The organism is Micrococcaceae bacterium Sec5.7 (genome assembly GCA_039636785.1).
In the GTDB taxonomy this organism is placed as follows: domain Bacteria; phylum Actinomycetota; class Actinomycetes; order Actinomycetales; family Micrococcaceae; genus Arthrobacter.
Genome location: CP144169.1, coordinates 3,217,430 through 3,332,772, shown reverse-complemented (window position 1 = coordinate 3,332,772; position 115,343 = coordinate 3,217,430). Strand labels below are relative to the sequence as shown.

Annotated in this window: 96 protein-coding genes, 1 tRNA gene and 3 pseudogenes (2 of these 100 running past the window's edge); 59 read left to right on the top strand and 41 right to left on the bottom strand. The window is 64.1% G+C overall.

Features of this window, described 5'->3' with window-relative positions; genetic code table 11:
* From V3C33_15870 to V3C33_15860, 3 genes and pseudogenes are all read left to right on the top strand, one after another.
* Positions 1 to 634, top strand: a pseudogene (locus tag V3C33_15870) (aldo/keto reductase) (it extends 58 nt beyond the left edge of the window).
* 64 nt (positions 635 to 698) lie between these two features.
* A pseudogene (locus V3C33_15865) lies at positions 699 to 1,475 on the top strand (ROK family protein).
* Between the two features lie 324 nt (positions 1,476 to 1,799).
* Positions 1,800 to 2,180 (top strand): hypothetical protein, encoded by a 381-nt coding sequence (locus tag V3C33_15860; GenBank protein XAS66933.1) that lies wholly within the window; start codon positions 1,800 to 1,802, stop codon positions 2,178 to 2,180.
* Positions 2,181 to 2,196: 16 nt separating this feature from the next.
* Here the strand turns inward: V3C33_15860 and V3C33_15855 are convergent, their stop codons facing one another.
* On the bottom strand, positions 2,197 to 2,646 hold the full coding sequence (locus V3C33_15855; protein ID XAS66932.1) for a hypothetical protein: 450 nt from the start codon (positions 2,644 to 2,646) through the stop codon (positions 2,197 to 2,199).
* A gap of 339 nt (positions 2,647 to 2,985) precedes the next feature.
* Here V3C33_15855 and V3C33_15850 point away from each other — a divergent pair, with 339 nt between their 5' ends.
* From V3C33_15850 to V3C33_15840, 3 genes are all read left to right on the top strand, one after another.
* Entirely contained in the window at positions 2,986 to 4,032 is a 1,047-nt protein-coding gene (locus tag V3C33_15850) for an LLM class flavin-dependent oxidoreductase (GenBank protein XAS66931.1), read from the top strand.
* A gap of 289 nt (positions 4,033 to 4,321) precedes the next feature.
* Positions 4,322 to 5,407 carry a ferredoxin reductase gene (locus V3C33_15845; protein XAS66930.1) on the top strand — a complete coding sequence of 362 codons (1,086 nt, stop codon included), beginning with the start codon at positions 4,322 to 4,324 and terminating at the stop codon, positions 5,405 to 5,407.
* A gap of 13 nt (positions 5,408 to 5,420) precedes the next feature.
* A complete protein-coding gene (locus V3C33_15840; GenBank protein XAS66929.1) occupies positions 5,421 to 6,614 on the top strand; it encodes an acyl-CoA desaturase in 1,194 nt (397 codons plus the stop codon).
* An 83-nt stretch (positions 6,615 to 6,697) separates the two neighbouring features.
* On the opposite strand, the gene V3C33_15835 is transcribed toward V3C33_15840, so the two are convergent.
* Positions 6,698 to 7,534, bottom strand: a complete 837-nt coding sequence (locus tag V3C33_15835; GenBank protein ID XAS66928.1) for an alpha/beta hydrolase — start codon at positions 7,532 to 7,534, stop codon at positions 6,698 to 6,700.
* A gap of 342 nt (positions 7,535 to 7,876) precedes the next feature.
* Between V3C33_15835 and V3C33_15830 the strand changes: the two genes are divergently transcribed.
* The 3 genes from V3C33_15830 (at position 7,877) to V3C33_15820 (ending at position 14,650) form a co-directional block, all read left to right on the top strand.
* Positions 7,877 to 11,056, top strand: a complete 3,180-nt coding sequence (locus V3C33_15830; protein ID XAS66927.1) for an efflux RND transporter permease subunit — start codon at positions 7,877 to 7,879, stop codon at positions 11,054 to 11,056.
* 92 nt (positions 11,057 to 11,148) lie between these two features.
* Complete coding sequence (locus V3C33_15825) at positions 11,149 to 11,511, top strand: hypothetical protein (protein XAS66926.1); 363 nt, start codon at positions 11,149 to 11,151, stop codon at positions 11,509 to 11,511.
* 1 nt (position 11,512) lies between these two features.
* Entirely contained in the window at positions 11,513 to 14,650 is a 3,138-nt protein-coding gene (locus V3C33_15820) for an efflux RND transporter permease subunit (protein XAS66925.1), read from the top strand.
* A gap of 35 nt (positions 14,651 to 14,685) precedes the next feature.
* On the opposite strand, the gene V3C33_15815 is transcribed toward V3C33_15820, so the two are convergent.
* Complete coding sequence (locus V3C33_15815) at positions 14,686 to 14,892, bottom strand: hypothetical protein (GenBank protein ID XAS66924.1); 207 nt, start codon at positions 14,890 to 14,892, stop codon at positions 14,686 to 14,688.
* Between the two features lie 325 nt (positions 14,893 to 15,217).
* On the opposite strand from V3C33_15815, the gene V3C33_15810 reads away from it, so the two are divergent.
* From V3C33_15810 to V3C33_15795, 4 genes are all read left to right on the top strand, one after another.
* Entirely contained in the window at positions 15,218 to 15,628 is a 411-nt protein-coding gene (locus V3C33_15810) for a substrate-binding domain-containing protein (protein XAS66923.1), read from the top strand.
* Between the two features lie 14 nt (positions 15,629 to 15,642).
* Positions 15,643 to 15,936: a substrate-binding domain-containing protein gene (locus V3C33_15805; GenBank protein ID XAS69760.1), complete on the top strand. Its 294-nt coding sequence runs from the start codon at positions 15,643 to 15,645 to the stop codon at positions 15,934 to 15,936.
* Positions 15,937 to 16,032: 96 nt separating this feature from the next.
* Positions 16,033 to 16,905, top strand: coding sequence for an NAD(P)-dependent oxidoreductase (locus V3C33_15800; GenBank protein XAS66922.1), 873 nt, complete (start codon positions 16,033 to 16,035; stop codon positions 16,903 to 16,905).
* Positions 16,906 to 16,921: 16 nt separating this feature from the next.
* On the top strand, positions 16,922 to 17,953 hold the full coding sequence (locus V3C33_15795) for an aldo/keto reductase (protein XAS66921.1): 1,032 nt from the start codon (positions 16,922 to 16,924) through the stop codon (positions 17,951 to 17,953).
* A 125-nt stretch (positions 17,954 to 18,078) separates the two neighbouring features.
* Here V3C33_15795 and V3C33_15790 read toward each other — a convergent pair whose 3' ends face one another.
* On the bottom strand, positions 18,079 to 18,846 hold the full coding sequence (locus V3C33_15790; GenBank protein ID XAS66920.1) for an FCD domain-containing protein: 768 nt from the start codon (positions 18,844 to 18,846) through the stop codon (positions 18,079 to 18,081).
* A gap of 138 nt (positions 18,847 to 18,984) precedes the next feature.
* On the opposite strand from V3C33_15790, the gene V3C33_15785 reads away from it, so the two are divergent.
* From V3C33_15785 to manD, 7 genes are all read left to right on the top strand, one after another.
* Positions 18,985 to 20,280 (top strand): sugar ABC transporter substrate-binding protein, encoded by a 1,296-nt coding sequence (locus tag V3C33_15785; protein XAS66919.1) that lies wholly within the window; start codon positions 18,985 to 18,987, stop codon positions 20,278 to 20,280.
* A gap of 83 nt (positions 20,281 to 20,363) precedes the next feature.
* Positions 20,364 to 21,317 carry a sugar ABC transporter permease gene (locus tag V3C33_15780; GenBank protein ID XAS66918.1) on the top strand — a complete coding sequence of 318 codons (954 nt, stop codon included), beginning with the start codon at positions 20,364 to 20,366 and terminating at the stop codon, positions 21,315 to 21,317.
* Positions 21,314 to 22,216 (top strand): carbohydrate ABC transporter permease, encoded by a 903-nt coding sequence (locus tag V3C33_15775; GenBank protein XAS66917.1) that lies wholly within the window; start codon positions 21,314 to 21,316, stop codon positions 22,214 to 22,216. The genes V3C33_15780 and V3C33_15775 overlap by 4 nt, the downstream gene beginning before the upstream one ends.
* Before the next feature lie 6 nt (positions 22,217 to 22,222).
* On the top strand, positions 22,223 to 23,371 hold the full coding sequence (dgoD, locus tag V3C33_15770; GenBank protein ID XAS66916.1) for a galactonate dehydratase: 1,149 nt from the start codon (positions 22,223 to 22,225) through the stop codon (positions 23,369 to 23,371).
* A gap of 5 nt (positions 23,372 to 23,376) precedes the next feature.
* Complete coding sequence (locus V3C33_15765) at positions 23,377 to 24,039, top strand: bifunctional 4-hydroxy-2-oxoglutarate aldolase/2-dehydro-3-deoxy-phosphogluconate aldolase (protein ID XAS66915.1); 663 nt, start codon at positions 23,377 to 23,379, stop codon at positions 24,037 to 24,039.
* Positions 24,036 to 25,019 (top strand): sugar kinase, encoded by a 984-nt coding sequence (locus V3C33_15760; GenBank protein ID XAS66914.1) that lies wholly within the window; start codon positions 24,036 to 24,038, stop codon positions 25,017 to 25,019. The genes V3C33_15765 and V3C33_15760 overlap by 4 nt, the downstream gene beginning before the upstream one ends.
* Positions 25,020 to 25,086: 67 nt before the next feature.
* Positions 25,087 to 26,316, top strand: coding sequence for a D-mannonate dehydratase ManD (gene manD, locus V3C33_15755; protein ID XAS66913.1), 1,230 nt, complete (start codon positions 25,087 to 25,089; stop codon positions 26,314 to 26,316).
* A gap of 21 nt (positions 26,317 to 26,337) precedes the next feature.
* On the opposite strand, the gene V3C33_15750 is transcribed toward manD, so the two are convergent.
* Positions 26,338 to 26,832: a hypothetical protein gene (locus V3C33_15750; GenBank protein XAS66912.1), complete on the bottom strand. Its 495-nt coding sequence runs from the start codon at positions 26,830 to 26,832 to the stop codon at positions 26,338 to 26,340.
* Between the two features lie 318 nt (positions 26,833 to 27,150).
* On the opposite strand from V3C33_15750, the gene ectA reads away from it, so the two are divergent.
* The 6 genes from ectA (at position 27,151) to V3C33_15720 (ending at position 31,246) form a co-directional block, all read left to right on the top strand.
* The gene (gene ectA, locus V3C33_15745) at positions 27,151 to 27,660 is read left to right on the top strand and encodes a diaminobutyrate acetyltransferase (protein ID XAS66911.1); all 510 of its coding nucleotides are present in this window, start codon (positions 27,151 to 27,153) and stop codon (positions 27,658 to 27,660) included.
* Between the two features lie 32 nt (positions 27,661 to 27,692).
* Positions 27,693 to 28,964 (top strand): diaminobutyrate--2-oxoglutarate transaminase, encoded by a 1,272-nt coding sequence (gene ectB, locus V3C33_15740; protein ID XAS66910.1) that lies wholly within the window; start codon positions 27,693 to 27,695, stop codon positions 28,962 to 28,964.
* A 47-nt stretch (positions 28,965 to 29,011) separates the two neighbouring features.
* On the top strand, positions 29,012 to 29,419 hold the full coding sequence (locus V3C33_15735) for an ectoine synthase (GenBank protein XAS66909.1): 408 nt from the start codon (positions 29,012 to 29,014) through the stop codon (positions 29,417 to 29,419).
* Between the two features lie 120 nt (positions 29,420 to 29,539).
* The gene (locus tag V3C33_15730) at positions 29,540 to 30,088 is read left to right on the top strand and encodes a hypothetical protein (protein XAS66908.1); all 549 of its coding nucleotides are present in this window, start codon (positions 29,540 to 29,542) and stop codon (positions 30,086 to 30,088) included.
* Between the two features lie 137 nt (positions 30,089 to 30,225).
* Positions 30,226 to 30,930 (top strand): phosphatase PAP2 family protein, encoded by a 705-nt coding sequence (locus V3C33_15725; protein XAS69759.1) that lies wholly within the window; start codon positions 30,226 to 30,228, stop codon positions 30,928 to 30,930.
* Between the two features lie 4 nt (positions 30,931 to 30,934).
* Positions 30,935 to 31,246 (top strand): MmcQ/YjbR family DNA-binding protein, encoded by a 312-nt coding sequence (locus tag V3C33_15720; protein ID XAS66907.1) that lies wholly within the window; start codon positions 30,935 to 30,937, stop codon positions 31,244 to 31,246.
* A 34-nt stretch (positions 31,247 to 31,280) separates the two neighbouring features.
* On the opposite strand, the gene V3C33_15715 is transcribed toward V3C33_15720, so the two are convergent.
* Positions 31,281 to 31,715, bottom strand: coding sequence for a hypothetical protein (locus V3C33_15715; protein ID XAS66906.1), 435 nt, complete (start codon positions 31,713 to 31,715; stop codon positions 31,281 to 31,283).
* Between the two features lie 137 nt (positions 31,716 to 31,852).
* On the opposite strand from V3C33_15715, the gene V3C33_15710 reads away from it, so the two are divergent.
* Positions 31,853 to 32,095, top strand: a complete 243-nt coding sequence (locus V3C33_15710; protein XAS66905.1) for a hypothetical protein — start codon at positions 31,853 to 31,855, stop codon at positions 32,093 to 32,095.
* A gap of 3 nt (positions 32,096 to 32,098) precedes the next feature.
* On the top strand, positions 32,099 to 33,670 hold the full coding sequence (locus tag V3C33_15705; GenBank protein XAS66904.1) for a family 1 glycosylhydrolase: 1,572 nt from the start codon (positions 32,099 to 32,101) through the stop codon (positions 33,668 to 33,670).
* Positions 33,671 to 33,713: 43 nt separating this feature from the next.
* Here the strand turns inward: V3C33_15705 and V3C33_15700 are convergent, their stop codons facing one another.
* Positions 33,714 to 34,772 (bottom strand): phosphatase domain-containing protein, encoded by a 1,059-nt coding sequence (locus V3C33_15700; protein ID XAS66903.1) that lies wholly within the window; start codon positions 34,770 to 34,772, stop codon positions 33,714 to 33,716.
* A 125-nt stretch (positions 34,773 to 34,897) separates the two neighbouring features.
* On the opposite strand from V3C33_15700, the gene V3C33_15695 reads away from it, so the two are divergent.
* From V3C33_15695 to V3C33_15685, 3 genes are all read left to right on the top strand, one after another.
* On the top strand, positions 34,898 to 36,724 hold the full coding sequence (locus V3C33_15695) for a glycoside hydrolase family 15 protein (protein XAS66902.1): 1,827 nt from the start codon (positions 34,898 to 34,900) through the stop codon (positions 36,722 to 36,724).
* A gap of 121 nt (positions 36,725 to 36,845) precedes the next feature.
* Entirely contained in the window at positions 36,846 to 37,142 is a 297-nt protein-coding gene (locus tag V3C33_15690) for a hypothetical protein (GenBank protein ID XAS66901.1), read from the top strand.
* 51 nt (positions 37,143 to 37,193) lie between these two features.
* Positions 37,194 to 37,916 carry an HAD family hydrolase gene (locus V3C33_15685; GenBank protein ID XAS66900.1) on the top strand — a complete coding sequence of 241 codons (723 nt, stop codon included), beginning with the start codon at positions 37,194 to 37,196 and terminating at the stop codon, positions 37,914 to 37,916.
* 126 nt (positions 37,917 to 38,042) lie between these two features.
* On the opposite strand, the gene V3C33_15680 is transcribed toward V3C33_15685, so the two are convergent.
* The 5 genes from V3C33_15680 to V3C33_15660 all read right to left on the bottom strand — a co-directional run bounded on the left by V3C33_15680 (position 38,043) and on the right by V3C33_15660 (position 44,153).
* Complete coding sequence (locus V3C33_15680; GenBank protein XAS66899.1) at positions 38,043 to 38,840, bottom strand: SDR family oxidoreductase; 798 nt, start codon at positions 38,838 to 38,840, stop codon at positions 38,043 to 38,045.
* Between the two features lie 114 nt (positions 38,841 to 38,954).
* Complete coding sequence (locus V3C33_15675) at positions 38,955 to 39,767, bottom strand: bifunctional allantoicase/(S)-ureidoglycine aminohydrolase (protein ID XAS66898.1); 813 nt, start codon at positions 39,765 to 39,767, stop codon at positions 38,955 to 38,957.
* Positions 39,764 to 41,113, bottom strand: a complete 1,350-nt coding sequence (locus V3C33_15670; GenBank protein ID XAS66897.1) for an aldolase — start codon at positions 41,111 to 41,113, stop codon at positions 39,764 to 39,766. The genes V3C33_15675 and V3C33_15670 overlap by 4 nt, the downstream gene beginning before the upstream one ends.
* Before the next feature lie 3 nt (positions 41,114 to 41,116).
* On the bottom strand, positions 41,117 to 42,715 hold the full coding sequence (gene aceB, locus V3C33_15665; protein ID XAS66896.1) for a malate synthase A: 1,599 nt from the start codon (positions 42,713 to 42,715) through the stop codon (positions 41,117 to 41,119).
* Positions 42,716 to 42,740: 25 nt separating this feature from the next.
* Positions 42,741 to 44,153, bottom strand: coding sequence for an NAD-dependent malic enzyme (locus V3C33_15660; protein ID XAS66895.1), 1,413 nt, complete (start codon positions 44,151 to 44,153; stop codon positions 42,741 to 42,743).
* 211 nt (positions 44,154 to 44,364) lie between these two features.
* Here V3C33_15660 and V3C33_15655 point away from each other — a divergent pair, with 211 nt between their 5' ends.
* Positions 44,365 to 45,120, top strand: coding sequence for an IclR family transcriptional regulator (locus V3C33_15655; protein ID XAS66894.1), 756 nt, complete (start codon positions 44,365 to 44,367; stop codon positions 45,118 to 45,120).
* 227 nt (positions 45,121 to 45,347) lie between these two features.
* Here the strand turns inward: V3C33_15655 and V3C33_15650 are convergent, their stop codons facing one another.
* Positions 45,348 to 46,856, bottom strand: coding sequence for a nucleobase:cation symporter-2 family protein (locus V3C33_15650; protein XAS66893.1), 1,509 nt, complete (start codon positions 46,854 to 46,856; stop codon positions 45,348 to 45,350).
* A 162-nt stretch (positions 46,857 to 47,018) separates the two neighbouring features.
* Positions 47,019 to 47,927: a urate oxidase gene (gene pucL, locus V3C33_15645; protein XAS66892.1), complete on the bottom strand. Its 909-nt coding sequence runs from the start codon at positions 47,925 to 47,927 to the stop codon at positions 47,019 to 47,021.
* 382 nt (positions 47,928 to 48,309) lie between these two features.
* Between pucL and V3C33_15640 the strand changes: the two genes are divergently transcribed.
* The gene (locus tag V3C33_15640) at positions 48,310 to 48,498 is read left to right on the top strand and encodes a hypothetical protein (GenBank protein XAS66891.1); all 189 of its coding nucleotides are present in this window, start codon (positions 48,310 to 48,312) and stop codon (positions 48,496 to 48,498) included.
* 164 nt (positions 48,499 to 48,662) lie between these two features.
* Positions 48,663 to 49,937 carry an Nramp family divalent metal transporter gene (locus tag V3C33_15635; GenBank protein ID XAS66890.1) on the top strand — a complete coding sequence of 425 codons (1,275 nt, stop codon included), beginning with the start codon at positions 48,663 to 48,665 and terminating at the stop codon, positions 49,935 to 49,937.
* A 21-nt stretch (positions 49,938 to 49,958) separates the two neighbouring features.
* Here V3C33_15635 and V3C33_15630 read toward each other — a convergent pair whose 3' ends face one another.
* Entirely contained in the window at positions 49,959 to 51,332 is a 1,374-nt protein-coding gene (locus V3C33_15630; protein XAS66889.1) for an 8-oxoguanine deaminase, read from the bottom strand.
* A 389-nt stretch (positions 51,333 to 51,721) separates the two neighbouring features.
* On the opposite strand from V3C33_15630, the gene V3C33_15625 reads away from it, so the two are divergent.
* The 5 genes from V3C33_15625 to V3C33_15605 all read left to right on the top strand — a co-directional run bounded on the left by V3C33_15625 (position 51,722) and on the right by V3C33_15605 (position 59,228).
* Complete coding sequence (locus V3C33_15625; protein XAS66888.1) at positions 51,722 to 52,216, top strand: nucleoside deaminase; 495 nt, start codon at positions 51,722 to 51,724, stop codon at positions 52,214 to 52,216.
* A gap of 14 nt (positions 52,217 to 52,230) precedes the next feature.
* Positions 52,231 to 53,757, top strand: a complete 1,527-nt coding sequence (locus V3C33_15620; GenBank protein ID XAS66887.1) for an NCS2 family permease — start codon at positions 52,231 to 52,233, stop codon at positions 53,755 to 53,757.
* Positions 53,758 to 54,097: 340 nt separating this feature from the next.
* Complete coding sequence (locus V3C33_15615) at positions 54,098 to 55,426, top strand: XdhC family protein (GenBank protein ID XAS66886.1); 1,329 nt, start codon at positions 54,098 to 54,100, stop codon at positions 55,424 to 55,426.
* Positions 55,417 to 56,361 carry an FAD binding domain-containing protein gene (locus V3C33_15610; GenBank protein XAS66885.1) on the top strand — a complete coding sequence of 315 codons (945 nt, stop codon included), beginning with the start codon at positions 55,417 to 55,419 and terminating at the stop codon, positions 56,359 to 56,361. Before V3C33_15615 ends, V3C33_15610 begins: the two co-directional genes overlap by 10 nt.
* A 2-nt stretch (positions 56,362 to 56,363) precedes the next feature.
* Positions 56,364 to 59,228, top strand: coding sequence for a molybdopterin cofactor-binding domain-containing protein (locus tag V3C33_15605; protein ID XAS66884.1), 2,865 nt, complete (start codon positions 56,364 to 56,366; stop codon positions 59,226 to 59,228).
* Positions 59,229 to 59,824: 596 nt separating this feature from the next.
* On the opposite strand, the gene V3C33_15600 is transcribed toward V3C33_15605, so the two are convergent.
* Positions 59,825 to 60,451 (bottom strand): nucleotidyltransferase family protein, encoded by a 627-nt coding sequence (locus V3C33_15600; protein XAS66883.1) that lies wholly within the window; start codon positions 60,449 to 60,451, stop codon positions 59,825 to 59,827.
* Between the two features lie 169 nt (positions 60,452 to 60,620).
* Here V3C33_15600 and V3C33_15595 point away from each other — a divergent pair, with 169 nt between their 5' ends.
* The gene (locus V3C33_15595) at positions 60,621 to 60,821 is read left to right on the top strand and encodes a YegP family protein (protein XAS66882.1); all 201 of its coding nucleotides are present in this window, start codon (positions 60,621 to 60,623) and stop codon (positions 60,819 to 60,821) included.
* Between the two features lie 90 nt (positions 60,822 to 60,911).
* Here the strand turns inward: V3C33_15595 and aceE are convergent, their stop codons facing one another.
* A complete protein-coding gene (gene aceE, locus V3C33_15590) occupies positions 60,912 to 63,653 on the bottom strand; it encodes a pyruvate dehydrogenase (acetyl-transferring), homodimeric type (GenBank protein ID XAS66881.1) in 2,742 nt (913 codons plus the stop codon).
* A 282-nt stretch (positions 63,654 to 63,935) separates the two neighbouring features.
* Here aceE and V3C33_15585 point away from each other — a divergent pair, with 282 nt between their 5' ends.
* From V3C33_15585 to V3C33_15575, 3 genes are read left to right on the top strand one after another with little or no spacing between them, the layout of a single operon-like run.
* The gene (locus tag V3C33_15585; GenBank protein ID XAS66880.1) at positions 63,936 to 65,504 is read left to right on the top strand and encodes an NCS1 family nucleobase:cation symporter-1; all 1,569 of its coding nucleotides are present in this window, start codon (positions 63,936 to 63,938) and stop codon (positions 65,502 to 65,504) included.
* Between the two features lie 30 nt (positions 65,505 to 65,534).
* Positions 65,535 to 66,278, top strand: a complete 744-nt coding sequence (locus V3C33_15580) for an aspartate/glutamate racemase family protein (protein XAS66879.1) — start codon at positions 65,535 to 65,537, stop codon at positions 66,276 to 66,278.
* A 31-nt stretch (positions 66,279 to 66,309) separates the two neighbouring features.
* The gene (locus V3C33_15575; protein XAS66878.1) at positions 66,310 to 67,071 is read left to right on the top strand and encodes an SDR family oxidoreductase; all 762 of its coding nucleotides are present in this window, start codon (positions 66,310 to 66,312) and stop codon (positions 67,069 to 67,071) included.
* On the opposite strand, the gene V3C33_15570 is transcribed toward V3C33_15575, so the two are convergent.
* The 3 genes from V3C33_15570 to V3C33_15560 form a co-directional block, all read right to left on the bottom strand.
* Positions 67,068 to 67,979, bottom strand: coding sequence for a glutaminase (locus V3C33_15570; GenBank protein XAS66877.1), 912 nt, complete (start codon positions 67,977 to 67,979; stop codon positions 67,068 to 67,070). The genes V3C33_15575 and V3C33_15570 overlap by 4 nt on opposite strands.
* 123 nt (positions 67,980 to 68,102) lie before the next feature.
* Positions 68,103 to 69,044 carry a helix-turn-helix domain-containing protein gene (locus V3C33_15565; GenBank protein ID XAS66876.1) on the bottom strand — a complete coding sequence of 314 codons (942 nt, stop codon included), beginning with the start codon at positions 69,042 to 69,044 and terminating at the stop codon, positions 68,103 to 68,105.
* A gap of 74 nt (positions 69,045 to 69,118) precedes the next feature.
* Positions 69,119 to 69,703, bottom strand: coding sequence for a hypothetical protein (locus tag V3C33_15560; protein ID XAS66875.1), 585 nt, complete (start codon positions 69,701 to 69,703; stop codon positions 69,119 to 69,121).
* 711 nt (positions 69,704 to 70,414) lie between these two features.
* On the opposite strand from V3C33_15560, the gene V3C33_15555 reads away from it, so the two are divergent.
* The 5 genes and pseudogenes from V3C33_15555 to V3C33_15535 all read left to right on the top strand — a co-directional run bounded on the left by V3C33_15555 (position 70,415) and on the right by V3C33_15535 (position 77,543).
* Positions 70,415 to 71,983, top strand: a complete 1,569-nt coding sequence (locus V3C33_15555; GenBank protein XAS66874.1) for an amino acid permease — start codon at positions 70,415 to 70,417, stop codon at positions 71,981 to 71,983.
* Between the two features lie 165 nt (positions 71,984 to 72,148).
* Positions 72,149 to 74,890 (top strand): ornithine decarboxylase, encoded by a 2,742-nt coding sequence (locus V3C33_15550; protein ID XAS66873.1) that lies wholly within the window; start codon positions 72,149 to 72,151, stop codon positions 74,888 to 74,890.
* Positions 74,887 to 75,117 (top strand): ArsR family transcriptional regulator, encoded by a 231-nt coding sequence (locus tag V3C33_15545; protein XAS66872.1) that lies wholly within the window; start codon positions 74,887 to 74,889, stop codon positions 75,115 to 75,117. The genes V3C33_15550 and V3C33_15545 overlap by 4 nt, the downstream gene beginning before the upstream one ends.
* A 176-nt stretch (positions 75,118 to 75,293) precedes the next feature.
* Positions 75,294 to 76,757, top strand: a pseudogene (locus V3C33_15540) (cation:dicarboxylase symporter family transporter).
* 138 nt (positions 76,758 to 76,895) lie between these two features.
* Complete coding sequence (locus V3C33_15535; protein XAS66871.1) at positions 76,896 to 77,543, top strand: Pr6Pr family membrane protein; 648 nt, start codon at positions 76,896 to 76,898, stop codon at positions 77,541 to 77,543.
* A 17-nt stretch (positions 77,544 to 77,560) separates the two neighbouring features.
* On the opposite strand, the gene V3C33_15530 is transcribed toward V3C33_15535, so the two are convergent.
* The 3 genes from V3C33_15530 to V3C33_15520 form a co-directional block, all read right to left on the bottom strand.
* Entirely contained in the window at positions 77,561 to 77,941 is a 381-nt protein-coding gene (locus V3C33_15530; GenBank protein ID XAS66870.1) for a sterol carrier family protein, read from the bottom strand.
* 86 nt (positions 77,942 to 78,027) lie between these two features.
* Positions 78,028 to 79,044, bottom strand: coding sequence for an asparaginase (locus V3C33_15525; GenBank protein ID XAS66869.1), 1,017 nt, complete (start codon positions 79,042 to 79,044; stop codon positions 78,028 to 78,030).
* Positions 79,045 to 79,144: 100 nt separating this feature from the next.
* Positions 79,145 to 80,722 (bottom strand): molybdopterin-dependent oxidoreductase, encoded by a 1,578-nt coding sequence (locus tag V3C33_15520; protein ID XAS66868.1) that lies wholly within the window; start codon positions 80,720 to 80,722, stop codon positions 79,145 to 79,147.
* 162 nt (positions 80,723 to 80,884) lie between these two features.
* On the opposite strand from V3C33_15520, the gene purD reads away from it, so the two are divergent.
* Positions 80,885 to 82,216, top strand: a complete 1,332-nt coding sequence (gene purD / locus V3C33_15515) for a phosphoribosylamine--glycine ligase (GenBank protein XAS69758.1) — start codon at positions 80,885 to 80,887, stop codon at positions 82,214 to 82,216.
* A 2-nt stretch (positions 82,217 to 82,218) separates the two neighbouring features.
* On the top strand, positions 82,219 to 83,169 hold the full coding sequence (locus V3C33_15510) for a phosphoribosylaminoimidazolesuccinocarboxamide synthase (GenBank protein ID XAS66867.1): 951 nt from the start codon (positions 82,219 to 82,221) through the stop codon (positions 83,167 to 83,169).
* Positions 83,170 to 83,239: 70 nt separating this feature from the next.
* On the opposite strand, the gene V3C33_15505 is transcribed toward V3C33_15510, so the two are convergent.
* On the bottom strand, positions 83,240 to 84,502 hold the full coding sequence (locus V3C33_15505; protein ID XAS66866.1) for a helix-turn-helix transcriptional regulator: 1,263 nt from the start codon (positions 84,500 to 84,502) through the stop codon (positions 83,240 to 83,242).
* Between the two features lie 132 nt (positions 84,503 to 84,634).
* On the opposite strand from V3C33_15505, the gene V3C33_15500 reads away from it, so the two are divergent.
* Complete coding sequence (locus V3C33_15500) at positions 84,635 to 84,880, top strand: hypothetical protein (GenBank protein ID XAS66865.1); 246 nt, start codon at positions 84,635 to 84,637, stop codon at positions 84,878 to 84,880.
* Between the two features lie 210 nt (positions 84,881 to 85,090).
* On the opposite strand, the gene V3C33_15495 is transcribed toward V3C33_15500, so the two are convergent.
* The 5 genes from V3C33_15495 to V3C33_15475 form a co-directional block, all read right to left on the bottom strand.
* Positions 85,091 to 85,167, bottom strand: a tRNA-Pro gene (locus V3C33_15495).
* 98 nt (positions 85,168 to 85,265) lie between these two features.
* Positions 85,266 to 87,128: an ABC transporter ATP-binding protein gene (locus tag V3C33_15490; protein ID XAS66864.1), complete on the bottom strand. Its 1,863-nt coding sequence runs from the start codon at positions 87,126 to 87,128 to the stop codon at positions 85,266 to 85,268.
* Positions 87,125 to 88,933: an ABC transporter ATP-binding protein gene (locus V3C33_15485; protein ID XAS66863.1), complete on the bottom strand. Its 1,809-nt coding sequence runs from the start codon at positions 88,931 to 88,933 to the stop codon at positions 87,125 to 87,127. The genes V3C33_15490 and V3C33_15485 overlap by 4 nt, the downstream gene beginning before the upstream one ends.
* Positions 88,934 to 89,106: 173 nt before the next feature.
* Positions 89,107 to 90,054, bottom strand: a complete 948-nt coding sequence (locus V3C33_15480; GenBank protein XAS66862.1) for a metallophosphoesterase — start codon at positions 90,052 to 90,054, stop codon at positions 89,107 to 89,109.
* A 3-nt stretch (positions 90,055 to 90,057) separates the two neighbouring features.
* On the bottom strand, positions 90,058 to 92,337 hold the full coding sequence (locus V3C33_15475; GenBank protein ID XAS66861.1) for a transglycosylase domain-containing protein: 2,280 nt from the start codon (positions 92,335 to 92,337) through the stop codon (positions 90,058 to 90,060).
* Positions 92,338 to 92,374: 37 nt separating this feature from the next.
* Here V3C33_15475 and V3C33_15470 point away from each other — a divergent pair, with 37 nt between their 5' ends.
* From V3C33_15470 to V3C33_15460, 3 genes are read left to right on the top strand one after another with little or no spacing between them, the layout of a single operon-like run.
* The gene (locus V3C33_15470; GenBank protein XAS66860.1) at positions 92,375 to 92,530 is read left to right on the top strand and encodes a DUF4177 domain-containing protein; all 156 of its coding nucleotides are present in this window, start codon (positions 92,375 to 92,377) and stop codon (positions 92,528 to 92,530) included.
* A 2-nt stretch (positions 92,531 to 92,532) separates the two neighbouring features.
* The gene (locus tag V3C33_15465) at positions 92,533 to 93,066 is read left to right on the top strand and encodes a RidA family protein (GenBank protein ID XAS66859.1); all 534 of its coding nucleotides are present in this window, start codon (positions 92,533 to 92,535) and stop codon (positions 93,064 to 93,066) included.
* A gap of 16 nt (positions 93,067 to 93,082) precedes the next feature.
* Positions 93,083 to 93,994: an NUDIX hydrolase gene (locus V3C33_15460; GenBank protein ID XAS66858.1), complete on the top strand. Its 912-nt coding sequence runs from the start codon at positions 93,083 to 93,085 to the stop codon at positions 93,992 to 93,994.
* Between the two features lie 110 nt (positions 93,995 to 94,104).
* Here the strand turns inward: V3C33_15460 and V3C33_15455 are convergent, their stop codons facing one another.
* The gene (locus V3C33_15455; protein ID XAS66857.1) at positions 94,105 to 94,782 is read right to left on the bottom strand and encodes a Crp/Fnr family transcriptional regulator; all 678 of its coding nucleotides are present in this window, start codon (positions 94,780 to 94,782) and stop codon (positions 94,105 to 94,107) included.
* A 239-nt stretch (positions 94,783 to 95,021) separates the two neighbouring features.
* Between V3C33_15455 and V3C33_15450 the strand changes: the two genes are divergently transcribed.
* Positions 95,022 to 96,206 carry a MarP family serine protease gene (locus tag V3C33_15450; protein ID XAS66856.1) on the top strand — a complete coding sequence of 395 codons (1,185 nt, stop codon included), beginning with the start codon at positions 95,022 to 95,024 and terminating at the stop codon, positions 96,204 to 96,206.
* Between the two features lie 86 nt (positions 96,207 to 96,292).
* Here the strand turns inward: V3C33_15450 and V3C33_15445 are convergent, their stop codons facing one another.
* From V3C33_15445 to V3C33_15415, 7 genes are all read right to left on the bottom strand, one after another.
* Positions 96,293 to 97,333 (bottom strand): DUF2332 domain-containing protein, encoded by a 1,041-nt coding sequence (locus tag V3C33_15445; protein ID XAS66855.1) that lies wholly within the window; start codon positions 97,331 to 97,333, stop codon positions 96,293 to 96,295.
* A 4-nt stretch (positions 97,334 to 97,337) separates the two neighbouring features.
* The gene (aroQ, locus tag V3C33_15440) at positions 97,338 to 97,832 is read right to left on the bottom strand and encodes a type II 3-dehydroquinate dehydratase (GenBank protein ID XAS66854.1); all 495 of its coding nucleotides are present in this window, start codon (positions 97,830 to 97,832) and stop codon (positions 97,338 to 97,340) included.
* An 82-nt stretch (positions 97,833 to 97,914) separates the two neighbouring features.
* Positions 97,915 to 99,237: a glycoside hydrolase family 125 protein gene (locus V3C33_15435; GenBank protein ID XAS66853.1), complete on the bottom strand. Its 1,323-nt coding sequence runs from the start codon at positions 99,235 to 99,237 to the stop codon at positions 97,915 to 97,917.
* A 616-nt stretch (positions 99,238 to 99,853) separates the two neighbouring features.
* Positions 99,854 to 100,789, bottom strand: coding sequence for a glycosyl hydrolase family 18 protein (locus V3C33_15430; GenBank protein ID XAS66852.1), 936 nt, complete (start codon positions 100,787 to 100,789; stop codon positions 99,854 to 99,856).
* Between the two features lie 48 nt (positions 100,790 to 100,837).
* On the bottom strand, positions 100,838 to 101,758 hold the full coding sequence (locus V3C33_15425) for a carbohydrate ABC transporter permease (protein ID XAS66851.1): 921 nt from the start codon (positions 101,756 to 101,758) through the stop codon (positions 100,838 to 100,840).
* The gene (locus V3C33_15420) at positions 101,755 to 102,633 is read right to left on the bottom strand and encodes a sugar ABC transporter permease (protein XAS66850.1); all 879 of its coding nucleotides are present in this window, start codon (positions 102,631 to 102,633) and stop codon (positions 101,755 to 101,757) included. The genes V3C33_15425 and V3C33_15420 overlap by 4 nt, the downstream gene beginning before the upstream one ends.
* Before the next feature lie 49 nt (positions 102,634 to 102,682).
* Positions 102,683 to 103,951 (bottom strand): sugar ABC transporter substrate-binding protein, encoded by a 1,269-nt coding sequence (locus V3C33_15415; protein XAS66849.1) that lies wholly within the window; start codon positions 103,949 to 103,951, stop codon positions 102,683 to 102,685.
* Positions 103,952 to 104,167: 216 nt separating this feature from the next.
* Between V3C33_15415 and V3C33_15410 the strand changes: the two genes are divergently transcribed.
* The 4 genes from V3C33_15410 to V3C33_15395 all read left to right on the top strand — a co-directional run bounded on the left by V3C33_15410 (position 104,168) and on the right by V3C33_15395 (position 110,069).
* Positions 104,168 to 105,217, top strand: a complete 1,050-nt coding sequence (locus V3C33_15410; protein ID XAS66848.1) for a LacI family DNA-binding transcriptional regulator — start codon at positions 104,168 to 104,170, stop codon at positions 105,215 to 105,217.
* Between the two features lie 222 nt (positions 105,218 to 105,439).
* Positions 105,440 to 106,723 carry a glycosyl hydrolase gene (locus V3C33_15405; GenBank protein XAS66847.1) on the top strand — a complete coding sequence of 428 codons (1,284 nt, stop codon included), beginning with the start codon at positions 105,440 to 105,442 and terminating at the stop codon, positions 106,721 to 106,723.
* A gap of 75 nt (positions 106,724 to 106,798) precedes the next feature.
* Positions 106,799 to 109,837, top strand: a complete 3,039-nt coding sequence (locus V3C33_15400; GenBank protein XAS66846.1) for a glycoside hydrolase family 38 C-terminal domain-containing protein — start codon at positions 106,799 to 106,801, stop codon at positions 109,835 to 109,837.
* Positions 109,838 to 109,889: 52 nt separating this feature from the next.
* Complete coding sequence (locus V3C33_15395; protein ID XAS66845.1) at positions 109,890 to 110,069, top strand: hypothetical protein; 180 nt, start codon at positions 109,890 to 109,892, stop codon at positions 110,067 to 110,069.
* A gap of 115 nt (positions 110,070 to 110,184) precedes the next feature.
* Here V3C33_15395 and V3C33_15390 read toward each other — a convergent pair whose 3' ends face one another.
* From V3C33_15390 to V3C33_15375, 4 genes are all read right to left on the bottom strand, one after another.
* Complete coding sequence (locus V3C33_15390; protein XAS66844.1) at positions 110,185 to 112,392, bottom strand: alpha-galactosidase; 2,208 nt, start codon at positions 112,390 to 112,392, stop codon at positions 110,185 to 110,187.
* 146 nt (positions 112,393 to 112,538) lie between these two features.
* Positions 112,539 to 113,876 carry a sugar ABC transporter substrate-binding protein gene (locus V3C33_15385; GenBank protein ID XAS66843.1) on the bottom strand — a complete coding sequence of 446 codons (1,338 nt, stop codon included), beginning with the start codon at positions 113,874 to 113,876 and terminating at the stop codon, positions 112,539 to 112,541.
* Positions 113,877 to 113,926: 50 nt separating this feature from the next.
* On the bottom strand, positions 113,927 to 114,955 hold the full coding sequence (locus V3C33_15380) for a carbohydrate ABC transporter permease (GenBank protein XAS66842.1): 1,029 nt from the start codon (positions 114,953 to 114,955) through the stop codon (positions 113,927 to 113,929).
* A gap of 10 nt (positions 114,956 to 114,965) precedes the next feature.
* On the bottom strand, positions 114,966 to 115,343 hold the 3' portion of the coding sequence (locus V3C33_15375; protein XAS66841.1) for a sugar ABC transporter permease. The gene runs 567 nt beyond the window's last position; 378 of the gene's 945 nt are visible here — the last part of the coding sequence; the start codon falls outside the window, past its right edge; its stop codon occupies positions 114,966 to 114,968.

Here is a 115,343-nt window from a genome sequence, read left to right as displayed (position 1 = left end):
ACTGGCTAACGCACGGGTCACAGATTGATGACGACTTGGCAAGACAATGCGTGCATGCTGCCCTGGACGCCGACATCAGTACTTTCGACACCGCCGACGCATACGCGGAGACCCGGGCTGAGGCCGCCCTCGGCTCGGCGCTTGCCGGAATCCGGCGCGAAAGCGTGGAGATCTTCACCAAGGTGTATTTCCCCACAGGCTCGGGAAAGAACGATCGCGGAAGAGCTTGGGATAAGCCAGATCGAGTGGTCCCCCCGCCCAAGGAGTCCTCACGGGCAAATATTCACCAGGAAAGGGCGCCCCTGCCGGTTCCCGCGCCGCCGATGAAAACGGCGGCAAAGACACAATGGCTAAGTGGCTGTGCGAGGACGTTCTCACCAGGGTCCAGCGGCTTCAGCCCCTGGCAGAAAGCGCAGGAATTCCGCTAGGCACCCTCGCCCTGGCATGGGTGCTTCAAAACCCGAACGTATCCACCGCCATCATCGGAGCATCCAAACCGGAGCAGATCAGGGAAAACGCGAAGGCAGCCGGGCTGACGCTAGAGGATGTACTCCTGAAGGAGATCGACGAAATCCTCGAGCCCATCATCGAACGTGACCCCGGGAAGGTCGACATATGTCCCAGTCGGCCTTAGGCACTCTCAGAACAGCAGCGATAACTTGCGGGCGGCCGGTGCATAATCAAAGAATCGGAACCACATGCCTATAAACATGACAAGTGCCGGCCATCTCATCGGCGGTGGCATCGGTGGCACCGGCGTCAAGGGCGGGATCGTCAACCTCGAAAAGGGCGAGATCCTGGGGGCTGCGTTCGTCGAGCTACGCCCCAACCGGCTGATCCAGAATCCGTCGGCGATGTTGTTCGGCAACTCGTGGACGAACTCACCGCAGGAAGCGAAGCAGGATGTGATTCAACCGTTGGCGTAACCTTTCCGGGCATCGTCCAGCACTGCACGTCCCGATCAGCGGCAAACATGGACAGGACCTTCATCGATTTCGACATCGCACCCGTTTCTCCGATCGCATTCGGCGTCCAGTCGCCGTCCTGAACGACGCCGACGCCGCAGGACTCGCGGAAGCCCGCTACGGCGCCGGCAAGGGAACGCGCGGCTCGGTTTTGGTCATTACCCTGGGCACCGGGATCGGATCAGCCCTGATTTTCGACGGAAACGTAGTGCCCAATGTCGAGCTCGGTCACATTTCCATCGATGGTCACGACGCTGAAACCAGAGCAGCCGCCGTCGCCCGTGAACGTGACGGATTGGGCTGGCAAGAATACAGCGTCCGCTTGCAACGCTACCTTTCTGAACTTGAGTTCATGTTCTCGCCCGAACTCATCATTGTGGGCGGAGGCATCTCCCAAAGAGCCGACGAATACCTGCCTCACCTTAACCTGAGGACCCCGTCGTTCCCGCGAAGCTCAGGAACGAGGCCGGCCTCGTAGGCGCCGCCATCCAGGCTGCGTCAGCCACATAGGACCGGACTGCCCATTACGGGCTATCGACGCCAGGAGCTGCGCCGCCGACTTTGGACCTCTGAGGTCTCGGAATCAGTGCAGCCTGCGCTAAGAATGAGAACTGTATAGGAGACTCCGAGCTGGTGGGCCAGTGCCGAGACCGACGTGTCATAACGGGAGAGCGCATCCGTGGCCCAGAGGACGGCCCGGGTGGTCAGTTTCGCCTTCGCTGGCGCCAACGCATGCGTCTCAGTGAAGGTACCGGCCGGGCAACCGGGATCGGCGCACCGCCACACCCGTTTGGCCCAATCCAGCCGGACAGGGCGGCCATGGGAGGGCGTGTCATGGAGGCGAACAACGCGGCGTCCGTGGCCAATCGCAACCACACCACAGAGCGGACAGCCGGCAAGGATCTGGTCGGTTTCAACTGTGATGATTTGCTCACGGACAGTGTTCTCAACGACGGTGACGTGAATGCCCGCGACATCGAGAAGGGCATCGGCACGAGCGCACCAGCCCGGGCAACAACTAGCATTATTCATGTCAGGGTTTCTTGTGAATGTTTGCTTTGGTCGCTAACTATTCAAAGAGACCCTGACGTCTCTTCCGCACAGCCACGCCTGTCATTGAAACGACGCGGCGGATTGCTCGCGGGTTCCGGAACTTCTCCAACTACCGGTTGCGCAATCTGCTCAGTGCAGGCGGTCACCGACCGTACCGGGTGAAACCCGCCAACCATGCCTAATTACGAAGGGCCTGATTAGCCTTTCCTGAGTTGCCGCCGGGCCCGCCCCGGCCCTGATCCTGCGTTTCCGTCACGGTGAAGCCCGCATCCAGCAGGACGGTGGCGTGTGTGCCTTCCGCCTTGGTGATGTGAGCTTCATAGGTGGCGCCGTCCGCGTCGGTCTCCATCCGTTCGATGGTCGCATCCGGCTGGGCAGCCTTGACAGCCGCCTCCACCTTGGTGGCAGTGTCCCCGGTGAGAATCCCTTCGGTTCTGCCGTTGGCCTGGTGCTGCTGGTGGACACCGCCGTTGGACGTGCCGTAGCCGTCGGTCGCAGCAGCCGGGCTCGACGACGTCGTGCCGCTTCCGTCGGCGGCCATTGCCGGAATTGCGGAGACGCCCAGTGCGCCGCCGCCGATGACTGCGGCCAACATGATGCCGGCCGTGGTCTTGTTGATCTTTGCCATATGGAACCCCTTTTCTGGAGACCCGGAGGTTGTGCCGGGCCGGCCGCGGTTACGGCCTGTTAGAAGAGTGGGTCCGGAGCGTGGCTGCACTTGCCGTGCCTGTGATGCCGCTGTGGATTCCGGGGTCCCGGTCCGGAGGCTTCCTCAAGGGCATGGGTGCGGATATTCTGAAGCAAGTCAAATGCTGAATGAACAGCACCCCGGTTCCTGGCACGGAAAGGCCTGCGATGTCAGACAAACTGCACCTCACCCCGGAAACGGAGTTCCGGCACAACGATCTTGACGAAGAGTTCGAAGGCCGCAACAAGCGCGAATCATCGTCCGCCTGATGCTTCGGTGATGCCGGTTAAGAAGCGCATCGGATTTCTATCCTTTGGCCACTGGGGCCAGGCCCAGGGATCCCGGACCCGGACCGCGCGGGATTCGCTGCTTCAGGGCATCGACCTGGCCATCGCCGCCGAGGAACTCGGCGTTGACGGCGCGTACTTCCGCGTGCACCACTTTGCCCGCCAGCAGGGCTCCCCGTTCCCGCTGTTGGCTGCCGTCGCCGCCAGGACCAGCAGGATCGAAATGGGCACCGCCGTGATCGACATGCGGTACGAAAATCCCCTCTACATGGCCGAGGAGGCCGCCGCCACAGATCTGATCAGCGGCGGGCGGCTGCAGCTCGGCATCAGCCGTGGTTCACCCGAACCTGCCCGGGACGGCGCGGCCGTCTTCGGCCATGTCCCGGCCGAGGGCGAAACAGCCGCGGACATGGCACGCAGGCACACCGAGGTGTTCAGGCGCGCCATCACCGGCGCCGGAATGGCCCCGGCGGACCCCCGCTATGCAGGCGGGGCGGCGGGCCTGTTGCCGGTCCAGCCGCATTCGCCGGGACTGGACGAGCGGATCTGGTGGGGCGCCGGAACGCGCAGGACGGCTGTCTGGGCGGGCGAACTGGGCATGAACCTGATGAGCTCCACCCTGCTCACCGAGGACACCGGTGTGCCGTTTGACGAACTCCAGGCCGAGCAGATTGCCCTGTTCCGGCAGGCCTGGGCAGCCGCCGGACACACGCACCAGCCGAGGGTCTCGGTGAGCCGGAGCGTCCTGCCGATTGCCGATGAGGAGGACCAGGGTTACTTCGGCGGCAGTGCCCTGCGGGAGGGCCGCGACCAGGTGGGAAGAATTGACGGCCTCACCGCGCGCTTTGGCAAGAGTTATGTGGGTGCGCCGGATGCCCTTGCCGGGCAGCTAGCCGCGGACGCTGCAGTCCAGGCGGCTGACACCCTTCTGCTCACCGTCCCCAACCAGCTGGGCGTGGACTTCAATGCCAAACTGCTGGGAAACATTGCCCGGCACATTGCGCCGGCCATCGGCTGGATGCCCGTTTGCCAGGTCTAGGCGCTCATGGCCCGGCCAGTACACGATCCCACCGCCTGCAGCAGGGCATCCCCGTTTTTGCCGGCTTGGCAATTGTCCTGGGGCCAGGCCGTTCCACCGGTCGGCTCGGCGATTTGCCACGAACTGCTTAGACTAGGTAAACCTGTTCAAGGGGAACCAACCTTTGGTTGAAGACGTTGGAACTTCTAGCGGCTTGGGGGCCTTGCGTCCACCAACATTGCGTGTCCGTATCAACGGTCATGTGACGAGGAGAAGAAAATATGGCTCGTGCCGCCTTAAGGTTAATGACATGATCCGTCTACGTCGGCTGGCCTCAGTCCTGACCACTCCATTGGCTCCCGAAGACATTCTGGCGCTGTTCAACCCCGTCTTCTCGGCGCGCCAGCTGCGGGGCGTGGTGACACGTGTGGTCCAGGAGACGGCCCAGTCAGCCACTATTTACTTCCGTCCCGGCCGCGGATGGCAGGCCCACCTGGCAGGCCAGTGGGCCCGCATCGGCGTCGAACTGGACGGGGTCCGCCACTGGCGCTCGTACTCGCTGAGCGCTCCCGCCGGAACGGATCCGGCAATCACCGTGACCGACGTCGGTGCCGTATCCGGCGCGCTGGTGCGCACCACGCGCCCCGGCGACGTTCTCTTTCTGGCGCCGCCGCAGGGCGATTTCGTCCTGCCCGAGCACCCCCGTTCGCTGCTGATGCTCACCGCCGGCAGCGGCATCACTCCGGTGATGTCCATGATCCGCACGCTGGTGCCGCGCCGCCCGGATGCCGACGTCGTCCTTATCCACTCCGCCCGCACCCCACAGGACAGCATCTTCCGCGAAGAACTGGCAGAGCTCGCTGACCAGTTCCCCAACTTCCGCGTCACGCACTGGTTTACGGGCGAACAGGGCCGGCTGGATTTCAGCTCCTCCGCCGAGCTGGAACGGATCTGCCCCGACTGGATGAAGCGTGCCGCGTACGCATGCGGGCCCGAGGGCTTCCTGGACGAGGCCGAGGCGCTGTGGGAGGCAGCCATCAAGGCGGAAGACGCCGGGTCGGCCGTTGCGCTGTGGTCCGATCAGGGCAGCCTCATGATTGAGCGGTTCAATACCACCCTCGCCGGCGGGGCCGGGCACGACGGCGGACTGGTCACCTTTGAGTCCTCCGACCGCGAAGTCGAAGCCGACGGCGATACCCCGCTGCTCGACGTCGGCGAAGATGCCGGTGTACTCATGCCGAGCGGCTGCCGCATGGGCATCTGCCACAGCTGCCTCACGCCGCTGCGTGCCGGGCATGTCCGTGACCTCCGCACCGGCGAGGTCCACGGCGAACCCGGCCAACTCATCCAAACGTGTGTCTCGGCAGCAGCCGGACCCGTCAACCTCGAACTCTGAGGAGCAACTCCGCATGTCAGCAATCACCAACACCGAAGCAACCGACACCGACACCAGGCCGCCACGCGACAAGGAGCAGGTGGTCGCGAAGACGCGGCCCGGCGCCCTGGCCGCTACGGGCAGCCCGCTGGTCCGTCCGCCTGCCGCCGCGCACCTCTCGGACGAGCAGGTGGCCGAGCTGGCCCTGGAACTTGATGCCATCCGTGACGATATCCTCGCCAAGCGGGGTGCCTCCGACGCCGCCTATATCCGGCGCATGATCAAGATCCAGCGTGGCCTTGAGATCTCCGGCCGCGCAGCCCTCATGGTGAGTAAGAACAAGGCCGCGTGGGTCACCGGCACCACGCTGCTGAGCTTCGCGAAGATCCTGGAAAACATGGAGCTCGGGCACAACATCCTGCACGGCCAGTGGGACTGGATGCGCGACCCGGACATCCACTCCACCACCTGGGAGTGGGACTTCGTCACCCCGGCACGCTCCTGGCAGCACACCCACAACGATCTCCACCACCGCTGGACCAACGTGGTGGGCAGGGACAACGACGTCGGATACAACCTGCTGCGCATGGACGCGGAGCAGCCGTGGAAGCCCTTCAACCTGGGCAACCCCCTCTACAACGCGATCCTGGCGCCCATCTTCGAATGGGGAATCGCCATCTACGATCTGGAGCTCGCCGACTACCAGGAGGGCAAAAAAACCAAGGCTGCGCTGGTCAAGGACCTCAAGGCACTGGGACGCAAGGCCCTCAAGCAGTTCACCAAGGACTACGCAGCCACTCCGGCAGTTGCCATGCTCACCGGCTCCGGTAAGCAGGCCCTCTACGGGACCCTGACGGCCAATGCCGTGCGCAACGTCTGGGCGCACGCAGTGATCTTCTGCGGCCACTTCCCCGACGGTGCCGAAACCTTTACCGAGGACATGGTGGAAGGGGAGACCCGCGGGGACTGGTACGTCCGGCAGATGATCGGCTCGGCCAACATCTCCGGATCCAAGTTCATGCACCTGATGACCGGAAACCTGTCCCACCAGATCGAGCACCACCTCTTCCCGGACCTTCCGTCCAACCGTTATGCCGAGGTGGCACCCAAGGTTCGGGAGATCTGCCAGCGCTACGGCCTCGCCTACACCACCGGCCCCTTGCTCAAGCAGGTTGGCTCCTCCTGGGCGCTGGTCTTCAGGCACGCTTTGCCGGGCAAGACCAAATAGTCCGGTTTCTTCCGGAGCCGAGGCGGACGGTCTGATCCACGGGATCGGCGTCTCGCACCGAACGGGCGTCGCCGGCCGGAATGTTACCTGCCGAGGAAGCCGAGCAGGGCGTCGTTGACCTCGGCGGCGTGCGTCCAGAGCATGCCGTGCGGGGCGCCGTCGATCTCCACATATTCGGCGCTGGGCAGCGCCTTGGCGAAAAGCCGCCCGGTGGAGTCAATCGGAAGGATGTTGTCAGCGGTTCCGTGCAAAATGAGCGACGGGACGTCGATCTTGGGGATGTCCGCGCGGAAATCCGTCAGCCAGGTTTGCTGAGCTGCCACTGAGGCTGTGGCACCCGCTCCGGCGGCCAGATGCCAGCTGGCGTTGACGGCCTCCTGGCTCAGGCGCGGTGTGCCCAGGAAGGTTTCGCTGTTGTAGAAGTTCTTGAAGAACTCGGTGAAGAACGCGTAGCGGTCAGCGGTGACGGCTTCGGTGAGGCCGTCGAATACGGACTGTGGAACGCCGCCTGGGTTGTCCTCGGCCTGCAGCAGGTAGGGCTCCAGCGAGCCTATGAACACAGCCTTAGCAACGCGGGCTGAGCCGTAGGTGCCAAGGTACCGCCCCACCTCGCCGGTGCCCATGGAGAATCCCACCAGCACGGCGTCGTTCAGATCGAGGGTGTTCAGGAGAGTGTTGAGGTCTCCGGCGAAGGTGTCGTAGTCGTAGCCTTCGGTGGTCTTGCTGGATTGCCCGAAGCCGCGGCGGTCATAGGTGATGACCCGGTAGCCGGCGGCAAGCAGTGCCGTGGTCTGCTTCTCCCAGGAGGATCCGTCCAGCGGGTAGCCGTGGATCAGGACGACGGCCTGGCCCGATCCATGGTCTTCGTAGTAGAGCTCGATGTCTGTGGTGTTCTTGGTTCCAACGGTGATGTAAGCCATGTCAGCAGTCCATTTCGAAGAGGTGGGCGCGGGCGTTCTGTGGTTCCGATATCAACTATAGGTAGACGTGCAAGTGGGTAGTCCGATATCTGGGGAACCTTTAGGGGCAGGGATGCCTCGGACCGCCAAGGTTTTTCCAAGGTCCGGCTGTAAGCATGAGTCAGCGACTCCTGGCTTGGACACCGATCCGCCTCGGTCGCCATTTTGAGCGGCGTCCGCCGCGGAATCGGCGGACGCGCAGGGGTGAGGGAGGCGACCCGGCATTCGTTCGCAGCGACGCCGATGCGGACGTTCCTGAATAAGGCGCAGCTGTAATCGGCAAGGGCATCGCCGCCGGAGCCGATGGCGACAGGGGCTGAGGATATGACCGGTTGGCTTGTCCGCTGGAGTCTTAAATTCCGTTTAATCGTTTTGGCCGCTGCGGCCGGCATTTTGGGGATCGGGCTAACGAGCCTGCCGTCGATGCCAGTGGATAATCTTCCCGAATTTGCTCCGCCACATGTGGAAATTCAAACAGAAGCACTGGGGCTGTCCGCCGTGGAAGTCGAACAACTCATCACCTCGCCCATGGAGGCTAACCTGCTCAACGGGGTTGCATGGCTGGATGAGATACGTTCCACGTCGGTTCCGGGCCTGTCATCGATTGAGATGGTGTTTGAACCCGGCACGGATATCTTCCGGGCACGGCAGCTTGTGGCGGAGCGTCTGACGCAGGCATCCGCCCTGCCGAATGTCTCGGCTCCTCCGGTGCTGATGCAGCCGCTGTCCTCGACGAGCCGCGTCATGATGGTCCAGCTCACTTCGGACAAGGTCTCGCCAATGGACATGTCCGTGTTGGCCCGCTGGAACATCAAACCGGCGCTCATGGGGGTTCCAGGGGTAGCCAACGTCTCCATCTTCGGTCAGCGCGAACAGCAGCTGCAGGTCCAAGTGGATCCGGCAAATCTCCGTGCAAAGAACGTGACGCTCAACCAGGTGATTGAGACGGCCGGCAATGCAGTGTGGGTATCGCCGCTCAGCTTCCTGAAAGCCTCTACGCCGGGCACCGGTGGATTCCTGGAGTCGGCGAATCAGCGGATCGGTATCCAGCACGTCCTTCCGATCCGGACTCCCGCAGACCTCGGCAAAGTCAGCATCGAGGGCGCGGCAGATACGTCGCTTGTTCTGGCCGATGTCGCGACTCTGATCGAGGACCACCAGCCCCTGATCGGCGATGCCGTCACGGGGAAGACGCCCGGCCTGTTGCTGGTGATCGAAAAGTTCCCGGACACGAGCGTTATGGAAGTCACCCGGCACATTGAAGAGACCATTCAGGATCTTCAGCCGGGTCTTACGGGTATCACCGTGGACACAACAGTTTTCCGCCCGTCGTCCTTCGTTGACGCCGCGGTCAGCCATCTCGGCGTGGCGCTGCTGGTGAGCCTGCTGGTGGTGACCGCCGCGATCGGACTGGCCTTCAGGTCCTGGCGCTATGCCCTTCTGGGGTTTGTTGCTACCTCCGTGGCCTCCATGGCTGCAGCACTGGTGCTGCAGGTCCAGGGTGCGGTGCTCAATACAATGGCTTTTGCCGGCCTGATCCTGGCCCTGTTGGTTGTCATCGGGGATGTTATTACGGATCTCCACAGCTTCCGAATGGAAGCTGCGAATGACAAGGCGGCGCGGGAAGGCGTGCTCGCTCACGGGCTGCAGCGTTCGCGTGTTCCCGTCCTCTTCGCCGCCCTGGCCGCGTTGCTGGCGCTGGCGCCGGCACTGTTCGTTCCCGGGGTCGAGGGGGCGTTCCTGAAGCCCCTGGTTCTGGCCTATCTGCTGGCCACGGCGGTTGCGATGCTCGTCGCCCTGACGGTCACGCCCGCCTTGGCTAGCCTGCTGTTGCGCGGCCACCAGAGGCAGAAGCGAAGCCTGCCGTTTGTCCGCAAGGTGAAGCTCGGATATCGCCGGTCCACGCGGTCCTTCACCGACGGCCTTGCTCCCGTCGTCGCGATAACGGCGGCGGTGATGGCCATCGCCGTCATTGCGATCGTTCCCGGGATCACAAGGGAGCTGCCGATTGTCGCTTCCGTCCCTGGCCGCACCATCCTCGTTCAGTGGGAAGCGGCCGCAGGCACAGGCGCCGATGTCATGAACAGGGTGATGTCCAACGCCAGTGAAGAGCTGAGGTCAGTTCGAGGCGTCTCCGCAGTGGGTGGCCATGTAGGAAGGGCCATCACGTCGGACAATTCATCGAATGTTAGTTCAGGTGAGCTCTGGGTGACCATGGATGAAGGTGCGAATTTCACCAGGGTCCGGTCCGACGTCAGAGGGATTGTGGACGGCTATCCAGGCCTGTCCGCCGAGGTCACCACGTACCCGGAGCAGCAGGTTTCCGCAGCCAGCCAGGCCGACGAACGCCAGTTCAAGGTGCGCGTTTACGGGGATGACTTGGAGATTCTCCGCCAGAAGGCCGACGAAATCCGCCAGATCCTGGCAGGCACGGACGGCATCGTGGACCCGCGCGTGGATGTCACGGTTGATCAGCCCGTTGCCGAGATCGAGGTGGACCTGGCGGCCGCTAAAAAGGAAGGCATCAAGCCCGGCGACGTCAGACGGGCGGCGGCCACCGTCCTCCAAGGCATTGAAGTCGGCTACCTGTTCGAGAACCAGAAAGTGTTCCAGGTCATCGTTAAGGGTACGCAGCCCACGCGCAACAGCCTGACCAGCGTCACTGACATGGTGGTCAACAAGCCTGCAGGCGGGCATGTTCGGCTGGGCGACGTTGCAAAGGTCACCCTCCGCCCGAACCAGACGGTTATCCACCACGACGACACGTCAAGGCGGGTGGACGTAGTAGCCGATATTCAAGGCCGGAACCTTGGCGACGTTACCGAGGAGGTCCAGGCCGCCATCAGAGGACTGCAATTCCCGGTGGAATACCACGCCGAGATTCCGCCGCAATACGGTGAACAGCAGGCCGCCGGCGCACTCACCTGGTGGCTGGCGGCGGCAGCGGCGGTCGGCATCCTGATTTTGCTGCTGACGGTCCTTGGCAGCTGGCGGCTCGCAGCGCTGGTCTTCGTGCTGCTGCCGGTCGCCTTGTCCGGCGGTGTCATCGCGGCTGACCTGGCGGGTGGCTTCGGCTCGGTGTATATGCTGGTGGCGCTGGCCGCCGTTCTTGCCTTTGCAATCCGGGATGTGGTCATGCTGATGGGCACCTACCAGTCCTTGCAAACCCAGGCGCCGTCGGCGCCGCCGGCGCTTCACATGAAGCGGGCGGCGTTCGAACGACTCCAGCCGACAATATTGACGGCAGTCATTACTGGCCTGGCGCTTTTGCCGCTGGTACTGCTGGGCGGGCCCGTTGGTGCGGGAATCCTGCTTCCGCTGGCACTGATCGTTTGGGGTGGCCTCATCACCTCGGCCCTCCTCAGCCTCTATATCCTGCCGATCCTGTTCCTTCGCTTTGGTCCGGCCGCCAACACGGACTGGGGGAGCTCATTGGTGATAAACAACGGACCGGTTCTGCAAGAGAGGTCGGAATTGTCATGAAAAGCAATGGTGGCGTTAGGGGCTTGGTCTGGGGTCTATATCTCGTCCTGGCCTGGCCAATGGTGTCGGTGGGACTTGCAGGATGCGCCGAAGTGAAGTCTGGGGCCTCAACGAAGGGGGTGGCCGCGGCCACCAAGGTGCAGGCAGGCCCGGACCGGAGCCGGCTGACGCTGACGGACAAGGCCGTGGAGCGGCTCGGCATGGTGACGGCGAAGGTTACGAAGGGCTCGGGCAGCGACCTTCAGATCCCCTACGGGGCATTGATCTATGATGCCTCCGGCGGGACCTGGGTCTACACCAATCCCGAACCTCGCGTGTACATCCGGGCAGCCGTCACGGTGGACCGGATTACGGGCGACGTGGCCCGGCTCCGGTCCGGCCCGGCAGCCGGAACTGACGTTGTCACCGTAGGCGCCGCGGAACTGTTCGGCGCCGAATTCAACACGGCGCACTGACATGCGCCGCATTGTCGGGTTCAGCCTGAAATTCCGGGCCCTGGTGGTGGCCATCGCCGTAGGAATGATGGCGTTCGGGGGCGTCCAGCTCAGCACAGCCTCCGTGGACGTCTTTCCCGAATTTGCGCCGCCCAAGGTCGAAATCCAGACGATCTGCATTGGCCTGACCGCTTCGGAAGTGGAGCAGTTGGTGACCGTTCCGCTCGAAGATGCCCTGAACGGCGTCGAACGCTTGGAGGACCTGCGGTCCAAGTCAGTGCCCCAGCTGTCATCGATCGTGCTCATTTTTGAGCCGGGCACGGACCTGATCAGGGCTCGCCAGCTCGTCTCTGAACGGATAGCGACTGTCACACCCACGCTGCCCACCTGGGCTGCACCGCCGGTGATGCTGCAGCCGCTCTCGTCCACCAGCCGGGTCATGAAAATCGGCCTGACATCGGATGAACGCTCGCTGATTGAGATGTCCATGATCAGCTACTGGAAGATCCGCGCGCACCTGCTGAGGGTGCCGGGCGTGGCGAATGTGGCCATCTGGGGTCAGCGAAAGGAAATGCTCCAGGTGCAGGTCATCCCGGACAAGATGCAGGCCAAGGGCGTCACGCTGAACCAGGTTATGGAAGTCACCGCCGATGCGCTGGACGCAGGTCTGCTCAAATACTCGCCGGGTGCGGTCGTAGGCACCGGCGGCTTCATCGGGACACCGAACCAGCGGCTCGGGGTCCGGCACGTGCTGCCCATCACGACGGCCAAAGACCTCGCCGAGATCACCATCGAGGAGCGGAACGGCACGCCGCTGCGCCTGGGCGATGTTGCCAGCGTGGTGGAAGACCACCAGCCCCTCATCGGCGACGCCGTGATCAATCAGGGCGAGGGTCTGATGCTCATCGTAGAAAAGCTCCCCTGGGGCAACACACTGGAGGTCACCAGGGGCGTGGAGGAGGCGCTGCAGCAGATGCAGCCGGGACTCAGCGGAATCACGGTCGATACCGAGATTTTCCGGCCGGCCAGCTTCATTGAGGAGTCCCTGGACAACCTCAGCCGCGCCCTCCTTCTCGGCTGCATCCTTGTGGTCCTGGTGCTGGGAGCTTTCCTCTTCCAATGGCGGACAGCCCTCATCAGCCTGATCGCCATCCCGTTGTCGCTCGTGACTGCGGCGTCTGTCCTCTATCTCACCGGCAGCTCGGTCAACACCATGGTCCTGGCCGGACTCGTGATAGCCGTCGGCGTCGTGGTCGATGACGCCATCATCGACGTCGAAAACATCATCCGCAGGTTGAGGCAGCACCGGGCCGGGGGCGGAACCCGGTCCACGTCCTCCGTGGTGCTGGAGGCCTCGCTGGAGGTCCGCGGACCGATCATCTACGCCACTTTGATCATCATCGCCGCCGCGGTACCGATCTTCTTCCTCCAAGGACTCACGGGTGCCTTCTTCAGACCGCTGGCCGTTTCCTACACACTGGCGGTGCTGGCATCCATGCTCGTGGCCCTGACGGTTACGCCGGCGCTGGCGCTGATCTTCATGCGCAACGTGCCGCTCAAGGAACAGGAGCCGCCCCTTGTGCGGGTGCTCAAACGCGGCTACCGCTGGATCCTGGGCAAAATCGTCCGGCGTCCGCGAGCGGGATACCTGGTCTTCGGCGCCATGGCGGCGGTCGGTGCCCTCACAGCGCCTTTGCTCGGGCAGTCCCTTTTGCCTGACTTCAAGGAACGGGATTTCCTGATGCACTGGGTGACACAGCCCGGCACATCCGTGGAGGAGGAATACCGGGTCAGCCAGAAGGCCTGCGCAGAACTCCTGACCATCAAGGGGGTGCGCAACTGCGGCTCCCACATCGGCCAGGCCTTCGCGGCCGATGAGGTGGTGGGCGTCAACTTTGGGGAAAACTGGATCAGCATCGACCCCGCCGCGGACTATAACGCAACGCTCGCCAGCGTCAAGGAAGTGGTGGAAGGCTACCCCGGCATCCACCGCGATGTTCAGACCTACTTGAAGGAGAGGATCCGCGAGGTTCTCACCGGCGCCAGCAACGCCGTCGTAGTACGCCTCTACGGGGACGACCTGACGCTCCTCCGCAAGAAAGCCGCGGAAATCCAAGGGATATTCGACAGAACCGAGGGCGCCGTGGACGTGCACACGGCGCTGCAGGTGGACGTGCCGCAGATCAACGTCGAGGTAGACCTGACCACCGCCCAGAAATACGGGCTGAAACCTGGTGACGTCCGGCGGGCGGCGGCAACGCTGGTAGCCAGTGAAGAAGTGGGTGACCTCTACCGTGGCGGAAAGACCTACGACGTCCGCGTATGGAGCCCCGTGAGTATCCGCTCCGACATCACCAGCATCCGGAACCTGCCGATCGATACCCCCAGCGGGCAAAAAATCCGCCTCGCCGACGTTGCGGACATCACGATGAAGCCCACGCCGAACGTGATCGAGCGTGATAAACACTCCCGGCGCATCGACATCGAGGCCAACGTGAAGGACGGGGCACTGGGCACTGTGGTCGCCGCGATGGAACAGGGCCTCGCCCAGGTGGAACTTCCACCGGGCTTCCATACGGAAATCAAGGGCGAGTTCGAGGAGCGGCAAGAGGCCACCCGGGTGCTCCTGACCCTGGCCCTGGCGGCCCTGGCTGTGATCTACCTTCTCCTGCAGGTCGCGTTCGGAAGCTGGCGGCTGGCCACACTGGTCATACTCACTCTGCCAATCGCCCTTGTGGGCGGTGTGTTCGCCGCCTTCCTCGGCGGAGGCGTGCTGTCGCTGGGCTCCATTGTGGGCTTCCTGACCGTCATGGGCATCGCCGCAAGGAACGGCATCCTGCTCATCAACCACTGCCAGCACCTGGAGAAATACGAGGGCATGAAGTTCGGCCGTGAGCTGGTGCTGCGCGGCGCCGGGGAACGGCTCTCGCCGATCCTGATGACCACACTGGCCACCGGGCTTGCGCTCGTTCCGCTGGTGGTCCTGGGAAACATTCCGGGCCACGAGATCGAGCATCCCATGGCGCTGGTGATCCTGGGCGGGCTGGTGACCTCGACGCTGCTCAATCTGTTCGTGGTTCCGTCGCTGTACCTGAGGTTCGGCAAGCCCAAGGGGCACCGGCATCAGGAACCGACGGAGCCCGCACTGGCCAACGCCTAGCCAAGGGCCGGCCAGGCCAGCGCCCTGGTGCCGGTCTACTGGGACGGCTGAGGGATATCGCAGGCTACCTTCGGGTTGAGTCCCGTGTAGTTCAACGGGCCGGCGACTATTGTCACGGCCACCGTGCCGGCTTGGGCACAGGAGTCCGGAACGCCGCCGAAGTAACCCCGCTGTGCTGCAGCAACGGCTCCGATGATCAGCCAGATGATCAAGAGTGTTCCGATGATAGATCCCACCCGCATGGTGTCCTCCGTTGTCCGTTACGGCTCCCGTGTGTCCAATTATCCGCCCCTGACCGTCAGCCCGACAGGACGCATTTTGGGAACTCCCTCGGCGTCAACGATCCCCGGCGATTGGAATTTTAATGCTGGCACCAGCGGGCTCTGTGAGCACACAATGAAGCACGCAATTCTGACGGTGACACCACAAGCCAGCCATTTGGTATCCAAAGCAAACTAACTCGTGCATGATGAACGGGACCTAATTCGTCCAGGGGATCCGGGCGATTCATGCGCGCCACACCGACGCCGGGTCGGGTGGGGGACGTCCGCCAGGCGGGCGCAGCGGATGCTCGATGAAGGGCGCAGCGGCATGATCGTGGTGACCTCCGCCTTTGGGGCCGCCAGATGGACGCCTTGCACCGGCGCCGCATTCCCGTTGTGGCGATCGATCCCCTCAACCCGCCGCCGGGGGGACGTCGTCAGCGTCGGGGCCAGCAACTGGGCCGGCGGCAAGGCTGCCACCGCCCACCTCCTTGAGCTGGGGCATCGCCGGATTGCCTACCTGGGCGGGCCGGAAACGGCTGAATGCAGCCAGGCGCGGCTGCACGGCTATATGGCGGCGCTGATGGCGCAAGGGGTGACGGTCGAGGAAGCAGTACATCATTCCTGGCATCTTCCGGCCAGAGCACGGAGTTCGCGGCATGAAGGCGCTGCTCAAGCTGGAGAGCCGGCCTACCGCAATCTTCGCGGCGAGTGACAGCATGGCGCTGGGTGTCCTCGCCGAGGCACGGCGGCAGGGCCTCCGCATACCGGAGGACGAGCCTGGTGGGCTTCGACGGAACCTATCAGGCCGAGGAATCGGTACCTCCGCTGACCTCGGTGTCGCAGCCGCTGCAGGAGATGGGGCGTGCCGCCCTGCGTTTTGTCTTGCGGCAGGCGCGTGGCGATGTTCTGGACTCGCGCCGGGTGGAGCTGGCCACCCGGCTGGTCATCCGGGAATCCACTGCCCCGCCCAGGGAAATCAATGCCCCGCCCCGGGACGCCGCAGGGGAGGCCCGTTCCTAGGACTGACAGGGCCTGCCAGAAAGGCTGCGGGCGCGGTCCGGCGCCCCTAGTCTGGAATGAAGCGGCCACATGCCCAACAAATCCTGAGGAGTCCCGATGAGAATTGCAGTTACCGGCGGAAGCGGAAAGCTGGGCCGGAGCGTGCTGCGCCGGCTTACTGGGGACGGCCACGAGGTGCTGAACCTGGACCGTGCAGGGGAGCGGAGCGCCGCCCTGGCCGTGGTTGACCTGCGCGACTACGGGCAGGTGCTGGATGTGATTCTCGGCCTGGATGACCGGCACAGCGGGTTCGACGCGATCGTGCACCTCGGCGCCATTCCCGCCCCCGGCATCATCCCCGACGCCGCCACGTTCGAGAACAACATGCTGTCCACCTACAACATCTTCCAGTCCGCCCGCAGGGCAGGGATCAGGAAAATTGTGTACGCGTCCAGTGAGACGGTGCTGGGACTGCCGTTCGACGTCGACCCTCCCTACATCCCGGTGGATGAGGAATACCCGGCCCGGCCGGAAAGCACGTACTCGCTGGTGAAGCACCTGGAAGAACAGATGGCCATCCAGCTGACGCGATGGGACCCGGAGCTGAGCATCGTCGGGCTGAGGTTCTCCAATGTCATGGATCCGGGAGACTATGAGAAATTCCCGTCCTTCGATGCTGACGCGATGCTCCGGAAGTGGAACCTCTGGGGCTACATCGACGGCCGCGACGGCGCGCAGGCAGTGGTGCGTGCACTGGAGAACGGCAAGCCCGGGTTCGAGGCCTTCATCATCGCCGCGGCGGACACGGTGATGGGCCGGTCCAGTGCAGGCCTCGCCGCAGAGGTCTTCCCGGACGTCCGCGTGACCAAGGAGCTCGGCGAGCATGAAACCATGCTCTCCATCGACAAGGCGCGGCGCCTCCTGGGGTTCTCGCCGGAGCATAGCTGGCGGGATTACCATTCCAACCGCACCACGCCCACCGAAGACTGAAGGACTGAGGAGACGTATGCAATACCGCACACTGGGAAACAGCGGGGCCGTGGTGTCCAACTACGCACTGGGCACCATGACTTTCGGGGCCGAGGCCACCGAAGAGGCGTCGCACGCCATCCTGGATGACTACTTCGCCGCCGGCGGCAACTTCATCGACACCGCCGATGTCTACAGCTCAGGGGCATCCGAGGAAATCATCGGCCGGTGGCTGGCCAAACGGCCGGAAGTTAAGGACCGGGCTGTCCTCGCCACCAAAGGCCGCTTCCCGATGGGCCAGGCTCCCAACGACGTCGGGACCTCGCGCCGGCACCTGACCCGCGCCCTGGATGACTCGCTGCGCCGCCTGGGCGTGGAGCAGGTTGACCTTTATCAGATGCACGCGTGGGACCCCGTCACTCCGCTCGAGGAAACGCTCCGGTTCCTGCATAATGCCGTGAGCAGCGGGAAGATCGCCTACTACGGTTTCTCCAACTTCCTGGGCTGGCAGCTGACCAAAGCCGTCCACGTCGCCAAAGCCCACGGCTGGAGCGCGCCCGTGACCCTCCAGCCGCAGTACAGCCTGCTGGTTCGGGAGATCGAATCGGAAATCGTCCCGGCATCGCTGGATGCCAAGATAGGCCTGCTGCCGTGGTCACCGCTGGGCGGGGGGTGGCTCTCGGGCAAGTACAAGCGCGACCAGCCGCCCGTAGGAGCAACCCGTCTGGGCGAAAATCCCAAGCGCGGCATGGAGGCGTGGAAGGCGCGGAACGCCGATCCCCGTACCTGGGAGGTCGTCGAGGAAGTGGAGGAAATCGCCGGGCGCCATGGCGTGAGCCCTTCGCAGGTGGCGCTGGCCTGGCTGGCGGACCGTCCGGCCGTGACGTCCGTGATACTGGGAGCACGGACCACGGAGCAGCTTGCGGACAACCTGGCGGCGGCGAATCTGAAGCTGACGCAGGAGGAAATCCAGGAACTGACGGAGGCCAGCCAGCCGCGCGTCGGCGTTTACCCCTATGGGCCAATGGCGCAGGAACAGCGCGGCCGAAAGCTCGAGGGCGGCCGCTAGGCGATTCCGAACCACCGAAAAGGGGGGTGCGACGGCGGCAGTAGACAGCCGCGCGTCGGCCTCCCTGCTATTGCTGTCCGTCACCGCGGAGAGGGCGCTACTGCGCCTGCGTCCCGGAATGTCCGCTACCGGACGGGCCCTGGGGCTGGTCCCGGACGCTTTGCCTCGCCAGCCTGGTGTTCTGACCAAATGTCAGCCATTTCCTCAGTGGACTGTTCGACGATCCTGCTCATGGCGGCATGGGCATCGGCCGCTTCGCCCCGCTGGATGGCGCTGGCAACGTCAACATGCAGCTGCAGGGCTTCGTGGTGGGGAAGGTGCGGCATCAGGCCATGCTCGGTGCGCCCGGTCAGGACTTCCCTGACCAGATTGTGGAGCTGGGAAAACATCGGGTTACCCGAGGCCTTGAGGATCGAGGCGTGAAATTCGATGTCCAACCGCAGGAACTCATCGTGGTCTCCGCGCTGGCCGGCGGCCCACAGCCGCGCCGCCTGCGAGACAAGCTCGCTTCCCGCATCGAGAGTGACACGGCTGGCAGCGAGCCTGGCCGCCTGCGGCTCCACGGCGCCCCGCAATTCGTTCAGTGCCCGCAGCTGTTCGAGCCTGCCGGAGGAGGCCAGGCGCCACCGGATCACTTGGGGATCAAAGAGATTCCAGTGGTCCTCGGCCTGCACCACCGTGCCGAGCCGCCTCCGGGACTCGAGCATCCCCATGGAGCAGAGCACACGGGTGGCTTCCCTGACCACTGAACGGGACACCTTGTGCTTCGACTCCAGCTCGTCGAGCCGCAGGATGGTGTGTGCCGCGAGCGTGCCGTCTGTGATTGCAAGGCCAAGGCTCTGCACGAGCGCCGAGTGCAGGTCCGCAGAGGGCTCCGCCTTTGGAGGTTTCATAAATAAATCATACCGATAACCTCCAAGGGGTTGATTAAGTCTGCTTTATTTACCTAAGCTCTCTTCCAGAGCAGATGTAAAGATGCATTTGCGGACGGCTGGACGTTTTCGCCAGCCCTAAGACCCAAAGGAGTCGTAATGAAGCGGCGTTCAATTGTGAAGTATGCGGCCGTTGCCGCGGCCCTGTCGCTGGGGCTGACTGCCTGCGGTGGCGGCAGCGGCAGCAGCGACGCCAAGGCAGCAGGAACCGTCCGGGTCACCCTCGCCAACCACGTGTGGACCGAGGGAATCAAGGCGGCCATCCCGGAATTCGAGAAGTCCACTGGACTCAAGGTCGAACTCACCCAGCTCGGCGAAGACCAGCTCTCGGACCAGTACAACGTCAAGCTCAACGCAGGCAGCGACGAGATCGACGTCATGATGTACCGCCCGCTCCAGGAGGGTAAGGCATTCGCCAAGAACGGCTACCTCGCGGACCTGACGAACAAGGTCTCCCAAGACGCCACCTGGGATTGGAAGGACTACCAGGAGGGCCCGGTCAAGGCCACCAGCGCAGACGGCAAGGTCGTCGGCGTCCCGATCATCACCGAGCGCGAAGTGCTGTACTACCGCAAGGACCTGCTGAAGGCCGCCGGCCTTGAGGTTCCCAAGACCATGGAGGAGCTCGAAGCGGCGGCCAAGAGCATCGCGGCCGCCTCCCCGGACACCGCGGGCTTCGTGGCACGTACCGGCAAATCCGCCGCCGTGACCCAGTTCTCCAGCTTCCTGTACAGCTTCGGCGGTGACTTCACCGACGCCAGCGGCAAGTCCGCCGTCGGCAGCGACGCCGCCAAGAAGGCCTACGCCTACTACGGCGGCCTGATCAAGAACTACGGCCCCAAGAACGTCAGCACGGACATGAGCTGGCCCGAGGCCATGGCAATCTTCACCCAGGGCAAGGCCGCCTTCTACACCGAGGCGGACTCGCTCTACAAGAACGCGACGGACCCGGCCAAGTCGAAGGTCGCGGACACCGTTGGCTTCGCCGCGCTTCCCGCCGGACCGGCTGGCTCCAAGCCGTACAACATCCCGTCGTGGGGCCTGGCCGTCAACCAGGCCTCGAGCAACCAGGACAACGCCTGGAAGTTCATCCAGTGGGCCACCAGCAAGGAACGCACCCTGGCTGCACAGGAGGCCGGCGTCCCCGGCCCCCGCGCCTCGGTCTGGGCTGACCCCGCCGGTACCTCCACTTACCCCAAGGATCTGGCCGAGGCTATCGCAGCCAGCGCCAAGGCCGGTGTGGGCCATGACCGTCCCGAGGTTGTCACGGTAGGCAAGGCCCGAGAAATCGTGGGTGGACCGATCGTTTCCACCATCACCGGAGCTGACGCTTCGGCCGCCGCCGACACGGCGAATGATGCCTTCCAGAAGTTCCTGGACAGCGAAAAGAAATAACGGCAAACCGCAGCGCGACGCCGGCCTGCCGCCGTCGCGCTGCGGCCACCGCATCACTTCACCCCCGACTCCTTAGGTGAACCATGTCTGTACTGACCACTCCCCGCAGCGCGCCTCCCCGAAGCGCCAACCGTGCGCCCGCTGCGCGTGAGAACTTCTCCTCCTGGGCCAACCGGCACCGCAAGTGGCTCTTCGCGGCACCCGCCATGATCTTCGTGGGCGTCCTGATCGTCTTCCCCCTGGCCTGGACGCTGTACCTAAGCCTCACGGATTCGCAGGGATCCGTCCGCGCGGCATCCGAGTTCGTCGGCCTGCAGAACTACCTCACGGTCCTCTCCGATGCCGAACGCTTCTGGCCCGCCGTCGGACGCACGCTGTCCTTTACCGGCGTCGCCCTCATGTGTGAAGTGGTTCTGGGCATGGGGATCGCGCTCCTGCTGTGGCGCCCTTTCCGCGGCGAAAAATGGGTCCGCGTGGCCATCCTGATGCCGCTCGTCGCCACCCCGGTGGCTGTCGGCATGATGTGGCGGCTGATCTTCGACCCCAACATCGGCTTCGTCAACCAGCTGCTCGCCCTGGTGGGCATCCCCGCCCAGCCGTGGCTCTCCGGCCAGGACACCGCGCTGGGCACCACCATCTTCATGGACGTGTGGCAGTGGACCCCCATGGTGGTGCTGATCCTGCTCGCCGGACTGACCTCCCTGTCCGAGGAGCCCGACGAGGCGGCGAGGATGGACGGCGCCAACGCCGTCCAGCGCTTCTTCTTCATCACCCTGCCCCTCATGATGCCCACCGTGATCGTCGCCATCCTCCTCCGCGGCATCGACGCCCTCAAGACCTTCGACATCCTCTACGCCACCAAGGGCAAGGGCGGCGGCTCCTTCCACGAGGTGGAGACGCTCAACGTCTACGCCTACGGGCTGAGCTTCGACTACAACCAGTACGGGCTGTCCTCCGCGGTGCTGATCCTGTTCTTCATGATCATCATCGGCTCCATGTGGCTGCTGACCATGCGCAAGAAAGCGGTAAGCAAATGACCGTCCTGACCCAACCCAAGAAAACCGCTGCCTCCGCCCGCGAACTCCCGCCGGCCCCGCGCCGTCGGAATCTCCGCCGGAAGCCCCTGGGCACCCGCGCCTACAAGGTCTTCCGCGTCGTCGCCCTGGTGGCGGTGGTGCTGTTCCTCGTCGCCCCGCTGTTCTGGATGCTTCTGGCTTCCCTCAAAACAAACGTTGACATCTACGACACCGGCAAGTCGTTCCTCTTTACGCCCACGGGCGAGAACTACGCCAACGTACTCCAGCGGAACAACTACTTCGTCTTTATCTTCAACAGCTTCTGGGTAGCGTTCGTCTCCACCGCCCTCTCGCTGGTCCTCGGAGTCCCGGCCGCCTACGCCATGAGCCGATTCACGATGCACCGCTCGGCCCTTGTGGTCCTGATGGCCCGCGTCATCCCCGGGGTATCGCTGCTTGTGCCCTGGTACTACGTGTTCTCCAACCTGAAAATGGTGGGCGGCTTCGAGGTGCTGATCCTCAGCCACATGTTTGTCGCGCTTCCACTGATCGTCTACATCATGATGAGTTACTTCGATTCCATGCCGCTGGAGCTTGAGGAATCGGCCCAGGTTGATGGGCTGACCCCCATCGGCGCGTTCCGCCGCATCACCCTTCCTCTCTCTGCCGGGGGCATGGCGACAGCAGGGATCCTGTCCTTCATCTTCTCGTGGAACAACTTCATGTTCGCCCTGGTCCTCTCCGGATCCAAGACCAAGACCCTGCCGGTGGCGATCTTCGACTTCGTCTCCTACGCCAGCATCGACTGGGGCGGGCTGATGGCCGCCGCCACGGTGGTCACCATCCCGATCATGATCATTGCGCTCTTCACCCAGAAATACATCGTGTCCGGCATGACCGCCGGCGCGACCAAAGGCTAGGCAGCAATGACACTCATCAGCAGGATTGAAACCTTCCTCGTCGCTCCGCGCTGGCTGTTCGTCCGCATCGAGACCGACAGCGGGATCGTCGGCTGGGGCGAGGCCAGCTGCGAGGGTCGCAGCGAAACGGTCCGGACCGCCGTCGGCCAGCTCTCGGAGCTGCTCATCGGCAACGACGCGCTCCGGATCGAGGACCACTGGCAGGTCATGACCAAGGGCTCCTTCTACCGCGGCGGCCCCATCCTGGCCAGCGCCGTCTCCGGCCTGGACCAGGCGCTGTGGGACATCGCGGGCAAGCACTTCAACACCCCCGTCCACCAGCTCCTGGGCGGCCACGTCCGCGACCGGATCAGGATGTACGGCTGGGTGGGCGGGGATGAGCCCAACGAGGTGGCCGACGCCATCAGCGCGCAGCTGGAGGCGGGGCTGACCGCCGTCAAGATGAACGCCAGCGGCCGGATGAGCCCGATCGCCACTGTTGCGGAGCTCGACGGCGTCGTCAGCCGGGTGGCCGCCGCCCGCGAGGTCCTCGGCGACCACCGCGACGTCGCCGTCGATTTCCACGGCCGCTTCAGCCTGGCCAACGCCCGGCGGGTGGCGCCGCTCCTGGAGCCGTACCGGCCCTTCTTCCTCGAAGAGCCCATGGTCCCGGAAAACACCCACCTGCTGCGGGAGTTCACGTCCAGCACCACGACGCCGGTCTCCACCGGTGAGCGGCTATACAGCCGGCAGGAATTCCTGCCCGCACTGCAGGCCGGCATCGCCGTGGCCCAGCCGGACCTCTCCCACGCCGGCGGCATCACCGAGGTCCGCAAGATCGCCTCGCTGGCCGAAATCTACGAGGTCCAGCTGGCGCCGCACTGCCCGCTGGGCCCGCTGGCGCTCGCCGCCTGCCTCCAGGTCGGCTTCGCCACGCCCAACTTCCTGATCCAGGAACAGAGCATCGGGATCCACTACAACCAGGGCGCCGAAGTCCTGGACTATGTGGTGGACAAGTCCCCGCTGAAGTTCGTGGATGGGTACATCGAACGCCTGACGGGCCCGGGCCTGGGGATCGAAATCGACGAGGCCGTGGTCCGCGCCGCGGACAAGCGCGGGCACGCCTGGCGCGGCCCCGTGTGGCGGCACCCCGACGGCTCCTACGCAGAATGGTGAACAACATGACACCTGACCAGTTCCTGCACGGGCTCAAGGAGTCCGGGCTCGTTGCGATCGTCCGCGGCACCGACGGGGCCGCCGCGGCTCGCGCCGCGCTCGCCGTCATGGCGGAGGGTTTCCGCTACGTGGAAGTCGCGCTGACGACGCCGGACGCGCTCGCGGCCATACGCCAGATCCGGGACGCCGCCCCGGCGGGCTGCCTGGTCGGCGCCGGAACGGTGCTGACCGCACAGGACGTGCACGACGTCGTCGCTGCCGGCGGGCAGTTCATCGTCACCCCGGCGCTGGCAGAGTCCATCGAAACCGGAGCAGGCCTCGGGCTGCCCGTGCTCGCCGGAGCACTGACTCCCACCGAGGCGCACCAGGCGATGACCCGCGGCGCGACAGCCGTGAAGCTGTTTCCCGCGTCGGTCGGCGGTCCCTCGTACCTCAAGGCCCTGCGCGACCCGTTCCCGCAGATCCCCTTCATCGCCGTCGGCGGCGTGGGCCTGTCCGAAGCCCCGGCGTTCTGGGCGGCCGGGGCCGTCGCCGTCGGGCCGGGCGGCCCGCTGATCGGGGACGCGGCCTCGGGCGGGGACCTCGCCGCGCTCCGGGACCGCGCGCGGGCCTTCGTGGCCCTCGCAGCCGAAAACGGTCGCCGGATGGCAGCGGAGAGCTTGCGGTGACGGCCGCCGTCGACCTCCTGACCTTCGGCGAATCCATGGTGTCGCTGCGGTCCGCCGGCCCGCTCTCCGTCGGCGGGAGCCTCAGCATGCACGTGGCCGGGGCGGAATCGAACGTGGCCGTCGGCGTCGCGCGGCTGGGCCACAGCGTCACCTGGGCCGGGGTGGTGGGCGCGGATCCGCACGGCCAGTTCATCCTCCGGCAATTGCGCTCCGAGGGCATCCGGCTGCACCACCGGGAGGACGCCGGGCGCAGCACCGGGGTGATGTTCCTCGAACAGCGCACGGCGGACGTCAGCCGGGCCTTCTACTACCGTGCGGGATCCGCGGGCTCCACCCTCAGCCGGGAGGACGTGGACCGGGCCCTGAGGGGCGGCGCCCGGGTCCTGCACCTGACCGGTATCACCGCCGCCCTCAGCCCGGAATCGCGGCGGGCCGTGGAGTACGCGGCCGCGCGTGCGGCCGGCGAGGGAATGGTGGTCTCCCTCGACGTCAACTACCGTGCCAAACTCTGGTCCAGGGAAGAAGCCCGCGCAGTGCTTATGCCGTTGGCGCGGCATGCCCGCATTCTGATCGCGTCCGACGACGAGCTGGATCTTGTGGCTCATGATCCGGACCAGCCCGGCTACACCGGACAATCCGAGCCCTCTGAGGTGAGCATGGCCAACTGGCTCCTTGAACAGGGCACCGAAGAAGTGGTGGTTAAGCGCGGCGCAGCCGGAGCCGGCGTTCACACGCGGTCCGGCCGGTGGGATGTGCCGGCAGTGCCGGTGACCAGCGTTGACACCGTGGGCGCCGGGGATGCCTTCACCGCTGGCTACCTGTCCGCAATGCTGGAAGGTGAGCCGGTAGCAGAGCGCTTGATGCGCGGAGCCGTGACAGGGGCGTTTGCCGTCAGCACGGCCGGTGACTGGGAAGGCCTACCTCACCCGAATGAGTTGGCGTTGCTGGGAAACCACGCCGCCGGAACCACTCAGCGCTAGCCTGCCGGCACGAGAATCACCGTCCATCCCTCATTACTTTGACCCCAATGGAAAGTCTGGAACAGCTGTGAAAATCATTGCCGCGGAAGTCTTCGTGACGAGTCCCTCCCGGAATTTCGTGACCTTGAGGATCACTACCGATGATGGCGTGACGGGCATCGGTGATGCGACGCTGAACGGCCGTGAGCTCGCTGTTGCCGCGTACCTGAAGGAGCATGTGGCGCAGCTGCTGGTCGGCAAGGATCCGCACCGGATCGAGGACACCTGGCAGTTCCTGTACCGCAGTTCGTACTGGCGCCGGGGCCCGGTCACGATGGCCGCGATCGCCGCTGTGGACATGGCGTTGTGGGATATCAAGGGCAAGGTGGCCGGGATGCCGGTCTACCAGCTGCTCGGCGGCGCGTCCCGGAACGGGCTGCGCGCCTACGGCCACGCGTCCGGCTCCGACACGGAGTCCCTGTTTGATTCCGTCCGTGAGCACCTGGAGCTCGGCTACAAGTCGGTGCGGATCCAGACCGCGGTCCCCGGCATCAAGGCCGTCTACGGTGTGGCCGCGCAGGCCCAGGCCTCCGGTGAGCGCTACGACTACGAGCCCGCCGGCCGCGGTGCGTTCCCGGTCGAGGAGGACTGGGACACCCGCGCGTACCTGCGCCACCTGCCGGGCGTGTTCGAGGCCGTCCGGAACGAGTTCGGGCCGGAGCTGCCGCTGCTCCACGACGGCCACCACCGGATGACGCCCATCCAGGCCGCGAAGCTGGGCAAGGCGCTGGAGCCGTATGACCTGTTCTGGCTCGAGGACTGCACCCCGGCCGAAAACCAGGAGGCCCTGCGCCTGGTCCGCCAGCACACCACCACCCCGCTGGCCATCGGCGAAATCTTCAACACCGTGTACGACTTCCAGAGCCTGATCAAGGAACAGCTGATCGACTACGTCCGGGCCGCGTCCACGCACTTCGGCGGGATCTCGCCGCTGAAGAAGGTCATGGACTTCGCGGCGCAGTACCAGATCAAGTCCGGTTTCCACGGCCCCACGGACATCTCCCCGGTGGGCTTCGCCGCGCAGCTGCACGTGGGCCTGGCCATCCACAACTACGGCATCCAGGAATACATGCCGCACTCCCCGGCCACCAACACCGTCTTCGAGCAGTCCATGACCTTCACCGACGGCTACCTGCACCCGGGCGAGGCGCCCGGCATCGGCGTCGAATTCAACGAGGAAGCAGCCGGCACCTACCCCTACCAGCAGGCCTACCTGCCCTACAACCGCCTGGTAGACGGAACGGTGCATGACTGGTGACCAACACTGAAGACAGTACCGTCAGCAGACCCAGTGCCCCGGACGTGACAGCCACGACGGAAGCCGCGTGCCGCCGTCGCCCTTTGCCGCATTCAGCCGCGGCTGGGTGAGAAACAGGCTCGTGGAAAGGTCCGCCCCGCGGAGGTTGTTGCCCGCCGTCGGACGTTCAGAACGGACCAGCTCGCTGGTCCGCAAGAGCAGCGCATTCACGCCGCCGCGATGGGCGCCGAGATCCAGGTCCTGGAGCGCCTCCGGGTTCAGCAGCGTGAGCCGCAGCGTTTCGTCGTGCGAGCGCCGCAGCTCAACATGGAGCGGTGCGGCACTATCCAAAGCCAGGGCGTCGGACAGGTACCAGAGGAGTTCGTGGAGCTGGCGCATGATGCCGAACGCGCTGAACATCTGACCGGCGGTTTCCGGCGCCTCACGCGAGCTCCGGAAGCGCCACGCAGCACAGCGCGAAGCAGTTGCCGCAGTCAGCCTGCAGATGCGTTCGGACCGGCTCGGCGGAAGGCCCATGGTGTAATTCAAGGCTGTTCAAGGATTGCGCTTTCATCCCGGGAGCCGCCCTTCGGGCCACGAGTCGTCGGCAGCCGGACGGGGCGACAGTGGTTCAGATCGGGCGTTGTACGATCTCCGTCATATTCGAAATGTCACAGAACGGTAACGAAAAATCCCGGGCGATTTACCGCCGGCGTCATTCCGGTACACCGTAGCTGACATAAGGGCAGCGGCCGAATTGCCCTTGCCGGTTCGCGGGGTGCTCCGGGGCCGGATAGCTGTCAAATCCGGCGAAACCCGGTTGATAACGCCTCGATTGTCGCTAGGTTGGAACAGATGGTTCAACAACTCGCAGAACTCCAGACCAGCACGAGGCTCGAAGCAAAATTCCGTAAACCGACCCTGAACGACGGGCAGTCCCTGTGGCGCATGGCCAGGAATTCTAAAGTCCTGGACCTGAACTCGTCCTATTCCTACCTGCTCTGGTGCCGCGACTTCGCTGCCACGTCGATCGTGGCCACGGTCGACGGAGAACCGGCCGGTTTCATCACCGGTTACATGCGTCCCGATGAGTCCGGCACCTTGATGGTGTGGCAGGTGGCCGTGGACGAGGCTTTCCGCGGCAGGAGACTGGCCGCCGCCATGCTTGAGCGCCTGTCGCTGCAGGTGGACGCCCACCGTGTTGAAACCACTATCACCGCCGACAATGAAGCCTCAATCCGACTGTTTACGGGTTTCGCGGCACGCCGCAAGGCGGCGTTGGAACATCAGCCGCTGTTCACTCGCGACCTGTACCCGGACGGGCATGACACCGAGTTTCTCTACCGTATCGGTCCGCTGGGCTGAACAAGACCGCCCTATACGAAGGAAGTTTTCGCATGACAGACATTTTTGAAACACTTGAATCCGAAGTTCGCAGCTACTGCCGAAGCTGGCCCGCCGTTTTCGAGCGCGCCCACGGCAGCTCGCTGACCAGCGAGGACGGACGGACCTACCTGGATTTCTTCTCAGGAGCCGGTGCGCTGAACTACGGCCACAACAACCCCGCACTCCTGCAGCCGCTCCTCGAATACCTGGCGAGCGGGGCCGTGGTGCACTCGCTGGACATGAAGACTCCCGCCAAACGGAAGTTCCTGCAGACGTTCCAGGACGTCATCCTCAAGCCGCGGAACCTCGACTACAAGGTCATGTTCCCCGGACCCACCGGCACCAACTCCGTGGAAGCAGCGCTGAAACTTGCCCGCAAGGTCACCGGCCGCCAGCACATCCTCAGCTTCACCAACGCCTTCCACGGAATGACCTTGGGATCCCTCTCCGTCACCGGTAACTCCATGAAACGCATGGGCGCCGGCATCCCGCTGACCAACAGCTCCAAGATCCCCTACGACGACTACTTCGACGGCGAGACGGCCGACTTCCTGTGGCTTGAGCGCGTGCTTGAGGACAGCGGTTCCGGCGTCGACAAGCCTGCCGCCGTGATCGTGGAGACCGTCCAAGGCGAAGGCGGCCTGAACGCCGCCCGGGCCGGGTGGCTGCGCGGGCTCTCGGACCTGTGCAAGAAGCATGAAATCCTGCTGATCGTCGACGACGTGCAGGCCGGCTGCGGCCGAACCGGAACCTTCTTCAGTTTCGAAGAGGCCGGCATCACCCCGGATATCGTCTGCGTGTCCAAGTCCATTTCGGGCTACGGGCTGCCGCTGGCACTGACCCTGTTCCGTCCGGAATTCGACGTCTGGTCCCCGGGCGAGCACAACGGCACTTTCCGCGGCCACAACCCCGCATTCGTGACCGGTACCGCTGCACTGGAAACCTACTGGCGTGACGGCGCCTTCCAGAAGCAGGTGGGCGCGCGGATTGTCCAGCTGCACGAAGGACTGGGGCGCATCGCCGCATCTGTCGAAGGCGCCAAGGTCCGGGGCCGCGGGCTGCTGGCCGGCGTGATCTTCCCTGATGCGGAAACAGCGGGGAAGATCGCCGCGGAAGCCTACGAGCACGGACTGCTGGTGGAGACTTCCGGGCCTGAGAGCGAAGTCATCAAGCTGATGCCCGCGCTGACCATCAGTGCCGAGGACCTGGACCGCGGCCTCGACATCCTGATGGAGGCCACCCGCGCCGCCACGGAAGTCCGGGAACTCGTCGGAGCGCCCTGAGACACTCCGTACAGCGTCAAATAAACCGAGCAGATTGAGGATTGCTAATGTTTGTCACCAACCTGACCGATCTGAACGACACCGACCGCGACGTTAAGTCTGAGACCTGGCGCAGCCGCCGAATGATCCTGGCAGGGGAAGGTGTGGGCTTTTCGTTCCACGACACTGTCATCTACGCCGGCACAACTTCCACCTTCCACTACGCCAACCACGTGGAAGCCGTCTATTGCGTGCAGGGCGAGGGGACGCTGACCGACGAGGTCACCGGCGACGTCCACGATCTGAGGGACGGCACCATGTACCTTCTGGACGGCAATGAGAAGCACACGGTCCGGGCCAAGTCGGAATTGCGGATGGCCTGTGTGTTCAATCCGCCGGTCACTGGACGCGAGGTCCACGACGAAAACGGAGTATACCCACTCGTCGAAGTGGCGCCGGTCAGCTCACTCCGCTAAGGAAAGTGCCGAGACCTCACGTCTCGATGCGCGGCCAGAAGCGCGGTGGGAGCAGCAGAGCACCCCGGTCCTAAGACCGGGGTGCTCTGCTGCTCCATGTGGCGACGGCAGGGGAGTGAGGTGGAGTTCGTCGTCGTCCGCGCGGACCATGCCCACGACCGGGTGCCGGCTGCCACATATGTTGCACGGACTTTGCTCGCGTCCATCGGCCGGGTTGATTCGGTGGCCTACTGGACCTTCACGGATGTCTTCGAGGAAAACGGGGCCGGGGACGAGCTCGTCCACGGAGGATTAGGCATGATCAGCCTTCCGGGCGTGGTGCAACCGACGTTCCACGCGTACCGGATGCTGCATCAGCTGGGCGACGAGCTGCTCAGCCGCAGTGACGAACTGACGGTGACCCGGCATTTCGGTTCAGGGCGGATCGCCGCCATTGTTTGCCACTACCCGGATGACGTCACAGTCAGTGTGCCGGCGTCCTTCGATTCACGCGAGGTGGCAGACCGGACCCAGCAGACCGGAACTGTCCGGCCGCTGAAGCTGGCGCTGCAGAATCTGGCAGCCGCCGCCGTCGTGCGTGTGGAAATCCTGGATCCGCAGCACGGCGCTGGCGCTGATCACTACCCAATGAGGAGTTGCCGCTGCGCCAGACTCGCAATACGGGGATAATTGTCAGCGAAGGGCAGAGATTCAACGGCGCACAGGCGGGTTCCACAGTGATAGAGAAACCGGTGGCAGAAAAATCAGACGGCCAGGCAAGCTGGTGGCGGGTGGTCCGCGACAAATTTGTGGTGGAGGAACGCTCAATGAGCGCAAGTGCGCGGAAGGTCCTCTACCGCACCGCCGTTGTGCTCGCTTTGATCGGTGCGGTGCTGTTTTTCCTCGCGCTGGCCGGTGTTCTGCAGAAGAACGGGCTGACTGTCGTGGACGAACCGGCGCGCACCTGGCTGCTGGGCCTGCGCTCCGAGCCGCTCACCGCCGTGATGATTTTCCTTGCCGTGATCTTCGGGCCGGTGGCTCTGCCCATCATCGTGCTGGTGGTGACCGTGGCCTGGGGGATTGCCGCCAAACATGCGTGGCGTCCCGTCCTTTTGGCTGCGGCGATGCTGACAGGCGTTGGGCTGGCGCAGCTCATCGGGCATTCCGTGGGGCGCGGCAGGCCGCCCGAGGACCTGATGCTGTTTGGCGCGGACTCCACATTTTCCTTCCCCTCGGGCCATGTGCTGGGTGCCTCCGATTTCCTGCTGGTGACCGCCTTCCTGGTGTTCTCCCGTCTGGAACACCCGCGTGCCGCCGTTGCGGGATTCATAGGCGCCGGAATCGGAGTGGTTCTTGCTGCCCTCAGCCGTCTCTATCTCGGCTACCACTGGCTCAGCGACGCGCTCGCCTCGGTGTCACTCTCCCTGGTGGTGGTGGGCGCCGTGATCGCGCTGGACACCTGGCGGACGGCCCGGATTCCGGGCGAAGACGTGACCGGCAAGCTCTCCAAGCCTGACACTTCGGGGGCGTAGCACCTTGGCCACCGAAGAGGACGTCCGGCGGATCTGCCTGGCACTGCCCGGTGTCACCGAACGCCCCAGCTGGAACCAGCCGGCCTGGTTCGCCAAATCCCTTATGGCGCGAATCTGGGAAGACGGCGTGCTGACGGTCAAAACTGAAGAGCGTGAGGCGCTCGCCGGGACGGACCCGGCGACGTATTTCTGGACCCCGCACCACGCACGCTCGCCGCAGCTGGTGCTGGTGCGGCTGGAGCGGATCGAGCTGGATGAGCTGGCCGAGCTGCTGGAGGACTCCTGTCGGCTGGCCGGCGGCCGCAGTAGATCCTAACCCTCGGAGCAACTCGCCTGCGACATCGCGAGGTCTATTTCCCTGCTGCCGGCCCGGGGAAGCCCGTGGCGGAGGACCCCGGTCCTGCAAACCCCGGGGCGCCGCTTTCGGGTCCGGCGCCGCTGCCGAGCAGGCGGCGGGTGACGGCCTCGCCGTCGGCCATCAGTACCTCAACCGCGGATCCGAGATGACTGTCGGAAACGGGGACGCCCTCCAGGGCCGCGGCCACCACGGCCCGCCGGACCAGCTCGCGCGCCCCGGCGATCTCGGCCAGCACAATATCCGCATCCACAAAACGATGCGGCGGAATGTCCTCCACCACAACCGCGAGCCCCTCAGCCGGGACGTGCAGGTGCTCAGTGACCGCCGCGAGCAGCTGCTTTGCGGTTGACTTCGCGTGCTGCCCGGCCTGCGCCAGCTGCACAAGTTGCGCGAATTCGTCGATGAACTTCCCCAAGCTTTCATCCATGGACAGACCCTAGCGGGACACTCGCTTCCACCCTCCGGCAGGGCCCCGGCGGACACCCCGAAAAACCCTCGTCACGGACCCCTGGTTGTGCCATTCTGGGAGTTATCGGTATCACCTACCCGTGCAAGGAGGACCCGGTGTTCACTCCCAAGGGATCGTTTCCAGGCTTCAGTGTTGATGACCTGGGCGTGGCCAAAACGTTCTACGGCGAGACCCTGGGTCTGGCCGTCTCGGACAGCGAAATGGGAACACTTGAGCTCACACTGCCAGAGGGGACCAAGGTAATTGTCTATCCCAAGGGCATCATGCGCGGCAACGGTCCGGACATCGCGTGGTTCAAGGATCCGGCCGGCAACGTGCTCTCCGTTCTTAAAGCCTGAGCCATGCACGTCACCGCCAAAGATCTGGCCGCCCTGATTCCGCCGGGCTTCACTCTGGGCGTTGCCACCGCTGCTTTCCAGATCGAGGGTGCGCTCAACGAAGACGGACGGGGGCCGGCAGGTTGGGACGTTTTCGCTGCCAGACCCGGTGCCATTGTGGATGACCAGAGCCCGGCCGTGGCCTGCGACCATTACCACCGTATGCCGGAAGACGTTGCCCTGATGAAGCAGCTGGGCGTGGATTCGTACCGCTTTTCGCTCTCCTGGCCACGGATCCAGCCGAACGGCAGCGGCCCGGTGAACCCTGCCGGCCTGGACTTTTACGACAGGCTCCTGGACGAGCTGCTGGCCAACGGTATTTCCCCCATGATGACCATCTACCACTGGGACACGCCCCTGGCGCTGGACGATGCCGGCGGCTGGATGAACCGGGACACCGCCTACCGGCTCGGCGAGTTTGCGGCCATCGCCGCCGTGGCCTACGGGGACCGTGTAGCCCGCTGGGTAACCATCAACGAGCCCGCCACGGTGACCACCAACGGCTACGCCCTGGGAATCCATTCGCCGGGTGAATCGCTCCTGCTCAGTGCCTTTCCCAGCGTGCACCACCAGCTCCTCGGCCACGGGCTTGCCCTTCAGGCACTGCGGGCAGCCAACGTCCCGGGCGAAATCGGCATCTCCAATGTGTACTCACCGATGGTCCCGGATTCCGGCAACCCCCTGGACAAGCTGAGCACCGGGGTCATGGACGTGGTCCAGAACACGCTGTATGCGGATCCGGTCCTCACAGGGAAGTACCCGGACGTGATCCGGGCCGCCAAGTTCTTCAGCTCGTTCAATCACCCGGATGAGGACATGGAGCTGATCTCCCGGCCCCTGGACTTTTATGGTCTCAACTACTACATGCCAACGCGGGTGGCCGCCGGCGCAGGTGCCCGCGCGGTGCCGGCCGGAATGTCCGAGGCCATGGGGGACGATCTCGGCGATGCCGCGCCTGGCGTTCTGCTGCATATTGCGCACTGGCCGGACACGGAAACAACAGCGTACGGCTGGCCAATCAAACCGGAGTACTTGGCTGTTGCCCTGGCCGAGATGGCGGAACGCTATCCAAACCTCCCGCCGGTCATCATTACTGAGGGAGGGGCCAGCTTCGAGGACATCGTCGTCAAGGACAAATCCACCAACCACGCCTTCATCCCCGACGAACGGCGGCTGAAGTACCTGTCGGACCACATCGGAACCGCGCTGGAGGCAACAGCACCCGGCGGGGCGGCGGAGTCCATCGAGCTTCGCGGCTACTACGTCTGGTCCCTCCTGGACAACTTCGAATGGTCCGCCGGCTACAAACAGCCGTTCGGTCTCCTCCACGTGGACTTCGAAACCCTGGACCGGACGCCCAAAGCGTCCTACTTCTGGCTGCAGGAGCTGATCGAGGAGCGGAACCTGGCCGCTTCGGCGGACGCCGCCGTCGCATCAGCCGCCGAGCCGTCAACAGCGTCGGGCACGTCGTCGGAGCCCGAGGAAAATCCTCCCACGTCAGAGCCGGCAACCTCAGAGGCCGCAACTGCAGAGTAAGGATCGACGGCGTAAGGATCAACGGCGGCCCGAGCGGACCCGGTCAGATGAGCTCAAGTTCGCTGAGCTGCTTCGCCATGCCGGCGCCGTCGGGCGAGTAGATCCACGGGACGGACGACGCACTGTGGTCCACGTCCTCGGAGTGCCCGCCGGCCAGAACAGACTCGCCGGCTGACAGCTGCCGGATGGCGATGGCGGCCACCTTCTCCGAATGGTCCTGGGCGAAACCGGAGTAGATTTCCTCGTCGTGCTGGCCGTTGTCGCCGATCAGCAGCCAGCGGGTGTCCGGGAATTCCTTCGCGAGCCGTTCCAGACTACGGCGCTTGTGCTCCTGGCCGCTGCGGAACCAGCGGTCCTGCGTGAGGCCCCAGTCAGTCAGCAGCAGGGCTCCCGCGGGGTACATGTTGCGGGTCAGGAAGCGCGCCAGCGTGGGGGCAGCATTCCAGGGCCCGGTGGACAGGTAGATGACGGGCGCGTCCGGATGCTTAATAGTCAGCCGGTCCATCAGCACAGCCATGCCAGGGGTGGCAATCCTCGCGTGCTCACTCAGCACAAACGTGTTCCAGAGCGCCAGGAACGGCCGGGGGAGGGCGGTAACCATTACGGTGTCGTCAATATCGGACACAATCCCGAACCGGACCCCGGGGGCGATGACCCGAATTTTCGTTTCCACCGGATCGGTGCCCGTGGCGCGCAGCACTGCCTTGTGCCAGCCGGGGGCGAGTCCGACTTCCACCACCGTGTCCACCAGCCCGCCGCGGTCCGCCTTGACCCGGGTGACAACACCGCCGATCTCAATCTCCACTTCAGTGAACTTGATGGGCATGCTGGTGAAGGCGCGCCAGCCGCGCACATTCTGGTTGCCCTTCTGCGCTGCGCGCTCGGCCCCGCTGCCGGGCGCAGGGTGGCTGGTCAGCAGGACCCGGCCCAGTACGCGCACCCATTCCGTGGAGCCGTAGCCCTGGTAGGCGATGGTCTGCGGCACGAAGTTCCAGCGTTTGGCGAGCCGCATGCGCACGCTGTTGACGGCGTGGGACACCCGGTGGGCGAGGCGGAACACGCGCTTATCTGACAACGATCTTTTCTGCGGCGCCATGTCCATGCCTCCACTTTGCCACAGCTCCCTAATTCGGAACGGCTGTGAGCCGACGCGCCAGCCTGGACGAGTCCGGCCCGGCCCGGCCTGGTCCCTCGTGCGGAGCAGGGGTGTGTGGCAGGGTAAGGGTCATGGCACGCATCGAGGATTACGGGGTAGTGGGCGATCTCCACACGGCGGCTCTGATCAGCACCGAAGGATCCATCGACTGGCTCTGCCTGCCGCGCTTCGATTCGCCGGCGTGCTTCAATGCCCTTTTGGACACCCCGGAATCCGGCCGCTGGCTGCTGGCACCGGCGGGCAGCGCGGGCAGCGAGACCGCCGCGGGGTGCGCCCGGCGCCGGTACCTCCCAAGAACGTTGATTCTGGAAACCGAATGGGAAACCCCGGACGGAACCGTGCGCGTGATCGACTTCATGCCGCCCCGCGATTCGGTGGCGGACATTGTGCGGATTGTGGTGGGCATCAGCGGCAGTGTGAAGATGCGCGGAGAACTGGTCCTGCGCTTCGACTACGGGCACATAGTGCCCTGGGTCCGCCGCGACAAACAAGGCCTGCATGCCATTGCTGGGCCGGACGCCGTCTACCTCGTGACGTCCGCCCCGCTGCAGGCCGAGCACATGCAGACCATCAGCGAATTCACAGTTCACGCCGGCGAGCGGATACCTTTTGTGCTCACCTGGGCGCCGAGCCACGTCCCGCGGCCCAGGACCGTGGACGCCGAGGATGCGCTGGCCTCCACCGAATCGTTCTGGCAGGAGTGGTCGGCGAAGTGCACGGTGACCGGGCAGTACAAGGACGCCATCGAACGTTCACTGATCACTCTCAAGGCCCTGACGTATGCGCCCACCGGCGGAATTGTGGCGGCCGTGACCACGTCCCTGCCCGAACAGCTGGGCGGGCCCCGGAACTGGGACTACCGCTATTGCTGGCTGCGGGACGCCACCCTCACGCTGCAGGCGTTGCTGGCCGCCGGCTACACGGCGGAGGCCGCGGCCTGGCGCGACTGGCTACTGCGGGCCGTGGCGGGTGACCCGGCGGACCTGCAGATCATGTACGGCATCCATGGCGAACGCAGGCTGCCGGAGATGGAGCTGCCCTGGCTGGCCGGTTATGAGAACTCGGCCCCCGTGAGGATCGGCAACGGCGCCGCGGAGCAGCTTCAACTGGATGTCTGGGGCGAGGTGCTCGATGGCCTGTCCCTCACCCGCAATTCTCTGTTGAAACACACCGATGAAGCCTGGGACGTCCAGGTTGCGCTGATGCAGCATCTGGAGGGCATCTGGAACCAGCCGGACAACGGGCTGTGGGAAATGCGCGGCCCGCGCCGGCATTTCACACACTCCAAGGTGATGGCCTGGGTAGCGGCGGACCGGATGGTCAAGGGTGTCCGGGACTTCGGGCTTCCCGGCCCCGCCGAGCGCTGGGAGGCGCTGCGGGACACCATCCACAAGGACGTCATGGGCAATGGCTTCGACGCCGGCCGCAACACCTTCGTCCAGTCCTACGGTCGCCCGGAGCTTGACGCCAGCCTGCTGCTGATTCCGCGGGTGGGGTTCCTGCCGCCGGATGATCCACGCGTGGTCGGCACCATCGACGCCATACTCAACGAGCTCACCGAGGACGGTTTTGTGCTGCGCTACCGTCCGGAAGAAAGCGACGACGGCCTCCCGGGGGATGAAGGCGTCTTCCTGGCGTGCTCCTTCTGGATGGTGGAGGCGCTCCTCGGCGCGGGCCGCCGTCGGGAATCCACCGAACTGTTCGAACGCCTGCTGGCGCTGCGCAACGACTTGGGCCTGCTAAGCGAGGAATGGGGTGTGAAGTCCGGCAGGCACCTGGGGAACACGCCACAGGCGTTCAGTCACTTTGCGCTCGTGACCAGTGCCCTGGAGCTTCACCAGCAGAGCGTGCGTCGTAGCGATGCGCCCCTTTCCTCCCCTGCCGGAGCGTCGTCCTGACCTCCGGACCCGCGGTTTCCAGGGAAGCAAAAATTCTTTCCGTAGAGCCTTTCCCTCCGCCGGTCGATAAGTATACTTACAATCATCTCAACGTGCGGTGAAGGACGGAGGAGCAGGTGCAATGGCTGGATATTTCGAGCTGGTGGATGCCCCCGACGGCGGCTACCGGATCAGGCTGCTGGATGGCTCAGGTGCCCTTATGGCGATTTCGATTACGTTTCCCACCAAGCGTGCAGCCGTGGCCGGAGTTGCCCGGGCGCGCGAAATTGCGGGCACCGGACTAATCCGCGACCACTCCCGGGGCGGCCAGGCAGCACCAGTGCAGAAGCATACAAAGCCGGCCAGGAAAAAGACCGTCAGCAATGCTGCCCGGTCTCCCGCACCCGCCGGGCGGCAACGGGCCGCTGCTAACCACTGACGCCGGCAACGGCAGCCACGCTTCGATCCCGGCACCCGGCAAAGGGGCAGCATGCTGAATGACAGACCCGGGGGCAGGCGGCAGCGCGGCGTTCTGTTCGACGTGGACGGGACGCTGGTGGATTCGGCGTATATCCATGCCATCTCGTGGTGGCGCGCCTTCCGTCAGGCCGGCTTTGACATCCCGATGGCGGAGATCCACCGGAGCGTGGGCATGGGTGGTGACAGGCTGGTGGACCATCTGCTGCCTGCGGATCGCGACCGGACCGGCGACGACGAGGTGCTGGCTGCCCACGGTGCGGTGTTCGCCACGTACTGGCCGGCCCTGCGGGCTTTTGACGGAGCGAAGGACCTCTTGGCGCAGTGCTGCGAGAGCGGACTCGCGGTGGCCCTTGCGTCCTCAGCCCGAAAGAGGGATCTGAAAGCACTCCGGGCAACCCTGGGCGCCGATTCGTATCTCCATGCCGCCACGAGCGCCGACGATGCCAAGCACGGCAAGCCGGAGCCGGACATCCTGATCGCCGCCCTTGGAGCCCTGGAGCTGGGCGCCGCAGACACCGTTTACGTAGGCGACTCCGTGTGGGACGTCTACGCCGCGGCCAAACTCAGCATCCCCACCATCGGAGTAACCTGCGGAGGGACCAGCCCCGGTGAACTGCGTGAGGCCGGAGCCGTCGAGGTCTATTCGGGTCCGCGGGAGCTGCTGGACAACCTCAGGGACAGCGCAATCGGCCGGCTTCTGGCCCGCCCGGACTCCGGTTCGCAACCGGCATGAGCGGTGTCAGTCTGGTGAGGTTCGCGGCCGCACCTTTGGCGTGGCCGGCGCCGGCCACTTTCTACGCCAGGAGTCTTCGGGCGGCAGGGCAAGGGGTTTGATCCGTTTACTTATCGTCTTCCTGAATCAGCCCTGACGCCAGCTGTTGTTCCCCAGCCGGGCGCCGCCCATCGGCCCCATCTGCAGAATCCCGCCGTCCACAGCCCAGGATGCGCCGGTGACATAGGCCGAGGCCGGCGACGCCAGGAAGGCGATAACGGCGGCTATCTCGCTGGCCCGGCCTGAACGGCCCAGCGGGATTCCGGGGTGGACCGTGGGCTCAGGATCATCGCCGTCCTGGCCGGACATCGGCGTGGAGATAGCCCCGGGTGCCACGGAGTTGGCCGTGATCCCGTGTTCAGCCAGCTCCAGCGCAATGGTTTTGATGAGTCCGCCGAGCCCGTGTTTGGCGGCGACGTATGCGGCGGCATGGACCTTCGGCTGGGTTTCGTGGACGCTGGTGACGGCGATGATGCGCCCGCCGGTACCGGCCGCGACCATTCTCCGGGCCGCGGCCTGGATGCACAGAAAGGCACCGTTGAGGTTGATGTCCATGGTGCCGGCCCAGATCTTGTGGCCGAGGTCCAGGAAGCTGGTGCCGTCGCCCGCGCCGGCGTTGTTCACAAAAACGTCCACGCGGCCCAGCGCTTCTGCCAGATCATCAACAACGGCTGCACACCCGGGGATGTCTGTGGTGTCCAGCCGCCGGATCACCGCTTTCCGGCCGGCCGCGCGGACCTGCCCTGCGGTGTGTTCGGCGCCGGCCCGGTCCGAATGCCACGTGATCCCGACGTCCATTCCGGCTTCCGCCAGCGCCACCGCAGTGGCCCGGCCGATCCCCGAATCGCTCCCCGTGACAATCGCGGTGCGTGGCAGAAATTCCATGGGCCTGTCCTCTCCTGACCGTAAGTACCCCAAGTTAGCAGCCAGCCGCCCGGCTGCCGGTGCCGCCGTCGTCGTGCCCTCGCGTTTCTGGCCCGGCCCTCGGGGGCAGAGGGACTACGTGAGGCGGATCTGGCGGTTGACGTCCTTGTACAGCAGGTAGCGGAAGTTGCCCGGGCCGCCGGCGTAGCAGGCCTGCGGGCAGAACGCGCGGAGCCACATGAAGTCGCCGGCCTCCACCTCGACCCAATCGTCGTTGAGCCGGTAGACGGCCTTGCCCTCAAGGACGAACAGCCCGTGCTCCATCACATGGGTTTCGGCGAACGGGATGGAGGCACCCGGCTGGAACGTGACGATGTTGACGTGCATGTCGTGGGCCAGATCGTCGGGGTCCACGAAGCGGGTGGTGGCCCAGGCGCCGTTGGTGCCGGGCATGGGGCGCGGCTCCACATCCTGGTCGCGGGTCACGAACGACTTCGCGGTGTGTCCTTCGAGTACTTCGTAGGCCTTGCGGACCCAGTGGAAGGAGGCAGCGTCGGCGCCGTCGTTCTTCACTTTCCAGTCAGATCCCGCGGCGAGGTACGCGTACCCGCCGGATTCGAGGTGGTGGATCTCGCCGTCGAGCGTCAGGGTCAGCGAACCTTTGGTGAGGAAGATGACGCCTTCGACGCCGGCCTCCACCTCAGGCTTGTCGCTGCCGCCGCCAGGGGCTACTTCCACGATGAGCTGGGAGAACGTGGTGGCAAAGCCGGCGATGGGCCGGGCGATGATCCAGGAACGCGTGTTGGTCCAGCCCGGCAGGTTGCTGGTGACGATGTCCCGCATGACGCCCTTGGGGATGACCGTGTACGCCTCTTTGACCACGGCGCGGTCCGTGAGGAGCTGGGTCTGCGGCGGGAGTCCGCCTTCGGGTGAAAAGTAGTTGCTCATGAGTTCGCTCCTTGCGGTGATGTGGCCAGTGGGGTGGAAGACAGGTGGGTGGTTGCGCGGGCCAGCCGCGGGTGGGCCAGGGCAGTCAGTTGGGGGAGTCCGACGCCGGCAAGCGCCAGGACTTCATCGGCACCCACGGCGCCGCACTGGACGCCACGAAGGACAAAAGCGGCGAGGGCACGGGCGGTGGCGGGTTCGTCCATCACGCCGCCTTCCGTCTGTTCAACATAGTTGCGGAGCCGTGCCGCGGCGGCAGGGAGCCCCTGCCGGTAGAACGCGTACGTGGCGGAGAACCGGCTGGGCAGCTGGGCCGCATGCAGGTCCCAGCCCTGGTAGTAGCCGCGCTCCAGCGAGCGCCGGACCAGCCGGCCGTGCAGCTGCCAGGCGCTTTCCACGTTGTCGCCCACGGGGATGATGTTGGTGGAACCGTCGGAGAGCCGGATGCCCGTTCCGGCCACGGCAAGCTGCATGACCTCTTTCGCGAAATCGGCCACGGGGTGCTCCATGGACTGGTATTCAGCCGAGATCTGCAGCGACGCTGAGTAGTCGTAGGTGCCATAGTGCAGCCCGCTGATGCGGCCAGGAACGGCGTGTGGCAGCTGGGCCACCGGCGACGTTCCATCCGGGCCAAGGATGAGCTGCGGCGTCTCCACCTGCACCTCAAACCGGAGCCGTCCGGCGGGAAGCGAATGGACTTGCTCCAAGCGGGACACAGCGAATTCCATGGCCTGCACCTGTGCCACCGTGGTGACCTTGGGCAGGGTCAGGATCAGCCCGTCCGGAAGCTCACCGGCAGCAGCCAGCCCCGACACAAACAGGTCCAGGGTGCGCAGTCCGCGCGCCCGGGTGGGCGCCTCGAAGCACTTGAAGCGGATCCCGATGAACGGCGGGGCTGTACCGGCAGCAACCGCGGTGGCCACGGCGGAAGCCGCGGCAACAGCGGCGGCGTCCTCGGCGTCGTCGCCCCTGTCACCAAAACCGTCCTCGAAGTCCAGGCGCAGATCCTCGATCGGTTCGCTGCTGAGCTTGGCTTCCACCCGGGACGCGACGGCCTCAGCCAGCCCGGCGTCCTGGCCCAAAAGCGTACCCAGCCGGGCAAGCCCGCCGTGGGCGGCCGCCGTCGAAAGTGCCTGGTTGCCCCACTCGGCAGCGAGTCGCGGCGTGAAGCGGTCCGCGGGGACGTACACGGTGTGGACGGGCTGGCGGGAGCCGTCGTCGCCGGGATAGTTCTGTTCCAGGAGCTTGTCCGTGGCGGCGAGCTGCGCGTCGATGTGCGCAACGTCCGCCGCGGACAGCGACGGAGTCGGCGACTGCCGGGGTGATGATTGGGTGGGGGATACCGTCATGCCTCAGCCCACCAGTTCGTAGGCCGGGGTGGTGAGGAAATCCGTGTATTCCTCGGACAGGCAGATGTCCGCGATCAGCTTGCTGGCGGGCTCGTAGTACAGGCGGAAGGCTTCGTCGCCGACCTCGGTCCGCAGGCGCTCCCTTTCCTCGCCCAGGATGCGCTCCACCAGCTCGCGGGTCACGGTATTTCCCGTGTCTGCGAGGACCGACTTGTTGCGGATCTGCTGCCACACCTGGGAGCGGGAGATCTCGGCCGTGGCGGCGTCTTCCATGAGGTTGTGGATGGCCACCGCGCCGGTGCCGGACAGCCACACTGCCGTATAGGCGACGGCGACATACAGGTTCAGGCGAAGTCCGCCTTCCGTGACCTGGCCCTTGGTCGAGGCAATGTCCAGCAGCTGCTCCGCGGTCACGGAGACCTCGGGGCGCTGCTTGTCCAGCTGGTTGGGGCGCTCGCCGAGGACGGAGTCGAACACTTCCCGGCATGTGGGGACGAGGTCCGGGTGGGCAACCCAGGAGCCGTCAAAGCCGTCGTTGGCCTCGCGGGTCTTGTCCGCGCGGACCTTCTCGAAGGCGGCCTCCGTGACCTCGGGGTGGCGCTTATTGGGGATGACTGCGGCCATGCCGCCCATGGCGAAGGCTCCGCGGCGGTGGCAGGTCTTGACCAGCAACTCGGTGTAGGCCCGCATGAACGGTGCCGTCATGGCCACCGTGGCACGGTCCGGCAGGACAAACTCCTCGCCGGCATCGCGGAAGTACTTGATGATGCTGAACAGGTAGTCCCAGCGGCCTGCGTTGAGCCCGGCGGCGTGATCGCGCAGCTCGTAGAGGATCTCGTCCATCTCGAAGGCTGCAGGGATGGTCTCGATCAGCACCGTGGCGCGGACCGTGCCCTGCCCGAGGCCCAGGAAATCCTGCGCATAGACGAAGACCTCGTTCCAGAGGCGTGCCTCAAGGTGGCTCTCCAACTTGGGGAGGTAGTAGTAAGGGCCCTGGCCGTTCATGACGAGTTGCTTGGCCGTGTGGAAGAAGTGCAGGCCGAAGTCCACCAGCGCACCCACAGTGGGTACACCATCGATCAGCAGGTGGCGCTCATCCATATGCCAGCCGCGCGGACGGGCCACCACGACAGCCAGCGGAGCGTCCGTGCGGAGCGTGTATTCCTTGCCTTCGGGCGAGGTGTAGCTTAGGGCGCCGGTGGCGGCGTCACGCAGGTTCAGGAGGGCGTCAATAACGTTGGCCCACGTAGGCGTGCTGGCGTCCTCAAGGTCCGCGAGCCACACCTTGGCGCCCGAGTTCAGCGCGTTGATGGCCATCTTGGCCGGGGAGGCGGGGCCCGTCATTTCCACCCGGCGGTCCCGCAAAGCTGCCGGTGCAGGCGCAACTTTCCAGTCGCCGTCGCGCACGTTCCGGGTTTCCGGCAGGAAGTCGAGCTTGCCGGTTTCGGCGACGCGCTGGCGCTTGACGCCGCGGGCGGCCAACAGCTCGTTGCGGGTGCCGGCGAAGCGCTTGTGGAGTTCCTCCACAAATGCCAGCGCCTTGGGGGTAAGAATCTCCTCCGCACGTTCGATCGGCCGGTGGTCTGTGACAGTGATAGCCATTTCTGGTCCTTTTCTGGGCAGCGAATCAGGCGTTGGCGGAGGCTGCGCTGGCGGTCGCTGCGTGGGCGGCAGCAGCCACAGCGGCGGCTACGTCGGCGGCAACATGTGGATCGAAGACGCTGGGGATAATGTAACTGGCATTGAGCTCATCGTCAGCTACCCGGTTGGCAATTGCGTCGGCGGCAGCCACCAGCATCTCGGGCGTGATGTCGCTGGCCCCGGCGTCCAGGAGCCCGCGGAAGAAGCCCGGGAACGCCAGGACGTTGTTGATCTGGTTGGGGAAATCGCTGCGTCCGGTGGCTACAACGGCCGCGTACTTGGCGGCGATGACGGGGTCGATTTCCGGCGTCGGGTTGGCCATGGCGAACACAATCGCGTTCTCAGCCATGGAAGCAACTTGTTCCTCGCCGATCACGTGCGGGGCGCTGACGCCGATGAACACGTCGGCGCCCTTGAGTGCCTCGTGGAGGGTGCCGGAGAAGGCTTCTTCGTTGGTGTTTGCGGCAATCCAGCTGCGGTGTTCGTCGGTGTATTCCTCGCCGGAGTGGATGGCGCCGGAGCGGCCGGCTGCCACGATGTGCTGCGCGCCCTGCGCCTTGAGCAGCTGGATGATGGCCGAGCCCGCGGCGCCCACGCCCGAGACAACAATGCGGACCTCGGAGAGCTTCTTGTCCACCACACGCAGTGCGTTGACCAGGGCTGCCAGCGTGACAATCGCGGTTCCGTGCTGGTCATCGTGGAATACGGGGATATCCAGTTCCGCGCGGAGGCGGTTCTCGATCTCAAAGCACCGAGGGGCGGCAATGTCCTCGAGATTCACACCACCGTAGACGGGGGCAAGCGCCTTGACGATCATGATGATTTCCTCGGTGTCCTGGGTGTCCAGGCAGACCGGCCAGGCATCAACGTTGGCGAACTGCTTGAAAAGCGCCGCCTTGCCTTCCATCACGGGAAGCGCGGCGGCCGGGCCGATGTTGCCCAGGCCCAGCACGGCCGAACCGTCGGTGACGACGGCGATGGTGTTCCGCTTGACCGTCAGGTTGCGGGCAGCTGCCGGGTCCTCTGCGATCGCGAGGCAAACGCGGGCGACGCCGGGGGTGTAGGCACGGGACAGATCGTCGCGGTTGCGCAGGGCTACTTTGGGGACAACTTCGAGCTTGCCGCCGAGGTGCATCAGGAAGGTGCGGTCCGAGACGTTGCGGACGGTGACGCCGTCGAGCGCGTTGAGGGCGTCCTTGACGCGTGCTGCGTGGTCATCATCGGTGGTGTTGCAGGTGACGTCCACAACCAGGGTCTCGTGGTGGGACTCGGTGACGTCCAGGGCTGTGATGGCTGCGCCGGCAGCTCCCACCGCGGCAGCGAGTTCGCTCGTGGCGGAGAAGCTGGACGGTGCTTCCACGCGCAGGGTGATCGAATTTCCGGGGCTCGGGTTCGCCATTGAATGTCCTCCTGGTTGGGCCCATGCCTGGGCCAACTCTTTTGTATCTGATTGTTTTCGTATTATGGATATTATTATCTACTTTGTGGAAACACAAGCCCGGTTGGTGCATCGACTGGCGGTGAGCTTGCTGTATGTTGGGACTTCTAAGCAACTCTTTTCACGATGCGGATAAGAGTTGTCGGAATCGAGCCAGCAGGAGACCACGGAAATGGCCGAAAAAGCCCCCGGAGGCGTGCAGTCCGTTGAGCGCGTCTTTGAACTTTTGGAACTGATCACCGATGCCGGCGGCGACGTCACCCTAAGTGAGCTCTCTTCCTCCACGGATCTGCCGCTTCCCACCATCCACCGGCTGCTGCGCACGCTGGTCACACTGGGCTACATCCGCCAGCTGCCCAACCGCCGTTACGCCCTGGGCCCCCGGCTGATCCGGCTTGGCGAAGGCGCCAACAAACAACTCGGCGCGCTGGCCCGGCCTCAGCTCAAGTCCCTCGTGGACCGGCTGGGTGAGACCTCCAACATGGCAGTGCTGGACTCGGACATGGTCATCTACGTGGCGCAGGTCCCGTCCCTGCACTCCATGCGTATGTTCACCGAGGTGGGCCGCCGCGCCCATACCCACGACACCGGCGTCGGCAAGGCCATCCTGGCCCAGCTGGATGATGACGTGGTCCGCGGGATTGTGGCCCGCAGCGGCATGCCCACCCCCACTGCCAAGAGCATCGGGGACATCGAATCCCTGATTGCGGATCTCAACCGGATCCGCGAACGCGGCTACTCCATTGATGAGGAAGAGCAGGAGCTCGGCGTCCGCTGCTTCGCCATGGCAGTCCCGAACGCGCCCACGCCCACGGCCATTTCCGTGTCCGGTCCGGTGTCCCGCGTGGACCAGCACTTCGCAGACCGCGCGGTGCCGCTGCTGCGTGAGGCTGCCCAGGCGATTTCGGACGAGCTCAACCAGAACTGATCGCCCAGCGCAAACAAGCTCAGGCGCGAACGAGCTTAGGCGCGACGAGCAGTTGAGGCCCCAAATCTGCGGATTCGGGGCCTCAACTGTTCGTTCGGGCTGCACTTCGGCGCTGACTCTCGGGCCCATGTCACGTTGTCCGTGGTGGCACGGGGAAGCGCCGAGGTGACAGCTGAGGCCAATGTCGCTCCGGAACATTGGCCTCAACTGTCATCTGGATTACGCAGCTAGTGCTCGGCCGCCTTGCTGGCGGACTGGACGGGGACTTCCTTGCCGTCGCAGTCGATCAGCTTACCGCCTTCATAGCGGTCGCCGTCGGCCAGGCAGGCAATGTCCTCCTCGCGGATCACACGCCCGGTGCCGGCCACGAACACAGACTGGTTCTCCGAGTTGCCCGCCTTGAGGTGGTTGAAGAGCAGGTTCAGCAGGATGGCCATCACTGCGGCCGAGCTGATACCCGAGTGGAAAATGGTCCCGAACCAGGAGGGGAACTGGTCGTAGAACGCCGGGGCCGCAATCGGAATCATGCCGAAGCCGATTGACGCCGCCACAATGATCAGGTTCATGTTGTTCCGGTATTCCACCTTGGAAAGCGTCCGGATGCCGCTTGCGGCAACTGTTCCAAACAGTACGACGCCGGCACCTCCCAGGACGGGAGTGGGAACCGCTGCGACCACCCGGCCAAGGACCGGCAGCAGACCCAGAACCACCAAAATGAGGCCGCCGGCGCTGACCACAAAGCGGCTCTTGATGCCGGTGATGGCAACCAGGCCCACGTTCTGGGCGAAGGCGCTCTGGGTGAAGGAGTTGAACAGCGGGGAGATGGCGCTGGAGAGCATGTCCGCCCGCAGGCCGTCGCCGATCCGCTTCGAATCCACCTTGGTGCCCACGATTTCGCCCACCGCGATGATGTCCGCGGAGGTCTCGGTGAGGGTCACCAGGATGACGATCAGCATGGAGATGATGGCCGCGATGTGGAACGTGGGTGGGCCGAAGGCAAACGGGGTGGGGAAGGCCACGATGTCGCCCTGGCCCACCTTGGAGAAGTCCGCCATTCCGGTGACGAAGGCGATGACCGTGCCCAGCACCATGGCAAGCAGGATGGACAGCCGGGAGATGGCAGCGTTACCAACCTTGCTGAGCAGCAACACGATCCCCATGGTGGCCGCGGCCAGTCCGATGTTGGCCATGCTGCCGTAGTTCGGTGCCTTGCTGTTACCACCCATGGCCCAGTTGGCAGCCACCGGCATGAGCGTCAGGCCGATGGTGGTGATGACCGTGCCGGTGACAACGGGCGGGAAGAACCTGATGATCCTGGAAAAGAGCGGGGTGATGGCCAGGCCGATCAGCGAGGCAACGATCACCGAGCCGAAGACCGACTGGATGCCGCCGCCACCGTGGACGATTGCCACCATGGTGGAGACCCCGGCAAAGGAGACGCCCTGGACCAGCGGCAGTTTGGAGCCGAAGAAGGGGATGCCAACCGTCTGGAGGATGGTGGCCAGACCGCCCACAAAGAGGCAGGCCGCGATCAGGAGGCCGATGTCCTGGGATGACATACCGGCAGCGGCGCCGATGATCAGCGGCGGGGCGATGATGCCGCCGTACATGGTGAGGACGTGCTGGAAACCGTACGCGAAGGTGCTGCCTATGGAGAGGCGCTGGTCTTCGGGTCGGGTGGACGGCACGCGGCTGGTCTTGGCGCCCGCGGTGGGGGAATTCTTCTTAGTGTTCATGGCAGACTTTCTTGGTTCATGGCAGACGCCTTCGTCTGGCTAACAATGTCTGGCTAACAATTTGGTGGTGAAGCGGGCCGTAATGTGTTGGCCCCCGACCCCGGAGTCTCTGGAACGGTACGTACCGAAACTCCGGGCGGCGCCGTGCGAATCAGGAGTTGTTTAGCAGAAGCCGGCGATGCCGGACCAGGCGATGTCCGCCGGGGTGGTGTCGTCGCGCTGGACGGTGGCCTCGATCAGGCCGTAGGGGCGGTCCGCGGCGAAGAAGACCTCGTTGGGGTTGTCGAGGCCGAACGGTGACAGGTCCACCAGGAAGTGGTGCTTGTTGGGCATGGAGAACTTGATTTCGTCGATCTCGCTGTGTGCTTCGAGGACCTTGGTTCCCATGTCGAACAGGGTCTGCTGGAGTGCGTGGGAGTAGTTCTCGGTGAAGCCTTCGAGCAGGAGGCCCTTGACGTCGTCGTAGCTCTTGTTGAAGTCCAGGGAGCTGAAGTCCGTGCCGGCGTTGAAGCGCCAGCGGGCCGTGACATCTGTGGCGAGGATCCGGTCCGTGGTCTCCGGGAGAGTGGTGTATTTGTCCCTCGGGTAGCCCACAAAGCCGGACTCGGTGGACTTCAGGACAGTGAGGTCTGTCAGCCCGGAGATGACGTGGGTGGCGGCGCCGTCGCGGACCACCACTGCGGTGCGGACTTCCTGGCCGTTGCGCACAAAGGAGTGCTCGTGTGCACTGCCGTGGGCCTGGATGCGGTCCCAGCTGTAGGATTCAGCTTCCCAGCGGCCGCCGGTCACCCAGTCAAAGCCGGACGTGAAGTGCTCGCCGAGGCGCAGGAGGAAGGCCTCGGGAGACCCGATTCCTTCCCGTGCGAAGGCGTAGACCGTGTTCTTCTGGGTGTCCGTGGCCACCACATGGGCGTTGTCGCCTTCGAGGTGGGCGGCGGAAAAATCACCGCGCAGCTGCGAGGTGACATTCAGGTCTTCGATCTCGTGGCGGTCGGTGTCCCTGGTGATTTTGACGACGCGGACTTCGGCTTTGCCGTACTGGTTATTGCCGAGGACGATGTTGTTGCTCATGGTCAGTTCCCAACTTCCGGAATGTGGAACCAAGGTCCCACAGTGAAATTAAGTGCGTGTTTCCCACGCATTTCGTGAACCGTCGACCCAACAAAAAATGAGCCGACATCAATTGATGCCAGCTCATTACGACCCTGCCTGCTGCTCCCAGGTTACGTGACGTGCGCCACGAATTGAGTTAAAGCGTAGCGCGGGAATCCCGTGGTGTACATCACAATCTGAAATTTCCGATTGTGACCGGCCCGGGACAGGCGCGGGCGCCCGCGCCGGTCCGGCCCTTGACGCCGCCACCCCGCACGTTCTACAGTTTCCACATAACAATATTTACTTTCCGTAATACGAAAACGAGAGTAACCACGAAAGACCGGATGAGGAGGATCAGATGACCCCGCAGAAGCAGGAGAGCGAAAAGCTCACGCAGGCCAAAGCCGCCGCACCAGACCAGGAGTTCTACCTCCCCACCGGCGGGATGGACCCGGATTTCTATATCCCGGCCGACCGCGGTCATGGCCCCGGCCCGTTTTCGCGCTGGATGCACCGCCTCCCGGTTGTGGGCTGGCTGCTCTCGTAAGCGTCTCCCGTAAGCGTCTCCCGTAAGCGGCTCCCCTGTCCGCATGTACCGGCCGGCTCCCCTGGCCGGATGTGCCGACCGGATGTACTAACGCGGTAATAAGGCTTGCCTGTACACTGAATTTCGGTGTACCGTAAAATTCTGCTGACGTGTCGTCGGCAGGGATGCCGAAAATTACCGAGGGGATTGCTGTGGCCGTGGATGTCCAGACCCGCGCAGTGCGTGGGCGCCGCATGTCACGTTTCTTTTTGCTCGGGCCGGCCTTCGTCGCGGCCATTGCCTATGTGGACCCGGGCAACGTCGCAGCAAATCTGACAGCCGGTTCGCAGTATGGCTTCCTGCTGGTGTGGGTACTGGTTGTTGCCAACCTGATGGCTGTCCTGGTGCAGTACCAGTCGGCCAAACTCGGGCTGGCCACCGGCCAGAGCCTGCCGGAGTTTCTCGGCAAGAGCCTGAAGACAACTCCCCGCCGGCTCTATTGGGCCCAGGCTGAACTCGTGGCTGCGGCCACGGACATGGCCGAGGTCATCGGTGGCGCCGTTGCCCTTAACCTGCTGTTCGGACTGCCCCTGCTGGCCGGCGGATTTGTTATCGGCATCGCCTCCATGCTGCTGCTGGTTCTTCAGTCGCGCCGCAGCCAGCGGACCTTTGAAAACGCCATCATCATCCTCCTCGCGGTCATCGCCGTCGGCTTCGTGACGGGGCTGATGGTCAACCTGCCCGCCCCCGGCGACGTTCTGGGCGGCCTCGTTCCGAGATTCGACGGCGTGGATACGGTGCTGCTTGCCGCCAGCATGCTCGGCGCAACGGTGATGCCCCACGCCATTTATCTCCACTCTGCCCTGGCCCGCGACCGGCACGGATATTCGCCCAGCGAAGCGGTCCGGACCAGACTCATCCGGATCACCCGGTGGGACGTGATCGGCGCCCTCGTGGTGGCGGGGCTGGTCAACATTTCCATGCTGCTGCTGGCCGCTTCGAGCCTGCGGGGCGTGGAGGGAACCGACACCATCGCCGGCGCCCACGCCGCCATCAGTTCGGCCCTTGGCCCGGTGGTGGGGGTGGTGTTCGGCATTGGCCTGCTGGCATCCGGGCTGGCCTCGACGTCGGTGGGCTGCTACGCCGGAGCCACCATTATGGGCGGACTTCTCAATCTCAAGATCCCGCTCGTGCTGCGGCGCGTCATCACCCTGATTCCGGCACTGCTGGTGCTCGGTGCCGGGATCGAACCGACGTTTGCGCTGGTCCTGAGCCAGGTGCTCCTCAGCTTCGGCATCCCCTTTGCGTTGATCCCGCTGATCCGCCTCACGGGTTCGCGCAAGGTCATGGGCATCCACGTTGATTCGCTGGCACTCAAAATCGCCGGAACTCTCAGTGCCTGCCTGATCGTCGGGCTGAATATTGTGCTCATCACGATGTCCCTGGCCGGAAACCAGTAGCCGGGGCCACACTCATATCGTCTAGCCGCTGATCAGCTTCCGCGCGGCGGCCGAGTGCTCCGCGATGAGCCCGGCAACGTCGAGCCCCGGGATCTGGCCGTCCACCACACGCCACTGGCCGCCCACCATTACGCGGTCGGCCCGGTCCGCGGCGCACAGGAGCAGCGCCGCAACGGGATCGTGGCTGCCGGAGAACCGCAGCTCATCGAGCTTGAATAAGGCCAGGTCCGCCTGCATCCCCGGTGCCAGCTGGCCAAGATCAGGACGGCCCAGCACCGCAGCCGATCCGCGGGTAGCCCACCCCAGCGCCCGCTCCACCGGGACCTGCGCCCCGTAGCGCAGCCGCTGCAGGTACAGCGCCTGCCGCGCCTCGAGAATCATGTTGGAGGCGTCGTTCGACGCCGACCCGTCAACTCCCAGCCCCACGGGAACACCCGCGTCCTCCAGTTCCAGGACCCGCGCGGTGCCGGATGCCAGCCTCATGTTTGACGTGGGGCAATGCGCGACGGCGGTGCCCGCGGCACCCAGCCGGGCGATCTCGTCATCGCTGAAATGGATGCCGTGGCCCAGCCAGGTCCGGTCCGTCAGCCAGCCCACGCTCTCCAGGTAGTCCACCGTGCGCAGCCCGAACGTCTCGCGGCAAAAATCTTCCTCCTCCAGGGTTTCGGCGAGGTGGGTATGCAGCCGGACATCCAGACGCTCGGCCATCAAGGCGCTCTCGGCCATGATCTCCTTGGTTACGGAAAAGGGCGAGCACGGCGCCAGCGCGATCTGGATCCGGGCGCCGTCGCCACGCTCGTGGTACTCGTTGATCAGCCTTTCGCTGTCCGCAAGAATCACCTCAGGTGCCTGCACCGTTGACTGCGGCGGGAGGCCGCCGTCGTCCTCTCCCAACGTCATGGAGCCGCGGGTGAGGGTTGCGCGCATTCCCAGCCGGCGGACCGCCTCCACCTCGATGTCGACGGCGTTTTCCATTCCGTCCGGGAAGAGGTAGTGGTGATCCGCGGCCGTGGTGCAGCCGGAGAGCAGGAGTTCGGCCAGCGCCACGGTGGTGGCGAGCTCAAGATCGCGGGGCGTCAGCTGCGCCCAGACCGGGTACAGGTTTTGCAGCCAGGGGAACAGCGGAGCGTTGGCCACCGGGCCCCAGGCGCGGGTGAGCGTCTGGTAGAAGTGGTGATGCGTGTTGATCAGGCCGGGGAGCAGCACGTGATTGCCGGCGTCGAACGCCTCCTCACAGGGCTCGGAAGGCTGCTGCCCGGCGGCCAGGACCTCCACGATTCTGCCGCCGCTGACCACGATGCCGCCGGAGGCATCGAGGCCGTTCGCGGTGAAGGCAGCGAGCGGATTTTTGATCCAGAGCCTGGTTGCGGAGGGGTGCGGATGAGTGAGGGCCATGTCTGGTTCCTTGTCTGTGGTTCCGTAGATTTCCGGTGCCGAAGGTTCCAGCTCAGTGATGCCCTGTCTGCTGATCCAGGTGACCGGCCGCACAGCGACGGGTCGCCACCAGCGTAAAGTCGCCCCGGCCGGAGAGTCAACGCCCGCGGAATGTGACTATTCTGAAACCTAGATTTCACATCGCGAAATTAAATTTCCAGAAAACTATGGCGCACGCCACATCCCGGTGCTAGTCTCGATCTTGCCAAAGGCGGGCACCCGGGCCACGGGAAGCTATCTACCAGGCGCAACATATCCTTCACAGAACATGCTGAAGCCTGGTAACCGTCGCAACTGGTTCTTTTGGTCCCGCAACGGCGTACCGGCTTCCACAGCAAAGGAAGTCGCAAATGAGCACCATCGTCACGGCCGAAGCATTTCTGGCCAGATCCATCCAGTTGGCAACTGCCAACGTCCTGAACAGCGGCGGGCCGTTCGGCGCCGTGATCGTCACTGCCGACGGTCAAACCTTCGACGGCGTCAACCGCGTCACCGCCACGAATGATCCCACCGCACACGCAGAGGTCACGGCCATCCGCCGGGCCTGCAGCGAACTCGGTACGTTCGATCTCAGTGGAGCCATCCTCTACACCAGCTGCGAGCCATGCCCCATGTGCCTGGCCTCCGCACTCTGGGCCCGCATTGAGCGCGTGGTTTTCGCCGCAGACCGCCACGACGCCGCCTCAGTGGGCTTCGATGACGCCGTCTTCTACGAGTTCTTCGAAAACGACAACCGGGCTGACCTGATGCCGGTAGCCAAGCTGGAACTGGGCGATCCCCAGGCGCCCGCACCGCTGGAACCGTTCAACACCTGGAACACGCTCGACTCCCGGATTGACTACTAGGGCCGGTGGCAGACATGACAATCATTGACGAGCAGCACGTCGGACCGGACAGCGGAGAGCCCCAGATCAAGCGGGGAAAGCGGTCGGTCCCGAATGCCAAACCTCCGGTAACCAACGCCTTCCTGGACCGCTTCTTCCAGATCACCCAACGCGGCTCCACCTTGGCCCGCGAATTCCGTGGCGGCCTGGTCACGTTCTTCACCATGGCCTACATCGTCATCCTCAATCCGCTGATCCTGGGCGGCTTCAGCGCGGACAAAGCCCCCACGGACGTCGCCGGCGGCTGGCTCAATGCCGCTCAGGTGGGCGCCGTGACCGGACTTACGGCCGGCGTGATGACCATCCTGTTCGGGCTCATCGCCAACCTTCCGTTCGGACTCGCGGCGGGGCTGGGTATCAACTCCTTCCTCGCCGTTGCCGTCATCCATGAAGTCACCTGGCCAGAAGCCATGGGCCTGGTGGTCATCAACGGCATCCTGATCGTCATCTTCGGTGCCACAGGGGCGCGGACTGCCATCTTCCGGGCCGTTCCCCGGGAACTGAAGGCCGCCATCACCGTGGGCATCGGCCTGTTCATCGCCTTCATCGGCTTTGTGGACTCCGGCTTTGTCCGCGCCACCAAGGGCGGTCCGCCGGTCCAGCTGGGCACGGACGGATCCATTACCTCGATCCCCACGCTGGTGTTTATTGTGGGTCTGCTTGCCATGGGCATCCTCGTGGCCCGCAAGATCCAGGGCGGGCTGCTGATCGGCATTGTGGCCACCACGCTGCTGGCCGCGGTCGTGGAGGCAGTACTGCACATCGGCCCCGGCAGCGAATCCAACCCCGGCGGCTGGCACCTGAACACGCCTGTGCTCTCCGGCCAGTTGGTGTCGGCGCCCGATCTGAGCCTGGTGGGGCAGTTCGATATGTTCGGAGCTTTCGGACGGATCGGCGCACTGGCCGCAACCATGCTGGTGTTCACCCTGGTGTTCACTAACTTCTTCGACGCCATGGGCACCATGACGGGCCTCGCCAAGAGCGCCGGCGTGGCGCACAAGGACGGTACGTTCCCGCGGTTGAAATCGGCCTTCATCGTTGAAGGCTTCGGGGCTATTGCGGGCGGTGCCACGTCGGGATCCTCCAACACGGTGTACATCGACTCCGCGGCCGGCATCGGCGAAGGCGCCCGCACCGGCCTGGCTTCGGTGGTTACGGGCCTGCTGTTCCTGGGTTCAATGTTCCTGACCCCGCTCACCAGCGTGGTTCCGCTGGAAGTGGCGGCCGCCGCACTGGTGGTGGTTGGCGCCATGATGATGGCACAGATCCGCGAGATCAAGTTCACCAAGTTCGCTGTGGCGCTCCCGGCATTCCTGACCATTGTCACCATGCCGCTGACCTATTCGATCGCCAACGGCATCGGCGTCGGCTTTGTGTCCTGGGCCATCATCGGTGCTGCTTCCGGGAAGGTGAAGAAGATCCATCCGCTCATGTGGGTGGTCACCGTTGGATTCATCATCTACTTCGCCCGGGGACCCATCAATTCCCTGATGGGCGTATAAAGACCGCGGTTCCGCAACCCTGGCCGCGCCGAATAGCGTCCGCCGGCGTCGCAGGCTCCTGATCAGCACTTCCTGATCAGAGAGACCGACGACGGCGGGCGGCGGCCAGGGGCCGGTTCCGCTTAGGACCGGGGCAGGAAGATGAAGCCTGCCCCGGTCCACCACACTGAAATCCAAATGATGCGGGCGCCACCCCGCTGGCCCTTCCCACTGCTCACTTTAGGAACGAGAATATGTGCACGACCGCACTCGGCTTCGGGCTGGAAGGCCGGCTGAAGAGTCAGCCGGACTGCCTGCCTGAAACCGCAGCCTGTGCCACGCGGGAAAAGGATGTGTTGCCATGCTAGACCTGATGCCTTCACTGAATGACTGGCCGCCGGCGGCTTCCGGGCAGCGGTGCGCCGTGGCCACCATCGTTTCCGCCACCGGCTCCGTGCCCCGTCCGCTGGGCACCTCCATGCTGGTGTCCGAGGCCGGCGAGGTGCTGGGTAGTCTGTCCGGCGGCTGTGTTGAGGGCGCCGTGGCGGGGGCCGCGCTGGAAGCCATGAACGACGGCGGCTCCCGCCTCGAGTCTTTCGGCTACAGCGCCGAGGACGCATTCGCCGTCGGGCTCAGCTGCGGAGGGGAGCTGGAAGTCCACATCCAGCCACTGGACTCGCGTTCAGGCGGCCTGCGGCTTGGCAGTTTGAAGCTGGCCGAGCTGCAGCATTTTTCCGGGCATGCCCCGGGTGGTGCGCTGGCGCTGATCCGGAGGGTGGACGCCCGCGGCGGAGGCGCCGTTGTGGTCCCCGATCCCGCCGCCTTTTCCGCGGCACATTCGCCCGAACTGGCTGCCCTGCTGGGGCTCAGCATCCGTCACGATGCTTCGGCAATGTTGGCGGCGGCAGCGCAAGTGGAACCGCTGCTGCGTGGCGGGCGGACGGGCCTGGTGCGGCTCGCTCCCGTGGAGGCGTGCGCCAGCTGGGTTTTTGGCATGGGTGTGCCAGATGCCGTAGCCCCGTCATCCATGCAGACGTCTGCAGAGCCCCTGACCCTCCTGGTGGAAAGCCGGCTTCCACCGGCCCGCATGCTGGTGTTCGGCGCGAACGACTTCGGCGCTGCGCTACTTCCCGCCGCAAAGTTGCTGGGCTACCACGTCACCATGTGCGATGCACGGCCTGCCTTTGCCGGACAGTCGCGGTTTGGCATTGCGGACGAAGTGGTCACCGATTGGCCGCACCGCTACCTGGCCGCCGAAGCCGCGGCCGGTCGTCTGGATGCCCGGTCCGTGGTGTGCGTCCTTACGCACGACCCCAAATCCGACATCCCCCTCCTGCAAACGGCCCTGGACCTGGAGCTCGCCTTCGTCGGCGCCGTGGGATCCCGGCGCAGCCACCGCCAGCGGATTGAAGCCCTGCTGGGGGAGGGTGTTGCGCCGGAGCAGCTGGCACGCCTGCATTCCCCGATTGGCCTGGACCTGGGAGCCGTGACACCCGCCGAAGTTGCTGTCTCCATTACGGCTGAGTTGATCGCCGCCCGCAACCCCGCCGTCGGCACTCCGGTCCGGACCGGCGTGCCACTGAAGGACGGAACCGGGCCCATCCACCGCTCCACGGGACGTAACCGCGCTGCCGAACACGCTGCAACGGCACACGGTGAAACAGCCCATCAGGAGATCGCATGGACATGAACACCATTGAGGCCGTTGTCCCCACCACGGACCCGGCCGAATGGCGTGACGGCGACGCCTGGCTCGCAGGAGGAACGGTCCTGTTCTCTTACGGCAGCTACGCCTTTGGCAAGGAGCCGCTGAGACGCCTGCTGGATCTGGGCTCAGCGGGCTGGCCTTCCATCACCGTGACCGCCGGGGGGATTGACCTCGCCGCCACCTGCACCGTCGCTGAACTGTATGCGCTCCCGGACGCCCACGCTGCCGCCGATTGGCCTGCCCTGGACCTCATCCGGCCGTGCTGCGATTCCTTCGTGGCGTCCTTCAAGGTCTGGAACATGTCCACAGTGGGCGGCAACCTGTGCACCTCGCTTCCGGCCGGGCCCATGATTTCCCTCAGCGCCGGATTGGACGGAGTTGCCACTGTACTGGGTCCCGGCGGCGCCAGCCGCGAACTCCCCGTGGCTGACTTCATCACCGGGGACGGGCAGAACGCCCTGGCACCCGGTGAGCTGCTGCGCAGTGTCCGCCTCCCGGCGTCGGCCCTTTCTTCACGGGTGGCGTTCCGCCGGCTGTCGCTGAGCAATCTGGGCAGGTCCGGGGTGCTGTTGATCGGAAGGCTCGACGCCGGCGGTTCCCTGACTCTCACCGTCACCGCGGCAACAAAGCGCCCCGTGCAGCTGCGCTTTGAGTCCCTTCCGGACACGCCCGCATTGTGCTCGGCGCTGGACTCTGCCATCCCGGACGAGCTGTACCACAACGACATCCACGGGCTCCCGGCCTGGCGGCGCGACATGACGTACCGGCTGGCCGAGGAAATCCGGGCCGAGCTGAGTGCCCCGGCCGGCTCCGCAGTCACAGAACCATCACACGTTTCCGGCGACTTCTGGCCGCCGGGTTCCTCACAGCAGCACAGGTCTTCATGGCAGGGTCTCCCGCCGCAGAAAGGGGCCTGAGCATGGCCATCGACATCAACGGCACCACCACCGAGGCCAAACCACGTCCGGGGCAATGCCTGCGCACGTTCCTGCGCGAACAGGGCAACTTCGGCGTCAAAAAGGGCTGCGACGGCGGCGACTGCGGTGCCTGCACGGTGCACGTGGACGGCACTCCGGTGCACAGCTGCATCTACCCGGCGGTTCGCGCCGAAGGCCACGCCGTCACCACCGTTGAAGGACTGGCCGACGGCGGAACGCTCCACCCGATGCAGCAGCAGTTCCTCGACCGCCAGGGTTTTCAGTGCGGTTTCTGCACTGCCGGCATGCTGATGACCGCTGCCACCTTCGACGATTCGCAGAAGGAAGACCTGGCCCGCAACCTCAAGGGCAATCTCTGCCGCTGCACCGGTTACCGGGCCATCGAGGACGCGGTGTGCGGGCACGCAGCGCAGGGTGATTCCAGCCACCCTGCACCGGCCGGCCCGGGCTCCGGAATCACCGGCGACGGGCAGCCCGATCCGCGGCCGGAACCGCGGCCGGGTCAGCTGGGCGACGACGTCCCGGCCCCGGCCGGCCGGGCGATTGTCACCGGTCAGGCGCGCTACACGCTGGATGTTCCTGAAGATCAGCTCACTGGGCTGCTGCACCTGAAGCTGCTGCGCTCACCGCACGCCCATGCCCGGGTGGTCGCCATCGATCCGGCGGCTGCTCTGCGGGTTCCCGGCGTGGTGGCGGTCTTCACCCACGAGGACGCACCTGCGCAGCTGTTTTCCACTGCCCAGCATGAGCTCTACACCGACGATCCGGACGATACCCGGGTGCTGGACGATGTGGTGAGGTTCATCGGGCAGCGGGTTGCCGCCGTCGTCGCCGAATCGGTGAGCGCAGCGGAAGCCGGCGTCCGCGCCCTTGTTGTTCAGTACGAAGCGCTGGATGCCGTGTTCACTCCGCAGGACGCCATCCGTCCCGGAGCTCCCGCCCTTCACGGGGACAAAGATGCCGTTTTGGCCCGGCTTGCCCGCCCGGAACAGAACGTTGTGGCGGAGCTGCATTCCGAGCTGGGCAATGTGGCCGCCGGCTTCGCCGAATCCGACTTCATCCATGAGCAGACGTACCGCACCCAGCGTGTGCAGCATGTGGCTTTGGAGACGCATGCGGCCATCGCCTCAATTGACGACGACGGCCGGCTCCAGATCCGCACGTCCAGCCAGGTTCCGTTCCTGGTCCGCCGGACGCTATGCCGGGTCTTTGGGATGCCCAAGGACCGGGTGCACGTGGTGGCAGGCCGGGTTGGCGGCGGCTTCGGCGGCAAACAGGAGGTGCTTGCCGAGGACATCGTGGCGCTTGCCGCGATGAAACTGCGGCGTCCGGTGCAGCTGGAGTTTACCCGGACCGAACAGTTCACGGCCAGCACTACACGGCATCCGTTCACCATCCAGCTCAAGGCGGGTGCCAGCTGCGACGGCCGGTTGACCGCGCTGCAGCTGGACGTTCTCACCAACACCGGTGCCTACGGAAACCACGCGCCCGGTGTGATGTTCCATGGCTGCGGCGAATCCCTGGGTGTGTACAAGTGCGCCAACAAGAAGGTGGATGCCCAGGCCGTCTATACCAACACGGTGCCGTCGGGGGCTTTCCGCGGCTACGGGCTGAGCCAGATGATCTTTGCCATCGAGTCAGCCATCGATGAGCTGGCCACCGGAATCGGGATGGATCCCCTGGAGTTCCGCCGCCGCAACATGGTGCGCGAGGGCGATGACATGCTGTCCACGCACCCGGAGCCTGAGGAGGATGTGCTCCAAGGCAGCTACGGGCTGGACCAGTGCATGCGGCTCGTTGCAGATGCGCTCGAGCGGGGCCGTGAACGCTACCGCGCCGCCGGGCTGGATGATCTTGGTCCGGACTGGGTCGCCGGGGAGGGATCCGCGCTTTCCATGATCGACACCGTCCCGCCGCGCGGTCACTTTGCCCATTCGAAGCTCCGGCTCCTGCCGGACGGCACGTACGCGGCCGACGTCGGGACAGCCGAATTCGGCAACGGCACCACCACAGTGCACGCCCAGCTCGCGGCGACGGCGCTTTCCACTACCGCGGGGCGTGTTGCCGTCCGGCAGTCCGACACAGACCTGATTGAGCATGACACCGGTGCCTTCGGCTCGGCCGGCACGGTGGTGGCCGGCAAAGCTACGCTGGCGGCGGCCGAGGACCTTGCGGTGCGGATCCGCGGGTTCGCGGCGGGAATCCACCAGGTGGAGGCCTCCGGTTGCGTCCTCGAGGAGGACGCCGTGGTCTGCGAGGGAACCCGGGTGCCGCTCACGGAAATTTACGACGCCGCCAGCCAGGCCGGCGTCGAACTCGCCAGTGAAGGGCGCTGGGGCGGCACGCCGCGATCGGTCGCGTTCAACGTCCACGGCTTCCGCGTCGCCGTGAACACCGGCACGGGGGAGCTGCGGATTCTGCAGAGCGTGCAGGCGGCGGACGCCGGCGTGGTGGTGAATCCGCGGCAGTGCCGCGGGCAGATCGAGGGCGGGATTGCCCAGGCGCTGGGTGCCGCGCTGTATGAGGAGGTTGTTGTGGACGACGCCGGCCGGGTCACTACGGACATTCTGCGGCAGTACCACATCCCCTCCTTTGCGGACGTTCCGCGCAGCGAGGTGTACTTCGCGTCAACGAAAGACTCATTGGGGCCGCTGGGTGCAAAATCGATGAGCGAAAGCCCGTTCAACCCGGTGGCGCCGGCACTGGCCAACGCCATCCGGAACGCCACCGGTGTGAGGTTCGCCGAGCTGCCCATCGCACGGGACAAGATCTACCTTGGGCTGAAAGAGGCCGGGCTCGCCGCCGTCGCCGGTTTGCCAGTTTCGGCCGGAAACGGGCGCCTCTAAGCGGCCATAATTGGCGATTCGTCGGTGGACCAAGGGTAGCTGGGCAAACAACTATTCAGAAGGTGGGCGAGGGACACTAGCCCGTCGGCCGTATGTTGAGCTCAACCGGCTCTGCCTCGGAGGGGACTCCACACTGCTGGCTTCCGCCCACTCTGATCCATTGGAGAGTAACGTCCCGCTCCGCCAGAACCCGCCCCACCGCAGACCGTGCGCGCACGGTCACCCTCGTGGGGGAAGCCATAACCGTGCTGATGACCCAGGAGCGATCGTTGACTTGGGAAGCGAAATAGGGCATTCCTGCAGCCTTGGAAGTCTGGGGGCTCGTCGCGAATCCTTCAGGGTTGATCGATGCAACTATTGTGCGAAGCTCGGACGGAGCCCGCTTTGGCGAGGGGACTGAGCACACATCCTCAGCGCACAACTCCACGATGCTGACGTTGTCGGCCGCCCTGTCAGATTGACTTTGACAGAGTTGGCCGAGCCAATGTCTGGGCACACGCCAGGAGTTGAGCAACCCGCCAGCACTGCGCACATGAGTATCCCTCCGATGAGGTACACCAGCCGACGAGTCACAATCCATGATGGCACGCCCTGGTTCAGTATCCACAGGGGTCCTCCAGCAGGTGCAGTTGGTCCGGGGTGTCGATGTCCTCGCCCGCGGTAAGGTCACTGCAGTCCACCAAGTCAATCAACCCGGGGTGGGACTGCAGGAAACTGCGGGCACCGGCGTCTCCCGACGCTGATTCCGCCGCCTGCGCCCGCAGCGTGGCGTCCAGCAGGAGCGGGTGACCGCGCTTGAGATTCCCGCTGGTGTCCCGGTAGGCGGCTGCGGTGACACGGCTGGGTCTGTGACGCTCCAGGAGCCTGGCCACGGTTTCCGGAGTGAGCGCCGGCTGGTCCACGAGCGCCACCAGGACGTGGTCTCCGGGCGCAGCCGCGGCGATGCCCATTTTGAACGAGCCTCCCATACCCGCGGCCCAATCCGGGTTTTCCACCACGGCGAACCGCCGGAGATCGGTGGTATTGCGGACCTTGGCCGCTTCCGCACCGAGCACAATCACCACCTCGCGGCAGCCGCCGTCGAGCAGTACTTCCGCAAGTACCTCCACCAACGTCCGGTTGCGGAAGGGCAGCAGCGCCTTCGGCCCGAGCCCCAGGCGGGTGCCCGCGCCGGCAGCCAGCAGGACGGCGCTGGCTCTGCCGTGGGCAGCGGTAACTGTCATGTTCACACCTTAAGGTCGTGCCGGTTCCGGTCACATACGGGCCGGACAAGCTACCGGTTGGTAGATCTTTTGAGCGGTCGGTTTGGCCGGTAATGTCTTATGGAAATGATGGAAACCGGGGGTCATCAGCTGTGGTGCAAAGGTGCGCCATCAGCGGAAAGCAGGTCCCATGGCTGGTACATTCGAGGTTCTGAGCGACGGAACGGGATCGTTCCGGTTTCACCTTAAGGCAGACGACGGAACCACGGTGGCAGTGTCACCCCGGTTCCCGAACATCAAGGCGGTAGTGGCCGGGATTACCGCGGTGCGGGAAAATGCAGCGACAGGGCTCGTCGTAGACCACAGGTCCACGCCATTCCCTTCAACCTGATGCACGTCCCCGCACGGTCCACACAGCACGACGGCGGCCCCTGCCTTTCGGTGGGGGCCGCCGTCGCGGTCGCTGGAACTGGCTGCGGGATTAGGAGTCCCCGCCCGCTCCTCCCGTGGTGCCGGCGTTGACGTCCAGGAGCTTGTAGCGGTCCATCGCGTAGGAGGGCACGCCGCCGTCCACCTCTCCTCTCGAGGCGAGCAGCTGCAGCGTCTTCACCACGATCGAGTGGATGTCGTTCTTGAAGAAGCGGCGGGCCGCGGCGCGGGTGTCGGAGAAGCCAAAGCCGTCTGCACCGAGCGACGCGAACTGGTGCGGCAGGAACTGGCGGATCTGGTCCGGGACGGCCTTCATGTAGTCCGAGACGGCCACAATGGGGCCCGCCGAATCCGCCAGCTGCCGGGCCACAAACGGGACCCTGGCGGGCTGCCCGGGGTTCAGGAACGCTTCCTCTTCCGCGGCGAGGCCGTCCCGGCGGAGTTCGTTCCAGGACGTGACGGACCAGACGTCTGCGGAGACACCCCAGTCCTCGGCCAGGATCCGCTGGGCTTCCAGGGCCCAGGGAACCGAGACACCGGACGCCAGGATCTGCGTGCGGGGGCCGTCGATCTTCGCTGGTGCCAGAAGATAGATGCCCTTGAGGACGCCCTCGACGTCGAGGTCCTCAGGCTCGGCGGGCTGGCTGATGGGCTCGTTGTACACGGTGATGTAGTACATCAGGTTCCGGTCCGCGGAGTCCGGGCCGTACATGCGTTCGATGCCGTCGCGCATGATGTGGCCCATTTCGTACCCGTAGGCGGGGTCGTAGGTGACCACTGCCGGGTTCGTGGAGGCGAGCAGGGGGGAGTGGCCGTCGGCGTGCTGGAGTCCTTCGCCGGTGAGGGTGGTCCGTCCTGCGGTGGCGCCGATGATGAAGCCGCGGGTCATCTGGTCCCCGGCGGCCCAGAAGGCGTCGCCGGTGCGCTGGAAGCCGAACATGGAGTAGAACACGTAGACCGGGATGAGCGGTACGCCGTGGGTGGCGTAGGCGGTGCCGGCGGCGGTGAAGGCTGCCACGGCGCCGGCTTCGTTGATGCCCGGGTGGATGAGCTGGCCCTGCGCGGATTCCTTGTAGGCCAGGACCAGGTCCCGGTCCACGGAGAGGTAGTTCTGGCCCTTGGGGTTGTAGATCTTCGCTGTGGGGAAGAATGCGTCCATCCCGAAGGTGCGGGCCTCATCCGGGATGATCGGCACGATCCGGTGGCCGAACTCCTTGTCCCGCATCAGGTCCTTGAGGAGCCGGACGAACGCCATGGTGGTGGCTGCCTGCTGCTTGCCGGTCCCGCGTTTGGCGACGTCGTAGGTTTTGGCCTCGGGCAAGGTGATGGGGGCGTGGTTGGAGCGGCGTTCCGGCACAGCCCCGCCCAGTGCGGCGCGGCGTTCCATCATGTACTGGATTTCCGGAGCATCCGTGCCCGGGTGGAAGTACGGCGGCTGGTACGGATCTGCCTCGAGCTGTTCATCCGTGACAGGGATGCGCAGGTGGTCCCTGAAGTCCTTGAGGTCCTCCAGGGTGAGTTTTTTCATCTGGTGGGTGGCGTTGCGGCCTTCGAAGTGGGGTCCGAGTCCGTAGCCCTTGACGGTTTTGGTGAGAATGACGGTGGGTTTGCCGGTGAATTCGGTGGCGGCCTTGTACGCGGCGTAGACCTTGCGGTAGTCGTGGCCGCCGCGTTTGAGCTGCCAGATCTCGTCATCGGAGAGGTCCGCGACCATCTCTTTGGTCTGCGGGGTCTTGCCGAAGAAGTGTTCGCGGACGAACCCGCCGGATTCGGCCTTGTACGTCTGGTAGTCGCCGTCGAGGGTTTCGTTCATGATCTGCACCAGGGACCCGTCGGGGTCCTTGGCGAGGAGCTCATCCCATTCCCGGCCCCAGACGACCTTGATGACGTTCCAGCCCGCACCGCGGAAGAACGCCTCGAGTTCCTGCATGATCTTGCCGTTGCCGCGGACGGGTCCGTCCAGGCGCTGGAGGTTGCAGTTGATGACGAAATTCAGGTTGTCCAGGTTCTCGTTCGCGGCGAGCTGGAGCAGGCCGCGGGACTCGGGCTCGTCCATTTCGCCGTCGCCCAGGAACGCCCAGACCTGCTGGTCCGCGGTGTCCTTGAGGCCGCGGTTGTGCAGGTAGCGGTTGGACTGCGCCTGGTAGATCGCGTTCATCGGGCCGATGCCCATGGAGACGGTGGGGAACTCCCAGAACTCCGGCATCAGCCGCGGGTGCGGGTACGAGGACAGCGCATGGCCCTCACGGGATTTCTCCTGCCGGAACCCGTCCAGGTCCTCCTCGCTGAGGCGCCCTTCCATGAACGCGCGGGCGTACATGCCGGGGGAAGCGTGGCCCTGGAAGAAGACCTGGTCCCCGCCGCCGGCATGGTCCTTGCCGCGGAAGAAGTGGTTGAAACCGACCTCATACAGGGTCGCGGCACCGGCATACGTGGAAATATGCCCGCCCACCCCGATGTTCGGGCGCTGTGAACGGTGCACCATCACGGCCGCGTTCCAGCGCATATACGCCCGGTAACGGCGCTCGAACTCCTCGTTGCCGGGGAATTCGGCTTCCTGGTCCGCCGGGATGGTGTTCACATAGTCCGTGGTGGTGACCATCGGGACTCCGACGCTCTGGGCGCCCGCACGCTGCAGGAGACTGCGCATGATGTATTGGGCACGCTCGGTGCCCTGTTCCCTGATCAGCGTGTCCAGGGACTCAACCCACTCGGCGGTCTCTTCCGGATCACGATCAGGCAGCTGGTTAGTCAACCCGCTGAGGATATGGGAGGTATCTTCTCCTGCAGCCACGTCAGCCTCGTTTCATCTTTGAATGCATGGGCCAGTTGTTTTCATATTGTGAGAAAACATTCTTGCCATTCGAGATTAGCTAGCCAGCTGGGGAGCGTCAAGACGGGCAGGCGGCCGCCTCCAGGCGATCACCCTCAGGGGAGTAATTGATCGATTGTGACTGCCCGTAACCCGGCACCCTTGACCGCAACGTGAGCTGGGTCATACAGTAGTTCCACTATTCAAAATCTAGATTCCGCGATACGGAAACTATTGTGGAATCTTCAAGAACTGGAGAACCAGATGCAGACGACTTCATCAGTCGGCGTCGAAACGGATCCCGAACTGACAACGCTGTCAGGCACTTCCACCCATCCTTCTGTGGGTGTGGACGCACTTTGTGATTCAGCCACCGCCGTCTCAGACCTCACCATCAGCCCAAGCCTCTACAACATCGATCTTGCCCCCACCAAACGTGAAGGGCGCCGGTGGACGGGCTACAGCATCTTCACCCTTTGGGCCAACGACGTCCACAGCCTCGGTAACTATGCCTTCGCCATCGGCCTGTTCGCCCTTGGCTTGGGAGGCTGGCAGATTCTCCTCGCCCTGGGCATCGGAGCCGTGCTGTTGTTCACCCTCCTGAACTTTTCCGGCTTTATGGGTGTCAAGACCGGCGTTCCGTTCCCGGTCATGAGCCGTATCAGCTTCGGTATCCGCGGCGCCCAGATCGCCAGCCTCCTTCGCGGTGCTGTAGCCGTGGCCTGGTTCGGAATCCAGACCTACCTTGCATCGGTGGTCCTCCGGGTGATGCTCGTTGCCATGGTTCCCTCGCTCAAGGAGCTGGACAGCAATTCCATCCTGGGCCTCTCCACGCTGGGCTGGTTAGCGTTTGTGGTGCTGTGGATCATCCAGCTGGTGATCGTCAGCTTCGGCATGGAAATGATCCGTAAGTACGAGGCATTCGCCGGACCCATCATTCTGGTGACTATGGCTACGATCGCCATCTGGATTTTCGCAGAAGCCGGCGGCTCCATTGCGTGGTCATCCAATAATGCCCTTGAGGGCGGCGACATGTGGCGGACCATCTTTGCCGGCGGCGCCCTGTGGGTCTCCATCTACGGAACCTTCGTCCTGAACTTCTGCGACTTCACCCGCTCAGCGGCTTCCAAGAAGTCCGTGGTCCGCGGCAACTTCTGGGGCATCCCCATCAACATGCTCGTCTTCGGCGCCATCGTTGTGGTCATGGCAGGCGGCCAGTTCAAGATCAGCGGCAAGATCATCCAGAGCCCCTCGGACATTGTCCAGACCATTCCGAACACGCTGTTCCTGGTGCTGGCCTGCCTGGCACTGTTGATCCTGACCATCGCCGTGAACCTGATGGCCAACTTCGTCGCCCCCGTCTATGCCCTGACGAACCTTTTCCCCAAGCACCTGAACTTCCGCAAGGCTGCCTGGGTCAGCGGCACCATCGGCCTGGTGATCCTGCCGTGGAACCTCTACAACAACCCGCTCGTCATTGTGTACTTCCTCGGCGGGTTGGGCGCACTGCTTGGACCCCTGTTCGGCATCGTTATGGCCGATTACTGGCTGCTTCGCCGCGGCAAGGTCAACGTGCCGGAGCTCTACACGGACGATCCGTCCGGGGCTTATTTCTACAGGAAGGGCGTCAATCCCAAGGCGATCACGGCACTGATACCGGCCGCGGCCGTCGCGCTGCTCATTGCCTTTGTGCCGGCCTTCGAGGCAGCCGCTCCGTTCGCCTGGTTCTTCGCAGCCGGCATCGCGGCAGTGATCTATTTTGTGGTCGCGGACCGCAAGCAGCACTTCGACGACGTCGACGGCGAGGCCATCGCCATCGCCAGCACCCACTGACCCGGCCCGGCCAAAAAGGAGTCAACGACCATGCGCATTCTTGTCGCCAATGTGAACACCACCCAGTCCATGACCGATTCCATCGCCGCCTCGGCCCGCAGCGTAGCGGCGCCAGGCACGGAGATCATTGGACTCACTCCCCGCTTCGGCGCCGATTCCTGCGAGGGAAACTTCGAAAGCTACCTCGCCGCGATCGCCGTAATGGACAAGGTCATGTCCTACCCGGAGCCGTTCGATGCAGTCATCCAGGCCGGTTACGGCGAGCACGGCCGCGAAGGGCTGCAGGAGCTGCTGGACGTTCCGGTGGTGGACATCACCGAGGCAGCCGCGAGCACCGCCATGTTCCTGGGCCATAAGTACTCCGTGATCACTACCCTTGACCGCGCCGTCCCGCTGATCGAGGACCGGCTGAAGCTGGCGGGACTGGACGCGCGCTGTGCGTCGGTCCGTGCCAGCGGCATGGCTGTCCTGGAACTCGAGGAAGAGCCAGAGCGGGCTGTCGCGGCCATCATCGAGCAGGCGCTTCTGGCCGTCCGGGACGACAAGGCCGAGGTCATTGTGCTGGGCTGCGGCGGCATGGCCGGGCTCGATGAACAGATCCGACTGCGTGCCGGCGTGCCTGTTGTTGACGGCGTTGCCGCTGCTGTCACCATCGCAGAATCACTGGTCCGGCTGGGGTTGTCCACCTCCAAAGTGCGGACCTATGCCACCCCGAGGCCCAAGACCGTCATAGGCTGGCCGATAGCGGCAGCGGACGTTCCCGCCGCGAGCTGAGCTGCCGCATATGAACCCCAAGGAGTAACGCATGGCCACACCCCCACCGCACGGAAGGGTGGCCGTTGTCACCGGAGCCGGTTCGGGCATCGGCCGGGCAGTTGCCCGACTGATGCTCACGGACGGATATCGGGTGGCGCTTGCCGGCCGCCGCGAAGCGCAGCTGCTCGAAACAGCGGACGGTCACCCGGACGCGCTTGCGGTGCCGTGCGACGTAACCAGGTCCGACGACGTCGAACGGCTCTTCACCGCCGCGCTCCAGCGCTGGGGGCGAGTGGACGTGCTGTTCAATAATGCGGGGGTGTTCGGCCCGGCTGCTTCGGTGGATGAGATCAGTGTCCAGGACTGGAACGCCACGGTGGCGGTCAATCTGACGGGATCCATGCTGTGTGCCGCCGCCGCGGTCCGGGCCATGAAAGCCCAGTCACCGCAGGGCGGCCGGATCATCAACAACGGTTCCATCGCGGCTCATTCCCCGCGCCCACGGACTGTGGCGTACACGGTCACCAAGCACGCCATGACGGGCCTGACTAAGAGCATCGAGCTGGATGGCCGGGGGTTCGGCATCACGTGCGGCCAGATCGATATCGGCAACACGGCCACGGAGCTGATGGACACCATCGGCGCGGGTTCCGGCGCGCTCCAGGCCGACGGCAGCCGGCGCGTTGAGCCAACGTTTCCGGTGGTCGATGCTGCACGGGCGGTGCTGCTGATGGCAGGAATGCCTGCTTCGGCCAGCGTCGGTTCTGTGGTGATGACGGCCGCCGGCATGCCCTTTATCGGCCGCGGCTAGAAGATGGACCAGCCTGTGCGGCTCGTGAATTCGTCGAGTGCAGCAACACCAGCGAGCGAGTTGCCGGAACGTCCCAATCCCGGGCTCCAGACGCAGATGGTGCAATTGTTGGGCACCACGGCAACGATTCCGCCACCTACGCCGCTCTTCCCTGGGAGCCCCACCCGGTAAGCGAATTCGCCCGCGGCGTCATAGGTGCCGCACGTGAGCATCACAGCATTGATTCTCTTGGTCTGGGGCGGGGACAACAGGGGCGTACCGTCACTCCGCAGTCCGTTGGTGGCCAGAAACCTGCTGGCAAGGGCCAGATCGGTGCAGCTCATGGCCAGTGCACACTGGTTAATGTAGGCGTCGAGGACAGAGTCCACAGGATTTTCAAGATTGCCGTAGCTGGCCAGAAAATGTGCCAACGAGGCGTTGCGGTGGCCATGCTGGGCCTCGGAAATGGCCACTTCGGCATCAGTATCGATGGAATCGTTGCCGCTTTCCTTCCGGAGCAGTTCGCGGACAGCTGATGGAGAGTTTGCCGAGATGCTCAGGAGCCTGTCCGTGACGACGATGGCGCCGGCGTTGATGAACGGGTTACGGGGAATTCCATCCTCCTGTTCCAACTGCACCAGTGAATTGAAGGGATTTCCGGAAGGCTCCCGGAATACACGTTTCCAGATGCTGTCACCGTCGCGGGCCAGCACCAGCGCAAGAGCGAAGACCTTGGAAATGCTCTGGATCGAGAACGGTACGTCCGCATCCCCAGATGAATAGACGTCCCCCGTGCCTGTTGCCAGGGAAATGCCGAATTGATCCCTTCTTACAGAGCCCAGGCTCGGAATATAGTCCGCCACGGCACCTTGTCCGATGAGGGGTTGGACAGAACCGACAATGTCGTCGAGGAGATTTTGGATATCCATGGGGTGGCGGCTCAGCTTCTTGGTATGGCGGTCAACGTCTGTTGAACAACGCTGTTCAATGGCGATCAGGAAATGCAAATGTCAGGAGGGAACTGCAGATTCGGCTGTCAGTGCAGGTGGCGGCTACTGGCGTCCCTGCGAGTGCGCCCAGAGTCGGATCTGTAGATGGGCCAGAAGCCGTTGGTCCCCGTCCTGAAGGTCGATTCCTGCGACGTCGCATGCCCGCCGGAGCCGGTAGTGGACTGTGTTTCGGTGGATACCCAGTACTTCTCCACACCGGGTTACGTCGCCGAAAAAGTCAAGGTAGGTCAGCAGAGTGGTCGCAAATTCGGGGAATTGCCTGCACAGTTGCGTGATGCCTTCATGCCGCAGGCGTGTCTTCGATTCAAGCAGCTCAAGTAATTCATTGGTCAGAACGGTGGTCTCCACATCGCTGTAGGAGGCCACATGCAACGAAGGAGTGGCTGCAATAACCGTCAAAACACTGCGCACATGCTGAAGGGTCGTGTGCAGGAGGTCCAGCCGGCTCACGACCGGTCCGATGGCCGCCTGGATCTGGAAATTAAGATGCGTTCGGGCGTCCCGGACAATGACATTGATCAGGCGGTTTATGGCCGGCGGCGATTTCACCGGGTCGAGGTCCGGCAGAATAATGGCAATGTCCAGACCCGTGGCGCCCACCACGGAGCCGGGTCGATATGCTGCTGCATGAATTGACACCAAGTTGGCCAGCTCGCCCCGGCGCAGCTGCAGACCGGGAGCCGATTGATCCAGGCCCCCGCTGGATATCAGCACAAGTGCGGCAGGCTTGGACGGATCAATCCCCGCAGACTGAGCCTGGGAGTGGATCTGGGCCGTACCGCTGAGCAGGCTCGAGACACGGTCCCGACGCAACGATTGGGACTGCTCATTGCGGTGTCTTACCAACTCTGTGGCTGCATAGCGTGCCGCTCCCACCAGGATCCTGTCCGTGTTGGACGCAAGGCGCTCCGTCCCTTCCTGCAGCCAGATGTAACCGAGAACCCGGCTACCCGCGTGGATGCCGATTGCGACTCGCTCACGCAAGCCCTCCTGCGGGTTGGCCTCGATATGAATCGGGGCTTCAATCTCTCGCAGATGCTTATAGACACCGGAGTCCTTCAGCAGCTTCTGGTACCGTTCGGGGCCCCGCCTTGCCAAAATCGAGAGCCGGCGGAGCTCATCCACTTCATTGGACGCTGGCGAATATGCCAAAACCCTGTTGGCCGTGTCCTCGATGACATCGTCGCCGTGGTCTCGGCGATGGTGAAAAGGTCCCGATGAATGATCGTGGATGCGTCTGCGGCGGTGGATGGTTCACCGATGCGCTCCTTCGCAATGCTCTCAAACTGGTCCCAGCGCATGCTGGGTACAACAGCGATGAGGCCGATTCCTGTCGGGCGAAGAAGTTCTTGAACGGCTTCCAGCTCGGCTTCGGTCCCCTTGATCGCGATAGCAGTAGGGAAGTCCTGTATCAGCCTGGTAACTTTCGGCAGTGCCGCCCTGCCCCGTGAACCAATGAGCAAAACGAGCGCTCCATGCTGGACGTTTCCGTCGTCCTCGGCGTCGACGATGACTGTTTCGCGGACGTTCTCGTTATCCGGGGCGGGAGCGAGCAAAAGCTGACCGTTGTCCACACCAAGGTCTTCAAGTATGTCGCTGAGCATGGTGCCGACAACGCCCTCATCTGTTTTCTGAGGTCTCACCGCCGTGTTCGCTTCCTCTCACAATAGAAAATATCGAGCTCGGTCATCCGACCCTGGAATCGTGCATTTCAGGGTGGAGCAGAAATCAGCGCGTGGCCATGAACCGGCGAAGTCGCGACCCCGTTCGTGAGGCGCGAGGGCGCTCATAGCCATGAACATTACTCGCCCTACGCCGAACTGAAGTTGTCATCCGAGCACAACCACCTGCACGTGAAGTTGGCTGTCTGGACAGTTCATTCTCTCCGGCCGGGATCTACAGTTATTTTGGGTCTCTGCCACCCAGGACGCGCCATCCAGGCGTCATCCACAAGGGCAGACTGTCGACAAGTCTTGGAGCATGCAAACGCGTTGAGAAGTACCGGAGTCAAAGGAGACCCCAAAGAGTGATAGGCACACTGAACCCGGCACCCCCGGATCTCGTCACCGTGGTAATCGGTGGATTGTGAAATTAACAGATAGCTGCAAGAGCCCGCCCGGGAGATGTATTCCCTGACATAGTCCATGGCCGAACCGCCTGCCGGAGCGTCTCATACGCGCTGTCCGGATACCAGCACGGAAACAGGGTGCTGGATGGCGGGTACCACGTCGCCGCAGGGCAGGGTGCCCGCCAGCGGACAGGCATTTCAGGCCTGCTGCGCGGGTTCCTCGGCCCGTAGCTGATGCCGTTATGCAGGTCCTGGCGGGCATCCACAACCGAATTTTAGGAAGTTCATGATCACCAAAACCCCAACCGCAGGGCTTGACCCCGCCGATGCCCTGGAAAACACCAGGGAGCTTCTGGGAGACCGATCAGCCTCCGTACAGGATTTTTCGAGAGAAGAAGCGGGATACCACAAGACCCTCAAACCACGGCAGATCCAAATGATCGCTATCGGCGGCGCGATCGGAACCGGACTGTTTATGGGAGCCGGCGGACGCCTGAACGGTTCCGGACCGTCGCTGATCCTCGTTTACGCCGTCTGCGGCTTCTTTGCGTTCCTGATCCTGCGTGCCCTGGGCGAACTGGTCCTTCACCGCCCGTCGTCAGGCTCTTTCGTTTCCTACGCCCGGGAGTTCTACGGTGAGAAGATGGCCTACACCGCAGGCTGGCTGTATTTCCTGAACTGGGCCATGACCTCGATCGTGGACGTCACCGCGGTGGCGCTGTACGTCAAGTTCTGGGGCCAGTTCTGGGCGCCGATCCAGACCATCCCCCAATGGCTAATCGCTCTGCTCGCTCTTGTTGTTGTCTTGGGACTGAATCTGGTCTCCGTCAGGATCTTCGGAGAGATGGAGTTCTGGTTCGCACTGATCAAGGTGACGGCTTTGGCTGCCTTCCTCATCGTTGGCGTGTGCTTCATTCTCTTCGGCGGGAAAACCGACATCGGAGTCCCTGGGCTGGGCGTGATCCTGGACAACGGCGGGGCTTTCCCCACAGGTGCCGCGGCACCTCTTCTGGCAATCAGCGGTGTCGTCTTCGCCTACGCCGCCATTGAACTCGTCGGCACCGCAGCAGGTGAAACGGCCAATCCGGAGAAAGTCATGCCCAAGGCTGTCAACACTGTGGTCCTCCGGATTGCCGTCTTCTACATTGGTTCGGTACTGCTGCTGTCCCTGCTGTTGCCTTTCACGGCATACAAATCCGGCGAATCGCCCTTTGTCACGTTCTTTTCCCACCTTGGAGATTCCCATGCCGGGGCAATCTCCGCATCGGTAATGAATTTTGTCGTCCTCACCGCGGCCCTGTCGAGCCTGAATGCGGGTCTTTACTCCACTGGCCGGATTCTGAGGTCCATGGCGGTCAATGGTTCAGCACCGCAGTTCACTGCGAAGATGAGTAAATCCGGCGTCCCCTATGGCGGGATCCTGCTGACGGCGGTCATCACTCTTCTCGGCGTCGGACTGAACGCCCTTGTCCCGTCCCAGGTGTTTGAGATTGTGCTCGAAGTGTCCGCTGTTGGAATCATCGGAGGCTGGGCAACCATCATGCTCTGCCACATCAAGCTCCAGAAATGGGTCAGGCGCGGCCAGATTGAACGACCCTCTTTCCGCCTGTTCGGAGCGCCCTACACCTCATACCTCACTCTCGGCTTCCTCGCCTTTGTCCTGGTGACAATGGGCTTCTCAGAAACAGGACGCTGGGTCCTGGCATCCCTGCTGATCCTCGTCCCCGTGCTCATCCTCGGCTGGTTCGCCTGCCGGAAGCGGATTCTGGAAACCGCAGAGCCCCTGAGCGCAGACGCAGGGGAGCCCCGGTCATCGCAGAACGCCCCGGCGCTGACTCCCCAGCGCGCACGGTGACACAGTAAAACAACGTTCACACGTTGTCGCGTCGCCAGGGATAACAAACCTGCCGGCGCGCTCTCGGCGGGCAGCTGAAACAGCTGGCCGCCGAGAGCCACGATTTGTGTCCCGGCCATGCCCGGTCAGGACAGCAAAAGACTCTTGATGGAAAACGGAATCGACATGAATTACCAACCTCTCAGCCGGGAAATCGGCACACCCAGCCGCGCCTGGCGCTCCCGCGCAGACGCCTGGGAGTTTCTCGGATACGCGCTGAAACAGCTGACCATGAGCAAACGCGGCGGACCGTCCTATGACAGCCTCCAGTCTCAGGTCCGGCGGACCCTTGGCCTCTTGCAGGCCATTGAACTGTATTGGGCTGCGCCAGGGCTCGCGACCGTCGCGCGGTTGCACGAGTATGTCCGCGCCGGTGACTATCGGGCAGGGCTGGATCTGGTGGCCGGTCTCACTCACCTCGTGCCTGCTGCCGGCTCCGGATCAGATCAGTCCGGTAGCGCCCAGGATCCGCGTGAGCCGGAAGACGAAGACGCCAACGGAGCACAAGGGCCGGCGGGTCGGCCACGGTTCGAGGTCCTGGTTGTCGACGACGTCACGGACCATGACGCAGAGATGCTGAAAGCGGATATGCACCGTCAACGCCGGCCGTCCGATGCTTTCGTGTACGCGATCAACGTGGTCCCGAGTTACGAGGATGCGCTGGTGGCCCTCCTGCTGAATCCCGACATCCAGGCCTGCATCCTCCGGCCAGGATTTACCGTCAACAGCGCTCAGCCGTTGGGTAGGGACCTGAGAAAGTTCCTTGCCGGGCACGTCGGAAGCGAGCTGGCAGGTCTGCGCCCGCTCGGCAGAATCCTCAGCCTGGCAGAAGAGATCTCCGGACTCCGACCCGAACTTGATGTCTATCTCGTGGCTGGCGTATCGATCGAAAACCTTGCCGGATCACTGACGAAACGGTTCAGAAGGATCTTCCGGAGACATGACCATCTTGACCTTCACCTTTCACTCCTGTCAGGTATCGCGGAGCGGTACGAAACACCGTTCTTCACAGCGCTGCAGGACTACAGCAGGCGGCCCGCAAGCGTCTTCCATGCCTTGCCGATCTCCCGTGGCGGCTCGGTCGGCAACTCGCCCTGGATCAAAGACATGGTCGATTTCTACGGACTGAACCTTCTGCTGGCCGAGACCTCCGCAACCTCGGGCGGGCTGGACTCGCTGCTGGCCCCGCACGGATCGATCAAAAGAGCCCAGGACTTGGCCGCCCGGGCATTTGGGGCGCAAAGAACCTTTTTCGTCACGAACGGGACATCCACGGCCAACAAGATCGTCCATCAGTCCATCCTCGCCCCGGGGGATGTAGTCCTCGTGGACCGAAATTGCCACAAATCACACCACTATGCGTTTGTCCTCGCCGGAGCGCAGGTCGCGTACCTGGATGCCTACCCGCTGAATCAGTACGCCTTCTACGGTGCCGTCCCGCTGGCCAGCATCAAGGGCATGCTGCTGGACTACAGGAGGGCCGGGCGTCTGGACGAAGTCAAGATGATCACGCTGACCAACTGCACCTTCGACGGCATTGTCTACGATGTTGAGCGTGTTATGGAGGAATGCCTGGCCATCAAGCCCGATCTGGTCTTCCTCTGGGATGAAGCATGGTTTGCTTTTGCCCGTTCGCACCCCATCTACCGGCGCAGGACGGCCATGGCAGCAGCCAGGAAACTGGAAGCGTCATTCGGCGACCCGGCATATGCGGCCAGACACGCCCAACAGCTGGAAACCCTCCATGATGCGGAAACGGGTGAACCTGCCGACGACGACATGTGGTTGAGGACCCGTCTCATCCCGGACCCGGCAAAGGCCCGGCTGAGGGTTTACGCCACCCAGTCCACGCACAAGACCCTGACCTCGCTGCGCCAGGGATCCATGATCCACGTCTTCGACCAGGACTTCAGCGAGTGGAACCAGGAAACATTCCGCGAGGCCTACATGACGCACACCTCGACGTCGCCGAACTACCAGATCCTCGCATCCCTGGACATCGGGCGACGCCAGGTCGAGCTGGAAGGCTTCGGCCTCGTCCAGAAACAGGCGGACCTGGCCACCAGCGTTGCCCAGGCCGTGGCCCGGCACCCGCTGCTCAAGAAATACTTCCGTGTCCTGACCTCACGGGACCTCGTTCCGTCCTTGTACCGGGAGACGGACCGGCCGATGCCGCTTCGTGAAGGCTTGGCGGCGCTCGATGAGGCGTGGCAGCGCGATGAGTTCGTGGTGGACCCCAGCCGGCTGACCCTTGACATCAGCAGGACAGGAATCGACGGCGACACGTTCAGACACACCTACCTCATGGACGAATACGGCATCCAGGTCAACAAGACCTCCAGGAATACTGTGCTGTTTATGACCAACATCGGAACTTCCCGCAGCGCGGTCGCGTACCTGATAGAAGTCCTTGTGAAACTGGCTGAATCCTTCAAGGACGGCGGCGGGTCACCGCGTCAACAGGGCAAGCTGCCTGTCCAGACGGGCGGGGTAGGCAGCCCGCCACCGCTGCCGGACTTCAGCATGTTCGCAGCACGCTTCCGGCGCAACCCGTTGAACGCTGATGGGGACATCCGTGCAGCCTACTTCGAGACGTACAAAACGGGTTCGACCACGTACGTTTCAGCGCACGAACTTGCCGAAAAAATCCAATCCGGCAAGGAGGTCATCTCCGCCGGATTCGTCACACCGTACCCGCCGGGCTTTCCTATCCTCGTCCCAGGGCAGGTCATCACCAATCACACACTCGAATTCATGGCAGCGCTGGACACCCGCGAGATCCACGGCTTCGACGAAGACCGCGGCTACAGGGTGTTTGTCGACAAGACCCACCCCGCTGCAACAGATGGGGAGGGACGTACACCGTGACTAACCATCCGCTCCGGGATCGAATCATGGCCTACCTGGAGGGGCACGGCCCGCGGAGGACCTCTGACATCAGCGCTGCCCTGAGGGCGTCCAAGGGCGCCACTCAGTACCACCTGAGTGCGTTGGAGTCGGCCTCCCTGGTCCGGTCAAATATTCCTCCGGAAAGCAGGGCGAGGTCCACACCCTTCTACACCCTGGTCGGGGTTTCATCTGACGCCTCCGAGTAGGAGGGAACGGCGGTCTCTCCGGCACGTGCCGTTCCCGGTGACAACGCCCCGCATCATCGACGGCTGGGGACAGCAATGATTCCGGGGCCGGGAAGCCAGCCCACCCTCATCCTGCAACAGGAACGGGCTACGAAAAAGACAACCGGGCCGACGTCCTTCGCTTTTTTGCGAAGCCACTGTACAAGTCGCTCTTCTTCCAAATCCTGATCGCCGTCGTGGCAGGTGTCCTCATCGGACATTTCTGGCCGGACCTCGGTTCAAAGCTGAGGCCGCTTGGCGATGGCTTTATCCAGCTCATTAAAATGATCATTGCGCCGCTGATCTTCCTGGTGATTGTCACCGGAATCTCAGCGGTAGGCGACGTCAAGGCGGTCGGGAGGGTAGGAGTCAAAGCGCTTCTCTACTTCACCGGCGCAACAATGTTCGCCCTGGTCTTTGGCCTGATCGTGGGCAATCTGGTCCAGCCGGTGCCGGCCTCAACATCGATCCCGGCACCTTGTCCCAGGAAGCGCTCACAGCCAAGACCGGCACCACGCCACCCAAGGATGCCGCGTCCTTCATCCTGGACATCATCCCCACCAGCGTCATCGGAGCCTTCGCCAGCAACAGCCTGCTTCAGGTTCTCTTCTTCTCGGTCTTCTTCGGTGCGGCGATCGTTGTCATCGGCCGCAAGCGCTGCATGCCGGTCATCAGCCTGATGGAAACCGTGCTCGAGCTGATCTTCAAGATCATGTCCTGGATCATGAAGGTTGCGCCCATCGGTGCCTTCGGAGCCATGGCGTTTATTATCGGCCAATACGGCCTGGACACCCTGGGCACATATGCCGTGCTGATTGCCGCCCGCTACGGCGCGGCCATTGTGTTCATTGGGCTGCTGTTCCTGGTGGCCTGGGGATTCGCCCGGGTTCCGCTGTGGCACTTCCTGAAGTACACCCGCGAAGAGTTCCTGCTTGCCCTCGGCACCGCCTCCACTGAGGCCGTAATGCCGCGCATCATGACCAAGCTGACCAACGCCGGCTGCTCCCGCGCCACCACCGGGCTCGTTGTTCCCACCGGATATTCCTTCAACCTCGACGGCGCCGCGATCTACCTTTCGATCTCGCTGCTGTTCCTGGCACAGGCCTTCGGCCATCACCTTGACCTGGGCCAGCAGCTGGCCGCCCTGGGTGTCCTGCTGCTGACATCCAAGGGAATGGCGGGTGTTCCCGGATCCTCGTTCCTGGCGCTCTCCGCCACCGCTGCGGCGCTCGGTATCTTCCCGGTGGCCGGTGTGGCCCTCCTTCTGGGCGCCGACCGCCTTATGGACTCCATGCGCGTGGTGGTGAACCTGCTCGGCAATTGCGTGGCCACCTTCGTTGTCTCGAAGTGGGAAGGCCATTTTGACCGCAGCGTTATGGTCCGTGCGTTCAACGGTGAAATCACCAACCACGATTCCGCCATCATGATGGGTGGAAGACGAATTCGAGGACCAGGAGCTCGAACGGATCAGTGAAGGCCAGGCGCCGTCACCCAAGTTCCGTGGCGGGCCCACCCCGGAGGAGATCCCGGAGTTCGAGATGAGCAGGCGCCGGCAAAGCGACCCAGTACCGGCCGGCAGCCACGAGACCGTGGGCAGCTCGGCGGCCATCAACCACGAGTAACCCCGCCTCACCCGTTTCGATGGTTCCCCGCGCACATGATGTGGCCCAACATCGAGTGCAAGGGGAACCATCGAAACGGCAGTTGTTTGTGCGCCGTGGCTGCTCGCGCCCGGTGCCTTCCTGCCCTAGGATCGGCTCATGACGGCAAACAGGGGACTTGCACTTTTCCGATTGTGGTTCGCGCTGCTTGGTTTTGCAGCCGTGCTGTTCCAGTTCCTGCATCTGATGCAGAATGGCGGCAAGGCCGGAAACTACTTCAGCTATTTCACCATCGAGTCCAACATCATCGCTTTCGTGACGCTCGGCGTGGCCGGCTGGTTCACCTTGAAGGGCGAGAGCCCACGATGGCTTGAACTGCTGCGCGGCGCGGCCACGGTGTATATGACCATCACCGGCATCACGTACAGCCTGCTGCTGAGCGACATTGACGTCAACACGCCGATTCCCTGGATCAATGTGGTGCTGCACTACACGGTGCCAACCATCATTGTCATTGACTGGCTGGTGGACCTTCCCAAGTCGAAGATCTCCATCAGAACGTCGCTGCTGTGGCTGGCCTTCCCGCTGCTGTACCTGGTCTACAGCCTGATCCGCGGCCCCATCGTCGGCTGGTACCCGTACCCGTTCCTGGATCCGGGTGTCAGCGGCTACGGCACTGTGGCCATTATGTCCTTGCTCATCGCGGTGGCAGCCTTCGTCCTGGCCATAGTCGCCGCGCTGTCCACCAGACTCCAGAACTCGGTCCGTCACCCGGCCACAGCCACGGCCATCGCTGCGGTCCGCTAGCCCCGCAGTTAATACAGTTACTGCAGCGGGAGCAGCCCGGAGAGGTCCGCGCGCAAACCTGAGGCCGCCACCTTGCCGTCCGCTACGGCGTCCGCCCAGCTCAACTGGCCGGTCACCATGGCAAGCCAGGTGGCGGCGTCGCACTCTATGACGTTCGGCGGGGTTCCGCGTGTGTGGCGCGGCCCCTCGACACACTGCGTGACGCCGAAAGGCGGAACGCGCACCTCCACCGAGTTGCCGGGTGCGCGGGCCGTGACTTCCTCGAGTGTGAAGCGCACCGCGGTGGCTATGGTTGTTCGCGGAACGGAAGCGTCCGACGCCGGTGGGGCGGCTTCCAGCCACAACGCCACCGCTGCCCGGCCCTCGTCAAGATCAATACGGCGCCGTGAAACTGCCACTTTGTCCGTCTCCTTTCAGCAACTGGCCCGGCTTAGCTCCAGTCCAGCCGGGCTCTAGCCCAGCAGGGCTCCACTCCAGCCGGGCTCTAGTCCAGCAGGGCCGAAACCGCGTGGCCCAGCCGGATCTTGCCCACTTGCCGGCCGCCGCCCAGCACTGGCTCAACAACCTTTTCCAGCACACTGGACACTCCGGGAATGTCAACGGCGCCGGCGGCAGCCAGCAGCGTGAGCCCCACCAGCGTCGTGGCCCGGAGATTGCCGTCCAGCACCTTCACTGCGACGGAAGCGCCCTGCGGTGTGGCCATGGCCAGCACGCCCTCGGCCCCGATCTTGGCAATGACGTCCAGCTCGTCCATCACGATGGTGTTGGCCTCGCCGCGGCCCTGGACCGCCCACGGGTAATCCAGCATGGACGTGGCGACGGTGGCTGCGCGGGCGTTGGAGTTTTTGTCCCCGGGAGCCCTGGCCAGCCGCGAAAAGGCGCGGGCCAGGCCGGTGAGCGAAACCGCCGCAACGGGAGCGCCGCAGCCATCGATGCCCAGGTGCGCGATCTTCTCCTGGGTGTATTCCTCGATTACGGCGCGGATGCGCTGCTGCAGGGGGTGGTTGGGCTCGAGGTAGCTGTGAGTGTCCCAGCCGTTCTCCGTGCAGGCCCACAGGAAGGCCGCGTGCTTGCCGGAGCAGTTGAACGCAAGCTTGGACTTGCCCTTTTCGGAGCGGATCAGCCAGTTGCGGGCGGTTTCATCCTGCGGCCAGGCCGAGGGGCACTGGAGTTGTTCTTCCTTAACCCCGGCAGCCTTGAGCATGCCTTCCACAATGTCCATGTGATCCAGAGAGCCAATATGGCTGCCGCACGCCAAAGCCACCTGGGCGCCCCGCAACGGAACACCGGACTGCATGGATGCGAGAGCCTGGAGCGGTTTGAGGGTGGACCGGGCATAGATGGGCGTGGTGATGTCGCCCAGTTCAGTGACCACTGTGCCGTCCCCGGCCAGCACCACGGCCGAGCCGATGTGCCGGGACTCAACGAATCCGCTGCGTTCAACAACGGCCAGCTCGACGGCGGACTCCACAGTGAACGTGGCATGCGAATTTTGGGGCATGATGCAAGTCTATGGTGCCGGACTTGCAATCCCCGGCGCCGTGCCGCTGCGCCGTGGACCTGCGCCGTGCCGCTGCGCCGTGGACCTGCGCCGTGCCGGGCTATTGCACGGTCACCAGAACCGACTGCCAGCCGGAGGCGCCGTCCGGGACGGGATCTGCCCGCTTGTCCGTCTGGACCTCGCCGGTTCCGTCCGTGGCACGGACCTTGATGTAGTGCGGGCCGGGGGTTGCATCCCAGTCGTATGACCACTGCCGCCAGGTGATTACGGAGGCCTCGGCGGACAGGACGGCCTCGGCCCATTCGCCGTTGTCGATCTGGATTTCCACCTTGGTGATGCCGCGGGTCTGGGCCCAGGCCGTGCCGCCGATGGCCACCCGTCCGGCGGCAACCTGCGCGAAGGACTTCGGCACTTCCACACGTGCCATGGTTTTGATGGGGCCGCGTTCGGACCAGCCGCGCTGGGTCCAGTAGGCCTTGCTGTCAGCGAAGCGGGTCACCTCAAGGTCAACCACCCATTTAGTGGCGGAGACAAAGCCGTAGAGTCCGGGAACCACCATGCGGACCGGGTAGCCGTGCTCCAGGGGCAGTGGCTCGTCATTCATGCCGATGGCCAGGATGGCGTCCCGGTGGTCCTGCAGGACCTCCAGGGGAGTGGAGGCGCTGAACCCGTCGATCGAAGTGGAGAGCACCATGTCCGCGCCGTCCTTGGGGCGAGCCCGCTTGAGGACTTCGCGGATTGGCAGGCCCAGCCACTTGGCGTTGCCGGCCAGGTTTCCGCCCACCGGGTTGGAAACACAGGTGAGGGACACATGGGACTCGATCAGTTCGGCGTCGAGCAGGTCCTGGAAGGTGAGGCGTATTTCCTGCTCCACCAGCCCATGGACCCGGAGTTCCCATTCCTCGGCGTTGATTTCGGGGACACTCAGCGCGGTGTCGATCCGGTAGAAATCCTTGTTGGGCGTTAGCCACGGAGTCACGCCCGGCGTGGGGGACTGCACGCCGGCAGGAAGGGAGGGAGCGGCCTTGGCGGGCGCGGGAAGTTTCAGGGAGCCACGGGCCCGGGCCACGTTGCTGCGTGCGGCGCTCAGGAGGCGTCCGCCGGTGGCGGCGATGGCAGCAGCTGCCGCGGCAATGCCGGTCGCGGCGAAGAAGGCGCGGCGCGAGGTGACAGGCCGCTCGGTGCCTTTGGCAGCGGTATCGGCAGGAGTGTCAGGGAAGGGCCTGAGCCGCCACAGCGGTGCAATCAGGAGCCGCAGCGCCACCAGCCCGGCAACAGTGCCGATCAGCGCTGGGATGGCGTCAACCGGCTTCACACTGGCACGTGTCACCACACTGGCCACGATCACCGCGCCCATCAGCAGCACGCCGGCCACACCCAGCGCCCACCTGCGGTAGGCCACCACGCCAAGCACGCAGGCCAGCAGGAAAATGGTCAGGCCCATGCCGACAAACAGCGCGGCCTTGTCATTGGTGCCGAACGTTGCGATGGCAAAGTCCTTCATCCAAGGCGGCGTGAAGTCAATAAAGGTGGACCCCAGGGCGATTAAGGGCGTTGCCCTCGCGGTGAAGAATGCGCCGATCAGTTCCGCAACGGAGAGTACGACGGCGGCGGCTGCCACACCGGCCAGCGCGGCCAATGCGGCGGGACCCTTGAGCCAGTTCATCAGTTTCTTCATGCCGGTGATTCGTAGCCGGCTGCTCCGCGGATTGATTAGCCGCCCTTTCTCCGGACGCAGGCCCCGGTTAAGTGCCCCGGACGCCCCGGACAAAGCCTCGCCGCAAGGCAGGCAGGACACAGCTTAGGAGGCAGCAGCGTCCACAAAGTACCCTTGGTGACTGTGAAGGTACTCGTCATTGGCCCCGGAGGCCGCGAACACGCCATTGTCCGCTCCTTGCTCGCCGATCCCAACGTTTCCGAAGTCCATGCGGCGCCGGGCAACGCCGGCATCAGCAAGCTGGTCCCCACGCACGCCATCGACGGCAACGATCCGGACGCAGTTGCCGCGCTCGCGAGCAGGCTCACCGTGGATCTGGTGATTGTCGGCCCGGAGGCTCCGCTCGCCGCAGGGGTGGCGGATGCTGTCCGTGATGCCGGAATTCCGGTGTTCGGCCCAAGCAAGGCCGCGGCCCAGCTGGAGGCCTCCAAAGCGTTCGCCAAGGAGGTGATGGCCGAGGCTGGCGTGCCCACCGCCATGGCGCTGGTGGCAAGCAACGCGGAAGAGGCCGCAGCGGCCCTGGATACCTTCGGCGCACCCTACGTGGTGAAGGACGACGGACTGGCCGCCGGCAAGGGCGTGGTGGTCACCAAAAACCGGGACGAAGCCCTGGCTCACGCTCAGACCTGCTTCGACGCCGGCGGAACCGTGGTGATCGAGGAATTCCTGGATGGCCCCGAGGTCTCCGTCTTTGTTCTGTGCGATGGCCACAACACGGTGGCGCTGTCCCCGGCACAGGATTTCAAACGCATTTTCGACAACGATGAAGGGCCCAATACCGGCGGCATGGGCGCGTACACTCCGCTGGAATGGGCGCCCGAAGGCCTGGTCCAGGAAGTCATCGACCGCGTGGCCCAGCCGACGGTCAAGCAGATGGCCCTCCGGGGCACCCCGTTTGTGGGTGTGCTGTTTGTGGGCCTCGCCCTGACTTCGCGCGGCACCCGCGTCATTGAGTTCAACGTCCGCTTCGGCGACCCCGAGACCCAGGCCGTGCTGGCCCGCCTCAAGACGCCCCTCGGTGCGCTGCTGCTGGCAGCTGCCAAGGGCGAACTGGACAAGGCAGAAGAGCTGCGCTGGTTGAAGGAGACCGCTGTCGCCGTCGTCGTCGCGTCCGAGAATTACCCGGACACCCCGCGCACCGGGGACCGCATCCGCGGGCTCAAGAAGGTTGACGAGCTGGACGGTGTCCACGTGATCCACGCAGGAACCAAGCTCGACGACGACGGCAAGGTGGTCTCCGCGGGTGGCCGCGTTCTCGCAGTGGTCGCGCTGGGCACGGACCTCGTGGAGGCCCGTGAAAAGGCGTACGACGGCGTGGAGCTGGTTCAGCTGGAAGGCTCCCAGTTCCGCACTGACATTGGCGGCAAGGCCGCCCGCGGCGAGATCAAGGTAACGTCAGGCGGCACCGGTGTGCTGCCTGTGGCCAAAGCGGCCGCCCCGAAAGCAAAGGCATGACAGTGGCTGAACTGAACAACTCCGGAACCAACGCAGGCGGGCTCGAAACCGAGACCCTGGATCTGCCGGGCTGGGAGCACGTGTACTCGGGGAAGGTCCGCGATCTGTATGTTCCGGCAGACGATTCCATCCGGGAAATGGTCGGACAGGACTGCGTGCTGGTGGTGGCGAGCGACCGTATCAGCGCCTACGATCACGTCCTGGCCAGCGAGATCCCGGACAAGGGGCGCATCCTCACGCAGCTGAGCCTGTGGTGGTTTGACCAGCTGGACGTTGAGCACCACGTGTTGGCATCCACGGTTGAAGGCGGCGTTCCGGAGGCTGTTGAGGGCAGGGCCATGATCTGCAAGAAGCTGGAGATGTTCCCGGTGGAGTGCATCGCCCGCGGTTACCTGACGGGCTCCGGGCTGGTGGAGTACACGCAGTCAGGCACCGTCTGCAGCATCCCCTTGCCCGAGGGGCTGGTGGATGGTTCGCGGCTGGAGCGGGCGATCTTCACGCCCTCGGCCAAGGCAGAGGTGGGCGAGCATGACGTGAACATCACCTACAACGACGTTGTGGCCATGGTGGGCGATGACATTGCTGCCCGTCTGAGCGAGCTGACCCTGAAGATCTACACGAAGGCCGAGGAGGTGGCCCGGAGCCGCGGCATCATCCTGGCCGACACCAAGGTGGAGTTCGGATACGACGTGGTCACCGGTACCATCACGCTGGGCGATGAAGTCCTGACCCCGGATTCCTCCCGATTCTGGGATGCCGGCACGTATGCGCCCGGACAATCCCAGCCGTCCTATGACAAGCAATACGTCCGCGACTGGCTGACCTCGGCCGAGTCCGGCTGGGACAAGGCGTCCGGCACCCCGCCGCCGGTGCTGCCCGGGGATGTCATCAGCCGTACCCGGAGCCGCTATGTCGAGGCCTACGAGAAGCTCACGGGCGAAACGTTCGTCTAGCCAGCCTCACAACAAAAATTGCCCCGGCTTCGGCCGGGGCAGTTCTGTTTCGGCAGGTTTCGTGTCCGGTCTAGCTGGCCTCAGCGGCGGCGGCGCGGCGCTGGGCGAGCTTGATTTCCAGCACCGCATCCATGGCCTGCTGGACCCGGTCCGAGGCGCCTGCTGCACTGAATTCCTTTTGGGCGTCCTCGAGGTGGACCAGGGCTTCCTCGGATTCGCCGGCCGCCTTGAGCGACTTGCCCAGCAGCAGCGACACTTCGCCGGCCGTGTGCTTGGCCAGCGAAGCGCGCTCGGCGTGGATTTCCCGGAGCTTGAGCACGGCCGCCACGATGTCGCCCGTGAGGTAGAGCCAGCGTGCACGGATGAAGGCGACTTCCAGCTCGTCGGTCTTGTTGCCGCCCACAATGGAGAGCGCGAGTTCGGCGCGTTCGATGGAGGCGAGCGTCTCCGGCTCCACAATTCCGGACGAAAGCCGGACCGCAGCGGATGCTTTGTTAAAGCGGGCCCAGAGCTCGATGTCGTTGGCGGGGGACAGTTGCCTGGCCGCCCGCTCGTGGTACTTGATGCCTTCGGCGTAGTCGTGCCGCATAAACGCCACGTTGCCGATAACCCAGGCCACTTCGCCTGCCAGCTGGGACATTGAGTTCTCGTCCGTCTGCTCGTTCATGGCCTCGCAGTAGGTCCAGGCCTCGTCCAGCCGGCCGCTTTCTGCCAGTGCGCCGATCAGGGCGCGGAGCGCGCCGATGATCAGTGTGGAGCCATGGGGCAGCTGGGTGCACAGCTTCACCGCTTCCTGCGCATGCTCGACGGCGGCGCTCAGCTGGCCCTGCCCCTGGCAGACTGCGGCGAGCATCTGCCGCGCGCGGACGCCAAGGCCGGCTGATTCAACCGCCATGGGGTGTTCCAGGAGGTGCTGCATGATCTTGCGGCATTCCTGCCACTCGCCCTGCTTGATGAGGCATTCAGCTTGCATGTAGCTCATGTTCCACCACGCGCTGGTGTTCTTTCCCTCCAGCGCGATCCGTGCTGCCGTTACGGCATGGCTGGCGGCCAGCGGGTAGTCCCGCAGATCCCAGGCCTGCCGCGCATACAGGCCTGCCAGAACATACTCCGCATCGCTGACGGAGATGGGCTGGCTCCATGCCTCGAGGGCTTTGGGTGCCATCTCCAGCCGGCGCGCCAGCTCTTCGATGACCTCGGCTGTTGGTTCCCGGCGGCCGGTTTCCAGCAGGGAAATGTAGCTGGGCGAATACAAGTCCCTGCCCAGTTCAGCCTGCGTCAGCCCACGTTCGAGTCGCTCGGCGCGGAGCTTCTCCCCGAATCCGTTCCCCACCGGTTTTCCTCCTCATTCCGGACAGTCTTTGTACTTAATGCTTGACAGTCCCTGTGGAAAACATTTTACAATGTATGTCAACAAGGACAGTGCTGACTTTGTAACGAATCCGACTCGTATTGAGGAACTCTTATGTTGAAGAAGATTGCTTCCGCTGCCGCTCTGGCAGGGGCACTGGCATTTTCTGCTGCGGCTCCCGCCGTGATGTCAGCAGGTCCGATCGCCGATCTCGCCGGTACATCTGTTGCCGTTGGTAACTGGCCGGATCCCATGCGGGTGTCCCATGCCGTGGGCAACTGGCCCGACCCCATGTCCTACCCCGCCAAGGGCGGCAAGACATACACCACGAATGTCGGCAACTGGCCGGACCCGATGTAACAACCGAGTTATGCCCGCACCGGTCTCTTGAGGTGCAGGACCAAAAACCTCCAGCAAGGGAACGAAGGCTCCGGGACATGCGCGAACCATGTCCCGGGGCCAGTTCTTTGTCCCGATGCGTGATCAGAACTTCCGAATCAGCACTTCTGAACCGGCCACAGCCGAAGCCGGAGACACAAAAGAGGGCCTCCCGTGGGAGGCCCTCTTTTTTGGTCGGGATGACAGGATTTGAACCTGCGACCTCGTCGTCCCGAACGACGCGCGCTACCAAGCTGCGCCACATCCCGATCCGCTGCAAAAGCAACTTTACAAGAATAGCGGATGGCGGGGCCGGATGCGAAATCCGCTGCCCCGCCCGGTCAGCCGGACTGCCCCGCCCGGATCGCTAGACGAGCGAGTCCCTCCAAGCCCCATGCAGCTGCGCGAAGCGTCCGCCGCCGCCGATCAGTTCTTCAGGCGTGCCGTCCTCCACCACACGTCCGTCGTGGACCACCAGGACGCGGTCCGCGGTCTCCACAGTGGAGAGCCTGTGGGCGATGATCAGGGCCGTCCGCCCGGCACTGCGGGTACCGGCACTGCCGGGAGTGCCGCCGTCGTCCCCTGCGCCCCGCAGGAGGCGCGCCAGGCCGTTCTGGACCAGCCGCTCGGAGGGGATGTCCAGCGACGATGTTGCTTCGTCCAGGATCAGGACCGCCGGCCGGGCCAGGAACGCGCGGGCGAAGCTGATGAGCTGTCGCTGACCGGCGGAAACGCGGCCGCCGCGCTTGTTGACGTCGGTGTCGTAGCCCTCCGGGAGCTCGGCGATGAAGTGGTGGGCGCCCACAGCCCTGGCGGCGTCCTCGATCTCCGTCCGGGTTGCTTCGGGCCGGCCCAGTGCGATGTTGTCCGCCACGGTACCACTGAACAGGAACGCCTCCTGGGTGACCATCACAACGTTCCGGCGCAGGTCCGGCGTCGTGAGGTTGCGCAGGTCAACGCCGTCCAGAGTCAGCGAACCGGATGAGACGTCGTAGAAGCGGGCGATCAGCTTGGCGAGCGTGGATTTGCCCGCGCCGGTCTGGCCTACAAGAGCGACTGTCTGCCCGGCTGGGATATGCAGGTCCATTTTGGGGATGATCACGGGCCCGTCGCCGTAGCCGAACTCCACGTCCTTGAAATTGATGGCGCCCTGGGCATCGCGGAGAGCCACCGGATTCTTGGGAGGGCGGACCGTGGGGATCTCCTGGAGGAGCCCTGAAACCTTTTCAAGGGCAGCCTGTGCGCTCTGGAAGGAGTTGTAGAACATGGCCATCTGGTCCACGGGCTGGAAGAACCGTTTAGTGGAGAGGATCAGCGCCAGCAGCACACCCACGGCAAGTTCGCCGGAGAGCACGCGGAAGCCGCCGAAGAGCAGCACCACGGCCACGCAGACGTTTCCGATCAGCACCAGTCCGGGCTGGAATATACCGTTGAGGTTGATGGAGCGGACAGTCACCAGGCGGTAGTCCTCGGACAGCTGGCCGTAGACGTCGGCGTTTTCGCGCTCCTTGCGGAAGGCTTTGACCGCGCGGATGCCGGTCATGGTTTCCACAAAGTGGACAATAAGCCGGGCAGAGACCACACGCGATTCCCGGAAGGCGATCTGCGAATGCTTCTGGTACCAGCGGGCCAGGAAGTACATCGGAACGCCGGCAGCAAGCACCATCAGGCCGCTGCGCCAGTCCAGTGCGAACACGGTGATGGCCGTGAAAACCATGAACAGCATGCCGGACGCCAGGGAGCTCACACCGGAGTCCAGGAGCTCACGGAGTGCTTCAAGGTCCGAGGTCTGCCGCGCGATGATGCGGCCGGACGTGTACTTCTCGTGGAATTCCAGGCTGAGGCGCTGTGTGTGCCTGAAGACCCGCAGCCGGAGATCCAGCAGCATGGCCTGGCTGAGCTTCGCCGTGGACGTCACGTACATGGCCGTCAGGCCTGCTGTGACGATTGCAGCGGCAAGGTACGCGACGCCGGCCAGCACCAGCGGGACATTGTCGCCTGCCTGCAGGGCCGGCAGCGCGTGGTCGATGCCAAAGGCAATCAGCGCCGGCCCGGCCACGCGGGCGGCCTGCGACAGGACCACCATGGCGATGGTCAGCCAGAACCGCAGCCGCACGGGGCGGATCAGCGACCCCAGCAAGGTGACTGACCGGCGTCGTACGGTTTTGCTGTCGCTTTTGCTGAGGTGCGCGTTGTCCTCGTTGGCAGTGCCGAAGGTTGCTGTGCTCATCGGATGACTTCCTCTGACTGGTCCTCGAGGGCCGATAGTTCTGAGTCCAGGTCCCGGGGTTCCGTGTCCAGGCTCGCGATCACGTAGCGGTAGTGGTGGTTCTCGGCCAGCAGTTCCGTATGGGTTCCGACGGCGGTGATCCGGCCCTCCTCAAGCAGCGCCACCCGGTCGGCAAGCGCCACGGTGGACGGCCGGTGGGCGACGATCAGCGTGGTGGTGTCACCAAGGACCTCACGCAGGCGTGTTTCCACCAGCTCCTCGGTGTTGACGTCCAGGGCGGACAGGGGATCGTCCAGAACCAGCACCTTGGGCCGGGCTGCGATGGCGCGGGCCAGCGCGATGCGCTGGCGCTGGCCGCCGGAAAGACTCAGCCCTTCATCGCCGATCAGGGTGTCCAGGCCTTCCGGCAGGGAGTACGCGAAGTGGGCCTGGGCGACGTCGAGCGCTTCCTCCAGTGCTTCATCGGTACGCTCACCGGCGCCGAGAAGGACGTTGTCCCGGACGGAGCTGGAGAACAGGGTGGTGTCCTCGAACGCCACCCCCACCACTTTGCGCAGTTCCTCCACGCTGAATTCGCGCAGGTCCACGCCGTCGATGCTGATGGAGCCTTCGGTGACCTCGTAGAGCCTTGGCACCAGCTGGAGTAGGGCGCTCTTGCCGCTGCCGGTGATGCCCACGAGCGCCATGGTTTCGCCGGGCCGGATGTCCAGGCTGATGTCCTTGAGGATCGGTTTGGCGGGGGCGTCCTCGAAGGCGAAGGTGGCGCTGTTGAAGCTGAGGGCGCCCTTGAGCTCTGTCGGCCGCGATGGATGGTCCGGGCTGGTGATGGTGTTGACCGAGTCCATGACCTCGTAGTGGCGGTCCACGGCCGTTTTGGCGGTGAGGGCCATTGCCAGGAGCATGCCGCAGAATTCCACGGGTGCAGCAATCACTGCCGCGGTGGCGAAGAATGCCACCAGGGCGCCGATGCTCAGCTGGCCGCTCGCGGCGAGCATCACTCCCACCACCAGCCCGGCACCGAGAGCCAGCTCGGGGAGGAGGGTGACCACCAGGCTGAAGGTGGCGAGATGTTTGGCCTTGGCGATCTCTGTTTGGCGGAGTTCCTCGGCCTGTTCGTTGAAGTTCTCCAGGGCCTCGCGGCTGCGTCCGAACGCCTTGAGCACCCGGATGCCGTGGACGGATTCTTCCACCGTGGTGGCGAGGTCGCCGGCCTGGTCCTGGCTGCGCCTGGCCACCTTGCTGAAGCGCGTCCGGAAGCGGAAGCCGTAGATGATGATGGGAACGGCTGCGGCGAGGAAAATCAGCGCAAGCTGCCAGCTCATGGAGAACATGACCGCGACGCCGATCAACACGGTGAGGGTGGTGACCACCAGCATGATGGCGCCGAAGGCCATCCAGCGACGCAGGAAGTTCAGGTCAGTCATGGCGCGGGAGAGCAGCTGCCCGGAACCCCAGCGGTCATGGAAGGAGACGGTGAGGTCCTGCAGGTGGCCGTAGAGCGAAACCCGCATCCTGGTTTCCACCGTGGTTGCCGGGTTGATGACGAAGAACCTGCGGAGGGCTACCAGCCCGGCCTCGGCGATGCCGAGAATCAAGATCACGACGGCGGCAATCCACACAGCGTCCGACGCCCCGCCCGCCTGGAGCGAATCGTTGATCAGGATGCGCAGCACCTGGGGGATGGTGAGCGCCACGAGGCTTGCCAGCAGCGCACTGATAAGCCCCATGAAAAGCCGGGGGATGATCGGCTTCATATGGGGGTAAAGACGGCTGATTGATCTGAAAAATGAAGTCTGCTTGGCCATGCCCGCTTCTCAAGCTCTAAACCGAATGTAGTTTCCCGTAGCAACTACCCTATGCCATGGCGTGACACGTTTCACATGAAATCAGAGGGCGCATGAAAGTTGGCCAGTTATTCCGTTTCGCAATGGGGGCCTGCACCCAGCGCGGTGGTTGAGCTTGCGGAAACCCCTGGCATTCAGCTGCGGGACGTCAGCGTCAGCATCACGGCCTCGGGCCTGCAGGCGATGCGGATGGGGGCGAAGCGTGAGGTGCCGATGCCGCCGGAGACGTTCACCGGCGTCGTGCGTCCCTTGCTTTCCCAGTCGTTCAGTCCCTTGGCGCGCCAGGTGGGGATGTCGCAGTTGGCGATGATGGCGCCGTAGCCGGGGATGCAGAGCTGGCCGCCGTGGGTGTGGCCGGCCAGGAGGAGATCCGCGCCGTCCTCGGTGAAGTGGTCCAGCACGCGCTGGTAAGGGGCATGGATGACGGCCACGCGCAGGTGCGGCTGGGAATCCTGGCCCTTGGTGCCCCGGGGCCAGCCGGCATACCTTTCGCGGTGCAGATGGGGATCGTCCACTCCTGAGAAGTCAAACCGCAGGCCGTTCAGCACCAGGGACTGGTTGCGGTTGGTGAGATCCACCCAGCCGCCCATTCCGAAGCCGGAACGCAGCCGCGGCCAGTCCAGCTCCACGCGGTCCGGTTTGGTTTTCGAAGGGCCCAGCAAATACGAGGCCGGATTCCTGAACCCGGGCGCGAAGTAGTCGTTGGAGCCCGGGACAAATACGCCGGGGAATTCCAGCAGCGGGGCCAGGGCCTTAAGCAGCGGCTCGATTGCCTTGGCATGGCTGAGGTTGTCGCCGGTGTTCACCACAAGATCCGGCTTCAGCGAGGCCAGGGAAGCAAGCCATTCGGCCTTGATGTTCTGGCCCGGAACGAAATGGATGTCGCTCAGATGCAGGATCCGGAAGGGCCTCTGGCCCTCCGGCAGGATGGGCAGCGTCTCTTCGCGGAGCACAAACTGGTTCTTCTCCCACAGCCCGTAGCCAGTGGCCGCAAGGCCGGCCACGGTGCCGGCTGCGGCAGTGACGGCAAAGCCGCGCCCGATGTTCCGGACGCGGCTTGCCAGCGGAGTTGAGGCCGTCACGGACTACCCTTTTCCGCCCTTTTTGTCGCCGTTGCCTGGGTCCTTGGAGGGCGGGCTGGACGGCTCCGAGGGCGTTGGCTCCGCCGGCGGCTGGACCGTCACGGGTTCGTACAGCAGGTTGGACGGCGGTTCCGGGAAGGGGTTGGTGCCATATGACGGAGCGATCTGGGCCATGAACTTGGAGAACTGAGGCCCTGCGATCATGTAGCCGTCAATGCCTGCATAGAACTGGCCGTTGATCGTCAGGTTCCGGCCCTCGCGGCTCTGGTTTCCGAGTGGATCGCCGAACCAGGATGCCGTTGCCAGGCCAGATGTGTAGCCCACAACCCAGGTCGAGCCGTTGGAGTCATTGGTGCCCGTCTTGGCCGCGATCGGGAAGTTCGTCTTGGTGGAGATACGCGGCTGGATGAGCGAGCCGGATCCCTGGTTCAGGACCTCCTGCATTGCATAAGCAACTCCGCGGGCCACTTCGGGTTTGATCGCGTCGCGGCAGCTGGGGGACTGGGCGGGCAACTTGGCCCCCGTTTCGTCCGTCACCGAGGTGATGGCAATGGGTTCGCAATACTTTCCGTCGTTGGCGAATGTGGCGAACGCCGATGCCATGGTCAGGGGCGCCGTCTGGGTGGAACCGATGAGGTTGCCCAGCCTTGTCATTTTCACCTGCGGGTTGGCTTCCGTGACCTTCCCCTGCTTGTCCACGTCGGGCAGCCCGCCGTGGATGCCCGCCGCGTCGACGATCTTCTGGATGCCGCAGAGGTCAACCTGGGCCGCCGAGGCGAAGGTGGCGGTGTTGATCGAGTTCATGAGTCCGTACAGGACTGACATGGGCCGGTAGTAACCCTCGTCGGAGTTCTGCAGGTCAAAGCTTTCGGGAACTGTTGCGTCATACCAGCCTTCCGTCGGGTTGGGGCAGGTGTTTCTCCACGGGAAGTCCTGCGGATAGCGGCGCACGGCCGCGTTGATGGTGGTGTTCATCGACTTGCCCTCATCGAGCCACTGGGCAAAGGTGAAGGGCTTCATGGTGGACCCCGGCTGGGCGCCGCCAAGGCCGTTCAGGTCACCACCATTCTTATCGAGCTTGTCGACGTTGAAGTTGATGTTGCTGTCAAACCTGCCGTTGGCCGCAAACCACTTGGTGTTCTGGGCCATGTTGGTGATCTTGCCGGAGTTCGGCTGCACGGAGACCAATGACGCACCCCACTTGTCCGGATTGGCTCCGGCAGTGGCATCCACCTGGGCCTGCGCCGCGTTTTGCGCCTTGGGGTCCAGGGTGGTGGTGATGGTCAGGCCGCCACGGAACACCTTCTTTTCGCGCTCGGCGGCGTCGGCACCGTAGGCCGGGTTGTTGAGCAACAAGTGCAGCACGTAATCGCAGAAGTACGGCGCGGTGGAAGCGTAGGCGCACCCCTGGCGGGCCGGGGTGACCTTGGGCGTCACGGGTGTGGCAACGGCGGCATCGTATTGAACCTGGGTGATTTTCTTCTGCGTGAGCATGGCGCTCAGCACCAGGTCCCGGCGCTTCTTGGCGTTGTCCGGGTTGGTGATGGGGTCGAAAGCCGAGGGGCTGTTGACCAGCCCGGCCAGAAGTGCCGCCTGGGGGAGGGTGAGGTCCTTGGCGGTGGTGCTGAAGAAGAACTTGGACGCGGCCTCGATGCCGTAGGCGTCACGGTTGAAGAACACGATGTTGAGGTAGCCCTCAAGGATCTGCTCTTTGTTGAACTTCTTCTCCATGGCGATGGCCAGCTTCATTTCGCGGAGCTTGTCACCCACGCCCTTGTTCACGCCGTTGAGCTTGATGTCCTGGGTGTTGCCCTCAGCCTCGAGGGAAGCATTGAGAACGTTGTTGACGTATTGCTGGGTGATGGTGGAGGCACCCTGTTTGTTGCCCCGTGCGGTGCTCACCAGGGCGCGCAGGATGCCCGTGGTGTCAACGCCGCCGTGCTCGTAGAACCTGGTGTCCTCGATGGAGATCACGGCGTCCTTCATAAACGGCGAGATCTTATCCAGCGGAACCTTGGTGCGGTTTTCCGCAAAGAGGTTTGCAATGACACTGCCGTCCGAGGCCAGAATCCTGGTGGATTGGCTGGGCGGGTCCACCTTCAGCTCTGCCGGAAGAGTGTCGAAAAATTCGATGGAGCCGCTGGCTGTGTTGCCGGAAACGGCAGCTGCGGGAACCAGCAGCCCCGCCACCAGGACACCACAAATAGCGCTCACACCAAGGAAACCTAGAATCTTTCCGAGGGTAGTGGCTGTGTCGAAAATGGGGTTCTTACGAGTCACCATGTTTTTCAGTTTACCGGCAAGGACTAGGCTTTAGTTCATGACCAAATGGGAGTACGCAACGATTCCGCTCATTATTCACGCCACGAAGCAGATTCTTGACCAGTGGGGTGAGGACGGCTGGGAGCTCGTCCAGGTAGTCACCGGCCCCGATGGCAACGGACTGGTTGCCTACCTCAAGAGGGAGAAGCAGTAGCCATGAGCACTCCTGCAGAAACCAGCGCCGGCGCCGAAACAGCCCCGATTTCCGCGGTGGAACAGCGCCTCGCCGAGCTCGGATTGACCCTCCCGGACGTGGCCGCCCCCGTAGCCGCCTACGTGCCCGCGATCATCTCCGGCAACCACGTTTACACCTCCGGGCAGCTGCCATTTATTAACGGCAAACTCGAAGCTACGGGCAAGGTTTCCGCCGGCACCGAGGGCGCGTCTGATGAGCCCACCGTTTCGCCGGAAGCGGCCAAGGCCTACGCCGCGGTCTGCGCCGTCAATGCGCTGGCTGCTGTGAAGAGCGTCATCGGGGACCTGGACCGCATCACCAGGATCGTCAAGGTAGTCGGCTTCGTGTCCTCGGATCCGTCCTTTACCGGACAGCCTGGTGTCGTCAACGGCGCGTCGGAGCTGCTGGGCAAGGTCCTGGGCGACGCGGGCCAGCACGCCCGCTCCGCCGTCGGCGTTTCAGTCCTGCCCCTCGACTCTCCCGTTGAAGTCGAACTGATCGCTGAATTCAGCTAAGGACCGGTCACCACTCTTGCCTCAGTTAGCCCGTCGACTGTTTGCTATTCCTCCCGATCTCGAAGGGGCGGCACAAAGCTGGCTCGAACACGGCGAACGGACACCCCGCGCCGCCCGGTTCGCCTCGTCCGTCGTACTGCTGCGCGATTCGCCCACCGGCCTGGAGACCTGGCTCGGTTACCGGCCGGGTACCTCCCCGCTGGGTGTTCTCGCCTTCCCCGGGGGTTCACTGGAAGCGTCCGACGACGACGCCCTTGGCTGGCTGGGCCCCTCACCTCAGCAATGGGCCGAGTCAATGGGAACCGCCGACGTCGGGCTGGCGCGCCGCCACGTGGTGGGCGCGATCCGCGAGCTGTTCGAGGAAACGGGCGTGCTTTTGGCCGGACCGGACCTCTCCACCACCATCGAGGCCACGTCCACGCAGGAATGGATGCGGGCACGTGAAGCCGTGGCGGCGCAGGAGAAGTCTTTCACTGACGTCCTGGCCAAGCGGGGGATGTCCCTGCGGACTGACCTGCTCAAGTCCTTGGTGAACTGGCAGAGCCCCGACTTTGCGCACCGTCGTTTCAATACCCGCTACTTCGCGGCCACCGTGCCCGTGAACCAGAAGCCGTCGCTCCTGGCCAGCAAGGGTGTGTGGGGGCGCTGGGCCTGCGTCACCAAGGTCATTGGTGAGCGGGATACATCGGCGCTGGGCGACGAAGTGGGCCAGGAGAACACCGTTGGCCTGAAGCTCGGCCAATTGCTGGTGCCGGGCTCTGAGATCATGCTCGAAAAGATGGCGGCTGCGAATGGCTGCATCGCCTACCTGAGCTACAAACGCAAAGCCCACGTCTACCAGCCGAAGCTCGTCGAGGAAGACGGCAAGCTCATGCTCGAAGTTGAGGCAGCAAAGACAGTGGCCGGCGAACCCCAGCGGGAACGCTAGCGACGCTTAAATTTGCTGGCGACACGTAAAATGGCTGGCGACACCCGAATCCGGGCGTCGCCAGCCATTTTGCGTAGCGCAGAGAATTTTGCGCGTCGTGAGTTTGTGGACTAGCGGGAGCGCTGGCGGAGGCGCTGCATATCCAGGATGACGACGGCGCGTGCCTCCAGGCGGAGCCAGCCGCGCTGGACGAACTCGGCCAGCGCCTTGTTGACGGTTTCGCGGGACGCACCCACCAGCTGGGCAAGTTCTTCCTGCGTGAGCTCGTGTGCCACCAGAACGCCGTCGGTTGCCGGGCGGCCGAAGCGGTCGGCCAGGTCCAGGAGAGCCTTGGCCACGCGGCCGGGGACGTCCGAGAACACGAGGTCGGAGAGTGAATCGTTGGTGCGGCGAAGTCGCCGTGCCAGTGCCTGCAGCAGCTGGGCGGAAACCTCTGGGCGGGTCCGCAGCAGTGCGTTCAGGCTTTCGTTCTTCAGGCCGGCCAGACGCGTTTCGGACACGGCCGTTGCCGTTGCCGTGCGGGGGCTGGGATCAAAAAGTGCCATCTCGCCGAAGAGCTCGCCCGGGCCCAGGATCGCCAGAAGCGATTCACGGCCGTCCGGGGAGGTGCGGCCGAGCTTTACCTTGCCGGAGACGATGAAGTAGAGCTGGTCGCCCTGGTCACCCTCGCGGAAAACTGATGCCCCGCGCGAAAGGTCCACCTCGGTAAGCTCGTCCGTCAGCAGACGGAATGCTTCGTCGTCGAGCGTGGCGAAAAGGGGCGCGCGGCGCAATACCTCGATGTCCATGAAATCTCCTGAATAAATGTGTCGGCTGTGGCGCTTCAGCCATTGTTTCAGAATTTTGGCGCTCCTATGACGTAGTTGGCACCCGAAACGCGCGAAATGGCAGCCGGGCGGACGGCGGACCGTCCTGTGTTGCCTTCCCTGGGCCCGGATCGGGCGTGCAGAGGGCCGCGGATGCCCGCCGGGCATACTGTCAGTCTTCACGATTAGAATTGGGGCTCAACTGTTTGTGAGGAGCCTCGGTGTTTGGCTTGACCGTTCTGGACCTGGCGTTGATTCTGACTCTGCTGTCCTATTTGATCTATGGCCTGCGCAACGGCTTCCTGGTGACGCTGGGTGGCATTGCCGGCCTTGCCGCCGGCGCCGTGGCGGCCTTCATTTCCGTGCCGTTGGTGAGCGGTTTCGTTAGGGACAGCGGGTGGAGGCTCACCGCGATTGTGGCCACCGCCGTCCTGTTGATGATTCTGGGGCACGCGCTGGGCACCATGATCGGGCAGAAAATCCGCAGTGCCGTGCGGATCGAGCCCTTGCGGGCCGCGGACCGGCTTGTTGGCGGCGGCGTCAATGTGGTGGTGTCCGCACTGGTGATGTCCATGCTGGCGTTCAGTATCGGTTCCCTCGGTGTCCCGTTCGTCTCCCAGCAGCTTGCCGAGTCCAAGGTGATCCGTTTTATCGACGGACTCACCCCCCTACCGGTCAAAACCACCATGGCACAGCTGCGGTCCACGGTGATCGGCAACGGAATTCCAACCCTGATCGAGGGCCTCGGGCAGGGACAGCCCGTGGCTGTTCCGAACGCCAGTACAGACACCGCGGCGCTCAACCGGGCTGCTGAGTCTGTGCTGAAAATCGCCGGCACCGCGTTCCAGTGCGGGCAGAACCAGACAGGCTCGGGCTTTGTGGTGTCGCCGGGCCGGGTTGTCACCAATGCACATGTTGTTGCGGGCGTGTCGCAGCCCGTTGTGGAGATTCCGGGCGGCGGCGCGATGCCCGGCCGCGTGGTGTATTTCGACAGCAAGCGCGACCTTGCCGTCCTGGCAGTAGACGGATTGCCGTCCCAGCCCCTGCCCCTGAGCCCGGACCTGCCAGCCGGCAGCCCGGCTGCCTTCGCCGGTTACCCGCACGGCGGACCATTCCAGTCCAAGCCTGCCACGGTGCAGGACATCACCTCGGTACTGGTGCCGGACATCTATGGGAACAACCCGTCGGCGGAGGACGTCTACCGGTTGGCGGGTGACGTCCAGCCCGGTAACTCGGGCGGACCCCTCCTGACCACCGACGGACTGGTAGCCGGTGTCATCTTCGCCAAAAGCACCTCCGACGCCTCCCTCGGGTTCGCCATCACCATGGACGATCTGAACCCCGTGGCGGCACAGGCACCCGGACTCAGCAGCCCGGTATCCTCCGGGCAGTGCATCCAAAAGTAATTGGTGGAGGCCAGTGTGGTCTCGACAAGCTCGACCACCGGGGCGGGGACGGCCACCGGTGTCTCGACAAGCGTGGCCACCGAGGTCTATAGCCACTCCAGGCTCTGGCCGTGCGGGCCGGTGATAGCCACCGGCGCTCCGTTGTGCAGCAGCAGGAACTTGCCCCGGATCCGGTCCTTGTCGATTTCGGGGACCACATTGGAGCCGTCCTCATGGTCGATCACCATGTGGCCCTCGTTGGACAGCCAATGGCAGCCGCGGCTATCGGCAAGACTTTCAATCGTGAGGCGGAAGCGGGCACGGTCCCCCGCGCTGAGGTAGCCCATTACGGCACTGTGGAACACCACCAGTGCCGCATCGGCTGGCGCCTGGGCGGCCAGGGCCAGCAGGTGTTCGTTGAGATCGCCGGCCACCAGCAGCGGCGGATCCTGCTGTGCGACGGCGACCGCCTGGCGCAGCCTGTCCCGCCGAAAGTCCTGCTCAGGCCAGGTGAGGGCATCAAGCCACGCGACGTCGTCGGGGTTGCTGACGTCCAGGGGGTTCAGATCGATGCCTGCCCGCCAGACCACCTGCGGGAGCCTGTCCGGGATCGGGACCGGGCCGGTTGTGGTGCAGCGGAGCACCGGGACGGGATCAACCACCGGGTCCGGGGACAGCCGCGTGACCGTTGTGCCGTCGTCGAACTCGTAGCTGTATTTGTCCGGGAACAGGACCAGTCCGGCGGAGGCGCCCACCTCGATCAGGGCCAGCGGCTTGCCCTCGGCCGCGGCGATAGCCGCGAGCGACGGCAGCAGGGTGGCGCAGCGTCCGGCCTCGTTGGTCTGCGTGGCGCGCGAAAGCACAATCCGGGAAATCTCGGCCCAGTGGGCATCCACGAATCCGCGGAACTCCGAATATGAGCTGATCTGCGCCCCCAGAAAACGCGCGGCGGCAAGCATGAGGTTGGGCTGCCGTTTGTCGTGCGGCCATTCATCGATGCGCGCGATCAGCCCGGGATCGTCGGAGATGCCCAGCGTCCACTCGGCGTAGCAGGCGGACGATCCCGGGGCTTCAAAAAGCCCAAAGTGCCGGTACCACCCCGCTGTACGGCTTGGCTGGTTGCCAGCCGCGGAAGCAGCCCCGGCCATGGGCCTAGAGCGCTTCAGCCAGGTAGTCGATGGCCAGCTTGTAGCCGTGGACGCCCGCGCCCACGATCACGGCGGTGCACACCCCGGACAGGTAGGAATGGTGGCGGAACTCCTCGCGCTGGTGCACGTTGGTGATGTGGACTTCCACAGCGGGCAACTGCACGGCGGCCAGCGCATCCCGGAGAGCCACCGAGGTGTGAGTGAAGGCGCCGGCATTGATGACAATGCCGACCGCGGTGCCCCGGGCTGCGTGTATGGCGTCCAGGAGATCGCCCTCGTGGTTGGACTGGATGCAGTCCACGGTGAAGCCATGGGCTTCGGCGGCCGACATGGCCAGCTGCTCAACGTCCGCCAGCGTGGAGGTGCCGTACTTCTCCGGCTCGCGCGTTCCGAGGAGGTTCAGATTGGGGCCGTTGACAACAAGGATGGTGCCGCGGCCTGCTGCGGCAGCGGGATCAGCATCACGGGATTCGGCGACAGGGGAGGTGACTTCAGTCATGCCTGCAAATCTATCGTGTTGCAGGGCCTGCTGTGCGTTCTTTACGGGCAATCACGAACGCAGGGCAGGCCCCGCAATGGAATTACCGCGGCGGCGCTGGCTCCGTGATGCCGCAGTAGCTGAGCAGCAGCGCGCAGTACATCGAGTTGGCCCAGGAAAACCAAGGACGGGTGAAGCGGGTTGGGTCATCGGGATCAAAGCCCTCGTGCATGAAGCCGGTTCCTCCGTCGGTTTCGCGGAGCATTTCGAGTATCCGCCACTGCTCTTCCCTGCTCTCGGCTGTCAGGCCCTGCACTGCAAGCGCAATGTGCCAGACGTAACCTGGCGGCGTGTGCGGGCTGCCAATTCCGGAAGCCGCCGTGCCTTCGTAGAAGTACGGGTTTTCCGGGCTCAGGATGAATTGGCGCGTCGCTTGGTAGATCGGATCGTCGGCTGTCAGCGTGCTGGCCAAAGGCAGCGAGAGCAGGCTGGGCATGTTGGCGTCGTCCATCAGCAGGGCGTTGCCCAGTCCGTCGACTTCGTAGGCGAAAATCCGCCCGAACGTCTCGTGGTCAACGGTTCCGTGCTGCTCAATGCCGCGAAGAATCTCGTGGGCAAGGCCGAGCGCCCCGGCTGCCAGTTCGGCGTCGTAGTACACAAGCTCTGCGATCTCGGCAATGTGCAGCAGGGCCAGGCGCGCGAAGTGATTCGCCGGGATGTTGTAGCCGTACACGCAGGCGTCGTCGCTGGGCCGGAAACCGCTCCAGGTCATACCAGTGATGGCCACCGGAGAGCCGAGGCCGCCATCGGCCAGTGTCTCGCTCGCCAACGGGGTGTCGCGCTCGAAACGGTAGCGGGAATTTGCTCGGTGGTCCTGCTCGGCGCGCCATTGCGTCACGATCGTGCGAAACGCATCGTGCACAGCCGGCGTGAAGAACCCGGTGCGGCCGCTCTGCCGCCACAGTTGATGGGCCAGTTGGACAGGGAAGGCGAGCGAATCGACTTCGTATTTACGCTCCCAGATCCAGGGGTTCTCGCAGGCGTCGCCTGGATCGTAGGATGCGCCCGTGGGTTCGCCGTTGAAGGCGTTCGCGTACGGATCGAGGTTGATGTACTCGAACTGTTTCCGCACCAGCCCGGCGATCGTCTCGTAGAGGCCGCCGTCAGCGGTCACGAGCGGCAGGAAAGGGCGCATCTGGGCCGAGGAGTCGCGCAGCCACATCGCCGGTATGTCCCCGGTGATGACGAACGTGGAACCGTCCGTGACGCGCTGGACTGTGGTTTCAATCGTGTTGCGCATACAACGGGTGAACATTTCGGCCAGGCGTTCGTCGCCGGTGACCGCGCGGATCCTGACCGCGCAATCATTCAAAAGCGCCCGGATCTCCGCCTCGGTAGTTTCGACAGCCTCGGTATTATGCGTCAATGTGGACTCTTTCGGTGTAGCTGGTGGGCGCGGGCCGGCATGCGGACGCCAGCACCGGTTTATTTTCCAGTATCCGTACATCCGTCACACCGCGAGTTGCAGGGTGTGCCCTCAAGGGCATGCTGCAGGAGCGGTTGGTTCATAGCGGCGGCCGGTGCCGTTGTGGAAATTCGCGATCAGCTCCTTCGGATCGGCTAGTCAGCAGCGCAGAAGCAATGCCCGGGCGAGCGAATCGGGGGCAAAGTCCAGGTTCATGCGGGTCAGGCCATGCCGAACCGCCCTCGCGGCCGAACCAGTGCCCGCTCCCTCATCCCCCAGGAGGAAACCCCAACCGCCCGCACGGGACTCGTCGCCGTCGTGGTTCACGCCCGCCGGCGCCGGCGTAGACCTCGTCCACTACTTCGGCCCCCAACTCGTCGAACAGACGTGCCGGGTTGGACTTCGCCTCAGCCTCGGAGACGTTCTGCACGCTGGCACTTGCAACTGAGACGGCCTGTACGACGGCGCCGCACCATTTGATGCCGCGGGTTTTCGAACTGCCGACGTCGACGCCGATGATGGTTGCTGCTGTTCCGTTCGCCTGGCACGAGTGTTTTGCCTATCGCTTTCAGCATGGTCAGGGTTTCATGGCGCGGCTGACGTGTCGGGCCCATTCCCAGGGCGCGTTTGTTCCGCCCGGCAAGGAGTTGAAGTATTCCCATGAAGCCACGCCGCCAAAGTCCGGATAGATGCGGGTCAAGGACTTGATGGTCGTCTTCAGCGTTGGCATGGGAACGTAGCCGGAGCACCCCTCTGTTGTGGTGTAGGTGCCAGCCACAACTTTGCTGGCAGGCACCACTCCACGGCCGATGATTGCTTCATATCCGGCGGTGGAGGACAGGGAACCCCAGCCACAATAGAACTGCGTGTTGAACCAGTTGATGGAAGTGGCGCGGCCCCTGTACAGCTGGTCGTAGTCGAACCCAGACAGATTGCCGCCGGCAGCCAGGGCGGTAGCAACGGGAGCCAGAGTGATGATGAAGCTCTTGCCGAAGTCCAGTTTGAGATGGTCGATCAGGTTCTCAATGCCGGTGAGGGACATGTTCTCTTCGACGTCCAGGTCGAGGCCGTCAAACCCGTACTTGCCGATCATGGCCTTCAGCGCGGGGTAGTAGGTGTCGAATGTTTCCGGTTCCAGGCGCTGATAGCTGCCCTGGGCGGCCCCGCCGAGCATCCCAAGAACTTTGACGCCATTGCGTTTCATCCCGGCAAGGTCCTGCCACATCGGATCGAACTTGGCATCCGAGGGAGCGTCGTCGTTCAGCTTGATGTCCCCTGGGGTGCCGTTGACGTGGATGGCGGCCACGATCAGGTGCGTCACGCCAGTGCGCCTGTCTGTCAGGGGCTTAGGGGAGACATATTGACCGTTGTTGTATTGCGTCTGGTAGTAGACAACCACGCGGTGATCGTCTTCCACGGCACTCGCCGGCGGGGCCATCATGAGGCCACCGGATATTGCGAGGACTCCGGCAGCGGCCGCCAGCCGCCAACGGGTAGTGGGGTTTGTTTTCACGAGGGACTCCAGTCTTTCGTGTTGTTGGAATTGTGGTCTGCGACGGGGCTAGCCCTTGACTGCGCCTTCTCCCACGCCCTTGAAGAACCACCGTTGCAGGGATGCAAAAACGACGGCGACGGGGATGAACGCGATCATGGCGCCTGCTGCAACGAGCCGCTGGTCGGTGCTGAACGTGCTGGCCAGATACTGCAGACCTATGGTCAGGGTGAAGTTCTGGGGGTCGGTCAGGACGATGAGCGGCCAGAGGAAGTCGTCCCACGCCCCGATGAAGGTGAAGATGATGATCACGGCGAGCGTTCCCTTGACCGATGGCAGGCCGATGAATCGCAAACGTTGCCAGACATTGGCGCCATCCATGACGGCGGCCTGGTCAATTTCCTCCGGGATGGCCCGGAATGCGTTGTACATCAGCAGGACGTTCAGCGCGGCGATCATGCCTGGCAGCGCCACTCCCAGCAGGGTGTCAGCCAGACCCAGATCCTTGATGGTCACGAACTGCGACACGATAGTGACCTCGCCGGGAAGGACCAGAGTAGCGAGGAATGCGCCGATCACGATCTTCCGGAACCGGAACTTCAGCCTTGCCATGGCGAACCCGGCAAGGGTAGCGCCAAAAACATTTCCGGTGATGCTCAACGCCGCCACAGTCAGGGAGTTGCCGATGTACCCCATGACGGGAATGGCGTTGGAAACGGCGGTGTAGTTATCCAGCGTGGGCTGCTCCGGTATGAACGAAGGCGTTGTGGTGTATATGTCTTCGCCGGCGCCCTTCAGCGAGGTGGAGAGTTCCCACAGAAAGGGGCCCACACAGATAAACAGAATGAAGACCAGCAGGACGTAGCGGAGGACTATCTCCTGCCGGGAGGTGCTGTTGAAACTTCTGCGGCGCCGTCTCGGTCTGGGTGCGTCTGCGCGGACGTCCCTTGCGGGTGAAGGAACCGGCCGGGTTTGGCTTTGTAGGCTCACTGGTCATTCGCCTTCCTATTGATCCGGACAAGCACCAGCATGGGGACGATGGTGACGACGAACAGCACGATGCTCAGTGCTGAGGCGTATCCCAGATCGCCGTAGAACCCCCGGGCGTATTGCTGGATGAGCATGACCACGGACATATCCTGGCCGCCAGGGCCGCCTTTTGACCCGGTAAGGATGTAGAGCTCCGAGAAGACCCTGAGCGCAGACACCGAGACGAGGATGCTGACCAGGACAATCGTGTTGCGCAGGCTGGGCAGGGTGACGTTGAAGAAGCGCCGGACCACGCTGGCGCCATCCACTGCCGCAGCCTCATGCAGTTCCTTGGGGACATTGCCCAGGGCCGAGACGTAGATGATCATGTAATATCCCAGCCCCTTCCAGACGGTGAGGCTGATGGCGCTAAAGAGTACGAGCCACCGGTCCGTCAGAAAGGGAAGCGGGCCCTGAATGAAGCCCAGGCTGGAGGCCATGTTGTTGATCAGGCCCCTGTCGTCCAGCAGCCACGTCCACATGAGGCCCACGACGACGGCGGAGGCAATGACCGGTGTGTAAAAGGCGGTGCGGAAAAACGTAATTCCAGGCAGCTTCTTTTGGATCAGGATGGCGATCAGCAATGGGCCAATGGTCAGCAGAGGCAAACAGACCACCATGTAAATCGCACTGTTCAGCAATGCGTAGCCAAGCTGTTCATCCTTGAAAAGATCAACAAAATTGCGGAACCCAACGAAGTCGCCGCCGCCGAGAGGCTTGGTGTTGGTGAACGACAGCCGGATGGTGTTGAGGGTTGGCCAGATACTGAAGACGAACAGCCAGATCAGGGCTGGCAAGACCAAGGCCCAGGGGGTAAACCAACGGTGGGACTTCATCGATTCCTAGCTTTCTGGATGCCTTTCGCGAGCGGTTGGAGGGAAATTCCTAGCCGCGGGAGAGCATCAGGTTGATCTTCTCGGCTGCATCGTCAAGGGCCTGCTTGCTGGAGACATCGCCTTTGATGGCCAGGGCGATCTGCTGGCTGAGGATGTCGGACATTGCGCCGTTGATCTCGTAGGGCTGAAGGTTGCCGGCCGTTTCCAGGCCCTTGAATGCCAGCACCTTGGCATCGCTGGCGGGAGTACCGTCGCTCATTGAAAAGTATGGATCGCTGGCGGATGACTTTGTGCTGGGGAAAATGTTAACGAGGTGCGCGAACTTGCCCTGGTTTTCTGCGTTCGTCACCCATTTGGCCAGAGCGACGGCGGCCGGCCGGTTTTTGCTCTTGCTGCTGACTGCCAGCCCCTGAACGTACAGGGGCGGCAGATCCAGCGACGGAGTGGCAACAACCTTGCCCTCGAGACTGGGGTTGTCCTTTTCGAAGCTGGGGATGCTGTTGCCGCCGCCGGTGGTCCAGGCGACCTTGCCTTCGGTAAAGAGCTTGGAGTTTCCGAGGTAGTCATTATTGAGCACGGTGGGCGGCATATAGCCGTTCTTGTACGCGTCGCGGTATTTATCCAGCAGGGCCGCGGCCCCATCGGTGTTGAAAACCACGCTCTTGCCGTCTTCGGCAAGGATGGCTATTCCTGCCCGTGTGAAGTCGTCGACGCCGGGTTTGCGGCTGAGCAGGTATTCCTGGCCGCCGGACTTGTCGTGCAGAATCCTGGCCTGTTCAAACAACTCATCGGTGGTCTTCGGCGGGTTCTTTCCGTCGAGGCCGTTGGCGTTCAGTTTGCCGGTGTTCCAGTAGTTGACATCCGTGTTCAAGTACCAAGGGAAGCCCCACGTACCGTTCAGCCCTTTGTATTCAAAGGCGGACAGGCCTCCGGCCACATATGTGTCATGGAGAGTGTCGTCCACCGCGGACACATCCAGAAGCATGTCCTGCCTGGCGAGGGGCAGAGCGAAGTCGGGTGGCAGATTCACGACATCGGGCAGGGTGCCGGAACCGGCCTGGGTCAGCACCTTTTCTGAATAGCCGTCGCCAGGCTGGTCTACGAGCTTGACCTTGGTGCCGGGATACTTGGCTTCAAAACCCTTGATGACGTCATTGAGATAGTCGGTGAACTTGGGGGTCAGGGACCAGGTCTGCAGGCTGACTTCGCCGGCGATGGCCTCTGAGCCAGGCTGCTTTGCCTGGCTCGTGCCACCGCATCCCGCCAATGCCATGGATGCAGCCGCCAATGCGGCCAGTCCGGGGGCATACTTACGCATATATACTCCTCATCAGGATGTCTTGCCAAAGGGTGGGAGAGTAATATCGGTTGATTACTAAACCGATATAGTAGTGACAATCAACCATCCGGACTGGGTGGCTGTCAAGAGGTTTACATGAAGTTGGTCACATCTCCTGGTTTGGGCGATTTCAGGCGCGCAGTCCTCTGTTTCGCTTCTGGAGGGTGGCACGCAAGCAGCAAAAGGAGCGCAAAAATGGCTAAATCCAGGCTGAGGATCGAAGACATTGCGGCGCGAGCCGGAGTCTCCCGCGGCGCTGTTTCCTTTGCGCTCAACGGGCGCCCCGGGGTCAGTGATGCAACTCGTGCCCGCATCCTCAAAGTCGCTTCCGACATGAACTGGTCGCCGCACAGCGCCGCGCGTGCCCTAAGCGGTTCCCGCTCAGATGTGACCGGTTTAGTAATTGCGCGTCCGGCTAAGACATTGAGTGTCGAGCCCTTCTTTTCAATGCTTATCTCGGGCATTCAGGCAGGCCTGTCGACGGCCGGAGTCGCACTGCAGATGCAGATCGTCGAGGATTCGGAAGCTGAGATTGCAACGTATCGCCGGTGGTGGAATGAGCACCGGGTCGACGGCGTAATCCTCATTGACCTGCAGGAAAATGATCTCCGGATCCCTGTCCTGGAGGAACTGTCCATGCCGGCAGTGGTGGTCGGGGGGCCCGGTGAACACGGGCTTCTGTCCAGTGTCTGGGTGGACGATCGTGCGGCAATGCTGTCAGTGGTTGATTATCTGGCAGCCATCGGTCACCGGAGGATCGGGCATATCTGCGGCCTCCCAACCTTCCAGCATACCCAGCGCCGGATCCGGGCGCTGGCGGATTCCGCGGCACGATTGAGTCTTGCCGGCGTTGAATCCTTGCCGACTGACTTCAGCGACGCAGCGGGCGCGGCGGCGACCCGGCAGTTGCTTTCCCGGCCTGAGCGGCCGTCTGCCATCATCTACGACAACGACGTGATGGCTCTGGCTGGCCTTGGCATCGCGATGGAAATGAACATCAGCGTTCCACGGGAACTTTCGATCGTTTCCTTCGACGATTCCGTCCTGACCAAGCTGACCAATCCATCCATTACGGCGCTGACCCGTGACACCTTCGAATTTGGACACGAGGTGTCCAAAGCGCTGCTGAGGGCCATTGCCGATCCGGAAACCGTCGAAAGCCTTCAGCTGCCGACGCCTGTCCTGGCGGTCCGCTCCAGTACGGCACCGCCCCTGTGGGCCCGGGCCAGGTCCACCGAGGCCTGAAATACCCTCTTCGCGTGCGATGTCGGCGAGACATTGCTAATTTTACTAAACCGGATTAGTAAAACTCTAGGCAACGGCAGAAGTCGTCTGTATTGTCTTAGCTAGGCGGGCGGACCATCCACTGGAGCGCATTAGCTTGGGGTTGATACGCGGACCAAAGTCCCCCGATGCATGGATGGCCTGGCCCCATGACGAGTCGGTTTAGTAAGCGAAGCAGGGTATATGAGTCATCAACAGACAAGGTTCGGGGTAAATTACACGCCATCCTGTGGGTGGTTCCACCATTGGCTGGATTTCGATCTGGACCTCGTGAAACGGGATCTCGACGCGATCGCTGGGATGGGAATGGACCACATCCGGGTGTTTGCGCTGTGGCCCCATTTTCAACCGAACAGAACTCTGATCCGCGGCCGCTCGCTGCAGGATCTGGTTAGTCTTGTGGACGTCGCGGCGGACCGCGGGCTGGATGTTTCCGTGGACGGCCTTCAGGGGCACCTGTCCAGCTTCGACTTCCTGCCGGCCTGGACCCAGACGTGGCATCAGCAAAACCTCATGACGGATGCCCGGATCATCGAAGGACAGGCAGCCTACCTGACTGCGATGGCGTCCTCGCTGTCCGACCGTCCCAACTTCCTGGGGATGAGCTTGGGCAATGAGTTCAGCCAGTTCAGCTCTGCCCAGCATCCAGAACAGAGCGGTGTCACGCCGGAGCAGGCCGACCTTTGGCTGGAGACGATGCTCGCGGCGTGTGCTGCCGGGGCACCGAATGCCTGGCACCACCATTCCGAGTACGACGCCGCCTTCTTCGACGGGAGTCACGGATTCAGGCCCGGCATGGCAGAGCGCCACGGATCCATGCCAACTGTCCACTCCTGGATCTTCAACAACACTGCCCAGCTGTATGGGGGCATGAGCGAACAGAGTTTCCGCCTTGCTGAGTACCTGATCGAGGTCGCCCGGGGTTGGTCCACCGATCCGTACCTGCCTATATGGCTTCAGGAGGTCGGGGCGCCGAGCCCGCACGTGCACTCCTCAGACGCCGCCGAGTTCTCCAGACGAACCCTCGAATACGCTCTGGATTGTCAGAACCTGTGGGGTGTCACCTGGTGGTCCTCGCATGACGTCGACCGTTCCCTGGCGGATTTCCCGGAACTTGAGTACACCCTCGGCCTGCTCACCTCGGGCCAGACTCTCAAGCCCCAGGGCGTGGCCGTGTCCGAGTTCGCCCAGGGGTACAAGGTGCGCCCCGGCATGCCGGCACAGCCGCGATCAACGGCTCTTGTGCTGGATGTCGGAGACGAAAAGCAAGCACCGGGACGTTCGCAATGCGCCCCCGGCGGGCGGTTCTTTGACGCCTGGATGTCCTTGGCCATGACGGGCGCGCGGCCAACAGTGGTTCTCGCCTCAAAAGCGCGGGACAGCGAGCACCTTGGCGCACGGGGCATCAGCGAGGTCCTGTCTATCGGCGCAGTCGGAGCACCACTGCCTGCAGGGATGCTCAGCTAGCGCTGGATCCCCGGTTTCATCACTTCACGCGCAATCCCAATGACACGTACGCACCGACTGATCGGAGTCTGACCCATGCACGATGACCGTAAACTTATTGAAGACCGCTTGGCGCGCGTCCTGTCCGAAAGACTGCAGGACGTAATCCACACTCCCGCCGTTCAGCTCGACATTGAGGTCTGGCACGTGGAAGGAGGGGCCGGTGAACCGGTGTCGCCACAGACTGCGTTCGCCCAGAGCTACGAATCTGCCAACGTCGGCGAGCTTTGGGGACCGGCCTGGGGCACCAGCTGGTTCCACCTCACCGCTGACCTGCCGGAACGGCCGGCCGGGATGGATCTCGAAGTCGTTTTCAACATCGGTTTCGGCGAAGAAAGCCCCGGATTCCACGCGGAAGGGCTCGTCTACTTGCCCGACGGCAACGTCGTCAAGGGCCTCAATCCACGGAACCAGTGGATCCCGGTGGACGACAACACAGCCCCCGACGGAAAATTCGAGGTCTACGTTGAGGCGGCAGCCAACCCCATGGTCCTCGGCCCCGACGGTTTCCGTCCCACCACACTTGGCGAGAAGGCCTCGGCCGGGAACACACCGCTGTACCGGCTGTCCCGCGCGGACATCAGCATCTTCGACACGGAACTGTGGGAGCTGTGCCAGGACCTCCAGACGCTGGGGGAACTCAGCACAGAACTCGCCGTGGGTGACCCGAGGAAATTCGAGATCCTGCGGGCAGTGGAGTCGTCGCTGGACGCCATCGACTTGCAGGACATCCATTCCACTGTCCTGGCCGCCCGCGGGCAGCTCAAAGAGGTGTTGGGGAGCCCTGCGGTTGCCAGCTCCCATCGGCTGACGGCTATCGGCCACGCACACATCGACTCGGCCTGGCTCTGGCCGTTGCGCGAGACCGTGCGCAAGGTTGCCCGGACCGCGGCAAATGTGGTCAACCTGATGGACAGCCACCCTGATTTCAAGTTCGCCATGTCCCAGGCACAGCAGCTGGCCTGGCTCAAAGAGCAGCGCCCCGACGTCTACGCCCGGGTAAAGGAACACGCGGCGTCGGGCCAGTTCATCCCGGTGGGCGGAATGTGGGTGGAGTCGGATACCAACATGCCCGGCAGCGAAGCCCTTGCACGCCAGTTCGTCCACGGTAAACGATTTTTCCTGGAGGAATTCGGCGTTGAAACGCAGGAAGTCTGGCTGCCGGACTCATTCGGCTACTCTGCTGCGTTGCCTCAGCTGGTCAAGCTCTCGGCATCGAAATGGTTCCTGACACAGAAAATCTCCTGGAACACGGTCAACAAGTTTCCCCACCACACGTTTAACTGGGAAGGCATTGACGGCACCCAGGTCTTCACGCACTTCCCTCCAATCGACACGTACAACTCCGATCTGTCCGGCCGGGAACTGACACACGCGGCCCGCAACTTCCAGGAGAAAGGGTCGGCCACCAGATCGCTGGCCCCGTTTGGCTGGGGCGACGGCGGTGGGGGACCCACCCGCGAAATGCTGGCACGCACTGAGCGCAACAAGAACCTCGAGGGATCCCCCCGCGTGGTCATGGAAAGCCCCGCCGAGTTCTTCCAAGGCGCCCAGGACGAATACAAGAATCCACCAGTGTGGTCCGGCGAACTCTACCTCGAGTACCACCGCGCCACGTACACGTCCCAGGCCAAGAACAAGCAGGGCAACCGCCGCAGCGAGCACCTCCTTTACGAGGCCGAGCTTTGGGCAGCAACGGCCAGCATCCGGACGGGTCTTGAGTACCCCTACGAGGCCCTGGACCGGATCTGGAAGAAGGTCCTGCTGCTGCAGTTCCATGACATCCTGCCGGGCACTTCCATCGCCTGGGTGCACCGCGAGTCAGTGGAGACCTACGAAGCTGTCGCCACGGAACTGAACTCCATCATCGGCTCAGCCCAGCAGGCACTCGCCGGTGATCCGTACTCAGCTTCCACTATGGTCTTTAACTCGGCGCCGCATTCCCGTTCGGGCGTTTCCTCCTTCGCGGCGGCCCCCGTCCAAGCAGCGGATCCGGTCACGACGGCGGCAGCGGCAGCCGACGGCTGGGAGCTGGAGAACGGAAAGCTCCGTGTCCGCATCAACAAACAGGGCCTGTTCACGAGCGTCTATGACCTGACGAAGAAACGTGAAGTCCTGGCCTTCGGCCAGTGCGGCAATCTGTTGCAGATGCACCCGGACTTCCCTAACCTGTGGGATGCCTGGGACGTCGAGTCCTTCTACCGGAACACCGTTGTGGACATCACCGGCGTCGACTCGATCGAACTGCACGGCCCGGACGCCATCCGCATCCGCAGGTCGTTTGGCTCGTCCAAGGCGGAACAGATCGTCCGGCTGGCGGACGGCGCATCCCAGATCGACACGGAGCTCACCGTGGATTGGCATGAAACCGAGAAGTTCCTCAAGCTGGCCTTCCCGCTGGACATCCACGCCGACCGTTCGGCGTCGGAAATCCAGTATGGCCACGTATACAGGCCCACTCACAGCAACACGTCGTGGGATGCCGCCAAGTTCGAAATCTGTGCCCACCGCTGGGTCCACGTAGGGGAACCGGGATATGGCGTAGCTGTGGCGAATGACTCGACTTACGGCCACGACATAACCCGCAGCTCAGGGGAGAACGGCGGCACCACCACCACGGTGCGCCTGTCCGTCCTGCGCGCACCGCGCTTCCCGGACCCCACCACGGATCAGGGAATGCACACAGTGCGGTACGCGCTCGTTCCGGGAGCGCAGGTGCTCGACGCCGTCCGGTCCGGCTACCAGCTGAATCTTCCGGAGCGGATCGTCCCCGGAAGCAAGGAAGTGCAGCCGCTCGTCACCATCGACAATGACGCAGTGGTGGTCACCGCGCTCAAGCTCGCCGATGACGGCTCGGGAGATGTGGTTGTCCGGTTCTACGAATCGGCCGGCGCCAAGGCGAAAGCGGCGATTACGCCCGGCTTCAGCTACTCCGCAGTGAATGAGACCGACCTCCTGGAGCGGGCCATCGACCACAACGCCATGGTGGCAGGCAGCGACACCGGGCACAAAATCAGCATAAAGCTGCGTCCGTTCCAGATCGCCACGGTGAGGTTCGCGCACACGGGAGCCTAGCCGCGCCCTGGCTGAGAAAGGAGCGGCTGCCGGGGAGCTCCCTCTCGGGCGCATGGGGCTCGGCGGCGAGTGGGCGCCCCCGGCGGTCGTCGCCAGCCAGCTTGAAATGACCCTGCGCAAGCACGACTGGCCGGAACCGGGCGTGCCGGCCAACCATCCGGTGCCGGCAACTGTGTTGGCCTGGCTCATGAATCATCCGGCAGCGATCAACCTGGTGAACAGGGTTCCCTAAGCGGGGCTCCGGAGTCAGGGTCCTGGGAAGCGTTGCGGGGCCTGCTGTGCGTTTCTTTACGGACTAGGAGGGACGCAGGGCAGGCCCCTGCAACGGTGTTTGAAGCGATGCGGCGCTAGATTGCGGTGAACTTCAGCAACACAGCGTGCTCCGGGTTGAGGATGGGCATGGGCAGGCCCACCTCCGCCAGGAACCTTCCGCTGGCCTCAGCCCCGGATGCCAGCCAGGCCGGCGGCTGTACCTGCGTGAACGTGTGCGCATAGTCGGCGTCGCCGGGGGCCGGGAAGATGGCTTCCACCCGGTAGCTCCGCTCGGGTTCCAGGCCGGGAATGCTGATGCGGCCGGGCTGCTCGGCAAACCCGGTCCTGGTGCTCACCAGGGCGAACAGCGCCGCCGTCTGGCCGGCAGCCACGGGGGACCCCACAGCAGATTCCGTGGCAACCACACCATGCAGCATCATCGAGTCATCGGAGACGTCGGCGCGGACCATCCGGCCGGTGTGGATGAGCCCGCGGTGTTCCTTGTACAGGCCGATGAAGCGCTTGAGTTCCGCACGCTCCGCTCCCTGGACCCCGCGCACGTCCCATTCCATGCCGAAGTGGCCGAACAGGGCCGTGATGGCGCGGAAGGACAGATCGTGGGTGCGGGCCGTGGTGTGTGAAGTGGTGGGGCCGATGTGCCCGCCCACCAGTTCCGGCGGGACAACCAGCCCGGTCCAGCGCTGGATGGCCTGCCGCTCCAGGGCATCGTTGCAGTCCGAGGCCCAGATCCGGTCCGTCCGCTCCAGGATGCCAAGATCCACGCGGGCACCGCCGGATGAGCAGCTTTCAATCTCCACGCCCGGGTGCGCCTTCTTCAGCTCGTCGAACAGCCGGTACGCCGCAAGGGTCTGCTCGTGCACCGAGGAACGGCCCGCGTGGCCGTGCTCGGTCAGATCCCGGTTCTGGTCCCACTTGAGGTAACTGATGGTGTTCCCACTCAGCAGGGCGGAGATCCGGTCAAAGATGTACTGCCATGCCTCCGGATTCACCAGGTCGATGATGTGCTGGTTGCGCCATTCCAGCGGCAGCCGGCCGCCGTCTTTGTGGGAGGCCGCGGCCGGTCCCGCGATCCAGTCCGGATGCGCCCGCGCCACGTCGGAATCCAGATTGACCATTTCCGGCTCCACCCAGAGCCCGAACTCCATGCCGCGGGAGTTGACCGCCTCGATGAGGGGAGTGAGCCCCTCCGGCCAGAGGGTTTCGTCCACATACCAGTCGCCCAGCCCGGCGTGGTCGTCGCGGCGTCCGCGGAACCAGCCGTCGTCGAGCACAAAGCGCTCCACCCCGAGATCGGAGGCGGAGTCCGCCAACTCGATCAAGGTGCCCAGGTTGTGGTCGAAGTACACCGCCTCCCACGTGTTGAGCACCACCGGGCGCGGCTTGCCGGCCGGGAGCCCGCTGGATGCGGCGTGCAGCACATGATGCGGGCGGGCGCGGAACCAGCTGTAAAACGCCTCGCTGATCCCGTCCAGGCCTCGGTCCGAGTAGGCGGCGAAGAGGGCAGGTGTGGTGAAGCTGCCACCGGGCGGGAGGATCACCTCGGCCGGTCCCAGCAGTTCTGAGCCGCCTATCAGGGTCCGGCCGTCCGCGATGCTGTCCGCGAACTGCTCGTGGTTCCCGCTCCAGGCAAGGTGCGTGGCCCACACCTTGCCGTGCCGGTTGCCGAAACCGGCTGTCCCGGCAACCAGAAGCAGTGAGGAATCGTGCCCGGTGCGCCCGTGGCGGCCGGTCCGGACCCAGGTGCCCTGCTGGATCTCGCGGCGCTGCGGGTGGCGTTCCCGGCACCAGCGGCCGGTCAGGTCCAGGAGTTCCGTGGCCTCCGGCGCCACCGGCAGAACCGTCGCGAGTTCATCAAGCTGGAAGGGAGTGGACCCCGTATTGGTGACGGCGTGCCGCATTTCCAGCAGGCCGCCGTCGTGCAGTTTCAGGGTGGACTCAACGGTGATGCCGGCATCCGCATCCGACTGAATCACGACGGCGGTGGCCCCGTCAGCGGTGGCGCTCACGGCGCGGAGGCGGACGGAAAAGTCAAAGCCGGCCACGCCGTCGACGATCCTATGCCCCCTGAGCGCGGGGCGCCCGCGCCAGCTGGAGGAGGCCTGGGGGAGGAGCCCGGCCGGAACGGTTGCGTCGATGGCGGAGTGCGGGACGGGACCACCGAGAATGGCCAGATCCGGCAGGATGCCGCCAAGGTCTGCGCCCCAATGGATGACCTCTGCCTCTCCGCTGTCGAAGCTGATCAGCAGGCTGGTGCCGGCGGAACGGAGGTGCAGGGGGATCATGGTGGTTCACTTTCGGTGGTCATAGGGTGTGTGGATGTGTCGGGTGCGTGAATGCGGGGCCCGCTCCGTGCTCCCGGGTGGATCCGGGAGCGCAGCGCGGGCCCCGCAAACGGGTTGGTCTGCTTCGCAGGGTTACTTGAACAGCGTTACTTGAACAGCGCGTTGACCTGGTTGTTGGCGTCCGTGAGCGAGCTGGCAGGTTTCTTGCCTGATAGGACCGCATCCATGGCCGGCTTCATGATGCCGTCAATCTTGGCTGCTTTGTCTGCGATTGGGAAGAGGAACGTGGTGCCGTCCGCAACATGCGTGGTGAAGGCGCTGACGTCGGTGCCCTTGGCTGCGAAGGCCTTTGCCGCGAGCTCGGAGGAAGTGGTGATGGCCGGGAAGACCACTGCCTTGCCGGCTACAACGTCCTGGCAGGCGGCGGAGGCGAGGTACTCAACCCATTTGACCGAGGCCGCCGGGTTCTTGGTGCCGGCCCAGATGGAGTCCGCCAGCCCGTTGAACATGCTGGCACGCTTGCCGTCCGGTCCCTTGGGGGTGGGGGCAATCCCTGTTTCCACGCCCTTGTAGCTGGTGTACTGGCCGGTCATCCACGAGCCGCTGGTGTTGATGGCTGCCTTGCCGGCTCCGAAGGTGTCACTCACACTGGCGCCCACGGTGGTTTCCAGTTTGGGCATATACCCCTTTTCCACGAGTCCGGCCCACCAGGCGATGGTCTCCTGGAACTTGGGGTCGTCGTAGTTGAACTGCTTGCCCCACGGGTTCTTGTCCGTGTGGGTCCAACCGGTGGTGGCGCTGAGGAAGCTCCACTGGGTCTGGCCCTGGCCGGAGCCGGAGGATTCCAGGCCCAGTCCGTAGACGGCCACATTGTTCTTGTCGAAGCCGGCCTCGTCACCGCGCTTGCCGTTCTTGTCCACAGTCAGGTGGGCGATCGCCTTTTCGTAGCTGCCGCCGTCGGCGGGGTTCCAGTCCAGGTTCTTCAGCTGGTCCTCGGTGTAACCGGCGGCCGCGACAAATTTCTTGTTGTAGAACATGGCCACGGTGTCCCAGTCCTTGGGCAGGCCATATCGTTTGCCGTCCTCGGCCACCCAGAGGTCCGCCAGGCCTTTGTTGTAGATGTCCAGGTTCACGCCGTCCTTCTTGACGGCATCGTCGAGGGAGAGCAGCTGCTTCTTGTCGGCGTATTCGGGGTACTTGGCGAGGTGGTCCGTGAACACGTCAGGCGCAGTTCCGGCGACGAATCCGTTGCTCAGGGTGGTCCAGTAGTCGTCCCAGCCGCGCTGGGTGATCTTGACCTTGATGTCCGGGTTGGCCTTGGTGAAATCGTCAGCGCACTTCTGGTAGGCGGGGAGCTGGTTGGCGTCCCACAGCCAGTAGTTGATCTCGCCCTTGGCCTCGGTGGAGGGGGCTGCGCCGCCACAGGCTGACAGGGACAGGGCGATGGCTGCGGCGGCAGCGACGGCGCCGATGGTTTTCTTCATGATGGACCTTTCGTGATTTCTTGCGGGGAGGATAGTACGAGCGGGAAGAGCTATTTGATGCCGGAGAAGCCGATGGAGTTGACCACCTTCTTGCCGAAGGCGATAAACAGGAGGAGGACGGGGAGGGCCGCCACCAGGGTTGCTGCCATCAGTCCGCTCCAGTCCGGCGCGCCCTGCGGTGACTGGGACTTGAAGACGCCCAGGCCCACGGTGAGCACCCGGACGCTTTCGTCCTGGCCCACCAGCAGCGGCCAGAAGTATTCGTTCCACGTGCCGATGAACGTCAGCAGGGCCAGCGTGGCCAGCGGTGCGGCGGCGTTGGGCATCACGATCTGGAAGAAGATCCGGACGTGTTTGGCGCCGTCCAGCATGGCCGCTTCCTCCACTTCGCGGGACATGCTCAGGAAGAACTGCCGCAGGAAGAAGATGGCGAACGGGGTCATGAAGAGGAACGGAAGGATGATGCCGGCGTAGGTGTTCAGCAGGCCCAGGTTTTTGATCATCAGGAAGTTGGGCAGCGCCGTGAAGATGGGCGGGACCATCATGGTTGCCAGGAACAGGGCGAACACTTTGTCCCGCCCGGGCCAGCGGAGCCGGGAGAAGGCATACGCGGCCATGGCGCTGAAGAAGACCTGGCCGGCCGTCACCAGCGTGGACACAATGATGGAGTTGCGCAGGTAGAGCCAGAAGTTGATGGCCGCGCCCGAGCCGCCCTCGGCGATCGCTTCCTCCGGGCTTTGCAGCCCCAGGACCCGCTTGAAGGCGCCCCAGCTGAAGTCCGCGGGCAGCAGGCTGCCGGCGTTGGCCGCCAGCGAATGGTTGCTGGACAGTGCTGTCCTGAGCATCCACAGGAACGGGGCAAGCGTGACGATCAGGGCGACGGCGACCAGCGTCCAGGCTCCGATCCGGCCCCACTTGACGGGCTTTCTGGGCCGTACGACGGCGGAAGCGGCGGAGGTGCCGCCGTCGCCGGCGCTGTGGGCACCGGAGTTGCGGGAACCGGCGTCCGTGGGGCGGCCGCTGGGTGATGTGGAGCCGCGTGGACCGGCGCCGGGACGGGGATTGGTGGAAGTGGTCATGGCGGGTTCCTTAGTCCAGATCCGATTCGTTGCCCTTGAGGAACTTCATCTGGATGAAGGCCACCAGGGCGAGGATGACAAAGAGGATGACGGACAGCGCCGAGGCGTAGCCGAAGTCCGATTCGGTGAAGGCTTTTTGATAGATGTACATCTGGATGACCCGGGAGGCATTGATGGGGCCGCCGCCGGTGGTCACCGCCACGGTGTCGAACACCTGGAAGGAGCCGATCACGGTGACCACCAGCACCAGTACCAGCACCGGCCGGAGCAGCGGCATGGTGATGCTCCAGAAGGTGCGTGCCGGTGAGGCGCCGTCCAGGGAGGCAACTTCGTAGACATGGTTGGGGATGGCCTGCAGGCCGGCGAAGATCAGCAGGGCTGTGTAGCC

Coding starts and splice junctions, on each gene's coding strand:
- V3C33_15860 (XAS66933.1), top strand. CDS start 1,800: ATGGAGGCGAACAACGCGGCGTCCGTGGCCAATCGCAACCACACCACA.
- V3C33_15855 (XAS66932.1), bottom strand. CDS start 2,646: ATGGCAAAGATCAACAAGACCACGGCCGGCATCATGTTGGCCGCAGTC.
- V3C33_15850 (XAS66931.1), top strand. CDS start 2,986: ATGCCGGTTAAGAAGCGCATCGGATTTCTATCCTTTGGCCACTGGGGC.
- V3C33_15845 (XAS66930.1), top strand. CDS start 4,322: ATGATCCGTCTACGTCGGCTGGCCTCAGTCCTGACCACTCCATTGGCT.
- V3C33_15840 (XAS66929.1), top strand. CDS start 5,421: ATGTCAGCAATCACCAACACCGAAGCAACCGACACCGACACCAGGCCG.
- V3C33_15835 (XAS66928.1), bottom strand. CDS start 7,534: ATGGCTTACATCACCGTTGGAACCAAGAACACCACAGACATCGAGCTC.
- V3C33_15830 (XAS66927.1), top strand. CDS start 7,877: ATGGCGACAGGGGCTGAGGATATGACCGGTTGGCTTGTCCGCTGGAGT.
- V3C33_15820 (XAS66925.1), top strand. CDS start 11,513: ATGCGCCGCATTGTCGGGTTCAGCCTGAAATTCCGGGCCCTGGTGGTG.
- V3C33_15815 (XAS66924.1), bottom strand. CDS start 14,892: ATGCGGGTGGGATCTATCATCGGAACACTCTTGATCATCTGGCTGATC.
- V3C33_15810 (XAS66923.1), top strand. CDS start 15,218: ATGCTCGATGAAGGGCGCAGCGGCATGATCGTGGTGACCTCCGCCTTT.
- V3C33_15800 (XAS66922.1), top strand. CDS start 16,033: ATGAGAATTGCAGTTACCGGCGGAAGCGGAAAGCTGGGCCGGAGCGTG.
- V3C33_15795 (XAS66921.1), top strand. CDS start 16,922: ATGCAATACCGCACACTGGGAAACAGCGGGGCCGTGGTGTCCAACTAC.
- V3C33_15790 (XAS66920.1), bottom strand. CDS start 18,846: ATGAAACCTCCAAAGGCGGAGCCCTCTGCGGACCTGCACTCGGCGCTC.
- V3C33_15785 (XAS66919.1), top strand. CDS start 18,985: ATGAAGCGGCGTTCAATTGTGAAGTATGCGGCCGTTGCCGCGGCCCTG.
- V3C33_15780 (XAS66918.1), top strand. CDS start 20,364: ATGTCTGTACTGACCACTCCCCGCAGCGCGCCTCCCCGAAGCGCCAAC.
- V3C33_15775 (XAS66917.1), top strand. CDS start 21,314: ATGACCGTCCTGACCCAACCCAAGAAAACCGCTGCCTCCGCCCGCGAA.
- dgoD (XAS66916.1), top strand. CDS start 22,223: ATGACACTCATCAGCAGGATTGAAACCTTCCTCGTCGCTCCGCGCTGG.
- V3C33_15765 (XAS66915.1), top strand. CDS start 23,377: ATGACACCTGACCAGTTCCTGCACGGGCTCAAGGAGTCCGGGCTCGTT.
- V3C33_15750 (XAS66912.1), bottom strand. CDS start 26,832: ATGGGCCTTCCGCCGAGCCGGTCCGAACGCATCTGCAGGCTGACTGCG.
- ectA (XAS66911.1), top strand. CDS start 27,151: ATGGTTCAACAACTCGCAGAACTCCAGACCAGCACGAGGCTCGAAGCA.
- ectB (XAS66910.1), top strand. CDS start 27,693: ATGACAGACATTTTTGAAACACTTGAATCCGAAGTTCGCAGCTACTGC.
- V3C33_15735 (XAS66909.1), top strand. CDS start 29,012: ATGTTTGTCACCAACCTGACCGATCTGAACGACACCGACCGCGACGTT.
- V3C33_15725 (XAS69759.1), top strand. CDS start 30,226: ATGAGCGCAAGTGCGCGGAAGGTCCTCTACCGCACCGCCGTTGTGCTC.
- V3C33_15715 (XAS66906.1), bottom strand. CDS start 31,715: ATGGATGAAAGCTTGGGGAAGTTCATCGACGAATTCGCGCAACTTGTG.
- V3C33_15705 (XAS66904.1), top strand. CDS start 32,099: ATGCACGTCACCGCCAAAGATCTGGCCGCCCTGATTCCGCCGGGCTTC.
- V3C33_15700 (XAS66903.1), bottom strand. CDS start 34,772: ATGGACATGGCGCCGCAGAAAAGATCGTTGTCAGATAAGCGCGTGTTC.
- V3C33_15695 (XAS66902.1), top strand. CDS start 34,898: ATGGCACGCATCGAGGATTACGGGGTAGTGGGCGATCTCCACACGGCG.
- V3C33_15690 (XAS66901.1), top strand. CDS start 36,846: ATGGCTGGATATTTCGAGCTGGTGGATGCCCCCGACGGCGGCTACCGG.
- V3C33_15685 (XAS66900.1), top strand. CDS start 37,194: ATGCTGAATGACAGACCCGGGGGCAGGCGGCAGCGCGGCGTTCTGTTC.
- V3C33_15680 (XAS66899.1), bottom strand. CDS start 38,840: ATGGAATTTCTGCCACGCACCGCGATTGTCACGGGGAGCGATTCGGGG.
- V3C33_15675 (XAS66898.1), bottom strand. CDS start 39,767: ATGAGCAACTACTTTTCACCCGAAGGCGGACTCCCGCCGCAGACCCAG.
- V3C33_15670 (XAS66897.1), bottom strand. CDS start 41,113: ATGACGGTATCCCCCACCCAATCATCACCCCGGCAGTCGCCGACTCCG.
- aceB (XAS66896.1), bottom strand. CDS start 42,715: ATGGCTATCACTGTCACAGACCACCGGCCGATCGAACGTGCGGAGGAG.
- V3C33_15660 (XAS66895.1), bottom strand. CDS start 44,153: ATGGCGAACCCGAGCCCCGGAAATTCGATCACCCTGCGCGTGGAAGCA.
- V3C33_15655 (XAS66894.1), top strand. CDS start 44,365: ATGGCCGAAAAAGCCCCCGGAGGCGTGCAGTCCGTTGAGCGCGTCTTT.
- V3C33_15650 (XAS66893.1), bottom strand. CDS start 46,856: ATGAACACTAAGAAGAATTCCCCCACCGCGGGCGCCAAGACCAGCCGC.
- pucL (XAS66892.1), bottom strand. CDS start 47,927: ATGAGCAACAACATCGTCCTCGGCAATAACCAGTACGGCAAAGCCGAA.
- V3C33_15640 (XAS66891.1), top strand. CDS start 48,310: ATGACCCCGCAGAAGCAGGAGAGCGAAAAGCTCACGCAGGCCAAAGCC.
- V3C33_15635 (XAS66890.1), top strand. CDS start 48,663: ATGCCGAAAATTACCGAGGGGATTGCTGTGGCCGTGGATGTCCAGACC.
- V3C33_15630 (XAS66889.1), bottom strand. CDS start 51,332: ATGGCCCTCACTCATCCGCACCCCTCCGCAACCAGGCTCTGGATCAAA.
- V3C33_15625 (XAS66888.1), top strand. CDS start 51,722: ATGAGCACCATCGTCACGGCCGAAGCATTTCTGGCCAGATCCATCCAG.
- V3C33_15620 (XAS66887.1), top strand. CDS start 52,231: ATGACAATCATTGACGAGCAGCACGTCGGACCGGACAGCGGAGAGCCC.
- V3C33_15615 (XAS66886.1), top strand. CDS start 54,098: ATGCTAGACCTGATGCCTTCACTGAATGACTGGCCGCCGGCGGCTTCC.
- V3C33_15610 (XAS66885.1), top strand. CDS start 55,417: ATGGACATGAACACCATTGAGGCCGTTGTCCCCACCACGGACCCGGCC.
- V3C33_15605 (XAS66884.1), top strand. CDS start 56,364: ATGGCCATCGACATCAACGGCACCACCACCGAGGCCAAACCACGTCCG.
- V3C33_15600 (XAS66883.1), bottom strand. CDS start 60,451: ATGACAGTTACCGCTGCCCACGGCAGAGCCAGCGCCGTCCTGCTGGCT.
- V3C33_15595 (XAS66882.1), top strand. CDS start 60,621: ATGGCTGGTACATTCGAGGTTCTGAGCGACGGAACGGGATCGTTCCGG.
- V3C33_15585 (XAS66880.1), top strand. CDS start 63,936: ATGCAGACGACTTCATCAGTCGGCGTCGAAACGGATCCCGAACTGACA.
- V3C33_15580 (XAS66879.1), top strand. CDS start 65,535: ATGCGCATTCTTGTCGCCAATGTGAACACCACCCAGTCCATGACCGAT.
- V3C33_15575 (XAS66878.1), top strand. CDS start 66,310: ATGGCCACACCCCCACCGCACGGAAGGGTGGCCGTTGTCACCGGAGCC.
- V3C33_15570 (XAS66877.1), bottom strand. CDS start 67,979: ATGGATATCCAAAATCTCCTCGACGACATTGTCGGTTCTGTCCAACCC.
- V3C33_15555 (XAS66874.1), top strand. CDS start 70,415: ATGATCACCAAAACCCCAACCGCAGGGCTTGACCCCGCCGATGCCCTG.
- V3C33_15550 (XAS66873.1), top strand. CDS start 72,149: ATGAATTACCAACCTCTCAGCCGGGAAATCGGCACACCCAGCCGCGCC.
- V3C33_15535 (XAS66871.1), top strand. CDS start 76,896: ATGACGGCAAACAGGGGACTTGCACTTTTCCGATTGTGGTTCGCGCTG.
- V3C33_15525 (XAS66869.1), bottom strand. CDS start 79,044: ATGCCCCAAAATTCGCATGCCACGTTCACTGTGGAGTCCGCCGTCGAG.
- V3C33_15520 (XAS66868.1), bottom strand. CDS start 80,722: ATGAAGAAACTGATGAACTGGCTCAAGGGTCCCGCCGCATTGGCCGCG.
- V3C33_15500 (XAS66865.1), top strand. CDS start 84,635: ATGTTGAAGAAGATTGCTTCCGCTGCCGCTCTGGCAGGGGCACTGGCA.
- V3C33_15490 (XAS66864.1), bottom strand. CDS start 87,128: ATGAGCACAGCAACCTTCGGCACTGCCAACGAGGACAACGCGCACCTC.
- V3C33_15485 (XAS66863.1), bottom strand. CDS start 88,933: ATGGCCAAGCAGACTTCATTTTTCAGATCAATCAGCCGTCTTTACCCC.
- V3C33_15475 (XAS66861.1), bottom strand. CDS start 92,337: ATGGTGACTCGTAAGAACCCCATTTTCGACACAGCCACTACCCTCGGA.
- V3C33_15470 (XAS66860.1), top strand. CDS start 92,375: ATGACCAAATGGGAGTACGCAACGATTCCGCTCATTATTCACGCCACG.
- V3C33_15465 (XAS66859.1), top strand. CDS start 92,533: ATGAGCACTCCTGCAGAAACCAGCGCCGGCGCCGAAACAGCCCCGATT.
- V3C33_15455 (XAS66857.1), bottom strand. CDS start 94,782: ATGGACATCGAGGTATTGCGCCGCGCGCCCCTTTTCGCCACGCTCGAC.
- V3C33_15445 (XAS66855.1), bottom strand. CDS start 97,333: ATGGCCGGGGCTGCTTCCGCGGCTGGCAACCAGCCAAGCCGTACAGCG.
- aroQ (XAS66854.1), bottom strand. CDS start 97,832: ATGACTGAAGTCACCTCCCCTGTCGCCGAATCCCGTGATGCTGATCCC.
- V3C33_15420 (XAS66850.1), bottom strand. CDS start 102,633: ATGAAGTCCCACCGTTGGTTTACCCCCTGGGCCTTGGTCTTGCCAGCC.
- V3C33_15415 (XAS66849.1), bottom strand. CDS start 103,951: ATGCGTAAGTATGCCCCCGGACTGGCCGCATTGGCGGCTGCATCCATG.
- V3C33_15410 (XAS66848.1), top strand. CDS start 104,168: ATGGCTAAATCCAGGCTGAGGATCGAAGACATTGCGGCGCGAGCCGGA.
- V3C33_15405 (XAS66847.1), top strand. CDS start 105,440: ATGAGTCATCAACAGACAAGGTTCGGGGTAAATTACACGCCATCCTGT.
- V3C33_15400 (XAS66846.1), top strand. CDS start 106,799: ATGCACGATGACCGTAAACTTATTGAAGACCGCTTGGCGCGCGTCCTG.
- V3C33_15395 (XAS66845.1), top strand. CDS start 109,890: ATGGGGCTCGGCGGCGAGTGGGCGCCCCCGGCGGTCGTCGCCAGCCAG.
- V3C33_15390 (XAS66844.1), bottom strand. CDS start 112,392: ATGATCCCCCTGCACCTCCGTTCCGCCGGCACCAGCCTGCTGATCAGC.
- V3C33_15385 (XAS66843.1), bottom strand. CDS start 113,876: ATGAAGAAAACCATCGGCGCCGTCGCTGCCGCCGCAGCCATCGCCCTG.
- V3C33_15380 (XAS66842.1), bottom strand. CDS start 114,955: ATGACCACTTCCACCAATCCCCGTCCCGGCGCCGGTCCACGCGGCTCC.